This window comes from Tepidicaulis marinus (assembly GCF_000739695.1).
In the GTDB taxonomy this organism is placed as follows: Bacteria; Pseudomonadota; Alphaproteobacteria; order Parvibaculales; family Parvibaculaceae; genus Tepidicaulis; species Tepidicaulis marinus.
In genome coordinates this window covers 1-111,480 of record NZ_BBIO01000012.1, presented here as the reverse complement: position 1 = coordinate 111,480, position 111,480 = coordinate 1, and the positions used below count along the sequence as shown (strand labels likewise).

The following is a 111,480-nucleotide window of genomic DNA, read 5'->3' as shown; positions in this document are numbered from 1 at the left end:
TCATAGACGCTTTCCAGAATGTCGCCGATATTCTTGCGGATGCTTTCCGGCGTGATGCCGTGTTCCTTGTTATAGGCCATCTGCTTTTCGCGGCGCCGGTTCGTTTCGGCAATGGCGCGCTCGAGCGAGCCCGTCATGTTATCCGCATAAAGAAGAACGCGCCCGTCGACGTTGCGCGCCGCGCGGCCGATGGTCTGCACGAGCGAGGTTTCCGAGCGCAGGAACCCCTCCTTGTCCGCGTCCAGAATGGCAACCAGCGCGCATTCGGGAATGTCGAGCCCTTCGCGCAGCAGGTTGATGCCGATCAGAATGTCGAAGGCGCCGAGGCGCAGGTCGCGGATGATCTCGATCCGCTCCAGCGTGTCGATATCCGAATGCATGTAGCGCACGCGCAGGCCCTGCTCGTACATATATTCGGTCAGGTCCTCGGCCATGCGCTTGGTCAGCGTGGTGACGAGCACGCGGTGGCCCTTCTTCGCCATCTCGTGACATTCGGCGACGAGATCGTCCACCTGGGAGGAGGCGGGGCGGATGTCGCACACGGGGTCGATGAGGCCCGTCGGGCGGATGACCTGTTCGACGAAGACGCCGCCGGTCTGCTCCATCTCCCATTTGCCGGGCGTCGCGGAGACATAGGTCGTCTGCGGGCGCATGGCGTTCCACTCCTCGAATTTGAGCGGCCTGTTGTCGACGCAGGAGGGCAGGCGGAAGCCGTATTCGGCGAGCGTCGCCTTGCGCCTATAGTCGCCCTTATACATGGCGCCGATCTGCGGCACGGAGACGTGGCTTTCATCGGCAAAGACCAGCGCATTGTCCGGCAGATATTCAAAGAGCGTGGGCGGCGGCTCGCCGGGCTTGCGGCCCGTGAGATAGCGCGAATAGTTTTCGATGCCGGCGCAGGAACCCGTCGCCTCCATCATCTCGATATCGAACTGGGTGCGCTGCTCGATGCGCTGGGCTTCCAGCAGCTTGCCTGCGGCGGTCAGCTCTTCCAGCCGCTCTTTCAGGTCGATCTTGATCTGCTTGATCGCCTGCTGCAGCGTCGGGCGCGGGGTCACATAGTGCGAGTTCGCATAGACCTTGATGGCGTCGAGCTTGGCGGTCTTCTGGCCGGTGAGCGGGTCGAACTCGGTGATCTCCTCCACCTCGTCGCCGAACATGGAAACCCGCCAGGCGCTGTCTTCATAGTGGGCGGGGAAGATTTCCACCACATCGCCGCGCACCCGGAAGGTGCCGCGCTGAAAGGCCTGATCGTTGCGCTTATATTGCAGGGCCACGAGGTCGGCGAGAAGCTGCGTGCGGTCCAGCCGGTCGCCGCGCTTCACCTGGAAGGTCATTTCCGAATAGGTTTCCACCGAGCCGATACCGTAGATGCAGGAGACGGAGGCGACGATGATCACATCGTCCCGTTCCAAAAGCGCGCGGGTGGCGGCGTGGCGCATCCGGTCGATCTGCTCGTTGATCGAGCTTTCCTTCTCGATATAGGTGTCGGTGCGCGGCACATAGGCTTCCGGCTGGTAATAGTCGTAATAGGAAACGAAATATTCCACCGCGTTATTCGGGAAGAAGCTTTTGAACTCGCCGTAAAGCTGGGCGGCCAGCGTCTTGTTCGGCGCGAGGATGAGGGCGGGGCGCTGGGTCTTCTCGATCACCTGCGCCATGGTGAAGGTCTTGCCCGAGCCGGTGACGCCGAGCAGCACCTGGTCGCGCTCGCCTGCCTTGATGCCCTCCACCAGCTCCTTGATCGCCTGCGGCTGGTCGCCCTTCGGCTCGTATTCCGAAACGATTTCGAGCTTGATGCCGCCTTCGCTTTTTTCCGGGCGCGGCGGCTTGTTCTGAAGGAAGGAAAGATCGACGGGCAGATCCGCCGCGGCGCCCTCATGCACGAAGCTGGCGCCCGGCGCTTCGGCAAAACCGGAGGCGGCGGCGGGTTTTTGACTGGAGGAGGTTTTGGTGCTCATGGCCCACAATATGGCCGCGCCGGCCCCGTCTGGCTAGGGCCATTTGGCAGGAGATGGCGGCAGGGCGCCTCACTCCTGACAGCAGGGTGTCAGGAGGCCCGGTCCTCTAGGCCGGGTGCTTCCTCCGGCGTATCCCGCAGGTCGCGGCGGCGCAGGGCGGGGCCGAGCTGGGTGGCGAGCACGGCGATGAGAATGAGCGCGGCGCCGCTCCAGGCCAGCGGGGTGAGCCGCTCGCCGAGCAGCAGCGCGCCGAAAAGCGCGGCAAAGAGCGCCTCGCCGGACATGATGATGGCGGCATCCGACGGCGGCGTGTAGCGCTGGGCGAGGCTTTGCAGCGTGAAGCAGAGCCCGCCGGAAAGTATGCCGGTATAGAGAAACTCGAAGCCCGCGCCCGCAAAGGCGGCGGCGGAAAGCCGGTCCGCTTCGAAGGCCAGGCCGAGGCCGAATCCTGCAAGTCCGGTCACGAGAAATTGCATGAAGGCGATGGCGAAGGGCCGCTCCAGCGCTTCCACATATTTGCCGACAAGCAGCACCTGCGCCGCCCAGAAAAGCGCGCTCACCACCATGATCGCATCGCCCCAATTGAGCGCCGCGCCATTGCCGCCGGAAAGAAGAAACGTCCCCGCGAAAGAGAGCAGCGCGGCCACCCAGATGATGCCCGGCGCCTTATACCGCCAGAGCGCCGCGCCGAGGATCGGCACCAGCACCACATAAAGCGCGGTGAGGAACCCGGCATTCGTCACCGAGGTGACTTGCAGCCCCACTTGCTGGGTGATGCAGGCAAGAAAAAAGACAAGGCCGATGCCCGCCGTAATCAGCCCGTTGCGGCGGCTGAGCGGGCGGGCGCGGCTCCGGCTCTCCCAAAGCGCGAAGGGGGCAACGGCCAAAGCGGCCAGCAGAAAGCGCCCGCCGGTAAAGGTGAAAGGGCCGACATGATCCATTGCCGTGGCCTGGCCGACAAAGGCCGAGCCCCAGACAAGGGCGGTGATCAGCAGCAAAAGGTCGGCGCGCAAACGGCTCATGCCTTTGCCTAGCCGTCCGGCGCCCTATGCGCAAGAAAAAGGGCGCAAGCAAAAGGCAGGACCGGGATTGGTCTTCAGGAGGCCGGCGGCCGATCAGGTAATAACAGCCATCAGGTGAAAACCATCGTGCCCGCGAGCAGCGCCATGACGATGACGGCGGCGGTGAGCGAAAGGGCAAGGACGATGCGCGCGCCTGTGCCGCTCACGGCCTGGCGGGCGTCGGTTTCGTCTTTAACCGGTGCGTTCTGCGTATTCTCTTCGTTCTGCATGGGTCCTCTCATTGCGGTGAATGATGTGCGGCGCCATTACAGGAACTGACATAGAGCCAGCCACCCTCAGATCAAACGCCCCATGCAGCGCTTTTGTTCCGGCGCTTAACCGGCGCCGAGCGCCCAGCTTGAAAACAGCATGACGAGCACCAGCGCCAGCGAGATGGCAAGCACATGGCGCACATGATGGCCGGTCACGCCCTGGCGCGCCTTGTCATGATCGAGAAACGCGCCGTGCTGAGACGCGCCGTGCTGTTTGGTCATCGTACCCTCCCGGAAACGGATGGGCCGATAGCGATGCGAGAGAACCTTCAGTCTGAACCCGGCGGCCCGTCCTTGCAACAGGGGCCGCATCACAGTTCCGTTTGTGCGCTTAACAGAATCAGCGCGGTTTGAAATACTCGGATGCCGGCATGGGCACCGTTACGGGCGCTTCCGGCGGGGGAAACATGCGCGCAAAGGTTCATTGGTCGATCTATCTGCCCGCCGGACTGGTGGCCGCGCTCTGGGGCGCCCTGGCGCTTTGGGCGGCGCAGGCCGGGGCGGAAACAATCCTCACGCTGGCGCTTTTGGTGGAGGCGGGCGCCGTGCCCTTGCTCCTTGTTATGGCCTGGCTCAGGGCGCGCGGGCGGGTGCTGGAAATCGGCAGCCAGGGGCTTTTTCTGCAAACCGGTATGCTGCGCCCGGTCAAACTGGGCGCGGCGCTTTCCATGGTCGAGGCGGTGGAGGCGCACCGCTCCCTGCTGCAGCGCCTGCTCGGCGCAGGCACGGTTGAAATACGCCTGAAGGGCGGCGCGTCCTGGCGGCTCGACGATATGGCGGACCCTGAGGCGCTGGTTGCCGGTTTTAAACAACACAAATAACGGTCCGGGGGATGGACCAGAGGATGGACCAGAGGATGGATAAGTGAGCAATACGATCGATTTCGACGAGCGCACCGCCAAGGCGGTGGAGGCGATGTATCTCACCCCGGATGTGGTGGCGCAGCGGGCCGAGGTGATCAAGGCCCTGGCGCCGAAGCCCGGCGAGCATTTGCTCGATATCGGCGCGGGGCCGGGGCTGCTGGCTTACGATCTTGCCCGCCTTGCCGGGGAAAACGGGCGGGTGCTCGGTATCGACACGTCCGAGCCCATGGTGAAGATGGCGCGCACGCGCTGCGCCGCGCTGCCGCAAGCGGAATTCGAAGTGGGCGATGCGGTGAAGCTGGCCGGTGTCGAAGGCGCGTTCGATGCGGCCGTTTCCACGCAGGTTTATGAATATGTTGCCGACATGGACGGCGCACTCAAAGCCCTGCACAGGGTGCTGCGGCCCGGCGGGCGGGCCCTCATTCTCGATACGGATTGGGACAGCATCGTCTGGCATGCGAGCGACCGGCGGCTGATGCAGCGGGTGCTCCACTGCTGGGACGATCATCTGGCCGATCCGCATTTGCCCGCCACGCTGGCGGTGAAATTGCGCCGGGCCGGCTTCACCTTGATGCGCATGGATGTCGTGCCGATGACCAGTCTGGGCTATCAGCCGCATTCTTATGCGGCGGGCATGATGCACGGTATTTTGGGGTTCGTGCGCGCCAATGGCGAGCGTCATGGGCTGAGCGCCGATGAAATTCAGACCTGGTATGATGATCAGCTTCATCTTGCCGAACGCGGCGAGTTTTTCTTCTCGCTGAACCGTTACATGTTCCTTGCGGTCAAGCCGGTATAAAACGGCAGATATAGAAAACCCCCGGGAATGCTCCCGGGGGTTTAAAGCCTTTGCCCTGCCTTTAAAGGCGGGCCTGCCTCACTGGCTTATTTGCCGTAGCGGGCCACGAGTGTCGCGACCGCTTCGGCGATCAGCTTGTCCTTGTTCTTGGGCAAGCGGAAATTCGGGTCGAACAATGCCGGCCAGATCAGGCTTTCACGCAGCATGCCCGACACTTCCTGCGCGGAAATCGCCGTATCGTGCTGCTTGAGAAGGCCGCGCTGCACCAGCTTGTCGAGAAGCTTGGCAACGGCCTGCTGACGCTGGATGACGCCGCGCTCGAAAAACTCGCGGCCGATTTCCGGCTGGCCGGAAACTTCCGCGATCACCGCGCGCATCAGCGCGTTGAGCCCCTGATCGAATTGGGCGGAGAGAATGTTGTTCGCCGCCTTGGTGATGACTTCCTCGACGGTGCCGTGTTCGCCCAGATCCGCATCGGTTTCCTCGATGCGTTCATAGGCTTCGCTGATCACGGCACTGAACAATTCCTCTTTCGAGTTGAAGTGCTTGTAGAGCGTGGCCGTGGAAACATCGGCCTTGCGCGCGATCTCGGCCATGGCGGCGCGGGTAAAACCGTTATGTTGAAACTCGTCCCGGGCCGCATCGAGAATGGAACGCCGTTTTGTTGCGCTGACGCGGCGGCGGTAATTCTCAAGACCGGAATGCGCCGGCGCCGTTGTTTGTTTCGAATTGGCTACGTTCATTTGCCACTCATCTCCAGGGATTACACTGAACTATTCATACCATACCAGTTTCATGCAGCCCATTACCATGTGACCGATTGTACCTGAAATATTGGATATTCCCCAATCTGCAAAGGTTACAGAGAGGGCTTCTTAATGACGGCAAAGGCGCGCCAAGTGAAGGACAAATATTGCTAATGTAGTTTATTCTTATGTATTTCCCGCGAACAGGAATAGAAACCTAGAGCGCCTGCTTGGCAAACACCACATAACGCTGCCGGCCTTGGGCGACGGCGCCGAATGGATAGCAGGTCACAAGGGCCAGACGGCCGCCCCCTTCCGCAGGGTCAATGCCGGAGGCGGCCGCATCGACGATGCGTGTGTGACTCACCCGGTAAGAACGCCGGACACCGTCCGCACCCGTTACATCCAGACGGTCCCCCGTTTTCAAATGCTGCAGGAAGGCGAAATGCGTATCGCGGTGGGCGGCGAAAACCGTGGTGCCATGGGGGCCGGGTGGCGGCGTGCCGGTAAGATGCCCGGGGCCGAAGGCGAGCGCTTCGCCGGAGCCGCCGGAAAGCACGATGGTGCTGTTGCCGAGGCGCGGCGCGCTGATCCGGGCGACCGGCCAGGTATCGGCCCAGGGCCAGGGCTTGGTGGGGGCGCCGCTTTCCAGCGTTTCCGCCCAGGCCTTTTGCAGAAGCACCTGTGCCAAGCCGGCCTTGGCGTGAATGTAGACACCCTGCCCGAAAAGCAGCGCGCCTGCGCCGAGGCATAAAGCCAGGGCGCAGGCGGCCAGTTTACGTGGCCAGGAGTGAGGCAAGGAGCGGGGCAAGGAGACGGCGCGCGCCATCTCAGCTTCTCCCGTGGGCGGGCACTTGGGTCCGCGCGGCCAGATGCCGCCAGAAGAAAGCGAGCATCCAGCAGGCCGCGGCAAAGAGCATCAACAGTCCGCCGCTTAGCATCAGCCCCGCCGCATTGGTTGCCGTCTGGGGCAGGGCAATGCCGGCCTTGGCTTCCGCCGCCTCTGCCGAAACCGGCGCGGCGGCCATGGCGAGCATCGGCATGGCGCTACGGGCCTTGGCATCGCGCATCGGCACGGGCGAGGGCTGTTCGCCAAAGACGGCCTCGAAGTCCCAGCCATCGGGCAGGTTGAGCGGCACGTCGCGGCGCGTCACGTCTTCTCCTGCAGGGCGGACCGGGGTTTTATCGACCGCGACAAGGCTGGTCAGGCGGCTGACGAGATGATGGGACAGAGCGACATCGGTAATCGCGGCGTCGAGCTTTTCCCAATTGCCGCCCGCATAGCGCATGGCTTCCAGCGAGGCGATTTTCTTGCGTGCCCAGAGCTTGGCAACGCCCGGCCGTTCGGCGGCCTTGGCAAGCGGCAGACGCAGCTCCCAGGGCTGGCCGTCAAACGTGCCTTTCAGTTTGAACGTGCCTGAGGCATCGGCCATCCGCGCGGCAAGGATAATCGGCTCACCGAGATAAAGATCGGGAAGCGGGTTCGGCCAGGCTTCCACTTCCTGTCCATCTGGCCAGACGGCGGTAAGGTCCGTCAGCGCCGGATTTTCCAGCTTCGTGAAAAGCTGCGCCATGCGCTCTTTCACCTGTTCCGGCTCGCCGATATGGGTGAAGGTGCCGCGGCCCATCTCCGCCGCCCGGCTCATGAAGAAGCTGTTGGGGGCGGAACCGATGCCGACGGTAAAGAGGCGGCTTGCGCCGAGTTGCTGGGAGATGGTGTTGAAGAGCTGCTCTTCATTGCCGACCGCGCCGTCCGTCAGAAACACGACCTGGCGCAGATATTGGCTGTCTGCGGGCTGGGCAATGAGCGCCTGCTGAAGCGCGCCCAGCATTTCCGTGCCGCCTTCTGCATTCAGCCCGCGCACGAATGCCAGCGCCCGGTCCAGGTTTTCCTTATCGGCGCGCACGGCCTGGGGGAAGAGCGTTTCATGGGTGTGATTGAAGCGCACGACATTGAAACGGTCCTGCGGGGTAAGCCGCTGCAGCGCAAGTTCCAGGCTTGCCTTTGCCTGCGGCATGGAAGCGCCTGCCATGGAACCGGAATTGTCGATGACGAAGATCGCCTCGCGCGGCGGCGTCTTGCGGGACGCATCTTTGCTCTGCGGCGGCATCAGCATCATCAGCACATAATCTTCGCCGTTCAGCTCCTCGCGGAACAGGGCGGCGGTGGGCGCGTCCGTTTTGGCGGGCGTCCAGGTGAGCTCGAAATCCTTGTCCGCCGGGACTTCGCCTTGGCTGAGCGTCAGCTCCGCACGGCTTTCATCCTCGCGCACCAATGCGATCTCATGATGCGGGCTCGTGATGTCGCCGAGCGGAAAGCCTGCATCGAGCGAGAGCGTCAAGGTCAGCGGATTGCGTTTGCCGGTATCCGGATGCGCGACGGGCGGGGTGATCTTGCCGCGGTCCGGCACGGGATCGGAAACGCTGCCCCATCCATTCTCGCCCGGCTGGAAATCCACGAGATGCACGCTCGGCGCCGGGTTGTAGCGCGGGGCGACAACGGTCGGGAAGCGCAGCGAGAAGATGTTTTCGTCCTGGCGCACCGTCTGCTGATATTCGATCTGCACGACAATAGTTTCGCCCGGCCCGATATTGGCAACCGAATTGGTGAAGATGTTGGGCCGCTGCTGTTCAATCAGCGACGCGCGTTTGCCCGCTTCCTTCGCTTCTTCGTAAATCTGCCGGGCCTCTTCTTTCTTCTTGATCTCGCCTTCGATGATGCGGTCGCCGATCAGCATGCGCAGGCTGTCCACCGCGCTGTCCTCGGGCAGGGGAAAGACATAAACGCCTTCCACCCAGCCATCGCTCGGGTTTTCAAAACGCTGGGTGACTTTCGCCCGCGCGATGGGGCCGGCAACGTCGATATCGACATCGGTGGCGACCATGGGCGCCTGAATATATTTGCCGGGCTCTTTCGTTTTGAGCAGCAGGCCGCCGCTCGTCATGTCGTTCGGTGTGACGAGGCGCAGCTCGCCTTCGCTCTCCGCTTGAGGCGTGTTCGCGCCGGCGGCACCGGCGAAAAGCATCAAAAAGAGAAAGAAGGCGGCAAAACCCGTGATGCCATAACGAAGCACCTCGGCGGGGCTCAGCCAGCCGAGGCGTGATGATGGATAGTGTTTCATATGCGTGTCCCCTGACATTTTCCCTGCCCTTGATGTGCTCAGTGGAGCGCAGCAATGGGGCGAGACTTTTGGGGGAATGGGCCGGGGGGAGGGTCATTTAAGGGCGAAAATGTGACGGCCCCCGGATGTGTTACGCTTTCATCGTGATATGCCGGGGCTGGGCCTCCACACGGGCAAGCCAGGCGCGCACGGCTTCATAAGGGGCGAGATCGAAGCCGCCATCGCCTGCGGCATGGGTATAGGCATAAAGCGCGATATCGGCGAGCGTGTAGCGGTTTGCCGCAAAAAAATCCGTATACATCAGATGTTTTTCCATGACGCCGAGCGCCTGATGGCCGCGCTCATGCCAGGCGGCAAGCTGGCTCTCGGAAATCTCATCCCGCCCGCCCGGTTTGATGGAAAGCCAGAAGCGTGCCACGGCGATGTAAGGCTCGTGACTATATTGCTCGAAGAACATCCATTGCAGCATCTGCGCCCGCTCGAAGGCGTCTTCGGGCACGAGCGGCGTGTTCTCGCCGAGATAAAAGAGGATGGCGTTGGATTCGGGCAGAAAGCGTCCGTCATCGGTTTCCAAAAGCGGCACGCGCCCATTCGGGTTCTTGGCGAGAAACGTGCCGGTGCGCGTTTCCTGGGCGAGCACATCCACATTGACGATGTCGAGAGGCAGCCCAAGCTGATGCGCGGTTAGGCGGACTTTGTAGCAATTGCCGGAGTTGTGCATGTTGTATAGGCGCATGGCGCTTACACTCCCACTTCATGAAGCGCGGCGCTCAGCCGCTCGACGCCCGGCTCGATCAGCTTTTCCGGCACGCCGGCAAAGCCGAGATAAAGCGCATGGCGTTTGCGCTGGGTGAGATAAAAATGCGAGACGGCGGTGGTCAGCACCTTGTGCCGGTCGGCGGCGGCGGTGGCATCGTCATCGCTCACCCCTTCGGGCAGGAAGGCGGGCAATTGCATGCCGCCGTCGGGCCGGGCCGGGCGGATGCGCCCGCCAAGCTTGCTTTCCAGCGCATCGATGAGGAGATCGCGCCGCTCCGCATAAAGCGCGCGCATGCGGCGGATATGGGCGGAGAAATGCCCCTCATGCATGAAGTCGGCAACGGCGGCCTGCACGATGGCGGGCGGGTTCTGCCCCGTCACGCGGATGGCGCGCAGGCACGCTTCCACCATATTGTCGGGCACGACGAGATAGCCGATGCGGATGGCGGGAAAGAGCGTCTTTGCCATGGTGCCCATGTAGATGACGCCGCCCGTGCGGTCGAGCCCCTGGAGCGAGGAGAGGGGGCGGCCGGCATAGCGGAACTCGCTGTCGTAATCGTCCTCCAATACCCAGGCGCCGACTTCATTGGCCTTTTGCAGAAGCGCGAGGCGGCGCTTCAGGCTCATGGTGACGGAAAGCGGGTATTGGTGCGAGGGCGTGCAGTAGATAAGCCGCGGTGGATCTTCGCCGGGCGGGGCGGCATCGGGGTTCATGCCCTCTTCGTCCACCGGCACGGGCACGATGCGCGCGCTCGAGGCAAGAAAGGCCCCGCGCGCGCCAAGATATCCCGGCTCTTCATGCCAGACGACATCGCCCGGATCGACGACAAGACGCGTGGCAAGATCGAGCGAGGCCTGCGCGCCTGCCGTGACGATGACATTGTCCGGCCCGCAGACGACGCCGCGCGCCGCGCCGAGATATTCGGCAATCGCCTCGCGCAGGGCCGGAAAGCCGGTGCCGAGCTGATAATCGAAAAGCCGCGATTGCGGCTGGCGCGCGCGCCGGGCCAGCAGCCGCGCCCAGACTTGATGGGGAAAGAATTCCAGCGACGGCATGCCGTGCTGAAAGGGCAGCACATGGCCTTTGACGTAAGAGGGTGAGGCGCGTTTGACGGTAAGCATCGCCTCGCCCCGCTGGGAAAGGCGGCGGCGCGGGTCGGGCTTGATCTCCTGGCGCTCGGCCCGGCCCGCCTCGATCAGCGTGTCGGGGGGAATGGCCGCGACATGGGTGCCCGAGCCCACCCGGCTTTCCAGATAGCCTTCCGCGATGAGCTGCTCATAGGCGGCGACCACAGTGTTGCGGCCGATGGCCAGTTCCTTGGCCAGCGTGCGGCTCGGCGGCATGCGCAGCCCGGCGAGCAGCCGCCCGCTCAAGATGGCGCTGCGCACGCTGTCATAGAGCTGACGGTAGAGCGGGGTTTCCAGATCGGGATCGAGATTGAGCGCCCCCAAAATGGCTGTCGGTGAATTCATGATTGGCCCCCCAGACCAGGGTCAAGAAATGCGCGGCAAGGGTGCGAATACCGATCCGCGCCGGGATTGGCCCCAATATAGTTATGCCATTGGAGCTTTAGAAGGAGCCAATTTTAAGGCTTGGTCACGGTCCGATTGATGAATTGGTCCGGCCCGCTGCGATGGGCCGGAAAGCGGACCGTGAAAGGGGGCGCCAATGCTGGAAATGAGAACGGAATGCGAGAAATGCAAGGCCCCGACACCGCCGGAGGGCGAGGCATCGATTTGCAGTTATGAGTGTACGTTTTGCGCACCTTGCACGAGCGATATGGACCATCGCTGCCCCAATTGCGGCGGCGAGCTCACCGCCCGGCCGAAGCGGGCGGGGTAATGCCCATGTCCGATGTCATGTCCGCCTATGCCACCGAAAAGCGGTTCCGGCCAAAGCGCGCGCCGGAACGGGCCTCTTATGACAAGGCGCTCGTCCACGCTGTTCTGGATGAGGCGCTCATGGCCCATGTGGCCTATACGGACGAAGCGGGGGTTCCTCACGTCATCCCGATGTATTTCGTCCGCGACGGGGAAAGCCTGCTGCTGCATGGTTCGGCGAAAATGGGCCTGGCGAAAGCGGCCCGGCGCGGCGCACCTTTTTGTATCAATGTGACCTTGCTCGACGGGCTGGTGCTCGCCCGCTCCGGTTTCCATCACTCGGTCAATTACCGCTCCGTCACGGTGCATGGCGTGCCGGAGATAGTGGAGGGAGAGGAGAAGACCCGCGCGCTCGATCTCACCGTCGAGCGTCTCGCCAAAGGCCGGTCCGCCGAAGTGCGCGCGGCAAATGTGAAAGAGTTCAAGGCGACTGTGGTGCTGCGCCTGAAGCTGGAACAGGTCGCGGCGAAGACGCGCACGGGCGGCGTCAATGACGAGCCGGAAGATATGGAGCTGCCTGTCTGGGCTGGGGTCATTCCGCTGCATCTGGCAGTGGGCACGCCGCTTGCCGATGCAGCCTGCTTGCCCGGTCTCGCCGCGCCGCATCTCACTCTCACCGGTCCGCTGTCTGAAAGGTAATCACATGTATATTCCGCCGCGATACGAGATGACGGAGAGAGGCGAAGCGCTGGCGCTGATGCGCGCTTATCCCTTCGCGTTTTTCGTCTTGAACGGCGAGGGCGCGCCGGAAGCCGCTCATCTGCCGTTTCTGACGGAAGAAGAAGACGGGCGGCTTTACCTGCGCGCGCATATGGCCCGCGCCAATCCGCTGAGCGAGGCGCTTGAGCAAGGCGCCCGCGCGCTCGTCATCTTTCAAGGCCCCCATGGCTATATCTCGCCCGCCTGGACGGACGATCCGAAAATGGTGCCGACCTGGAACTATCAGGCGGTGCATGCCTATGGGCCGGTGAGAACGATCGACGGCAAAGACCGCTGCCTCGATCTGCTGGCCCGCATGACGGCGCAGTTCGAAGAGGCGCGCCCCGATCCCTGGCGGATGGACGGTCTCGAGCCCGGCTGGAAGGCCCGGCTTTTGGAGGCAACGGCGATGTTCGAAATGGAAGTAGAGCGGCTCGAAGCCAAAACGAAGCTCAGCCAGGACAAGGCGGGCGAGCGGGGCACGGCGATTTTGGAGGGGCTTGCGCGGGAAGGCGCGGACCCTGAGCTCATGGCCGCCATGCGCGCGGCGCTTAAGGAGAGATAGATGGAAAAGATCGTCAGCGGCTTGCTCATCCTTACCGGGCTTTTGAACGCCGCCCCGGTCATGGGCGTTTTCGGCGCCGCGCGCCTTAAAACCATGTATGGGCTGAGTTTCGAGGAGCCCAATCTTCTGGTGCTCATGCAGCACCGGGCGGTGCTTTTCGCCCTCATCGGCGGGTTCATGATCTTTGCCGCATTCAAGCCCGCCTTGCAGCCTGCCGCCTTCCTCATCGGGTTCGTTTCCATGGCCGCTTTCGTCTGGCTTGCCTGGGGTGTGCCGGAGCTGAACGGGCAGCTTAAACGGGTCATGATCGCGGATATTGCCGGGATCGGCGCGCTTTTGGCCGCGATTGCGATTTATTTTCTCGCGCGCCCGCAAATCTGAGGAAAAGCGGGGGCAAACCCCCTTGCAGGCTGTTGCGAAATGCCCCGCGCCGTCATAGGTTGACGCCGCATTTCAACCCCTTTTCCGCGGGAGCCGTTTCATGGGTTTCATTTCCGACTCGCTAAGCCGTATCAAGCCGTCTGCCACCATGGCTGTGACGCAGAAGGCGCGCGATCTGAAAGCTGCCGGGGTCGATGTGATCGGCCTGGGGGCGGGCGAGCCCGATTTCGACACGCCGGACAACATCAAGGAAGCCGCGATCGAGGCGATCCGCCGCGGGGAAACGAAATACACCGCCGTGGACGGCATCCCGGAACTCAAAGAAGCCATCGCCGGCAAGTTCAAGCGGGAAAACAAGCTCGACTACAAAACGAGCCAGGTCTTCGTCGCGCCGGGCGGTAAGCCCATCCTCTATAACGCGATGATGGCGACGCTCAATCCGGGCGATGAAGTGATCATTCCGGCCCCTTACTGGGTGTCCTATCCCGATATCGTGCTGCTCGCCGGCGGCACGCCCGTTTTCCTCGAAACGAAAATGGAAGACGGGTTCAAGCTGCGCCCGGAAGATCTGGAAGCGGCGATCACGCCGAAGACGAAATGGTTCATCTTCAACTCGCCCTCCAACCCGAGCGGCGCGGCCTATACGCGCGAGGAGCTGAAGAAGCTGACGGATGTACTCAAGCGGTATGAAAACGTCTGGGTGCTGACGGACGACATGTATGAGCATCTCGTCTATGACAATTTCGATTTCACGACCCCCGCGCAGGTCGAGCCCGCGCTTTATGAGCGCACCTTGACGATGAACGGCGTCTCGAAAGCCTATGCGATGACGGGCTGGCGTATCGGTTATTGCGCAGGCCCCGAGCCGCTGATCGCCGCCATGCGCAAGATCCAGGGGCAGTCCACCTCGAACCCGACTTCGATCAGCCAGTGGGCGGCGGTGGAAGCCTTGAACGGGCCGCAGGACTTCATCCCCGAGCGGGCGAAAGTCTTCAAGGAGCGCCGCGACCTCGTGGTGAAAATGCTGAACGAGGCGGAAGGCATCGAATGCCCGGTGCCCGAAGGCGCGTTCTATGTCTATCCGTCCTGCGCCGGCTGCATCGGCAAGAAAACGCCGGAAGGCAAGACGATCGACACGGACGAGGATTTCGCCACCGCGCTTCTGGAAGCCGAAGGCGTCGCCGTGGTGCATGGGGAAGCTTTCGGCCTCTCGCCCTTCTTCCGCATTTCCTACGCGACCTCCACCGAGGCGCTGCAGGAAGCGTGCAAACGCATCCAGAAATTCTGCGCCAGCCTGACGTAAAAATTGGAGGCATTCCGCAATGACAAAGCCCCGCGCACCGCGCGGGGCTTTTTTGTTTGCCGTCACTTTTAGGCGTGGCCCGTGGTCAATGGAATGCCTTTTCCTTCTGCAGCGGCGGCAGCGGGCGAGGCGCTAAAGGAACATTCAGGTCTAGCTAGTATGCGGACGCTCGCGTCTTGTCGCTCTTGGCGTTACGCGGAGATAGGCATCAAATGCGTTGTTCACGTGCAAAACGTCTACGGCTCTTTTCTTCGCGATGGTCGATATATGCTATCACCGGCGCCGACATAAAAAGCGCGATAAAAGCGATATCGATGGCCACTGAAATAAGACCTGACCAGATATTACGAAATATGAGTACTGGTCCCATGACAAGCATGAGCAAGATCAAGAACACAACCCATATACGCCGAGCCGTTTGACTGCCGAAGAACATCAACAAGAAACAAACCACGATGCCCGCACTCGGAAAAAAATAGATTGCGGCAATGACATGATCAGGCTCAAAGAAGGCAACGAGCATGAAGGGCGCATTGGTTACCACAAAAAAGAACGATGTGACCCACCAGAGCGCGGCACCTATGCGCGTGGTCCGGTCCATCGCCTCGCCCCGCCTCACGTATATTCCACCCCGTTTTCGTCCGTCACCGCGGCAAGGCCCATGCGTTTCAGTTCCTGCTGGATGTTGGCGATGCGGCTGGCGTGGGAGGGATGGGTGGACATGAATTCGGGCGGGGCGCTGCCTTTGCTTTGCTTGGCCATGTTCTGCCAAAGGCCGACGGCCTGGCGCGCGTCATAGCCGCTGGCATGCATGTAGCGCAGGCCCAGCGTGTCGGCTTCCAGCTCGTGGCGGCGCGAATAGGGCAGGAGCACACCGAATTGCACGCCCATGCCGAGCACGGCGGCGATTTCCTTGCCCCCTTGCACATCGCCCGCTTCCATGGCGACGGCAGCAGCCGTCATGCCAAGGCCCGCGGCAAGCTGCTGGCTGTAGCGTTCGGCCGAATGGCGGGCGGTGACATGGCCCACTTCATGGCCCATCACGGCGGCCAGGTGATGGTCGTTGTCGAAGCGTTTGAAAATGCCTTCGTAAAATCCAACCTTGCCGCCCGGCAGCACGAAGGCATTGGCTTCGTCGCTGTCGAAAAGCGTGAACTCCCAGGGCTGATTGCCGAGCCCGGCGCTTTGCACGATGCGGCTGCCCACGGTGCGCAGGCGCGCATTCATGCGCGGGTCGCGGGAAATGCGCTCCTGCTTTTTAAGAGCGCTCCAGGAACTGGCGGCCATCTGCGCCAATTGCCCGTCGGAGACGAGGATGAGCTGCGAGCGCCCGAGCGCCCGGTTCTGCGTGCAGCCGGCAAGGGCGACGACGGAGCCGGAGGCGAGCCCCTGGATCAGGCGCCGCCGGTTCATCACCACCGGTTCACGGTCCACCCAATCGATCTCGACATCCACGGTTTTTGATGCGGACATGGTCCATCCCCCTGGTTAAGCTCGGCAATTGGCGTTTACCATAAGCGCTGGCGCCGTGCGCTTCCAGTGCAAAGCGCGAAAGCTAAATTTAGAATTGATATAAAAAGACTTGTAACGCGCTGGTTTGGATATATATTATAACGCGTACGTGAAGACAGGAGAGCGCCATGAAAATCGACATCGGAATCAAAGCAAAAGACCGTGAAAAAATCGCCGAGGGCCTCACCCGCGTTCTGGCAGATACCTACACGACCTACCTCAAAACCCATAATTACCATTGGAATGTGACAGGTCCGATGTTCAACACGCTGCATCTGATGTTCGAGCAGCAATATAACGAGCTTTGGATCGCGGTGGACGAAATCGCCGAGCGCATCCGCTCCCTGGGCGCGGTGGCGCCGGGCACCTACAAGGCTTTTGCCGAGCTGACTTCGGTAGAAGAAGACAATGGCGTGCCGAAGGCGGAGACGATGATCGCCAATCTCGTCAAAGCGCACGAGACGATCACGCGCACGGCCCGTGAAGTATTCGCTATCGTCGATGAGGCGAGCGATGAGCCGACGGCGGACCTTCTGACCCAGCGCATGCAGGCCAGCGAGAAAACCGCCTGGATGCTGCGCTCCATGCTGGAATAAGCGTCTGCAGCCGCATTTCCGGCGCATTATGACAGCCCGGTAAGGTAAGTTACGCCAACGTGATTTGCCTTGACCGGGCGTCTTTCTATGTTCTCTAGCATGGTTTTGAACGCGCTTTGCTTGCGCATTTGGCCATGCTCCTTGGAAAGACGATCTTTGACCGGTGAAAGGCTGCCCCCATGCTGATCAAATCGAAAAAGGGCTGGGAAATTCCAGAGCGCGAGGCGACGCCTCAGGAAATATTCTTCAACCGCCGCCGGTTTTTGAAAACCACCGGCCTGGTGCTGGCCAGCGCGGCGAGCATGGGGCTCGGCGCCTGTGACGGGGAGGCGGAAGAAAGCGCTGCGGGCGCGGCCTCTTCCAGCAGCGATCCGACGGCCGATCTTTATCCCGTCTCGCGCAATGAGCGTTATACGATCGAGCGGGAGCTGACGCCAAAATCCATTTCCTCCACCTATAATAATTTCTACGAGTTCGGCTCCCACAAGCGCATTTACGACAAGGCGCAGGAGCTGAAAATCCGTCCCTGGCAGGTGGTGATCGACGGGGAGGTGAACAATCCCGAAACGCTCGATATCGACACGCTGATCCGCGCCATGCCGCTGGAAGAACGGCTCTACCGGCACCGCTGCGTAGAAGCCTGGTCGATGACCGTGCCCTGGTCCGGCTTTGCCTTGAAGGAACTCGTCAAGCGCGCCGATCCCAAATCGAGCGCCCGCTATGTGCGCATGGAAACCTTCCAGGACCCGGAAATGGCGAGCGGCCAGCGGCAATATTGGTATCCCTGGCCTTATGTGGAAGGGCTGACCATGGAAGAGGCGACGAACGATCTCGCCTTCATGGTGACGGGCGTTTACGGCGAGCCTTTGGCGAAACAATATGGCGCGCCGATCCGCCTTGCGGTGCCGTGGAAATATGGCTTCAAGTCGATCAAATCCATCGTGCGCTTCACCTTCACCTCGCAGCGCCCGGTCAGCTTCTGGGAAGAGATCAATCCGCAGGAATATGGGTTCTGGGCGAATGTGAACCCGGAAGTCCCGCATCCGCGCTGGTCGCAGGCTACCGAAGAAGTGCTGGGCACGGGCAAGCGCGTGCCGACGCAGCTCTTCAATGGCTACGGCGAATATGTCGCCGGGCTCTACAAGGACATGCAGGACAAGCCGATCTATTTCTGACCGGTTTTTCGGCATGTTGAAGCTGTCACCCCGGCCCCCAAGCCGGGGTCCATGCAGCGTCCCCGCTTACCGCCGCTTCCCATGGACCCTTGGGCCCACGCCTGAGGGTGACGAGTAAGAGGCGCGCGCCTGAAACAATGCGTCACGCAATGTGACTGGCGCGGCGCGGGAGCGCGGTTAAACTGCGCCCATGCCGAAACCCGTTCCTTCCGCTTCCCTCATCATTTTCGATTGTGACGGCGTGCTGGTCGATACCGAGCGCGTTGCCAATGAATTGCTGGTGCGCCTGCTCGCCGATCTCGGCCTCGTCATCACCTATGCCGAGTGCCGCCGCCGTTTCGTCGGCCGTTCGCTTAGCTCCGTGCAGGAAGAAGTGGAGGCGGAACTCGGCCGCCAGCTTGCCCCCGATTGGCCCGATGCGGTGGTGCGCAAAGAAACGCTGCATGCCTTTGAAGCGGGGATCGAGGCGATTGCCGGTGTGCGCGAGCAGCTCGAATGGCTGGCCGGTCTGCCGCATCCTTTTTGCGTCGCGTCTTCAGGCCAGATCCAGAAGATGCATGCAACGCTCGGCTCCTCCGGCCTTTTGCCTTTCGTCAAGGATGTGCTTTTCAGTGCGGATATGGTGGGCAAGGGTAAGCCCGCGCCCGATCTTTTCTTACATGCCGCCGCGCAAATGGGCCATGCGCCGGAAACATGCGTGGTGATCGAGGATAGTGTGCCCGGCGTGCAGGCGGGCATCGCCGCTGGCATGAAGGTACTGGGTTATGCAGGCGATCCGCATACCGATGCAGAAGGCCTGAAACGCGAAGGCGCGCATCTCTTTGATGACATGCGCGCCTTGCCGGATCTTTTGTCGGCCGGACTTTAATCCGGCTGGGTAGAGCTTATTCCGCCGCTGCTTTCGCAGGTGTTGCTTCCTGGGCCGCGATATAACGCTCGGCTTCGAGCGCGGCCATGCAGCCGAGGCCTGCCGCCGTGACGGCCTGGCGGTACACATCGTCCGTGACATCGCCGGCGGCAAAAACGCCGGGAATGGAGGTGACGGTGGAATCGGGCGCCGTGACCAGATAACCGCCTTCTTTCGTTTCCAGCTCTTCTTCGAAAAGCTCGACGGCGGGCTTGTGGCCGATGGCAATGAAGACGCCGTCCGTCTTGCGCTCGGAAATCTCGCCGGTCTTCAGATTTTTCAGACGCACGCCGGTAACGCCGAGCGGGTCTTCATCGCCCAGAATTTCTTCAAGCGCGCTGTCCCAAACGACTTCGATCTTCTCGTGATTGAAGAGACGGTCCTGCAGGATTTTTTCTGCGCGCAATTCATCGCGCCGGTGCACGAGCGTCACCTTGCTGGCAAAATTCGTCAGGAACAGCGCTTCCTCGACGGCGGTGTTGCCGCCGCCCACCACCACGACTTCCTTGCCGCGGTAGAAGAACCCGTCGCAGGTCGCGCAGGCGGAAACGCCGAAGCCCTGGAACTTTTCTTCGGACGGAAGGCCGAGCCATTTTGCCTGGGCGCCCGTTGCGATGATCAGCGCATCGCAGGTGTAAACCGTGCCGCTGTCACCGGTAAGGCGGAAGGGGCGGACGCCAAGCTCGGCGCGCACGATCGTGTCGGAAACCATATTGGTGCCGACATTGCGTGCCTGGGCTTCCATCTGCTCCATCAGCCAGGGGCCCTGAATGGGATCGGCAAAACCGGGATAGTTTTCGACATCCGTCGTAATGGTCAGCTGCCCGCCCGGCTGAATGCCTTGAATGAGCGTCGGCTCCAGCATGGCGCGCGCCGCATAGACGGCAGCGGTATAGCCGGCAGGCCCGGACCCGATGATGATGACTTTGGAATGCTGTAGCTCGGACATGGAACACTCATTCTTTCGAGGGGCGTGGAGATCAATCAAACTCTTGACGCGGCCCAGCCAGTCAACGGGGCCGGTCAATTGTGCCGGTCACCGGTCCCGGTTCCCGTAATATAGGGAACCGGGACCGATACCGAAAGGCGGCTAAAGCGCTTTAAAGCCGCTTAAAGGGCTTCGGCATGTTCCTTGAGGTAGGAGGCAACGCCCTCGGCGTCGGCCTTCATGCCTTCATCGCCCTTGTTCCAGCCGGCAGGGCAAACCTCGCCGTGCTCTTCGTGGAACTGCAGCGCATCGACGAGGCGGATGGCTTCGTCCACGTTCCGGCCGAGCGGCAGGTCGTTGACGAGCTGGTGGCGGACCACGCCTTCCCGGTCGATGAGGAACGTGCCGCGCAGCGCCACGCCGTCATCCTCGATCAGCACGTCATAATCGCGCGCGATCTGCTTGGTCATGTCGGCCACCATGGGGAATTTCACCGGGCCGAGGCCGCCATCGGCAGGTGCCGTGTTCCGCCAGGCATAGTGCGAGAACTGGCTGTCCACGGAGACCGCGACGACCTTCGTGTTGCGCTCTTCGAATTGCGGCACGCGGTTCGAGAAGGCCAGAATTTCCGAGGGGCAAACGAAGGTGAAGTCGAGCGGGTAGAAGAAGACGATGCCGTAGCTGCCCTTCAGATGCTCTTTCAGGTTGAAATTTTCGACGATTTCACCGTCGGCGAGCACCGCGGCTGCGGTGAAATCCGGGGCTTGTTTGCCTACGAGAACACTCATAAATGGCTCCTTGGAATGTCTGTTATTTCGCGTTGCGCATCATCGGCGGGGAGGAGATCCGCCGTTACACGCGATTTAGTATTGTTCTAAACTAACGTCAAGAGGCTTGAAGCGGCTAATTTGCCGCAGCGCACCCTTTTTCGGGACGATGGGACGGAAATGAGGGGATAAGGCCGCCTAAAAGGCTCAGTCCGCGGCCAGTGAGCCCGTTTCCCGGGCCCAGCGGCCGAGCCCGGCCAGGGTCTGCTCATAGGTGGTGAGCGCATTGGTGATGACGTTTTCCCGCCAGCTTTCCCGCCTCGGGGCATAATCCTCGCGGATTTCCTCGAAATAGCGCGGCGCTTCGGGCGCATTGAACCCGCCTTCAAAGCGCAGCCAGCGCTCCAGAAGCGAAATCCGCAGGCTTTCGAGCGGATTGTCCTTGGCCCGGGCGGAGCGGAACTCCACCACGGCCCCGGCAAAATCCGCATGGTCTTTGACGAGGTTTTCGATGCCCCAGAAGACGATGCCGCGCCGGCTCGGCCGTTTCGAACCCCAGAGCGCGTTGACATGCTCCGGGTCGAGGGCGCGAGGGCCCCACCATTCGGAAGCCTGGGCAAAGCCCACCGAGCCCGGTTTGGAGAAGCAAAGGAAAATCAGTTCGCCATTGCCGACGGGACCCGAATGCCAATCGATGAAGCCGACGCGCCGCGCCTGGGAGAGCTCCCGGCGCACCAGCGCGCTGATCACCTCCGTCGACCATTCCGGGCGGAGGCCGCCGAAATGAAACCCGTCCGGATGCGTGTACTGGCCGCGGGTAATGGCCTCTTCCAGCGCCCATTGCCCATGCACGGACAGCAGCTTCGTGCTTTGCATCACAAGCTCATTGGCAAAGCCCTTGTCGATATGGCGCGGGCACATGAGCGGGTGCACTTCCGCATAAAGCGGATTGGCAGGATGGGGCTTTGAATGGTCGAGCCAGTTGCGGTTGAGATCGACATTGTTCTCGGTGCCCCTCAGCCCCCAGGCAAAGCCGAACGGGTTCACCGCATGGATCATGAAAAGCGCCGTGCCCGGCGGCAGCGAGGCAGGGCCCATCTGCTCGATCCAGGCAAGCTGCGCCGCCGAGCCGCCATAGCCTTCCGCTCCGTGGGTGCCGGAGGTGTTGATCAGCACGGAAGCGGCATCGCGCGGGCCGAACCAGGCAGCGTCCAGATAAAGCGTCTCGCCCATCGGGCCGGTGGCGGAAGGGTGCTCGTAGCTGAAAAGTTGTGCGCCCGCGTCCGCCGCCGCGCGCACGAAACGGGCGCGGGCTTCGGCATACGTATCTGAAAAGGAACTTTGGGCGCTCATGCTCAGTTTATTAATCAATAGGGGGCTGCGCCGCATCGCGGCGGTTAAGACTGCATGATAGATTTATCTTAACGCAAGCGCCAGCATAGGCGATCGGGGGCGCGGCGATAAGGTGAAAATACCTTGCACGTATTCCCTCGCCTGGAGAGAGGACAAATGAGCGGCACATTGAACTTGAAAGACGCGTCACTTCTGAAAACCGCCTGCTATATCGACGGGGCCTGGGTCGGAAAAGGCGCGATCGACGTGACGAACCCGGCGACGGGCGAGGTGATTGCCGCCGTTCCTTCGCTCGGAGCGAGCGAGGTGCGCTCGGCTATCGACGCGGCGGAAAAGGCCTTCAAGGACTGGGCGGCGCGCCCGGCCAAGGAACGCGGGCAGATTTTGCGGCGCTGGTTCGATTTGATGATGGAACATCAGGACGATCTGGCGGTGCTGATGACGAGCGAGCAGGGCAAGCCGCTTGCCGAGTCCAAAGGCGAGATCGCCTATGCAGCGTCCTTCCTGGAATTTTACGGCGAAGAAGCCAAGCGCGTGCACGGCGCCATCGTGCCCGCCCCAACGAATGATCGGCGCATTGTGGTGCTGAAACAGCCGGTCGGTGTCGTTGCCGCGATCACACCGTGGAATTTCCCCGCCGCCATGATTACCCGCAAAGTGGGCCCCGCGCTTGCCGCCGGTTGCACCTGCGTCGTCAAACCGGCCAGCCAAACCCCGCTTTCAGCGCTGGCGCTTGCCGAACTTGGCGAGCGGGCGGGCCTGCCCAAGGGCGTGTTGAACATCGTGACCGGCAAGGCCTCCGAAATCGGCGGCGAGCTGACCGCCAATGCCAAGGTGAAGAAGCTCACTTTCACCGGCTCGACGGAAGTCGGCAAGAAGCTGATGGAACAATCCGCCGCGACGATGAAGAAAATCTCGCTTGAGCTCGGCGGCAATGCGCCCTTTATCGTTTTTGATGATGCGGATGTGGACGCGGCGGTGGAAGGGGCGGTTGCCTCCAAATACCGCAATACCGGCCAGACCTGCATCTGCACGAACCGCTTTCTCGTGCAGGAAGGTGTCTATGATGCCTTCGTTGAAAAGCTCGTTGAAAAAGTCGGCGCGCTGAAAGTCGGCAATGGCCTTGAGGACGGCGTGAACCAAGGCCCGTTGATCGACACGGCAGCCATCGAAAAAGTCGAAGAACATGTGAAGGATGCGACTTCCAAAGGCGCCAAGGTCGTGGCCGGCGGCAAGGCCCATGCCCTGGGCGGCACTTATTACGAGCCCACCGTCATTTCCGGCGCGACCTCGGACATGCTGGTCGCGCGGGAAGAAACCTTCGGCCCCGTCGCGCCCGTCTTCCGCTTCAGCACGGAAGCGGAGGCGATCCGCCTCGCCAATCACACGCCTTTCGGTCTTGCCTCCTATTTCTATTCCCGCGATGTCGGGCGCTGCTGGCGCGTGGCCGAGGCGCTGGAATCCGGGCTTGTCGGCGTCAATGCGGGACTGATTTCCACCGAAGTCGCCCCCTTTGGCGGCTGGAAGGAAAGCGGCATCGGGCGCGAAGGCGGCCAATGGGGCATTGAGGAATTCCTCGAAGTGAAATATGTCGCTATGGCAGGGCTTTGATCTTTCTTGACAGAGAAGGCGCTGCCCCGGAGCGGCATATTGAGAGGAAGATTTCATGTCGGATGCACAAAAACGGCACGCGGCCATCCGCGCCCTGGATTTCGTGGAAGGGGGCATGAAACTCGGCCTCGGCACCGGCTCGACGGCGGAACATTTCGTCCGCCTTCTGGGCGAGCGGGTGGCGGAAGGCTTGAACGTTGTCGGCGTGCCGACCTCCGAGCGCACGGCGGCGCTGGCCGAGGAACTGGGCATTCCGCTCACCAATCTCGATGAAACGCCCGAGCTCGATATTACCTTCGACGGCGCGGATGAGCTTGATAGCCAGCTCCGGCTGATCAAGGGCGGCGGCGGCGCGCTTTTGCGCGAGAAGATCGTCGCAACCGCCTCCAAGCGCATGATCGTGCTGGCGGACACGTCCAAAGTCGTAAAAACGCTCGGCAAGTTTCCGCTTCCCGTCGAGGTCATTCCCTTCGGCTCGCGCGTCACCGCGATGAAGATTGCCGAAACCGCGCGGGCCTTCGGCTGCGAAGGGCCGATCGAGCCGCGCGATGATGACTATGACGTGCCCTTTCTCACCGATTCGGAAAATTTCATCTATGACTGCCAGTTCGGCGCCATTCCTGATCCGGACGGGCTTTCCCGCGCGCTCAATCTCATTCCCGGTGTGGTGGATAACGGATTGTTTATCTCGATTGCTTCTCTTGCCATTGTCGGAACGGACAAGGGCGCCGATCTGATAGAACCGAAGCCGTAAGCCGGAACCGCTTACAAAGACAAGGCTGCCAGAGAGCCCGGCCTAAAGAGCACGAGAAGACCGAAGGAAATTGAGATGAGCGCTTACGATTACGATCTTTTTGTCATTGGTGCCGGCTCCGGCGGCGTGCGCGCCTCGCGCATGGCGGCGAAATATGGCGCAAAGGTCGCGATTGCCGAGGAATACCGCGTGGGCGGCACCTGCGTCATCCGGGGCTGCGTGCCGAAAAAGCTGTTCGTCTATGCCAGCCACTTCGCCGAAAGTTTCGAAGACGCGGCGGGCTATGGCTGGGAGGTGCCGGAGGCGCGCTTTTCCTGGGAAAAGCTGATCGCCAATAAAGACCGGGAGATCGACCGGCTGAACGGCATCTATATCCGTAACCTGAAGAATTCCGGCGTCGAGATCATTGAAAGCCGCGCCGAGCTGAAAGACGCGCATACCGTGCACCTGGTGCAGGAAGGGCGCGATGTGACGGCGGACAAGATTCTGATCGCCGTGGGCGCCTGGCCTTATCTGCCCGCCATTCCGGGCATCGAGCACGCGATTTCCTCCAACGAGGCTTTTCATCTTGAAACCCTGCCGAAGGAAATCACCGTTGTGGGCGGCGGCTATATCGCGGTGGAATTTGCCGGTATTTTCAATGGGCTCGGCGTCAAGACGGTGCAGCTTTACCGCGGCCCGAAGATTCTGCGCGGCTTCGATGAAGACCTGCGCGACACGCTGCAGGACGAGATGATCAAGAAGGGCATCGACGTTCTCACCAATACCGATATTGCCGAGATCGTGAAGCTGGAAGGCGGGCGCCTGCAGGTCATTCTGCAGGACGGAGACAGCTACGAAACCGATTGCGTGATGTATGCAACGGGCCGGCGGCCGAAAGTGGACGGTCTCGGTCTTGAAAAAGCCGGCGTCATTTTGAACAAGGCCGGCGCCATCGCGGTCGATGCCCGCTCCAAAACGAATATCGACAATATCTATGCGGTGGGCGATGTGACGGACCGCGCCAATCTGACGCCCGTCGCCATCCGCGAAGGGGCGGCTTTCGCCGAAACCGTCTTCAACGACAACCCGCAAGAGGTCGATCATTCGATCATTCCGACGGCGGTCTTCTCGCATCCGGAAATCGGCACGGTCGGCATGACCGAGGAAGAGGCGTGCCGCGCCCATGGCGAGGACGGCGTCACCATCTTCAAATCCACCTTCAAACCGATGCTCCACACGCTGTCGGGCCGGGACGAGCGCACGCTCATGAAAATCATTGTCGAGAAGAAGACCGACAAGGTGCTCGGCGTACACATGATCGGGCCTTACTCGGGCGAGATGATCCAGACGGTGGGCATTGCCGTGACCATGGGCGCCACCAAGGCCCAGTTCGACGCCACGATTGCCGTGCACCCCACGGCGGCGGAAGAGCTGGTGACCATGAAAGAGCCCTATATCGCGCCCACGGCTCAGGCTGCGGAATAGTAGCGGGGCACTGAAACCGGCTCATTCCTCTTGTCATGCCCCGCTTTATGCGGGCCATCCACGGACAGACCTGCAAACTCTGCGGCAAGTTGCCGTGGATGGCCCGGATAAACCTGGCCATGACGGGTGAGGAGAGGCGAGGCCCGCGCCGGGAGCCTGCGGGATGATGCCAAGCCCAATAAAATCAAGCCCTTAGCCTTGGCGTTCGAATTCTTTGGGGCTATATAGTAAGGTGAAGCTGACAGGGAGCGTGCGGTTCGGGCCTTCGAGCGTTATCGAGGGCCAAGGCTGCGCGCCTCTTTGTATTTGAAAATCAAAGACTTAAGTGATCCAGACTTAGTTGAGCGAAACAAGGAAGAGACCAATGGCGGAGAAATGGACGCCGGAAAGTTGGAGATCGAAACCTATCAAGCAGGTTCCGACCTATCCGGATGCGGAAGCGGTAAAGGCAGTCGAAACGGCCTTGCGCAATTATCCGCCGCTGGTTTTTGCAGGGGAAGCCCGCAGCCTGAAAGCCGAGCTTGCCGAAGTCTGTGAAGGGCGCGCGTTTCTGCTCCAGGGCGGCGACTGCGCGGAAAGCTTTGCCGAATTCCACCCGGACAATATCCGCGACACGTTCCGCGTGTTGTTGCAGATGGCGGTGGTGCTGACCTTCGCCGCCTCCTCGCCGGTCGTGAAAGTGGGCCGTATTGCCGGCCAGTTCGCCAAGCCGCGCTCGTCCGATACCGAGACGATCGACGGGGTGGAACTGCCCAGCTACCGCGGCGACATCATCAACGGCATGGAGTTCACGGAAGCGGCCCGCGTGCCCGACCCGCGCCGCCAGCTCCAGGCATACAGCCAGGCGGCGGCGACGCTGAACCTCATCCGCGCTTTTGCCAAAGGCGGCTATGCGGACCTGCATCATGTGCACCGCTGGACGCTGGGCTTCGTTTCCGACAGCCCGGAAGGCGCGCGTTATGAGGAGCTTGCCACGCGTATTTCCGAAGCGCTCGACTTCATGAAAGCCTGCGGCATTGACGGCGACACCGCGCCGCAAATGCGCGAGACGGAATTCTACACGAGCCACGAAGCGCTGCTTCTGGGCTATGAGCAGGCGATGACGCGGATCGATTCCACCACGGGCGATTGGTACGACACCTCCGCCCATATGCTCTGGATCGGCGACCGCACGCGCCAGGCCGACCATGCGCATGTGGAATTCTGCCGCGGCGTGAAAAATCCGATCGGCATGAAATGCGGCCCTTCCATGGAAGCCGACGATCTTCTGCGCCTCATCGATGCGCTGAACCCGGAAAACGAGCCGGGCCGGCTAACGCTGATCGCCCGTTTCGGCGCCGGCAATGTCGAAAAGCATCTGCCTGCGCTCATCCGCGCGGTGGAAAAGGAAGGCCGCAAGGTCGTCTGGTCCTGCGATCCCATGCATGGCAATACGATCAAGGCCTCGAACGGCTTCAAGACGCGCCCGGTGGACCGGGTGCTGGCGGAAGTGCAGGAATTCATGGCCGTGCACCGGGCCGAAGGCACCCATGCGGGCGGCGTGCATTTTGAAATGACGGGCCGCGATGTCACCGAATGTATCGGCGGCGCGCAGGCGATTACGGAGGGCGATCTTTCCTCCCGGTATCACACGCACTGCGACCCGCGCCTTAACGCCAATCAGGCGCTGGAACTCGCGTTCCTCATCGCCGAAGGGCTGAAGGCCGAGCGCTCCGCGCTGCAGGCGGCAGGCGTTGCCGCCGCTGAATAAGCGGCCCGGACAGAAGAAGTGCAATAGAACAAGAAAGGGCGGCCTTGCGGGGCCGCCCTTTTTGTTGGGAAAAGCGAAATTGCCTCAGCAGCAACCGCCGCCGCTTTTCGGCGCGGGCGGGCAGCATTCACTTGCTTCCGGCTCGCCGATGATCAGCATGTCGGCATAGGCGCCGGAGCGCAGTACGGCTGCGTCCATGCCAGAGACGGTGACGCGTTCACCGCGGCGGAAGATACGGCCTTCATCGTCGGCGACTTCCGCCCAAGGCCCGGCATAAAGCGCGACGGCTTCTTTCTGCGCGGCGGCATCGGCGGCGGGCTTGTAAGCGAGGACGGTGACGGAACGGTACTCGATCCCTTCGACCACTTGCCAGGGCGTGTGATCGAATTTGTCGAAGGCCGCGCCCACAAAGCCTGCATCGGCCAGCGCGTCGATGAAGCCGAGCTCGGTCAGCGCGCCGGAAATGCAGCCGCTCCAAAGCGTTGCATCGTTTTTCAGATGCTCCGGGCTTTCCACATCCGAGACGATGTCGGAAACGGCGATGCGCCCGCCCGGCTTCAGCACACGGAACATTTCGCGGAAGAGCTGCGGCTTTTCATGGTCGGGCACGAGATTGAGCACGCAGTTGGAGACGATCACATCGATGCTGTTATCGGCAACGAGCGGGGCGGTGCGCCGCAGCTCGGCCTGCTTGTCGGCGAGCTTCTTGTAATCGGCGGCGGATTTGACCGGATGGCTTTCCAGCCACTGGCCGAGCGCATCGAGATCGGTGGCCAGATCCTGGATATAGCCGTGGCGGAAATCGACATTGTCATAGCCGATCTTTTCGGCGACGAGCGGCTGGCTGCGCTTGGCAAGCTCCAGCATTTCATCCGTCATATCGACGCCGATGACGCGGCCCTTGGGCCCGACGATCTGCGAGGCGATGAAGCAAATCTTGCCGCCGCCCGCGCCGAGATCGAGCACGGTCTCACCTTCACGCACATAGCGGGAGGGATCGCCGCAGCCATAGTCGCGCTCCAGCACTTCTTCCGGAATGACTTTCAGATAGCGCGGATCGTAATCCACCGGGCAGCAAAGGGCTTCCTCAAGGGCTTCGGCAGCGGCGCCGTAGCGCTGTTTGACGGCTTCCATATCGGTCTCCAGGGTGAAGAAATTTCCCGCAGAATAGTCGGGAAAAGCGAGCTTTACTCTAACATTTCCGTGAGACGCCGTGTTGACATATTATTTAACGTATGCGTTAAATAATAACGATAATACATATGAATTGAGATGCGGATGCAAAACCCGGCACCGGAAAATTTGGACCTTATTCTGGCGGCGCTGGGCGACCCGGCCCGGCGCCGGGCGGTGGAATTTCTCAAAGACGGCCCCCGCCGCGCCGGGGAGATTGCCGAGGCGGCGGGCATGAGCGGCCCGGCCATGAGCCGGCATCTGCGCGTGTTGCGCAAAACCCGGCTGATTACCGAGGAGCGGGTGGAAGAGGACGCGCGCATCAAGCTCTACCGGCTGGAGCGGGCGCCCTTCGAGGCGCTGTCCGGCTGGCTGGAAGAGGTGAGCGCCTTTTGGGGCGATAGCCTGCAGGCGCTCAAAGCCCATGCCGAAAGCGTGGTGCGGGAGGAAAAAGGCGCAGGCAAATCGCCGCCCGTCCGCGCCGCGCGCCGGAGCGGGCCATGAGCGCACCACCCAAATCCGACATACATGTCAGCATCGAGATCGCGGTGCCGCCCGCCCGTCTGTTTGAAATTTTCGTCGGTGACATTGACCGCTGGTGGCGGCGCGGGCCGGAATACCGCTTCTTCCCGCCCTGGGAAGGGGAAATCAGGTTCGAGCGCAATGGCACGACGCGGCTCGTGCACCGGGACGGGGAAGACCCGGCGCGGCGCCATGTGATCGGCGAGGTAACGTGCTGGCAGCCGGGCGAGCGGCTCTCCTTCACTTTCCGCCTGCCGAATTTTGCGGCGGATCAGGAAACCGCCGTCGATATCCGCTTCACGCCGGTGGGAGAGGGCACGCGGCTGGAGCTTGTTCACACGGGCTGGGACAGCTTGCCGCCGGACCATCCGGCCCTGCATGGCCTCGCCGGGCACCGCTTGATGATGATGAAGGCGCAGATCTGGGCGCGGAACTTCGAAAGCCTGAAGGCCCGTGCCGGCGATATCATCGCAAACGACTAGGGGAGAGAGATATGACCGGGCAGCAAACCATCACCGCTTACCTCATTGCCGATAAGGCGGCAGACGCCATCGACTTTTACATCAAGGCTTTCGGGGCGAAGGAAACGGGCGCGCGCATTGCGGGCCCGGACGGCAAGATCGGCCATGCCGAGCTTACAATCGGCGGCGACAGTTTTTACCTGGCCGATGAATTTCCCGACATGGGTGCGCGCAGCCCGAAAAGCCTCGGCGGCTCGCCGGTCATGTTCACGCTGCAGGTAGCGGATGTGGACAGCGCAATGAAGCAAGCGGCAGACGCGGGCGCGGAAGTGACGCGCGCCGCCGAAGATCAGTTTTACGGCGAACGCTCCGGCCATGTACTCGATCCCTTCGGCTACCGCTGGGCGCTGTCCCAGCATATCGAGGACGTGCCGCCGGACGAATTGAAGCGCCGCGCCGCAGCCCTTTACGGAGAGACGTAATGGCGCGGGCGCCGGGCAAACATGCCGTCATCTTCCTGCTCGTCACGGTCCTGATCGACATGATCGGCCTCGGCATGATCATGCCGGTCATGCCCTCGCTCATCGGCGAAGTGACGGGGGAGGGGCTCAGCGAGGCGGCAGCCTATGGCGGATGGCTGATGTTCACTTATGCCGCGATGCAGTTTCTCTTCGCCCCGGTGCTTGGAAACTTGAGCGATGCCTATGGCCGCCGCCCCGTGCTGCTTTTATCGCTGACGGCATTGGCGGCGGATTACGTCATCATGGGGTTTGCGCCCGATCTCCTCTGGCTCTTTGTCGGCCGTGTGCTCGCGGGCATGTGCGGGGCGAATTACACCATCGCCAATGCCTATATCGCCGATATTTCTTCCCCGGAAAAACGCGCGGCGAATTTCGGGCTGATCGGCGCGGCTTTCGGTGTGGGTTTCATCATCGGCCCGGCAATCGGCGGGCTGCTCGGTGAGTTCGGCCCGCGCGTGCCGTTCTTTGCTGCCGCGGGGCTCGGGCTTCTCAATGTGCTTTACGGGCTCTTCGTGCTGCCGGAAACGCTGAAACAAGAAAACCGCCGCCCCTTCGTCTGGCTGCGGGCGAACCCGCTCGGCGCGCTGCGGCAAATGCGTAAGTACCCGCTCGTGCTGGGGCTTTTAGGTGCGAGCGTCTTCTTCCAGCTCGCCCATGATGTGAACCCGTCGACCTGGTCCTATTACACGATGCTGAAATTCGGCTGGTCGGAGGCAGATGTTGGCGCCTCGCTCGCCTTTGTCGGCCTCTGCATGGCGCTGATGATGGGGCTCGGCACAAGGCTCATCATTCCCCGCATCGGGGAGGCGCGCGCGGCAGCCCTTGGTTTGACGCTAACGAGCCTCGGTTTTCTCGGCTTTGCCTTTGCGAGCGAGGGCTGGATGTTCCTGCCCTTCATGGTGGTGCTGTCTTTCATGGGGCTGGTGCAGCCGGCGCTGCGTTCCATCATGGCGGGGCATGTGCCGGAAAATGCGCAAGGCGAGCTGCAGGGCGCCATCTCAAGCGTCATGGGGCTCACCATGACGGTCGCGCCGCTCCTTTCCACACAGATTTTCCATGCTTTCACGCAAGCGGATGCGCCGGTCTATTTCCCCGGCGCCGCTTTCGTCATGGCCAGCGCCTGCACACTCATGGCGCTCGGTGTTGTCACGGTGGTGCTCAAGGCAAAAGAAAAGCCGGCGTAAAAACAGGTGCGCAATACTCCCCATGTCATCCCGCGGCTTGTCCGCGGGATCCATTAACGCTGCCGCGCATTGAGATGTCTGTTGCTGTCTCTGAGGGGTTTCTGGTTGCAAAGAGAGTGGACCCCGGCAACAAGTGCCGGGGTGACGTTTGATTTTCAAAAGAGGGGAAGAGGCCTCAGCCGACCTTGATCAGGCGGCGGCCATGGTTCTCGCCTTCAAAGAGGCCGATAAAGGCTTCCGGCGCGGTTTCGATGCCTTCGGAAATATCTTCGGTATATTTCAGCTTGCCGGATTTGATCCAGCCGGCCATTTCCGCCTGGGCTTGCGGAAACTGCTTGAAATAATCGAAGACGACGAGCCCTTCCATGCGCAGCCGGTGCGTGATGAAACGCGTCGTGTTGCGGATGCCGCGCGGCTCGGGCCTGTTATATTCGGCAACCTGGCCGGAAATGATCAGCCGGGCGCGCTCATTCGCATTGGCGATGGCCGCATCCAGCATTTCCCCGCCCACATTGTCGAAATAAATATCGACGCCGTCCGGGCAGTGCTTCTTGATCGCCGCCACTAGGTCTTTTTCTTGCTTGTAGTTGAAGCAGGCATCGAAGCCGAGCTCGCGGGTGACATATTCGCATTTGTCTTTGGAACCGGCGATGCCGACGACGCGGCAGCCTTTCATCTTGGCGATCTGGCCTGCCGTCGCGCCGACGGGGCCGGCGGCGGAGGAGATGAGCACCGTCTCGCCTTCCTTCGGCTTGCCCATATCGAGAAGGCCGAAATAAGCGGTGAGCCCCGGAATGCCCAGAACGCCGATGGCCGCCGTCACGGTAAGCGGGGGCTGGAAGATCGAGGCGTCGAGCTTGGTGATGCCGCGCCCGTTGGAGAGCGCATATTCCTGCCAGCCGAACCCGGCGGTGACGAGATCGCCTTCCTTGAAGCGCTCATTGTTGGAGGCTTTGATCGTGCCGATCATCGCCCCTTCGATGGTCTCGCCGATGCCGAGCGCCTGGGCGTAAGAATCGCCGGAAAGGCGCGAGCGCATGCCGGGGTCGACCGAAAAATACCGGGCGCGCACCAGCACCTCATGCTCGCCCGGATCGCGCAGCTCTTCTTCTTCCAGCCGGAAGTTTTCTTTTACGGGTTTGCCGGCCGGGCGCGATGCCAGCACCCAGCGCCGGTTTTTCACGGGCATGATGTTCCTCCACCTTTGTTTGGCTCATGCTCGCAGATGCGCGCAAGGAAGGGAAGACGGGAAGGGGAATGAGAATGAGAGAGCGGCAATGCTGCGTGGACCCCGGCGCGGGGCCGGGGTCCCTATCAGCTTAAACCGCCGGGTCGTTGCCGACCTTGACCAGCATCTTGCCGAAGTTTTTCCCCGTGAAGAGATTGAGGAAGGCTTTCGGCGCGTTCTCGATGCCTTCTTCGACGGTCTGCTGCCATTTCATTTTGCCCGCCGGAATGAGTTTCGACATTTCGGCATAGAAGTCGGGCAGAAGATCGAAATGGTTCGAGACGATGAAGCCCTGCAGCTTCAGGCTCTTGCCGACGGCCATGATGAGGTTGTTCGGGCCGGGGGCGGGCTCGGTGGCGTTATACTGCTCGATCATGCCGCACAGCGCCGCGCGGGCGAACGGGTTCATGTAATTGATCGCTGCCTGCAGATGCGCGCCGCCGACATTTTCGAAGTAAACGTCGATGCCTTTCGGGAAGGCCGCTTTCACCGCCGCATCGAGATCGCCGCAGGTCTTGTAATTGATGGCCTTGTCGATGCCGGCTTCTTTTTCAAGCCATTCGCATTTGTCGTCCGAGCCGGCGCTGCCCACCACATAGCAGCCATGGGCTTTGGCAAGCTGGCAGACGACGGAGCCGACGGCGCCGGAAGCGGCGGAGACGAAAACGTTTTCCCCGTCTTTCAACTCGCCCACCCGCATCAGGCCGGCATAGGCGGTCAGGCCCGGCATGCCGAGCACGCCGAGAAAGGCTTCGATGGGGCCCATATTGGGATCGACCTTGGTGAGCCCGTCGGCGCCGGAGACGAAATATTCCCGCCAGCCCAGCATCGAGTTCACATAATCGCCTTCCTTGAACTTATCGCTCTTGGATTTGACGACCTGGCCGATGGCCCCGCCTTCCAGCGGCTTGCCGATCTGGAAGGGCGGCACATAGCTTTCCCGGTCCATCATGCGCCCGCGCATGTAAGGATCGACCGACATCCAGATATTGCGGACGAGCACTTCACCGTCTTTGGGATCGGCGATAGTGGCTTCGGCCACTTCGAAATCGCTCTCCTTCGGCATGCCGACGGGGCGCGCGGCGAGGCGGATTTCCTTGCTGGTTACACTCATGAAGAGTCTCCTTGCGTTTGGGTTGAGGTGTTTAAGTTGGTTGCGAATTGAATAGCGAGGCTCAGGTGACCTTGACCATGCGCTTGCCGCGGTTCTCGCCCGCCAGAAGGCCAATCAACGCGCGCGGAGTGTTTTCCAGCCCCTCGATAATGTCTTCCTGCACCTTGATCTTGCCTTCGCCGACCCAGCGCTGCAGATCGTCCAGCGCCTGATCGCGCTTGTCGTTGAAATCCATCACGATGAAACCCTGCATCTTGATGCGCTTCGTGACGATGAGGCCGGGAATGCCGCGCGGCCCATGCGCCGGGGCTTCCCCGTCATATTGCGAAACCGCGCCGCAGCAGGCGATGCGGCCGAAAAGGTTCATGCGGAAAAGGCAGGCTTCCAGAATGTCGCCGCCCACATTGTCGAAATAAACGTCGATGCCTTTCGGGCAGGCTTCTTTCAGCGCCTTGTGGACGGGCTCGTTCTTGTAATCGATGGCAGCATCGAAGCCGAGTTCCTTGACGAGCCAGTCGCATTTCTCGCGGCCCCCTGCAATGCCGACGACGCGGCAGCCGCGGATCTTGGCAAGCTGGCCGACAATGGAGCCGACGGACCCGGCGGCGGCGGAAACGACGACGGTTTCCCCTTCCTTCGGCGCGCCGATTTCAAAAAGCCCGAAATAGGCGGTCAGGCCCGCCACCCCATAGACGGAGAGAAGATGGGTCATGGGCTCGAGCGCCGGCAGTTTCGTGCATTGCTTGGCGGGCAGGGCGGCAAATTCCTGCCAGCCGGTATCCGCGAAGACGAGATCGCCGGGCTTTAAGGCGTCGCTTTTCGAGCTCAGCACCTCGGCAATGGCGCCGCCCGCCATGACCTGGCCCGATTCGATGGCGTCCCGGTAGGTCGCGCCCTGCATCCAGGCCCGGTTCGCCGCATCGAGCGAGATGTAGTGGGTCTTGACCAGCACATCGCCGTCTTTGGCCTCCGGCACGGCGCCGTCCACCAGTTTGAAATGCGCCTCGCTCAGCTTGCCCTGGGGCAGTTCGACGATCAGTACCTGACGGTTTTTCTCGGCAGCCATAATATCCTCCCTTAAGGGCGTGCCTGTGGCCGCCCTTGCGTTAATTGCGATTAACATAGGTCCTAACGCAACTTTTTGCACACTTCAGCGCCCAAATTTGAACAATCGCGGAAAGGATGTGTGCAAGCGCCGTTTCAGGGGGGCTTTCCGGGGGCGGGGGAGCGGTTCGCGCGGCCCTTCCAAGCCCAGGATTGTTTGGCGCCGCCCGGCAGGGTAAGAAACACGCCAGTGAGTCAACACGTTAGGCCCCTCATGACCGACCATCTCGCCATCGCGCTTGCGCAGATCAACCCGACCGTCGGGGACATTCAGGGCAATCTGGCCAAAATCCGCGCCGCGCGGGCGGTCGCTGCGCGCGAAGGGGCGGACCTCGTGCTTTTTTCCGAGCTGGTGCTGGTCGGCTATCCGCCCGAGGATCTGGTTCTCAAGCCCGCCTTTCACCGCGAGGCGATCGAGGCGCTGGAAACGCTGGCCGCCGAAACCGGCGATGGCGGCCCGGCGCTTCTCGTGGGCACGCCCTGGATTTCAGAGGAAGAAGGCACGCTGAAAAACGCCGTCGCCCTGCTCGATGGCGGCAAGGTGGCCGGTGTGCGCTTCAAGGTGCATCTGCCCAATTACGGTGTCTTTGATGAGCCGCGCGTCTTCTCGCCAGGAGGCATGCCCGGCCCGCTCAATTTCCGCGGCGTGCGTCTCGGGGTACCGATCTGCGAGGATATCTGGTTCACCGATGTGGTGGAGTGCCTGGAGGAAACCGGCGCGGAAATTCTGCTCGTGCCGAACGGCTCGCCCTTCGATGCGCGCAAATTCGCAACCCGTGTCCATCATGCCGTCGCGCGGGTGAAGGAAAGCGGGTTGCCGCTCGTCTATGTCAATCAGCTGGGCGGGCAGGACGAGCTTGTCTTTGATGCTGCTTCCTTCGTGCTGAACGAGGACTGCTCACTTCCCGTCCAGCTTCCCGCCTGGCAGGAAGCGGTGGTGACGACCCATTGGAGCCTTGAGAACGGGCGCTGGGTCTGCGCCAAGGGCGAGCGCGCGCTGGTGGAAGAGGACGATGAGGCCATCTATCAGGCGCTGATGCTGGGCCTGCGCGATTATGTGGAAAAGAACCGCTTTCCGGGCGTTGTGCTCGGCCTGTCCGGCGGCATCGATTCCGCCCTTTGCGCGGCAATTGCCGTGGACGCGCTCGGCCCGGAAAAAGTTCACTGCGTCATGCTGCCTTATAAATACACAAGTTCGGAAAGCGTTTCGGACGCGGAGGCCTGCGCCAAGGCGCTCGGCGTGCGCTATGACACGGTGCCGATTTCCGCGCCTGTCGAAGGCTTCATGGAAAGCCTCGCGCCGATGTTCACCGGCACCAACAGCGATACGACCGAAGAGAACCTGCAATCGCGCACGCGCGGCGTCATTCTCATGGCGATCTCCAACAAGTTCGGCCATATGGTCGTGACCACGGGCAACAAGTCGGAAGTCTCGGTCGGTTATGCCACGCTCTATGGCGACATGAATGGTGGCTATAATCCGATCAAGGACCTTTACAAGACGAAGGTCTTCGAGCTTTGCCGCTGGCGCAATGCCCATCAGCCGAAAGGCGCGCGGGGGCCGGGCGGCATCGTCATTCCGGAAAATATCATCACAAAGCCGCCTTCCGCCGAATTGCGCGAGGATCAAAAGGACCAGGATTCCCTGCCGCCTTATGACGTGCTCGATGAAATTCTGGAATGTCTTGTCGAAAAGGAAATGGCGGTGCGCGACATCGTGGCGCTCGGCCATGAACGCGCGCTCGTCAAACGCATCGAACATCTGCTTTATATCGCCGAATATAAGCGCCGCCAGGCCGCGCCCGGCGTGAAGATCGGCGTGCGCAATTTCGGCCGCGACCGCCGTTACCCTATTACCAACGGTTTCCGCGACGCGCGGGACTGACGTAAGCGCGGCACATATCTTCAACCGAAGGCGCGGCAAGCCGTGCCGCATTTGAGCAATTCGAAAGACGCAAAAACATGACCGTCACCGTCCGTTTCGCACCGAGCCCCACCGGCAAACTGCATATCGGCAATGGCCGGGCCGCCGTGCTCAACTGGCTCTATGCGAAATCGCAGGGCGGAACCTTCATCCTGCGTCTCGATGACACCGACCGCGAGCGCTCGACGGAAGAATATGCTAACGCCATTCAGGCCGATCTTGCCTGGCTCGGCCTTGCCCATGACGCGCTGCACCGCCAGTCAGAGCGCTTTGCCCGCTATGACGAAGCCGCCAAAAAGCTGAAAGCGGCGGGCCGGCTTTACCCCTGCTATGAAACACCCGAAGAGCTGGACCGCAAACGCAAGCGCCAGCTTGCCCGTGGGCTGCCGCCCGTCTATGACCGCGCGGCGCTGGAGCTGAGCGATGAGGAAAAAGCCGCGCTGGAAGCGGAAGGGCGCAAGCCCCATTGGCGCTTCAAGCTGGAGCCCAAGACGGTGGGCTGGGACGATCTCATCCTCGGGCCGGTAAAGGTCGATTGTACGAGCCTTTCCGACCCGGTGCTGATCCGCGCCGACGGCACCTATCTTTATACGCTCCCCAGCGTCGTCGACGATATCGAGTTCGGCGTCACGGACATTATCCGCGGCGACGATCACACCACCAATACCGGCGCGCAGATGCAGATTTTCGAGGCGCTGGGCGCCAGCCTGCCGCGCTGCGGGCACCATTCCATGCTGATCGGCCCGGATGGCAAGCCGCTCTCGAAACGCCTGCTCGGCGATTACACGCTCGAAGCGGTACGCGAGAAGGGCTTCGAGCCCATGGCCGTGAACTGTCTCCTCGCACTGATGGGGACGGCGGAAGCAGCCGAGCCCGTGCGCGCGCTGGATGAGCTGGCCGCCCGTTTCGATCTGTCCAAACTGGGCCGGGGCCAGGTGCGCTTCGATCCGCAGGACCTTGAGCGGGTGAACGCCGCCATCCTGCACATCACGCCTTTCAAGGATGTCGAGGCGCGTCTTGCGGAGCGCGGCATGGCCTCGGAAGCATTCTGGGAAGCGGTGCGCCCCAACCTGACGCTCTTCGATGGGGCCGCCGAGTGGTGGCACGTCATCGAAGGGCCGGTCGAGCCTGTGATCGAGGCGGAAGATGCCGCCTTCATCGAAGCGGCGCTTGCCGCCCTGCCGCCCGAGCCTTGGGATGCGGGCACCTGGAAAGCTTGGACGGACGGGCTGAAAGCGGCCACGGGGCGCAAGGGCAAGGGGCTTTTCATGCCGCTGCGCCTCGCCTTGACCGGACTTCGCCATGGACCTGAGCTGGCAAACCTGCTACCTCTTATCGGCGCGGAGCGGGCAAAAGCCCGGCTTTCGGGCAAAAATTAACCGAACGGCATAGGATCGATCCGATGATGGCGCTGGCCTGGATCATCATTAAGGGCATTATTATTCGCGGCTGAACCCCAGCTGCCGCCGTTCGCTCACGTTCTCCCCATTTCTGAACCTCGAGGAACCGGCCGGCGGCGGGCCTGAAGGTAATTGCGCGCCTTTGCGTGAGGCGCCTCGTGCAAGTGAGGGACCGGCAAGAGCCGGCAGAGACGGACCGATGACGAAAGAACGTCTATATCTTTTCGACACGACGCTGCGCGACGGCGCGCAGACGCAGGGCGTGGATTTCAGTGTCGAAGATAAGCGTCTCATTGCCAAGCTCCTGGACAAGCTGGGCGTGGACTATGTGGAGGGCGGCTATCCGGGCGCCAACCCGACGGACACGAATTTCTTCGCCGAAGACCCGGGCCTCAAGCACGCGGTCTTTACCTCCTTCGGCATGACCAAGCGTGCCGGACGCTCAGCGGACAACGATCCCGGCCTTGCCGCGATCTTCGAAAGCGCGGCGAAGGCCTGCTGTTTCGTGGCCAAGAGCTGGGATTTCCATGTCGATGTCGCGCTCGGCATCACCAAGGAAGAAAACATCGAAACGATCGCCGACACGGTGCGCGCAACGGTCGAGCGCGGGCGCGAAGCGATGATCGATGCGGAGCATTTCTTCGACGGTTATAAAGCCAATCCTGAATTCGCCATGGCCTGCCTGAAAGCGGCCATCGACAATGGCGCGCGCTGGGCGGTGCTCTGCGATACGAATGGCGGCACGCTGCCTCATGAAATCACCCGCATCGTCTCGGAAGTCGTGAAGGAAATTCCGGGCGAGAGGCTCGGCATTCACTGCCACAACGACACCGAAAACGCGGTGGCCAATACGCTTGCCGCCGTCAATGCAGGCGTGCGCCAGATCCAGGGCACGCTGAACGGGCTGGGTGAGCGCTGCGGCAATGCCAATATGGTCTCGCTCATCCCGACGCTTCTCCTGAAGCCGGAATTCGCAGACCGCTTCGAGATCGGCGTCAGCCTCGATCAATTGAAAGAGATCACCCATGTCTCGCGCACGCTCGATGAACTGCTCAACCGCGCGCCGGACCGCTACGCCCCTTATGTAGGCGAGTCGGCCTTTGCCTCGAAAGCAGGCATTCACGTTTCCGCGCTGCTGAAAGACCCCGCCACCTATGAGCATGTGCCGCCGGAAAGCGTCGGCAACAAGCGCCGGGTGCTGATCTCCGATCAATCGGGCCGTTCCAATGTGCTCGCCCAATTGGAAGCAGCGGGCATCGATGTCGATGCCAAAGACCCGCGCGTGCAGCAATTGCTGGATGAGGTAAAAGAGCGCGAATATCTCGGCTACTCTTATGACGGCGCGGAAGCTTCTTTCGAGCTTCTCGCCCGCCGGGCGCTTGGCGAGGTGCCGGATTATTTCACGGTGGATTCCTTCCGCGTGCTCGTCGAGCGCCGCTATAACGCGGTAGGCAAGCTCGTCACGGTGTCGGAAGCGACGGTGAAAGTGCGGGTGGAAGGCCAGAAGCTCATTTCGGTGGGCGAAGGGAACGGCCCCATCAACGCGCTCGATGAAGCGCTGCGCAAGGACCTTGGCCGCTATCAATCCTATATCGACGAGATGCGCCTTGTGGATTTCAAGGTGCGCATCCTGACCGGCGGCACGGAGGCGGTGACGCGCGTGCTGATCGAGACCGCGGATAAAAGCGGGGAACGATGGTTCACCGTTGGTGTATCGCCCAATATCGTGGATGCCTCCTTCCAGGCGCTGCTCGACAGCATCATTTACAAATTGATGCGTGAGAACGCCCCGGCCCCCGAGACGAAGCGAAAACCGACCTTGAAGGCACCTGCTTCTTCTTAAGTTTTTCTAGAACGAATTGACCGGATTTAGCCTTTCAGGCGTCATGGCCCGGTTTAGCCGGGCCATCCACGGAAGCTCGCTGCTGGTTGAGCAGGTTTCCGTGGATGCCCCGCATAAAGCGGGGCATGACAAGTGTGTGAGAGAGTTTGAGTTTCTCGCCGCTTGCCAAAAGAGCTCCGGAAGAGAGACACGCTAATGACGAACACCGCATCTGACGCCGCGCCCCCGCAACCAATTGTGCCCGGCCCTTCGCGCGAAGCTTTGCTCGGCACGATTTCGGCAGGCACCGGCTATGCCCTTTGGGGCTTCTCGGTGATTTTTTACAAGCAGCTCACCGGCGTCTCGCCTTTCGAGGTGCTGGCGCACCGCTCCGTCTGGACGGTGCTTTTGCTTGTGCCCGCCGTCTGGCTGCTTCACCGGTTCGGGCTGTTCCGCGCGGCGGTGAAGGACAGAAAAGTGCTGGGCGCACTCGCCATGACGGCGGCGCTCATCGGCTCGAACTGGTTCGTCTTCATTTATTCGATCAACGCCTCGCGCGTCGTCGAGACGAGCCTTGGCTATTTCATCAATCCGCTTGTCAGTGTGCTGATCGGCGTGCTCTTTCTGTCGGAAAAGCTGACCCGCCCGCAGCTTGCTGCCGTGGCGCTGGCCGCGCTCGGCGTTGCTAATATGACTTATGCGCTGGGTACGCTGCCCTGGATTTCGCTGTTCCTGGCTTTCTCCTTTGCCGCTTATGGCTATCTGCGCAAAGTCACGCCCGTCGGACCGGTGGAAGGGCTGCTGGTGGAAATGCTGGTGCTTTTGCCCGCAAGCCTTGCCTATCTTTTCTGGCTCGAGGGAAACGCGGGCACGAGCTTTATGGCAGGCGATCCCTGGACGATCTTCCTGCTCGTCATGACCGGGCCGATGACGGCGGTGCCGCTTTTGCTTTTCACCTATGGAGCGCAGCGCATCCGCCTTGCCACATTGGGTCTCATGCAATATTTCGCGCCGACCATTCAGTTTTTCATCGCGGTGAAATTTTACGGTGAGCATCTGACGGATGCCCATATCGTGACCTTCGCCTTGATCTGGACGGGCCTTGCGATTTTCAGCTTCGACACTTGGCGGCGCGAGCGGGAGCTGCGCCGCCTGGCGCGGCTCGGCGCGGCAAAGGAGCCTCTTTAAGGCTCAGTGGTGGCGCAAAGCGTGGATGAGTTCTTTCTTGTCCATGCGGGAGCGGCCCTCGATGCCGATCTCCTGCGCCTTGCTGTAAAGCGCGTCTTTCGTCCACTCTTCATAAGGGGCGGCCTTGCCGCCTTTCTTGAAAGGTTTGTCTTTGGCGGCGCGGGCATTTGCAATCCGCGCCGCTTTTTCCTTGCTCATGCCTTCACCGCGCAAGGCTTCATAGGTTTTCTCGTCCTTGATGGACGCCATGGATTTACCGGGCATGTTCTGTCCTCCGGGCCGTAAGGTGCTTAGAACATAAACGCCGGTGAGCGCGAAAGTTTCAAAGCACGGCGCGGATGCGCGGCAGAATGTCTTCCACCCGGTCCACCACCGAATAGAGAGAATGGACGGAGGAGCGGGCAAAACCCGCCTCGATCACATGATCGAGCATGGTGATGAGCGGGTCCCAATAGCCCCCGATATTGACGAAGATGATGGGATGGGTGTGGCGGCCAAGCTGCGCCCAGGTCATCATCTCGATCGTTTCCTCGATCGTGCCGATGCCGCCGGGAAACGCGATGAAAGCCTCCGATTTTTCGAACATGAGCTGTTTGCGCTCATGCATGGAGGCGGTGACGATCAGCTCGGTAACCTCGTTGAGCGGAATTTCCCGCTCATTGAGGAAGCTCGGGATGATGCCCGTCACCCGGCCGCCGCCGGCGAGCGCGGCGCGGGCAACCTCGCCCATCAGGCCGATTCCCCCGCCGCCATAGACAAGACCCACCCCCTCGCGGGCAAGCACCGCGCCGAAGGCATGGGCCTCGCGCTTGAAGACAGGGTCTTCCCCGAAACTCGATCCGCAGTAAACGCAGACATTTTGCGGCTTCATGGACGCTCCTTAACCTTAAGTTCCATCTAGGGTCCGCCCGGCGCGCTCCCCCCTTGGCAAGCCTTCATATTGGTGCCGTAATTGCGGTCTAGTTACCATCGGGCAAGTAAATGCGCGGGCGGATTTTTCCGGCCTTCGGGGCGCAGCTGCTCGGCAGGAAAATGTAGCTTTAACCATAGCAGCCCTTTTAGCCCGATCCGCGGGGAAACGGAACGGCGGGAAAAGGCAAGAGGGAGGGGGACGTTCATGGAAAACAACCGGATCATGCTCATCGGGGCGGGCGCGGCGGTGGCCGTGCTCATTGCGGTGCTGGCGTTCTTTTTATTCTCCGGCGATGACGGAGAGGAGACGGCGCAGCAGCAAACGCCTGGCGTAAGCGAGCTGAGCGCGCCGGGTGGCGAGGGCGCGGCGCCGGAGGGTGAGGCCGCCGATCCTGCCATCCCGACCTTCGATATTGTGCGCGTTGAAAAAGACGGCTCGGCGGTGATCGCCGGGCGCGCGTTGCCGGGCGCGGAAGTGCAGATCAAGCGTGACGGTGAAGTCGTTGCAAGCGCGCTCGCCGATCAGCGCGGGGAATGGGTTGTGGTATCCGACGAGCCGCTCGCACCGGGTGACTTCGAATTGACGCTGACGGCCAAGAACCCGGATGGGCGCGAGGTCGATTCCCGGCAGAAAGTGGCGATCTCCGTTCCCGAGCAGCCGGGCGGGGAAGCGCTGGTGGTGCTGAGCGCGCCGGGCGAGGCAAGCCGCGTGTTGCAGGGACGGGGCGTCAGCTCGGAGATCGGCGAGTTGGTGCTCGAAGCGGTGGATTATGACGCCGACGGCAATGTGATCATTTCCGGCAAGGCGGCGCCCAATGCGGCGCTGCGCGTCTATCTCGACGACCGGCTGGGGGGGGAAACCCGCGCCGATGGCGAGGGCATGTGGGAACTGCGCCCCGGTAATGCCATCGAGCCTGGCCAATATACGCTGCGCATCGACCAGCTCGATGCCAATGGCAAAGTCTCCGCGCGGGTGGAAGTGCCCTTCGAGCGCGGGGAGCCGGAAACCGTCAAACGCCAGCTCGCCGAAGGGCGGGTGGTCATTCAGCCGGGCAACAATCTGTGGAATATTGCCCGCCGGCTTTATGGCTCGGGCTTCAATTACACGGTGATTTACGAGGCCAATAAAGACCAGATCCGCGATCCGGACTTGATTTATCCGGGCCAGATTTTCACCACGCCCGAAACCGGCAACTGACGGGAAAGCGGGGCGCGTCCCCTCGCTTTTTCCTTGTTTTCCGGCCATTTGGCCCTATTTATGACAAGGCGCCCCGCTGAGCTCAGCGGGGCGTTTTCCTTGTTGCCGAACCTCATGAAGGGCAAGCTTGCGCCCATGCGCCGACTAGCACTCAACAGCCGCACCGGCCCCGATCCCGTCACCGGCGGGCGCGAGACGCCGGAGAGCCATCATTTGGCGACTCTGCGCTCGCTTCTGCCTTATTTGTGGCCGGCGGGCAGGCGCGATCTGAAGACCCGCGTGCTGCTTGCCATGGTGGCACTGGCGGGCGCCAAGGTTGCAACCGTCTATGCGCCGTTTTTCTACAAGGATGCGGTGGACGCACTGGCCCCGGAAGGGGCGGAGAAGACCGCTGCCCTGATCGCCGTGCCGCTCTTTCTGGTGCTGGCTTACGGGGCGGCGCGGATTTTGATGGTGGGCCTTGCGCAGTTGCGCGACGGGCTTTTTGCGCGGGTCGGGCAGAACGCGGTCAGGGCCGTTGCCTTGCGCACCTTCCGCCATATGCATGCGCTTTCCCTGCGCTTCCATCTGGAGCGGCGCACCGGCGGGCTCAGCCGCGTTATCGAGCGCGGCACCAAGGCGGTGGATTTTCTGCTGCGCTTCACGCTCTTCAATATCGCTCCGACGATTATCGAGCTGGCGCTGGTCTGCGCCATCCTCGCCTATTATTTCGATTGGCGCTTTGCCGCCGTCACGGGGCTTACCGTTTCCATCTATATCTGGTTCACCTTTTCGGTGACCGAATGGCGCACGCGCTTCCGCCGCCAGATGAACGACCGGGATACGGAAGCCAATACTAAAGCCATCGACAGTCTTCTCAATTTCGAGACGGTCAAATATTTCGGCAATGAAGAGCATGAGGCCAAACGCTTCGACCGTTCCATGGCGGGCTATGAAGATGCCGCCGTCAAAACCACCACCTCGCTGACGCTGTTGAACGCCGGTCAAGCGGTGCTTTTCACCGCAGGCCTTGTCAGCGTCATGCTGATGGCGGGGGCAGGGGTGGCGGATGGCAGCTTGACGGTCGGCGATTTCGTCATGGTCAACGCCTTCCTCATCCAGCTTTATCAGCCGCTCAATCTGCTCGGCACCGTTTACCGGGAAATCAAACAGGCGCTGATCGACATGGAAACCATGTTCGATCTCATCGGCGTGCCGCCGGAAATCAAGGATGCGCCGGATGCGCGCCCGCTCAAGGTGACGGGCGGGGCGATCCGCTTCGAGAACGTCTCTTTTGCCTATGATCCGGCCCGGCCGATCCTTAAAGACGTGAGCTTTAAGGTGCCGGCCGGCAAGACCGTCGCCCTTGTCGGGCCGAGCGGGGCGGGCAAGTCCACGATCTCCCGCATCCTTTACCGCTTTTACGATGTGGGCGCGGGCGCGGTGACGATCGACGGGCAGAACATTGCAGAGGTCACGCAGGAAAGCCTGCGCGCGGCCATCGGCATCGTGCCACAGGACACCGTGCTCTTTAACGACACGATCCGCTACAACATCCGCTACGGCCGCCCGGAGGCGAGCGACAGCGAGGTGGAACGCGCCGCCCAGCTTGCCCAGATCGCCGCCTTTATCGAGCGCCTGCCGGAGGGCTATAAATCCCAGGTCGGCGAGCGGGGGCTCAAACTTTCCGGCGGGGAAAAGCAGCGCGTCGCCATTGCCCGCACGATCCTGAAAGATCCGCCGATCCTCATTCTCGATGAAGCAACCTCCGCGCTCGACACGGGCACGGAGCGGGACATTCAATCGGCGCTCCGCCAGGTCTCGCAAAACCGCACGACCCTTGTCATCGCGCACCGGCTCTCCACGGTGGTGGAAGCGGATGAAATTCTCGTCCTCAATGAAGGCGAGATCGTCGAGCGCGGCACCCATGGCCAGCTTCTCGCCCTCAAAGGACGCTACGCGGATATGTGGCAGAGCCAGCAGGACGAGGAAGAAGCGCTGCGCGCACACGGCCCCGTCGCGCCCGCGCCGGAGCCTGCGACCGAAAGGGACGTGGCGCCGGACGGCGCAAGAGCATAGACTGATAAAGACGCAAAGCACCTGCCGCCCCCCAATGACGGCGGCCCTGCGCTAAGGAGAGACCCATGGACGCCATCACTTCCCTGCTCGTACCCATTCACCGGGAAGGAACGCGCTTTATTATAGCTTTTGCCATTGCCACGCTGATCCTGTTTTTGATCTGGGCGCCGCTTGGCTGGCTGGGGGTTCTGCTCACCGCCTGGTGCGTTTATTTCTTCCGCGATCCCGACCGGTTGACGCCGCAGCGCGCCGGGCTCGTCATTGCGCCCGCCGACGGGGTGGTGAACATGATCACGGAAGCCGCGCCTCCCGCCGAGCTTGGCCTTGGCGAGACGCCGCGCCCGCGCATCTCGATCTTCATGAATGTTTTCAATTGCCATGTGAACCGCATTCCCATTGCCGGCCGCGTGACGCGCACCGCCTACCGGCCGGGCAAGTTTCTCAATGCCGATCTCGACAAGGCGAGCGATGAAAACGAGCGCGCGGCGATTGCCATCGAGACCGAGGACGGCAAGACCTTCGTCGCCGTGCAGATCGCCGGGCTTGTGGCGCGGCGCATCGTCAGCGACGCGGTGGAAGGGCAGAGCTACGAGACGGGCGAGCGCTACGGCATCATCCGCTTCGGCAGCCGCGTCGATGTCTATCTGGAGCCCGGCATGTCGCCGCTGGTTTCGGTTGGCCAGACGGCCATTGCCGGGGAAACGGTTCTTGCGGATACTGATAGCTCGGAAGGGCGCCGTGAGGCCCTGGTCCGTTAGGATGAACGAAGGTCATGCTGGGTAAAAAAGAGCGGAACGGAGATATTATGGGCGAGAGTACGCCTTCCGGCGGTAAAGACACGTCCCGCTTGCAGCGGCGCAATTTCCGCCGCCGGGCGCTGAAGCCGCTGCCCATCCGCTCGCTTATCCCCAATAGCATTACGGTTTTAGCGCTCTGCGCGGGGCTTACCTCCATCCGCTTTGCGCTGGAAGGCCGGTTCGAGATTGCGGTGGGGGCCATTCTCGTGGCTTCCATTCTGGACGGGCTCGACGGGCGGATCGCCCGGCTGTTGAAGGGCACGACGAAATTCGGCGCCGAGCTCGACAGCCTGACCGATTTCGTGAACTTCGGCGTCGCCCCCGTCATGGTGCTTTATCTGTGGACCATGAACGAGATCGGCGGGCTCGGCTGGATCGCGGTTCTGGGCTATGCGGTGTGCTGCGCGCTGCGCCTTGCCCGCTTCAATGTGGGCATCGAGGACCCGGACAAGCCGGTCTGGGCGGCGAATTACTTTACCGGCGTGCCGGCGCCCGCCGGGGCGGGGCTCGTCATGCTGCCGCTTTATCTCAGCTTTCAGGGCGTGAGCGATGTGAAGAGCGCGTCCCTTCTTGTTGCCATTTATACGGGTGTTGTGGCGTTTTTCTTGATCAGCCGCATTCCGACGTTCTCCGGCAAGCGGCTGGGCCTGCGCATTCACCGGGACAAGGTGCTGCCGGTGCTGCTGCTCGTCGCGCTCTTTGCCGCGCTGCTGGTGAGCTATCCCTGGGCGATGCTGACGGGACTTTGCCTGATCTATATGGCGGGCCTGCCCATTGGCGCGCTGCGTTACCGCTACCTTGCAAACCGCAGCGCGGCGGAAGCGGACAAGAACCCGCTGAAACTTTAGGGGCTAAAGGCGCCGCTGCTGCGCGCCTGCCGGGTTTTCCATCTGCGCCCCGCGCCGCAGGTCCTCGCGGATCGTATCGGCGAGATGCAGAATCTGGTCGAAAGTTTGCGCGTAGCCCGGAAAACATTCGCGCACGAACTCATCCGTGACGGTGAGCATATTGTCCCCGTCCTTGGCAATGTGATTGACCGCGATCAGCGCATCCACCTTGCGTTTCACCGTCTCGCGCGGATGGCCGAGCGAGGCGGCGAGCGAGGTGACATTCGTGCCGCCCGCCCGGTCGATGTAACGGCGTACAAGCAATGCGCGCATGATCGCCGCTTCAAGCTCGCTGCCGATAAGCGACTCTCTGACGTCGTAAAGCGTGTCGAGAAAATTGAAATAGGCTTGCCACACTCGCCGCGAGTAGCGTCCGTACTGCTTCTTCATTTGTCGTGAAACCCATGGGCCAAGGAAAACGAGTACGCGTACAAACTCGCGCGGGTTAGGCGCTTGATTTCTATGTGCACTAAAAAACGATCAATTTCAATTAACCATATTGGTGAGCGGATTACTTGAGCAAGACCTTCGCGGGCGGTAATGGAGCGCAGCGCTTCTGGAGGAGGAGCGGGCTGTATCACGGGCGGGGGAGTTTAATGACCATCATGCCGTCGCATATTCGTTTCACGAACGACAAGTGTGAGGCTCTGTACGGCTATTGGCGCAGTCTTTCAAAGGACGGCGGTATGCCGCGCTGGGCGGATTTCGATCCGCTGCACATTCCCCGTTTGCTCCCCAATATTCTCGTTCTGGAAGCCGAACCCGATGACGGCTTTTTGATCCGACTTGCCGGCACGGAATGTGTCGATTTTTACGGGCGGGAGCTGCGCGGCCAGTCTCTCGACAGTCTGGTTACGGAGGAAAGCCGGCAGGAGCTGCGCGAGCATATGCGCCGGGTCCTGGAAGGACCGAGCGCGGCTGTGACGCTGATGCAATCTCCGATCGAAGGAATTGCCGGCATCGGCCTCAGCTACACGCTGGAAGCGGCGGCCCTGCCTATGGCGGGGGAAGATGGCGGCATCCACCGGATACTCGCCGCACTCTTTGTCGTCGAAGCGCCGCCTTCCGCCCCGCCCATCGGCCCGGATGCAGGGGCTTGGCACCGTTTCATCCAGGAACGCCAATATATCGGCGTCTGATGAAACGGCGCAAAGCGTGTCTTTATTCGGCCGGGTAGCCGTGGTGACCGCCGTCCCTGGCGCGGGCAATCCCCAGCTTTTCCCAAAGCGTTTGTCCGTGGAACCTGTCCTTGATACGCGAGGGCAGGGCCAAAAGGACCGGTACCAACACCAGTGTCAGCAAGGTGGAGAAGCCGAGGCCGAAAATAATGGCCGTGGCAAGCTGCACCCACCAGGCCGAAACCGGCCCGCCGAAGCTGAGCGAGCGGTCGAAGAAACCCACATTGACCTGGAGCGCCATGGGCAGGAGGCCGAACATGGTCGTGATCGTCGTCAGCAAAATCGGCCGCAACCGCTGACCGGCGGTGCGCAGCACGGCTTCCACTTCTTCCAATCCTTCTTCGATCAAGCGCTGGTAGGTGTCGATGAGCACGATGGAGTTGTTCACCACGATACCGGCCAGCGCGACGATGCCCGTGCCCGTCATGATCACCGAGAAGGTTTGCCCCGTAATCAGCATGCCGAGCAGCACGCCAATGGTGGAGAGGATCACCGTCGAAAGCGTCAGCACCGAATGATAGAAGCTGTTGAACTGCGTCAGCAGGATGATGAACATCAAGAAGAGTGAGGCAAGCAGCGCCCGGCCCAAAAAGGCGGCGGACTCGGCCTGTTCTTCGTTCGCCCCGCGCATGCGCCAGCTAACATCGCCGGGCAGGTCCTGGGTTTCCAGCCAGTCGGCAACTTCCTGAGCCTTGGCATTGACGTTGATTTTTTCGCCGGTGACGGGGTCGATGCCCGTATTGGCTTTCACCGTCATGCGGCGCACCCCGTCAATGCGCTCGATCGTGCTGACTTCTTGCTGCGGCTCGCGGGAGACGAAGCTGGAAAGCGGCGCAAGACCTTGCGCGGTTTGCACTTTGAGCTGGTCGAGCTGATCGAGCGTGCGGAAGTTTTCGGGGAAGCGCACGCGTATATCCACCTCGTCCTCGGCATCGTCCGGGCGGTACTTGTCCACCAGAATGCCGTTGGTGACGAGCTGCACGGTCGCGCCGATCGAGGTGATGTCGGCGCCGAAGCGGCCCGCCATTTCCCGGTCCACGGTCAATACCCATTCGATGCCGGGCAGGGGACGGGAATCCTCAAAATCGATCAGACCTTCGACTTCCGTTTCCATGTAGTTGCGCACGATGGCGGTGGCGGCCGTCAGGTCTTCGTAGTCCGGGCTTGTCAGCTCCACCTGCACGTCTTTGCCGGTGGGCGGCCCGTCTTCGCGCTTGCGCACTTCCACGTGAATGCCGGGAAGCTGAGAGGCGCGTTGGCGGATGGAATCGAGAATAGGCGCGCCGGGGCCCCGTTCTTCGTAAGGCTTCAGCTCCATCAGCATTTCGGCAATGACATCGGCAGGCTTCTCCCCGCCCGATCCTGGTCCCGACCCGAGGCTGGTGCCGGTGGAGGTGAAGACGGTCTTCACCCCTTCCGTTTCCAGAATGATGTCTTCCACGTCCTTGGAAAGGGCGAGCGTTTCTTTAGCGGACAGATTACCCCGCGCGCTCACCAGCACGATGGCCTGCTCCGGCTCCGTTTCCACGAAGAATTCGACACCATTGTTCCATGTGGAGTAAGCGAAGAACGTGGTGAAGAGGATGACGCCGGAAACGGCCATGACGAGAACCGGGTGACGGATCAGCCGGTCGAGGACGCGCACATAAGCGCCGGTGAAACCGGGCAGGGCGCGCACATCCCCCGTCTCCGCACCGGCGAGCATTTTCAGTACATCATTGTCGGCTTCGTCCGTCTTGCCGAAAATGCCGCCCAAAACCGGCATGAAGATCATGGCCGTGACGAAGGAGGCCGTCAGCACGACGATCACGGTGATGGGCAGATAGGACATGAACTCGCCGCTCACCCCGGGCCAGAAGAGCATGGGCATGAAGGCGGCCAGTGTCGTGCCGGTGGAAGAGGCGATGGGCCAGAACATGCGCTTGGCGGCGAGCGCATAAGCTGCGCGGCTGTCGAGCCCTTCGGCCATTTTGCGGTCCGCATATTCCACCACCACGATGGCCCCGTCGACGAGAATGCCGACGGAGAGAAGAAGTCCGAACATCACCATCATGTTCATGGTCATGCCGACAACGGACATGAAGAAGAAGCCGATGACGAAGGAGGTGGGAATGGCGACACCGACGAGAATGGCCGAGCGGGGCCCGAGCGCGGCCAGCACCACCACCATGACAAGCGCGATGGCGGTCATGATGGAGTTTTCCAGCGAGTTGAGCGAACGGTAGATCCAGTCGGAAGCATCGAGCGTGTAATCGACCTTGATGGCATCCGGCCAGCGCCCGGTGGTTTTTTCCACGACCTCGCGCACCGCCTCGTTGTTCTCGATGATATTCGTGCCGATGCGCTTGGTAACTTGCAGGGCGATGGCGCGTTTGCCGTTGAACTGGGCAAAACCGGTCGGGTCCATGAAGGTGCGGCGGATATCGGCGATGTCGCCGAGCGTCACCGCGCCGTCGCCGGAGACCTTGATCGGCAGGTTGTAAACGTCCTCGGGGCTTTCGATAAGGCCGGGAACCTTGACCGAGAAGCGCCCTTCGCCGGTGTCGAGCGCGCCGGCAGCCACCAGCCGGTTGTTGAGCGTGATGGCGTTGATCAGTTCCTGCTGAGAGACCTGATAGGATTCAAGGCGCGCGGGGTCGATCACCACTTCGAGCAATTCCTCGCGGTGGCCGACCATTTTCGCCTCGAGCACGGTCGAGACGTTCTCGATATCGTCCTTCAGACGCCTTGCATGCTGATAAAGCGTGCGCTCGGGCACATCGCCCGATAGCGTGACGATGAGCACGGGAAAGAGCGCGGTGTTGAACTCGCGCACCGAAGGCTCATCCGCATCCGAGGGCAGTTTCGGGCGCACGAGGTCCACCTTCTCGCGTACATCGGCAAGCGCCGTGTCCTTGTCGAAATCCACATCGAATTCGAGAATGATGCCGGCATGGCCGAGCGAGGCGATGCTGACCAGCTCTTTCAGCCCTTCCAGCGAGCGCAGCTCGGTTTCCATGGGCTTGATCAGGAGCCGTTCGGAATCCTCCGGCGAAATACCCGCATGGCTGATCGAAACATAGAAGACCGGGATGGGAATATCCGGGTCCGCTTCCTTGGGGATGGAGATGTAAGCGCTGATCCCGGCCAGCACCATCAGAACCATAACGGTCAGAACGGTGCGCGAATGGGAAAAGCAGGCTTCGATAAAAGCGTTCATTGGGCGCTCCCCAGCGTCGTTTCCTCAGTGCGGGAAACGCGCACCTTCTGGCCTGCGGCAACATATTCCTGACCGACCGTAATGATGTCGGCCCGCTCCGGCAGGCCCGCCACCCAGATGCCGGCGGGCGTGTCTTCCAGAATGGTTACGCGGTGGAACTCGACGATATTGTTCGCGTTTACGAGGCGTACGCCGACGGAGCCATCATCCGACAGTGTCAGAATGGAAGGCGGCAGGCGGTGCGCGGGCACTTCCTTGGCGGGTACCGTAATTTGCGCGGTGACGCCGGAACGCAATGCAAGATCGTCATTGGGCACTTCCAGCTCGATGCGGAACGTGCGGGTGGCGGCATCCGCCGTCTTGGCGATGTAACGCACGAGGCCCTGCACTTCCTCGCCCGTAATGAGCTTTGCCTCGCCCACCGTGCCGGTGCGCAGCTTGCCCACTTCGCTTTCAGGCACCTGGCCGACAACGAGGAAGGGATCGAGATCGACGATCCGCGCGCAAGGATCGCCCACACGCAGATAATCGCCCACTTCGACGAGCCGCTCTTCCAGCACCCCTTCGAAAGGAGCCTTGATCTTGGTGTGACCGAGCTCGACCTCGGCCTGTTTGACCAGCGCGGCGGCGGCGTCATAAGCGGCGCGGGCGGCGGCGGCCTGGGTTTCGGAGCGGTGGCCCTTGGCGGCGAGTTTCTTGGCCGCATCATATTCGAGATAGCGCTGGCGCATCAGCGCCTCGGCTTCGGCCATACGCGCGTCGCGGGCATTGAGCGAGAGGCGGCAGATCGTGTCGCCTGCTTCAACCGGGGCGCCTTCTTCGATAGGCACTTCCTTGACCGTGCCCGCCGTTTCCGCGCGCACTTCCACCGAGCGGATGGCCTCGGTGCGGCCTCTTATGGTGGTCTTGGTGGTTTTGGGTTGAGCGATGAAGGTGCGCACCTGCACATACACCTCTTCGCCGGGTTCGGCCGTTTGCGCCGTTCCGCCGGCATCGCCGTTTTCCGCGACCTCGCTTTCCGAACCGCCAATCTGACCGGACAGGATCCACGCCGAGAGGATGGCTGCGATCACCGCGGCGATGATGTAAGAGCGTTTGATAATCATAATCTCTTGGTCCGTTTCTTGGCGTGCCACCGTGAAAGCGGCTTATTGACTGTGAAACTTTTCGGTTTCGACATGCAGGAGCGGTCAGCGGATGCGGGCCAGCTCCTTCGGGTTGCGGTGATCGCTTTTACTTTGTGATGCGGGCCGGGCGGCATTCCCGTCCTGCGGCGCTTCGGGCGCGCGGGGCTCGGACGCGCGGGGCGGGGAAGCGCCGGCGATCGCCTCGACCTTGTGCCGGTTTTTCTCCAGATAATCGACCGAGGCCTTATGGACCACGGCGCCGAAATCCTTGATGAAGTCGGCCGCGGGCGTACCGATTTCCGCCGGACCGGAAAGCCGCTCGGACAGTTGCCGGTGCTCTTCCACTTTTTCGTCGATCAGCGCTTTGATCCGCTCGGGCGTGAGCAAATGGGCGAAGAGCATGACGAACAGGAATTCCGAGCGGAACTTGTCCTCCGCCAGCGGTTCGAGCAGCGCCTCGGTGAAGGCGGCGCGGCCTTTATCCGTGACGGAATAAATCTTCTTGTCGGGCCGCTTTTCCTGCTGTTCGGAATGGCAGGTGACCAGTTCTTCTTCGGTCAGGCGGGTGAGCGCGGGATAGATAGACCCGTAGCTCGCCTCCAGAAAGTGACTGAAGACGCCTTCTTCGAACATTTTGCGGATTTCATAACCCGTCGCATCCCCCAGCGTCAGGGCGCCGAGGCAAAGGGTACGCACATCCATTTTGTATTCCCAGAATGCGGCCGCGGGGGGCCAACTGCCCTGGTAAGCCGGGGGGCTATATCGGGCCGATAGGGGATATATAGGACCGATATAGGTCTTGCCAAGTGGGGAATTGCCGCAATCCGGATGGAAATTGGAAAACCCGGCTTAGCCTTAACCAAGATTGAATGGCGGGTGTCTTACCGGATGGGGGAGCGGCGTTAGCCGTCGATCCTGAGGGCGTCGGACATGGCCCGGTCCACCCGGTGGCGCATGACGGCGTGGCAGCGCAAAAGTCTGAGCCGGCCCTCTTGCAGGGCGCGGGAGCGGGCAAGCCACATCTGACCTTCTTCCATCAGCGCATCGACCTGCTCACGGGAGAATTTGCCGCTTTTGACGGCTTTGAGCGCTTGCATCCAGCCGGCATTGATATGGGCGACGTAATCGTCGGTAATGTCTTCGAAAACGCGTACCACGTAGCGCAGATCCGAGAGCATTTGGCGGTATTCGTCCATCGTCCAGGGGCGCGCGCGGAACGGTTCGGCGGCGCGCCAGGCGGCCAGTGTTTCGGTTTCCTGCAAACGGTCGGTGAGGACGAAATCGGTGAAAAGCAGGTTGCCGTCCGATTTCAGCGCCCGGCCGATATCCTGCAGCAGCGCTTTCTTGTCGTCCACGGAGAACAGCATTTCGCGGACCATGATCGCATCGTAGCGGTTTTCTTGCAGCGCGAGCTTTTCCACTTCGTAATGGCGGACCGGTGCCTGGGCGTCGATGTCTTCATCGATGGAGACGTCATTGGCATAATCGGCCAGGTCGGGCTCGCGCTCATAGCCTTCCAGCCAAAGCTGATACCGCCGCGCAATGGCACGGGTCCCCCCGCCAAGGCCGGAGGACAGATCGGCGAACGTGTGTTCCGGGCGCAAGGCCAGGGATTTGACGAGCTTGAGGGCAAAGTCCCGCCCGCCGGGCAGGCTATGGCCTTGCCCCCAAAGAATCTGGGCGACTTCTAGGCGGGCATCGGTCCAGCGGTCATTGGCAAAGCGCGGGTGAATGTTGCCGATCTCGATGCTCAGGTCGGGGTTCTTGGCGGGCGGCTGATTGCTGGCGCGCCGTTCGTTGTATTCGCGCCGCACGATTTCCACATCGACACCTTCCCACCAAGCTTTCAGCCGGATGAAAAGCTCGACATAGCCTTCCCGTTTTTGGGATGGCTGGGACGTCAATGCATCGCGCACCGTGTCGGCGGCTTTCTGACGCTGGGCCGTTTCCTCTCTGGCGCGCAGGCGGGCGAGGCGCGCCTGGCCGCGGGGTGACAGGCGCGATTCTTTCTCGGGCTTTTTCAGCCGTTTGGACGGGTGATCGCGCAGGAAGATTTCGAGAGCGTGTTCGTGCTCGGCGGTCAGTTTGCGTTCGCGGCGCAGGCGCACGATCGCTTCCGGGTTCATCCCCTCCAAGCCCTTGACGAACTCCCGGAGGGGCATTTTGCCCAGTTCAGCCGTGCCAACACTTAGCAGGTTCGTGCCTGCCATCCCTCTTCGTGCTCCCGACTTGCCGGTGCGGCTGTGCCGCGCCTAAATATCGCATCCCTCACCCCATTTTGTCTTCAATTGAGTTAAATGTTCGTTGCCCGGATTATTCTTGGATAAACCCCTGAATCTAGTATAAGACGGGCTGCCGGAAGAGAGGCGCGCCTTATAACCCGCCGGAAAAGAGAGGGAAAAGCGCAGCCGGGCACTGGGGGATGCACTGGGGGTGGCCGTTAAGCTCGGCCATGAGGGGAGTGGGACATGCCGTTTGCTGAGTGGGCCGTGCGCCGGCCGTGGATCATCATAATCATCACCTTACTGATGGTTGCGGGATTCGGCGCCGGGTTGCTGGGGCTCGGTCTTTCCTCGGATACACGGGCTTATTTCTCCGCTTCCAACGAATATCTTTTGGAGCTGGAGGATTTCGAGAAGAAATACGAGCACAATAACAATGTGCTCTTTGCCGTGGCCGCGCCTGAGGGAACGGTCATGACCCCGCAGGGGCTGCAGGCCGTGGCCGAATTGACCGAGCGGGCCTGGCAATTGCCGTTTTCGACCCGTGTCGATTCCTTGACGAATTTCCCCCATGTCACCTCGCAAGGCGACACGTTCATTGTCCGCGAGCTGGTGGACGATCCCGCCGGCCTGACAATGGAAGAAGCTTCCCGTATCGAGGAGATCGCGCGCAACGATCCATTGATCGTCAACCGCTTGATGGAACCGGATGGTGGGGCGGCCGGGGTCAATGTCAATTTCAAGCTGCCCAAAGAAGCGTCCGCCGAAGTGCGCCGGATTATCGCCGCGACGCGCGCGCTGGCGGCTGAAATCGAGGCCGGTTATCCGGGCCTCAAAGTGCGGGCAACGGGCAATGTCATGCTCATGGGCGCCTTCATGGAGGCTTCGCTGAACGATGTGCAGCTTCTGGTGCCGGTCAGCCTGATGGCTTCCGGCCTGATGCTTTTCATTTTCCTGCGCTCTTCGACGGCGCTTCTGGCCACCGTGACGCTCTTGAACATTTCCGCTTTGGTGGCCATGGGGATCGCCGGATGGATGGGCCATGCGGTCAATCCATCGACCGTGGCCGCGCCCGTGATCATTATGACCATCGCCATGGCGTCGTCGGTGCATGTGGTGATTTCCATCCTGCAATACCGTTCGGAGGGGATGGAAAAGGAAGCGGCGATCGTGCAAGGGCTGCGCGTCAACGCTTATCCGGTGGCGCTGACCAGCCTGACCACCGGCATCGGCTTTCTCTCGCTCCTGGCCGCCGACTCCCCGCCGCTCAACCAGATGGGCGCGCTGGTGGCAGCAGGCATTTTCGTCAATTACCTCCTGACCTTCTCGCTCTTGCCCGCGATCATGGCGCTCTTGCCTTTCAAGGGACGGATGGACCGCTCGGGCCAGCAATTGCAGGCGCTTGGGCGGTTGGCGATCAAGGGGCGCTATCTATGGGTCGCGCTGATCGCGGCGGCCACGGTGGTGCTGGCGCAGGGGCTCGTGAATATCCGGCTCGATGACGATTTCATCCGCTATTTCGACGAGCGCTTCGAATACCGCCGGGCCTCCGACTTTGCCGAACAGCATCTGACGGGGCTCAACATTGTCGAGTTCGATTTGAAGGCCGGCAGTGATGGCGGCGTTTACGACCCGGCGTATCAGCGGAAAGTCGCCGAATTCGCTGACTGGCTGCGCGCGCAGCCCAAAGTGCTCTCGGTAACGGACATCACGCAGATCACGCGGCGCATCCACAAGCACATCAACGGCGTCCGGGAGAGCGGCGGGCAAGAAGAGGCCCCACCTCTGCCGGACGATCAGGAACTGATCTCGCAATATTTCCTGATCTACGAACTTTCCTTGCCCTATGGCGCGGAAATCACCGACCGCATCAATGTCGCCCGCTCGGCAAGCCGTGTGACGGCGATCCTGCGCGGGGCGACCTCGGGCGAGATACGCGAACTCAACGGCAAGGCGCAGGACTGGCTGGCAGCCGAGGCGCCGGCCCATATGTGGACCCGTGGGACCAGCATCAACGTCATCTTTTCCTATCTTTCCGGCATCAATGTACGCGCGATGCTGTATTCGACCGCCGCCTCGATCCTTGTCATCGGCGTCATTATCGCGGTGGCTTTGCGCTCGCTGCGCCTCGGGTTTATCAGCCTCGTTACGAATCTTTTCCCAGCGGTGATCGGTTTCGGCGTCTGGGGCCTCGTCTACCGGGATATCGGCCTTGCCGGCTCCGTGCTCACCGCCATGACGATCGGCATCGTGGTGGACGATACGATCCATTTCCTCTCGAAATACCGCTGGGCCCGGCACCAGGGCAAAACGCCGGAACAAGCCATCGAAACCGTTTTCGGGACGGTGGGTGTTGCGATGTTCGTCACCACCACGGCGCTGGTGGTCGGCTTCTCGATTCTCTCTTTGTCGGGGTTCGAGGTGAACTGGCAGCTCGGTATGCAGGCGACCATCGTCGTCATTGCCGCTCTCGTCATTGACTGGTTCCTGGTGCCTGCTTTGTTGCTTTTCGGCGATAAAAGCGGCGCGCCCTCCACACCAACATAAAACTTTCGCATAGCAGATTAACCATTCAGTCATTTATTTCTTATTAACCTTTGCAAAGGGTAAAGAAATTTGATTCTCTCGGACTGACTGAAATCCTGGTGTTAGGGATCCTGTAGGATGCGGACGTACGAAGAGTTACTGGGGGCCTCAGGCCGCAAAATGTTTTACCGGGCTGAGCGATACCGCCCGGATCAACTGTTTCAAGATGTTGTGCCGGCCGTCGATTTGGACGGGGACCGCACGGCGATCAAAGATCTGTCCATGACCGGGCTTGCCGTGCAGAGCACGCAGCTCGATGCCTGGGACGAGCAATTGGGCAAAGAAGTGCCGCTGGCGATCCGCCTCGGCGAAGACACGGTCTATCAGGGCAAGGGCCGGGTGAAGCGGGTGGAGCCGAACGGCATCCGCGCCACCGTCGCGCTGGAGCTGACCTCCGGCTATCTCGATATTCCCGCCATCGTCACCGAGCATCATCACGTCTTGCTGCGCCGGGCCATTGCGGACCCGCATTTCGGCGAGAGCACGGATATTCTGCCGGAGTTCCGGGCGCTGGCCGGCGACATTCTGAACCTTTTCCGCTCCTACAAGGATTTGCTCGAACGGTTCGAGGCGCGGCTGGAGGCAAGCGGCGAGGAGCGCGAGGCGTTGCTCCTGGAAGCGTTGATTGCCTGCGAAGACAAGATCGTGCCGCAGTGGAAAGAGCTTTGGTACAAGGGCAGCGACATTCTGGAGCCGGTATTCAAGGACCCGGTCGCGCTCGCCGCGCATAAGCGCTACGCCGAACGCGTGCTGACGCCGGACTTCATGCCCGGCCCCGTCATGCGCCGCTGCTACGAAAAGCCGCTCGGCTATCCGGGCGACTATCAGATCATGAACTACGTTTATAAGTGGGAGCGGGTGGGCGATACGCCTTACGAAAAGCTTCTGCACCGCATCGGCATCGAAACCGGGGCCTGTGTCGGCACGCGGCTGCGCATGACGCAGAAATTCATTGCCGAAAAGGTAGCCGAGACGGCGGGCGACACGCCCATGCATATCGCCAATCTGGGCTGCGGCTCGGCGTTCGAGGTGGCCGATTATCTCAAGATCGATCATCTGCCGCGCCCTGTCAGCTTCACGCTGATCGATCAGGACCATGACGCGCTCACTTACGCTTATGAACATGCTTATAAGCAGGTGGTGCGCCATCAGGGGCGCGCGCGCGTGCAGTGCCTCAATGCGTCCTTCGCGCAGCTTCTGCGCGCGGGCACGCTTTTCCAGAGCATGCCGCCCCAGGACATTCTCTACAGCCTCGGCCTTTACGATTATCTGTCGGCGCGCCGCGCCAAGGCGCTCACCCACGATCTTTACGAGCAAGTGGCGCCGGGCGGTTATCTGATCATCGCGAATGTGAAGACTGGCCGGGAAACCTGCCAGTGGCCGCTGGAAATGGTGACGGATTGGAGCCTTGTCTACCGCACCGAGGAAGACATGTGGGCGATGACCGAAGGGCTCGATTGCGAGCGCGTATCGCTGGAAGAAGATGCGACCAAATGCGTCTATGTCATGACGCTCAGAAAGCCGGCTTAAGCGGATAAAGGATCAGGTCAGCGCCCAGCGGACCTGATCCTGATTGCCGGCCGCCACGAAACGGCTGGCCGGGAAGGTGACCACGACCTTCGTGCCTTTACCGACATTCGACTGCAGATCGACCGTGCCGCCATGCAGCGACATGATCTTGCGCACCAGCGGCAGGCCGAGGCCCGTGCCGGGCTGCGTGCGGCTGAGCGCGCTTTCCACCTGAACGAAGGGTTCGAAGACGCGCGAGACATCGCTTTCCTTGATGCCGATGCCGGTATCTTCCACGCTCAGTTCCAGATCGCCGCTTGCATTGCGGCCAAGCTCGATTTTCACCGAGCCGCCCTCCGGCGTGAATTTCAGCGCGTTGGAGGTCAGGTTGATGGCGACCTGATTGAAAAGGCGCGGATCGGCGATCACCCAGGGAATGTCGTCGCGCATGCGGAAGGAGAGCCGGATTTCCAGCTCGGCGGCGCGCTGACGGAACATGCGCATGGTCTGGTTGAGCGATTCCACCGGATCGAGCGGCTGCTCGTCCAATTGCAATTTGCCCGCTTCCGCTTTCGATAGATCCAGAATGTCGTTGATGATGCTGAGCAGATGCGAGCCGCTGGAGCGGATGTCCGAGGCGTAGTCCGCATATTTGGGGTGGTTGATCGGCCCGAACATTTCGTTGGCGATAATGTCGGAGAAGCCGATGATCGCATTGAGCGGCGTGCGCAGTTCGTGGCTCATGATCGCCAGGAAATCGTTCTTTGCCCGGTTGGCCGCTTCCGATTCCTGCAGCAATTGTTCCGAGCGCTCACGCTCGTAGCGAATGCGCTCCGCATCCACGAAATTGCGGCGGATATGCAGTTCCTGCACATAGTTCATGAACATGGAAACGCCGGCGGCCAGCCCCATGAAGGCGCTGTTATTGAGCAGAATGTCCGGCGGCACCGGATTGACGGCGATGACGACGAATTCGTAAAGCGCGAAGGTAAAGAGCGTCATGCCGGCCGGATAAAGATAGCTCATCCGCCAGGTGCAGTTATTGTAGGCGATGATGGCGATGAGACCGGCATAATAAAGATAAGAACCCGGCGCATCGGCCATGGCGATCATGGCGACCACGCCGAAGGCAGGTGTGGCCATGGAGAGCGAAAGCCAGAACTGGTTCTTGTAGGAAAACCAGGGCGCATAGGACAGCGCGACGATGCCCAGAAGAATGGGGCAGGCGATACCGATACGGATGAACCAGGCTTCGTAAAGAATGTCCGGGATGATGAAATAGTCGAGCGCGCCGAACAGGGCGAAGATGATCGCGCCCATCGTGATTGTCAGCCGGTGCAGCGAGACGTAACGGGCGAAGTTTTCGGTGGAAAATTTCCGTTCGGCGTCGGGATTGGCGAAGGTCAGCGTCCAGGGATTGATGTCGTAATCGGACATAGGCGTGCCGTCGCTTTCCTTCTGCTGTTTCAGCTGCAGAAAAGTGCGCGCCGTCGACCCTGCCGTCGTTCCGTTTTGAGCGAGCTCAGCCATGCAATCGGCTCACCGACCCTTTACCTTGATTTTCAGGCTAGAGCTTGGCGTGAAAGATATAACGTGTCGTTAAGAGACGGAAAAAGATGACAGCCCTGTGGATGTTAATTTTCCCGACACCTTGATGAGGCGATTTCGCGGCTATGACGCGCAGACACTGGCATTGCGATAAACCTGAAGGTGTAAACGATGGGCCCCGTTAAAGGATTTGTTTACCTTTACACCGGGTGTTCAAGCGTGAATGAAATCGAGCGCGGGCAGGCGCTTTACCGCTGCCTCGAAATGCGCGTTGTCCTTCAAAAGAATGCTCAGGAACATGGCGCCCTGAAGCAGTGAGACAACCTGATTGGCGCCTTGCCGCGCCGCTTCCTCGCTCAGTTCCGGCACGGCGTGCCCGCCCGGGGTTTTCAGCGCGGTCCCGGTCCAGGAAAGCAGACGGCGGAAAAACCGGCGAAGCGCCTCGGCCACTTCCACCGGCAAATCGGCCGCCTCGCTGCCCAGTACGCAGCATAGGCAAATGGCCCCCCGGTCGATGGTCGAGATGCGGTAGGCGGCGGCCAGATGGGCGATGCGCTGGGCGGGCGTGTGGGCCGGATCGTCCGGCGGCCCGAGGCTGGCGATAAAGGCCGCCGTATAACGCTCCACCACGGCTTGGCCGAGATCGGCTTTTTGCGGGAAATGATAGTGAACGCTCGCACTCTTGATGCCGACGTCGCCTGCCACGTCCCGGAAGCTGAACGCGTTGAAGCCGCCCGCGCGGATGCGGTTCTCTGCGGCGTCCAGAATTTGTGCGGCTTTGCCGGTATATTCGGTGCTCATCACGATCAGGTTATCTACTTGTGGGTAGACGTTGACAAGGGCTAGGGCCGTTTCTATTTCTCTGCCTATCGATAGATAGAATTCCCGCAAGGGAAAGCAAGGAAAGAGGTGGCCGGTGCTGAAAGTTTATGAATTCAAGGGTTTTGCCAATCCCGCCCGTGTGAGGATCGCGCTTGCGGAAAAGGGGTTGTTCGACAAAACCGAATTCGTTCAGATCAATCTGCCTGCCGGTGAGCACCGTTCCCCCGAATACCGCGCCAAAAACCCGTCAGGCCTCGTGCCGGCGCTGGAGCTGGAAGACGGCACCATCCTCTCCGAATGTTCGGCGATTACCGAATATCTCGACGGGCTGAGCGGCGAAACGGACCTGACCGGGCGCACGGCGATCGAACGGGCGCGCATCAACATGATGCAGCGCAAGATCGAGCAGGGCTTTCTGGGTGCCGCGACCGACTTCTTCCACCATGCGACCGAAGGGCTCGGGCCCGATGTCGAGCTTTATCAGAATGCCGATTGGGGCCGTCATCAGCTCGACGTGGCGATGAAGACGCTGGAATGGATGAACGGCGTTCTGGAAGGCCAGGACTATTTCGCCGGTGACGCGTTCACCATTGCCGATATCACGGCCATGGCCGGCTGCGCGCTGCTCGACTTCCTCAAGCTCGAAATTCCGGCGGGCTACAAAAACATGCATGCCTGGCATGCGCGGGTTTTCGCGCGCCCAAGCGCGGCGCTTGCCGCTTAAACCATCCGGGCGAAGGAGTGCGCGGATATGGAAATCAATGCGGACTTCAAAAAGCCCGTCGCCTTAAGGGCGGAAGAAATGGAATGGGTGGCCTCGCCCATGCCCGGTGTCAGCCGGCGCATGCTCGACCGGATCGGCGGTGAGGTTGCCCGCGCAACGAGCATTGTGCGCTATGCGCCGGGAAGCGATTTCCCGGCGCATTTGCACGAAGGCGGCGAGGAGTTCTTTGTGCTCGACGGAATCTTCCAGGATGAGCACGGGGATTATCCGGCGGGCACTTATGTACGCAATCCGCCGCTCTCCCGCCACAAGCCGGGATCGGAACCGGGCTGCACGATCTTCGTCAAGCTCTGGCAGTTCGACTTGGCGGACCGCAGCCATGTGCGCATCGACACGAACAAGCTGGGCGCGGTGCCCGATGCGGCGCGTAGCGGGGTGCAGGTGTCGCCGCTTTTTCAGGACGCGCGGGAAAATGTGCGGATGGAGATCTGGAAGCCGGGCGCGCGGATAGAGATCGGCGCGCAAGGCGGTTTGGAACTCTTCGTGCTTGCCGGGGGGCTTGAGCATGAAGGGCGCAGCTACGCGCTGCACAGCTGGCTGCGGCTGCCGGATGGCGCGCGGCCGTTCGAAGCGCTGGCGGATGCGCATGAAGGCGCGCGGCTTTGGGTAAAGAGCGGGCACCTCGTTCACGCGGCCGCGCCCAAACCCAGCCGGCTGAATTTTGAAACGCCGGAGGCGCCGGAAACGGCATCGGCAAGGATCGTCGGGTTCAAGAAGACGGACTAAGGGGGACGGGGCACATGGCGGATTTTAAAATTCACACGCTGGAAACGGCGCCGGAAGGCGCCAAGGAGAGGCTGAAGCAGGTCGAGGCGCATTTCGGGTTTGTTCCCAACATGCTCGGCATTCAGGCCGAAGCGCCGGCTTTGCTGGAAGGTTATCTGAAACTCTCGGAGACCTTCGAGCGCACGAGCTTCACGGCTTTGGAGCGCAAGATCGTTCTCTTGTCGGTGAATTACGAAAACGACTGCGATTTCTGCATGGCCGGCGACAGCTATGTGGCGCAGAGCGAAGGCGTGGAAGAGGAGATCATACAGGCGCTTCGTATCGGCGCGCCGCTCGGTGACGACCGGCTCGAAGCGCTCAGGCTTTTCACGCGCATCGTCGTGCGCAGCCGGGGCTGGGTGGATAACAGCGAGATCCAGGCCTTTCTGGAGATGGGCTACACCAAGCAGAACGTCCTGGAAATCCTGCTCGGCGCCGCGCTGAAACTGATGAGCAATTACACGAACCATATCGCTGAAACGCCGCTCAATGACGCGCTTCAGCCCCATGCATGGATCAAGCCGACACCCGCCCGGGTGGGCTGACGCGGGCGGGGCATGCCGCCCCGGCCGGCAGAAACGAACGAAAGGATGAGGCATATGAAGAAGACGATTGGACTGGGCATGCTCTTCGTGGCGAGCTCTTTTGCGCTTGCCGCTTACGCATCGCAGGTTTCCGAAGCGCCCTATCAGGTCGCCGAAGCGGACACGATGGAAGCTGAGACCATGGAAGCGGAAACCATGGAAACCTCGGCGGCGAGCGGTCCGCATGAACTGAAAGGCGTCGATGCCGCGCTGCATATCCCGGACGTTGATTACCGCAGGGATTGGACGGTGCTGGGGTCTTACTCCGTGCTGGCCGACGAGCCGGAAGACGGCGCCAAGGAACTGCATGTCGTTTATGCCGAGCCAGAATATGTCGATGCTTTCCGCAAGAACGGCGTCTTCCCCGATGGCGCGGTGCTGATCAAAGACGTCTTCGCCGCGAAGACGGAATTCCTGACCACGGGCACGGCAAGCTATGCCAATGAACTGGCCGGCCGCTTCATTATGATCAAGGACGGCGACAACGCCAATGCGGGCAAATCCCCCCTCTGGGGCGACGGCTGGGGCTGGGCGTTCTATGAAGGCGATGAGCGCACGAAATCCGTGACGGTCGATTACAAGCAGGACTGCCTGACCTGCCATGAACCGGCCCGCGCCACCGATCTGATTTTCACACAAGGCTATCCCGTCCTGAAGCGCTAAGCGCATCAGGCGGCAGCGGGCGGCCCGTGGTGGCGCCGCCCGCATTCCCCCGAACCAAATGGTGAGACTATGTTGAAGAAATCTGCATCCCTTTTCGCGCTCGGCCTCTTTGCCGCTGCAGCGGCCCAGCCGGCGCTTGCTGAATCGAGCCGCCGCCATGGCCAGGAAACCGTGCCGGTCGGCGGCATGATGATGCATGACGGCGCGGACAAAATGGCCGCGCCCGCCGGCGACGCGATGGACAAGATGAGCGCCGATATCGATCTGAACAATTACGGCAAGTCCGGCACGCAAGGCGGCCGCATGATCGAAGGCGGTAATGGCGGCTTTGGCGCGAGCAAGCCTGCCTCGAACTATGAAAAAAGCTAAGCGCTGAGTTCAAGCTGCATGGGATAAGGCCGTGAACGCGTTTCACGGCCTTTTTCTTTGGGCGGGGGATTTTCGAGCAGGGCCCTGCGCGGCGGCGACCAGAGCGCGCTTTTCCGCCGCGCTCAAGGCCTTGATCCGCGCTTCGGCGGCGCTGGCGCTTGCCCGGTCGCTATGTTCCTCGCGGTAAAGGATGGCCAGCGGCTTGAAGGCGCGGGTGAACTTCGCGCCGGTGCCTTTTACATGCGCTGCAAAGCGGCTTTCCACATCGGTGCTGATGCCGGTGTAAAGCCGCTCGCCTTCGCATTCGAGAATATAAAGATACCAGCGCTTCACGCTCATGCCTTTGGCAGGGTGTCGGTTTGTTGTCTGAAAGAAGAGTATGCCGTGCCGGCCGACGAATACCAGCATGGGGCGGTAGTCGAATCTGAGGGCGGGGAGGCAAATTAGCGAAGACGGATGGCTGGGGGACTAGGATTCGAACCTAGACTGGCGGAGTCAGAGTCCGCTGTCCTACCATTAGACGATCCCCCACCAGCCGGGCCGGACCCGGAAGCGGAAAGTTCTGCGGCTTATACCGAAGCGGTTTAACGCTGTCAAACGTTGGCAAACGCTGGCCGGCACTTACCCGCGCAAGAATTTGCGAGGTCGCCCGCCGCCCGTTCTCGCCCGGCGCCGCAGGCTTTTTGTCTAATCTCCCCGGTTTAAAAAGGGCTTAAGTGGCCGGTTTCAGTCCTTCTTCGCGTTCTCATCGAAGCGGGCCAGCATTTTGCCGACTTCCACGGGGAAGGGGAAAACGATGGTGGAGTTTTTCTCCCCTGCAATCGTGTTCAGCGTGCCCAGATAACGCAGCTGCATGGCTTCGGGCTGGCGGGAGAGGATTTCGGCTGCCTCCAGCAATTTCTGGGCGGCCTGCTGCTCGCCTTCGGCATTGATGATCTTGGCGCGCCGCTCGCGTTCCGCTTCGGCCTGGCGGGCGATGGCGCGGATCATGCTCTCGTCAATATCCACATGCTTGATTTCGACATTGGCGACCTTGATCCCCCAGGCATCGGTCTGGGTGTCGAGAATGGCCTGGATGTCGGCATTGAGCTTGTCGCGTTCGGCGAGCATTTCGTCGAGCTCGTGCTTGCCGAGGACGGAGCGCAAGGTGGTCTGCGCCAGCTCGCTCGTCGCCTGCATGAAATCTTCGACCTGGATGATGGATTTTTCCGGGTCGAGCACGCGGAAATAGATCACCGCGTTGACGCGGACGGACACGTTGTCATGGGAAATGACGTCCTGGGTCGGCACGTCCAGTACGCGCGTGCGCAAATCCACCCGCACGATCTGCTGGATCACGGGGATCAGGATGATCAGGCCAGGCCCCTTGGTGCTGGTATAGCGCCCGAGCGTGAAGACGACGCCGCGTTCATACTCGCGCAGCACCTTGATCGCGGAGGCAAGGAAGAGAATGCCGATAAGTATAATCGGCAGGTAGAAGGCAATATTTCCAAACATGGGGTTCCTCCGTCTGCTTGTGTCAGCGGGTTTGGCCGGACCCGTTTTCGGATGGGGCGGGCGCAACTTCTAAGGTCAGCCCGTCCAGTGCTTCGATGGTGACAGGATCACCGGCTTTCAGCGTGGCAGGCCCGCGCGCGCGCCAGCGCTCGCCATGGGTGTGGACATGGCCGCTGTCCCCGTCCCAATCCGTGACGGTGGCGCTGGCGCCGATCATTTCTTCCGCGCCGGTGACGACTTTGCGGCGGAAAGAGGTCACGGCCAGATGCGCGGCAAGATAGGTGAAGCCCAGCGTGGTCACGGCAATGCCCGCAAGCACATGCCAGGAAACGGTAAATCCGGGCGCATCCGTATCGAAAAGGATCGTCGCGCCCAGCACCACCGCAATCGTGCCGCCGATCCCCAGCGCGCCGAAGGAAGGGGAAACCGCCTCCGCCCCGATCAGCGCGATGCCGAGCAGAATGAGCCCGATACCGACAATATTGATGGGCAGCGCCGCAAAGGCATAAAGCGCGAGGAACAGGCAAATGGCGCCGATCGTGCCCGGATAGATCGCGCCGGGGTTCATGAACTCGAAGATGATGCCGTAAATGCCAATCATCATGAGAATGAGCGCGACATTGGGGCTGGTGATCGTTGCCAGAAACTCATGGCGCCAGTCGGGGTCGAGGGGTTCGGGCGTCAGGTTCTGCGTGTCGAGCACCGCCTCGCGCTCGCCAAGGCGCACCGTGCGCCCATGGGCCTGATCCAAAAGATCGGTAAGGCTGCGCGCCTTGATGTCGATAACGTTCTTGGAAAAGGCCGCATCCGCCGAGAGGCTTGCCGCCTCGCGCACCGCTTTTTCCGCCCATTCGCCGTTGCGCCCGCGCATTTCGGCGAGCGAGCGGATATAGGCGACCGCGTCATTGACCATCTTGGCCTTCATCGGGTCGCCCGCTGCCGCGCCGTCTTCTTCCTTGGGTGTGTCTTGCGGGTCTTTGCCCGGCTCTTTATCCGGCTGGCCGCCGCCAGGCAGAGGCAGGCCGCCCCCGCCGATGGAGACCGGCGTTGCCGCGCCCAGATTGGTGCCGGGCGCCATGGCGGCGATATGGCTGGCGTAGAGGATATAGGTGCCTGCGCTTGCCGCCCGTGCGCCGCTGGGGCTGACATAGGTGAGCACCGGCACCGGCGAGGCGAGAATAGCGCGGATGATGTCACGCATCGAGGTGTCGAGCCCGCCGGGCGTGTCCATTTGGATGATGACGGCTTTGGCGCCGCGGGTCTTGGCTTCTTCAATGCCGGTGACAATATAGTCGGCGCCGGCCGGGCCAATGGCGCCGTCAATGGTCAGAACGAGCGCAAGGCCTGCTTGCGGGGCGCTTTCGTCTTCCTGTGAGAGGGCTTTGCCGGAAATGGCAAGCAGCAGCCCTGCAAAAAGCAAAAAGAAACCGGCCAGCCGGCCCGCTGGCCAAGAAAGGTGTTTCCGTCCGGTGCCCGTTTGATCGCTGTCCATAGAAAAAATATAGGCGCTAAAGCGGGTACTTGCCATGACCGTCTTTGCGAAAGCGGTAAGGGGCGGCATGCCGTAACGGTTCCTTCCCCCTGGCTTCGGTGATAGAGTGATCTCAACTTTCAAATTGGGAGCCCGGCGCGGGGTGCGGTTTTCGGCACAGCTTGAATGCAGCGCCTCCCGGGTCTGAAATAACGTGCACCAGGCGGGTGAGCCGGGGTCTGGCGGGGATAACCGCCAAGAAAGCCCTGCCGCGGACCTGCCGCACTCTCCGGAACCGGAACGGCAAGAGCCCGATGGGACCGGGAAGAGCGGTGAGAGGCCGCGTAAGAAAAGACGGCGCAGGCGCGGCGGCCGCAAAAACGCGGCCCGGCGCGAAGCGTTGAGCGGGCGCAATTTGGACGGGCCTGCGAGCGGCGCAGCGCAAAATGCTGCCCTTTCTGCATCCGCAACCGCGCCTTCCTCTCAGCAAGCGGAGCAAACGCCTTTGCCCTCGGCAAGGGATGTGCAGGCGCGCGCCGAGGAAGAAGGCGCGGGCGGCGAGCCGCCGGTTTACGGCGCGCTCGATCTCGGCACGAATAATTGCCGTCTTCTCGTCGCCAAAAAGGGGCGCAGCGGCTACCGGGTGATCGATGCTTTCTCGCGCATCGTGCGGCTGGGCGAGGGGCTCGCGCATACGGGCGAGCTCTCGCAAGGGGCGATGGACCGGGCGCTTGAAGCCTTGAAAATCTGCGCGGAGAAAATGCAGCGGCGCGGCGTTACAAGGGCCCGCACCATTGCCACGGAAGCCTGCCGCAAGGCCGCCAATGGCGCGGCCTTCATCGAGCGGGTGGAGCGGGAGACGGGGCTGAAGCTCGATGTCGTCACCCCGCAGGATGAAGCGCGCCTTGCCGTTTCCGGCTGCGCGCCGCTGCTCGACCCGGAATGCGGGGCGGCGCTTGTCTTCGATATTGGCGGCGGCAGCACGGAGCTGATCTGGGTGCGCCGCTCGACCAGGGGGCGCGCGGTGATCGAGGATTGGACCTCGCTGCCCTGCGGCGTCGTCACCCTGGCCGAGCGCTTTGGCGGGGTGGACGTAACGCCCGATATTTATGCCCGCATGGTGGATTATGTCGACGGGGAGCTGACCGAGTTCCGCTCCCGCGAGCCGATGCCAGAGCTGAAAGAGCGCGGTTTTCACCTGCTCGGCACGTCGGGCACCGTGACGACTATTGCAGGCGTCCAAATGGGCCTAAAGCGCTATGACCGCAACCGGGTGGACGGGGCCTGGGTGGAGCCGGGCTCGGTGAGCAGCGTGACGCGGCAATTGCTGGATATGAGCTTTGAAGAGCGTGCCGCCCATGCCTGTGTGGGCCGGGAGCGGGCGGACCTTGTGCTTGCCGGCTGCGCCATTCTGGAAGCCATTCTGGACGCCTGGCCCGCCGACCGGCTAAGAGTGGCCGACAGGGGCCTTCGGGAAGGCATTCTCTTTTCGCTGATGATGGAAGATGCCCCCAAACGCAAGCGCAAGCGCCGGCGGCGGCGCGGGCGGCGCAAGAAAATACCGGCCGGCCCAGCGAATGCAGGCAGTAAGCCGGAAACAGGAGAGTAGGCGTGGTCAAGTCCGGCGGAAAATCCGGGAAATCGAAAGGCGGCAAAGCTGGTACAGGCGGCAGCCGTGAGATGCATGTCCGCGTCAAGACGGCGCGCGGGCGCACGATTTCCTCTGCCCGCTGGCTGGAGCGCCAGCTCAACGACCCTTACGTGCAGGCGGCCAAGCGCGACGGCTTCCGCTCCCGCGCGGCCTATAAGCTGCAGGAAATCGACGATAAATATCATTTCCTCAAACCCGGCGCCCGGGTCGTGGACCTTGGGGCGGCGCCCGGCGGCTGGTGCCAGATCGCCGTGCCGCGCGTTAAGGCGCAGGAAGGGCGCGGCCAGGTCATCGGCATCGACTTGCAGGAAATGGAGAGCATTGCCGGCACGACGCTGCTGCAGCTCGATTTCATGGAAGAAGGCGCGGATGAGAAGCTGAAAGAACTCCTGGGCGGGGAGGCGGATGTCGTCCTTTCCGATATGGCGGCGTCTTCCACCGGGCACCGCAAGACCGACCATATGAAGATCATGGCGCTGTGTGAGGCGGCGGCCTGGTTCGCCCGCGATGTGCTGGCCGAAGGCGGGGTCTTTTGCGCCAAGGTGCTGCAGGGCGGCACGGAACGTGAACTTTTGGAAGATCTGAAGCGCGACTTCACCGTGGTGCGCCACGTCAAACCCAAGGCGAGCCGCGCCGATTCGGCGGAAGTCTATGTGCTCGCGACGGGGTTTCGCGGCCGGCGCGGGGAAGAAGCAAATGGCGGGGAAGAGACCGATTGAGGCGGAAAAGAGCCTCTTTTCGCTCTTCACATAAATGCAAGGGCGCATGCGTCAATTGTGACCATCTCTTCGCTTTGCTTTCTCCCCCGACGGTGTTAAGAACCAGCGCCAACATTCCTTTTGAAAGGTTGAGGTTGGCGACATGTTTAGAGAAGCCCTTACCTTCGACGACGTTCTTCTTCAGCCGGCCGCATCCAGCGTGCTTCCCGGCGAAGTCAGCACCAAAACCCGTCTGACGAAATCCATCCAATTGGGCATTCCGCTCATTTCCGCTGCCATGGACACGGTGACGGAAGCCTCCATGGCAATCGCCATGGCGCAGGCCGGCGGGCTTGGCGTTCTGCACCGGAACATGACCCCCGAGCAGCAGGCGGAAAACGTTCGTCAGGTGAAGAAATTCGAATCCGGCATGGTGGTGAACCCCGTCACGATCGGGCCGGACGACACGCTGTCCGACGCGCTGGCGCTGATGGACCGCTACAATATTTCCGGCATTCCGGTGGTGGAGCCGGGATCGGGAAAATTGATCGGTATCCTGACGAACCGCGATGTGCGCTTTGCCGACAATCCCCGCGAGCCGGTGCGCAATCTGATGACGAAGGAAAATCTCGTCACCGTGCGCGAGGACGGGGTTTCCCAGGACGAAGCCAAGCGGCTTTTGCACAAGCACCGGATCGAAAAACTTCTCGTCGTCGATGAGGCTTACCGCTGCGTCGGGCTTATCACGGTGAAGGACATCGAAAAGGCCCAGCTTCACCCCAATGCCTGCAAGGACGAGCAGGGCCGCTTGCGTGTTGCCGCGGCAACGAGCGTAGGCGACGATGGGTTCTACCGCTCCGAAGCGCTGATCGATGCGGGCGTCGATCTTATCATCGTCGACACCGCGCATGGCCACTCCATCCGCGTGGCAGAAGCGGTCGAGCGCATCAAGAAACAGTCGAATTCCATTCAGGTCATTGCCGGCAACGTGGCAACGGCGGGCGCAACGAAAGCGCTCATCGATGCGGGCGCGGACGGCATCAAAGTCGGCATTGGCCCCGGCTCGATCTGCACCACGCGCATTGTCGCCGGCGTCGGCGTGCCGCAGCTCACCGCCATCATCGACTGCGTGGAAGAAGCGCGCAAAGCCGATATTCCGGTGATTGCCGATGGCGGCATCAAATTCTCCGGCGATCTGGCCAAGGCGATTGCGGGCGGCGCGGACTGCGCCATGCTCGGCTCACTTTTCGCGGGCACGGATGAAAGCCCCGGCGAAGTGATCCTCTATCAGGGCCGGACCTACAAAGCCTATCGCGGCATGGGCTCGGTCGGCGCCATGGCGATCGGCTCGGCGGACCGCTATTTCCAGCAGGACGTCAAAGACACGCTGAAACTCGTGCCCGAAGGCATCGAAGGCCAGGTGCCTTATAAAGGCCCGGTGGGCGCGGTGCTGCACCAGCTTGTCGGGGGCCTGCGCGCTGCCATGGGCTATACGGGCGCGGCGACGATCAAGGATTTCCAGGCCAATGCGGAATTCGTGAAGATTTCCCCGGCCTCCTTGCGCGAAAGCCATGTCCATGACGTGACCATCACCCGTGAAGCGCCGAACTATCAGGGCACGCAGTAACCCTTAGCCGAAAGCGGATCGCGCATGACACCCGGTGCCCGGCTTGCGGCAGCCATAGAGATTTTGGACGAGGCGGAAGCAACGCGCCTTCCCCTCGACCGGGCTCTGGAGCGCTGGGCAAAGGGCCACCGTTATGCAGGCTCCAAGGACCGGGCGGCGATCTCCGCCCGCGTTTATGACGTGATGCGCGCCCGCGCCCTCATCGACGCGCGCTGGCCCGGCGCAAGCGCGCGCGAGCGGGTCTTTGCCTCTCTCAAACTTCTGGATGCGCTGCCTTGCGCCGACATTCAGGCACTGGCGGGCGAGGGCAAATATGCGCCGGGCGCCTTGAGCGAGGCGGAGGAAGCCAAGCTTGACGCCTTGCAGCCTGCCTCCGCTGATGATCCGCGCTGGGTGCGGCTCAATTACCCCGCCTGGCTCGATGAACGTTTCGAGGCGGCTTTTCCGGGGCGCGTGGAAGAAGAGCTTGCCGCCTTGAACCGGCCGGCGCCGGTGGATTTGCGCGCCAATCTGCTCAAAACCAGCCGCGACGGCTTGCTGCAGGAGCTTAAGGAAGAAGGCATCGAGGCGCAGCCCACTTACTGGTCGCCATGGGGTATCCGTCTTGCCTCGCCACGGCGCCTGCGCGCGGTTGGCGCCATCCGCGAAGGGGCGGCGGAAATTCAGGATGAAGGCTCGCAATTGGTCAGCGCTTTGGTGGGCGCGCGGCCCGGTGAGCGGATCGTCGATTATTGCGCGGGCGCGGGCGGCAAGACGCTCGCCATGGGCGCGATGATGGCGGGCGAGGGGGAGATTCTCGCTTGCGATGTCGATGGCCGCCGCCTTGCCCGGCTGAAGGAGCGGGCAAAACGCGCAGGGCTCTATAATGTCACCACTAAGGTGCATGAGCCGGGCGGTCTGAGCGGCATGGAGGCGCGCGCCGACCGGGTGCTGCTCGACGTGCCCTGCTCGGGCACCGGCACCTGGCGGCGCCAGCCCGAGGCGCGCTGGCGGCTCACGCCCGAAGAGCTGGAGGCCTATGGCCGCACCCAGCGGGAGATACTGGAAGAAGCGGCGCCCATCGTGCGGCCGGGCGGCGCGCTCATCTATGTGACCTGCTCGTTTTTCCGGGAAGAGAACGAAGATCAGATCGCGCGCTTTCTTGCCGCGCACGATGAATTCGAGGTGGTGGACTGGCGTTTGCAATTGCCCGAAGGCTGGCCGGTGCCCGCGCCCGGGAAGAGCGACTATTTGCGCCTTTCCCCGGCCTCCACGGGCACGGATGGGTTTTTCGCCGCTTTGCTGGGGCGGCGTTTATGAGGGGCCCCCAGGAGCAGAAAGAGGCAGGAAGCTTGCCTCTTGACGCGGGCCGCGCGGGGTGGTCAATGACTGCCATGCGCATCTTTTCCTTCCCCTTTTCCCGGATTGGCGATTCCTTCGGCCTGAAAGATGTTCTTTCGCGGGTTTGTGCCGGTTTTCTTGCCCTTGGCTTGGGGCTGGGGATAGCGGGGCTGGCTGCGGCGGACAGCGCGAAATCCGCGCTTTTCCTCGACAAGGGGCAGGCGGCGCAGGAGGCGGGCCGCCTCACGGAGGCGCGCGGCTGGTATGAACGGGCGATCGTGCAGAACCCGGCCAGCGCCGATGCCTATGCCCATCTTGCCCGCGCGGAAAACGAACTGGGCGATGCGCCCCGCGCGCGCCGCCATTTCGCGATTGCCCTGGAAATCGACCCGAACAATCCGCCCGCGCTTTACTGGTCCGGCTTGCTGGACATTCAGGAAGGCCGGGAGGACGAGGCCCGCAAGAAACTCGACCGATTGAAAAAGACCTGCAGCACCTGCCCGCAGCGCGCCGCGCTTGCCAAGGCGCTGGAAACCCATGGAGCCGGCAAGGCGCCCTGATCCGTCCAAGAAGAGACCTCATGACCGACCGTATTCTTATTATCGATTTTGGCAGCCAGGTAACCCAGCTCATTGCGCGGCGCGTGCGCGAAAGCGGCGTTTACAGCGAGATCGTGCCTTTCAACAAGGCCGGGGACGTCTTCAAGGAATTCGCGCCGAAAGCCGTGATCCTCTCCGGCGGCCCGGCCAGCGTGACGGCGGAAGATACGCCCCGCGTGCCCCAAGCGGTGTTCGAGGCAGGTATCCCGTTGCTCGGCATCTGCTACGGCGAGCAGGCCATGTGCGCCCAGCTCGGCGGCAAGGTGGAAGGGCACGACCATCAGGAATTCGGCCGGGCAACCATCGAAATCGTCGATGAGTGCGCGCTTTTCGACGGGCTTTTCAAGCTTGGCGATATCGAACCTGTCTGGATGAGTCATGGCGACCGGGTGGTGGCGCTACCGCCCGGCTTCAAGGCCGTTGCCGTTTCAAGCGGCGCGCCTTTTGCGGCAATCGCCAATGACGAGAAGAAATTCTACGGCGTGCAGTTTCACCCCGAAGTGATGCACACGCCGCGCGGCGCGGAGATCCTGAAAAACTTCACCCACAAGATCGCAGGCTGTGTGGGCGACTGGACCATGGCCGCCTTCAAGGAAACCGAAATCCGCAAGGTGCGCGAGCAGGTGGGCAGCGGGCGCGTCATTTGCGGACTTTCGGGCGGCGTCGATTCTTCCGTCGTCGCCGTGCTGCTGCATGAAGCGATCGGCGATCAGCTGCAATGTGTGTTTGTCGATACCGGCGTCATGCGCGCCGGGGAGGCGGAGCAGGTCGTCACGCTCTTCCGCGATCATTACAACATTCCTCTCGTCCATGCCGATGCCTCGGACCTCTTCCTCGGCAAGCTGGAAGGGGTGAGCGATCCGGAGCAGAAGCGCAAGATTATCGGCGCGACCTTCATCGACGTCTTCGAAGAAGAAGCAAAGAAAATCGGCGGCGCGGATTTTCTGGCTCAAGGCACGCTCTATCCGGATGTGATCGAAAGCGTTTCATTCACGGGCGGGCCGTCGGTGACGATCAAGAGCCACCACAATGTGGGCGGGCTGCCGGAGCGCATGAACATGAAGCTCGTCGAGCCTCTGCGTGAGCTTTTCAAAGACGAAGTGCGCGCGCTTGGCCGTGAGCTCGGCCTGCCGGAAGAATTTGTCGGCCGCCATCCGTTTCCCGGCCCCGGTCTTGCCATCCGCATTCCGGGCGAGATCACGCGGGAAAAGGTCGCCATCCTGCAGAAGGCCGATGCGGTCTATCTCGATGAAATCCGCAAGGCAGGCCTTTACGATGAAATCTGGCAGGCCTTTGCCGTGCTCTTGCCGGTGCGCACGGTGGGCGTGATGGGCGATGGTCGCACTTACGATTACGTCTGCGCCCTGCGCGCCGTCACCTCGACGGACGGTATGACCGCCGACTATTTCCCTTTCTCTCACGATTTCCTCGGCAGGGTTTCGACGCGCATCATCAACGAAGTGCGCGGCATCAACCGTGTCGTCTATGACGTGACCTCGAAACCCCCCGGGACGATCGAGTGGGAATAAGCCCGCTCAGTCTGCTGCCGCGAAATGCGCCATCTGGTCCGCATAGGCTTTCTTGAAGGCGGGACGGGCGGTGGCCCGCGCGGTATAGGATTTGCAGGCGGGGTAGTTTGCAAGCCCGTCGAAACGGTCCACCAGGCGCAGCACATCCGACATGAGAATGTCGGCAATCGAAAAACTGTCCGTCAGCCATTCACGCGCCGCCAGCACCGTTTCCAAATGCCGGAGCCGGGCGTTGAGAAACTCATCGAACCGTTCCCAGGCGGGCGTGTCTTTCGGCACGTCGGAGAAAATCAGGATGGACCAGGGCAGGCTGGCCATCTCCACCGAATTGAGCGCGGCGAACAACCATTCGATGACCGCGCTGCGTTCATGTTGTGCGGCGGGCATCAAAGCTTCGCTCTGTTCGCCCAGGTGCAGAAGGATGGCGCCGCTTTCGAAGATCGAAAGATCACCGTCGGTGAGCCAGGGCACTTGCCCGAAAGGCTGATGAGCAAAATGCGCCGCCTCGCGCTCGCCGAACGGCACGCTCTCGACACGGTAAGGCAAGCCCGCTTCTTCCAGCGCCCAGCGCACACGAAGGTCGCGCACATAACCGCGTGGCAAGTCGGGAACCCAATCGAATGTGGTCAGAACCACTTCGCTCATACCGTGCACTCCTTTGTTAAAGGCAGCCGTCTTTGGTCCCTTCCGGGACATTGCACTTGCCGCTTTATATGAGCAAGGCAAGGTGCGCAGCAAACTGCCTTCGCACAACCATTACATGCGTAAGTTGTGTTTTGAGAAACGCAAATTCGCATCTTTATTAAGGTGCAGTCATTGAATTGTGCCGCGTTTCCGATAGGCTTGCATGAAGAGCTGATGTGAAGGGATGCCCTGGGGAGGGTCACATGACTGGTAGCTCGTCAGAAGAGGCCGACGGACCGCCCAATATTGCGGAACGCCGCAGGGAGATGCTCATCTTTCTGGCGCTCGCCTTTGGAATATGGCCGATCGTGGCAGTCGGCGTTGTCGGCGGCTTCGGATTTCTGGTCTGGATGTTTCAACTCATAGCCGGTCCGCCGGGACCGCCGGCAGGGTATTGATCATGCCGGCCTCCGCCAACATATCGCGGCGCCAGTTCTTAACCGGCAGCGCGGGACATGTTGAGCGGAGCCCGTTCGCCGCGCACCCGCCGGGCGTTACCGCGCAGTCGGTGAGCGCCTGCACGCGCTGCGGAAAGTGCGCGGATGCCTGTCCAGAAAACATTCTTCTGATCAGCAAAAGCGGCGTGGAGCTTGCCCCGTCTGCAGGCGAGTGCACCTTTTGCGGCGCCTGTGCTGAGGCTTGCCCCGAACCGGTTTTTCAAACCCCTTTTGAGATGGCGCACGGCGTGCGCATTGGCGAAGGCTGCCTTGCCAAAGCGGGCATAGCTTGCATGACCTGCCGCGATGTGTGCCCCGAAAGCGCGATCCGGATGGAGCCGCGCATGGGCGGGCCGTTTCTGCCGCGCCTCGATGCTGAGGCCTGCACAAGCTGCGGCGCCTGCATCGGCCCGTGCCCGGCGGATGCCATCGAGGCCTTCGAAATTTCTGACGAAAAGGAAGAAGTCCATGTCTGACGAGCCTGTGCCCGGCCAGCGTTGGCATGTTTCATCCGCCGTCATCTCCGTTAAGCCGGGGGAGATGAACGGCGTTTTGGATGCAGTGGATAGGCTCGAAGGCGTGGATATTTTCGGCCGGGATGGAAGCCGCATCATTGTCACGATCGAAGGGGCGAGCACCGGCGCGCTGGGCGACCGGCTGACAGAGATCAGCCTCATGCCGGGCGTTCTGGCCGCGAACATGGTGTTCGAGCATGCCGAAGAGGTGGAGGAAACGATATGACAGCCGATCTCAACAGGCGCCAGCTTCTCAAAGCCCATGCCGCCGCGCTCGCCGCCTCCGCCGCGGGCATTCCGCTCGAAGCCATGGCCCAGCCCGTGCCGGGCGGGGTGGAAGCACTGAAAATCAAATGGTCGAAAGCGCCGTGCCGGTTTTGCGGCACGGGCTGCGGCGTCATGGTCGGCGTCAAGGAAGGCAAGGTCGTTGCCACCCACGGCGACATGCAGCATGAGGTCAACCGGGGCCTTAACTGCGTCAAAGGCTATTTCCTCTCCAAGATCATGTATGGCAAGGACCGTCTGACGACGCCGCTCATGCGCAAGAAGAACGGCGTCTTCGACAAGGAGGGCGAGTTCGAGCCCGTCTCCTGGGATGAGGCATTCGACACGATGGCCGCGCGCGTGAAAAAGGTGCTCGCCGAAAAGGGGCCGGAAGGGATCGGCATGTTCGGTTCCGGCCAATGGACGGTGATGGAAGGCTATGCCGCCTCCAAGCTGATGCGCGCGGGCTTCCGCTCCAACAATCTCGACCCGAATGCCCGGCACTGCATGGCCTCGGCGGCGGCGGCCTTCATGCGCACCTTCGGCATCGACGAGCCGATGGGCGTTTACGACGATTTCGAACATGCCGATGCCTTCGTGCTCTGGGGCTCGAATATGGCCGAGATGCACCCGATCCTCTGGACGCGGCTCGCGGACCGGCGGCTCGGCACGCCCGGTACGAAATGCGCGGTGCTTTCCACTTTCACGCACCGCTCGATGGACCTTGCCGACATTCCCATCGTCTTCAAGCCGGGTACGGACTTGGCCATTCTCAATTACATCGCCAATCACATCATCCAGTCCGGCGCGGTGAACGAGGAGTTCGTCAAAAACCACACAACATTCAAGAAAGGCCAGACGGATATTGGCTACGGGCTGCGCGATGAACATCCCTTGCAGCTTGCCGCGAAAGGCGCGGGCAATGCCGGGCTCATGGAAGACTCCGACTTTGAAAGTTTCAAGGAGCATGTCTCCGAATACACGCTCGATTATGTAAGCGAGCTTTCCGGCGTCGAGCCCGGTTTCCTTGAAGAGCTGGCCGAGCTTTATGCCGACCCCAAAAAGAAAGTCATGTCGCTCTGGACCATGGGCTTCAACCAGCATGTGCGCGGCGTCTGGGCCAATCAGATGGTCTATAATATCCACCTTCTGACGGGGAAAATTTCCGAGCCCGGTAATTCGCCTTTCTCGCTCACAGGTCAGCCCTCGGCCTGCGGCACGGCGCGGGAAGTGGGCACCTTCGCGCACCGCCTGCCGGCCGACATGGTGGTGACGAACCCCGAACATGTGAAACATGCCGAAGAGCTTTGGAACCTGCCCCATGGGCTGCTCAACACCAAGCCCGGTTTCCATGCCGTGCAGCAAGACCGGATGCTGAAGGACGGGGTGCTCAATTTCTATTGGGTGCAGGTGAACAACAATTTGCAGGCCGCCCCCAACTCCGCCAACGAGACTTATCAGGGCTACCGCAACCCGGACAATATGATCGTTGTCTCGGACGCCTATCCGACGGTGACGGCGATGGCCGCCGATATTGTGCTGCCCGCGGCCATGTGGGTGGAGAAGGAAGGCGTTTACGGGAACGCCGAGCGGCGTACCCATGCCTGGCATCAATTGGTCGATGCGCCGGGCGAGTCACGCTCGGACCTTTGGCAGCTCGCCGAATTTTCCAAGCGCTTCACGGTGGAAGAGGTGTGGCCGAAGGAAATTCTGGACGCAAACCCCGAGTATAAAGGCAAGACGGTTTTCGATGTGGTCTTTGCCAACGGCAATGTCGATAAATATCCGCTTTCCGACGTGCGGGAGGATTACGCCAACCAGGAAGCCCATGATTTCGGCTTTTACATCCAGAAAGGCCTTTTCGAGGAATATGCCAGCTTCGGGCGCGGCCATGGCCACGACCTTGCCCCTTACGACACCTATCAAAGCGATGAGGTGCGCGGGCTGCGCTGGCCGGTGGTCGATGGCAAGGAAACGCGCTGGCGCTTCCGCGAAGGCTATGATCCTTATGTGAAAAAAGGTAAAGGCGTCGAGTTTTACGGCAGGCCGGACGGACGCGCCGTCATCCTTGCCGTACCTTACGAGCCACCGGCGGAAAGTCCGGATGAGGAATACGACATGTGGCTGGTGACGGGCCGGGTGCTCGAGCACTGGCATTCCGGTTCCATGACCATGCGCGTGCCCGAGCTTTACAAGGCCTTTCCCGGCGCCAAGGTTTTCATGAATGCGCTCGATGCGCGCGAGCGCGGCCTCAATCAGGGTATGGAAGTGCGCATCATCTCGCGGCGCGGGGAAATCCGCTCGCGCATCGAAACGCGCGGGCGTAACCGGATGCCGCCGGGTGTCATCTTCGTGCCGTGGTTCGATGCGAGCCAGCTCATCAATAAAGTGACGCTGGATGCGACCGATCCGATTTCCAAGCAGACCGACTTCAAGAAATGCGCCGTCAGAATCGAGGCCGTGACATGAGACTGTTTGCACTCACCCTGACCGCCATCTGCTTCGCCGCTAGCGTCGTCGTGGCGCAGAACGTGCCGGAACTGACCGGCCCCGCGAACGATCCCATGGCCTCGATGCCGGCCGAGGCGCTGGAGCAATATGTGGCCGATGACAAGCGCCTGATGCGCGCCTATCCCGAGCAGCCGCCGATCATTCCCCATTCCATCGAGGGCTATCAGCTCTCGGTGAATGCGAACCGCTGCCTGACCTGCCATAAGCGCGAACATTCGCTGGGTTCCGGCGCGCCGATGATCTCGGTCACCCATTACATGACGCGGGACGGACAGATGCTCGCCGACGTTTCGCCCCGCCGCTATTTCTGCACCCAGTGCCATGTGCCGCAGGCCGACACCGCCCCGCTCATCGACAATACCTTCACGGACATGTCGGAAATGGGTGCCAAAGGCGCGGGGAGCGAGTGAGATGGACCGGATTCTGTGGCCGTTTATTTGGTTCTGGAAAGTGCTGTGGACACCCGCCGGAACGCTGGGGCTCGGCTTTCTGACGCTGGGCGGTTTCCTCGGCGGGGTGATTTTCTGGGGCGCCTTCAACACAGCGCTTGAGATTACCAATACCGAAGCGTTCTGCGTCTCCTGTCACGAGATGCGCGAGAACGTCTTTGTCGAACTTTCCCGCACCGTGCATTTCTCCAACCGCTCGGGCGTACGCGCGGGCTGTCCCGACTGCCACGTGCCGCATAATTGGACGGATAAGATCGCCCGCAAGATGCAGGCTTCGAAGGAAGTTTGGGGCAAGATTTTCGGCACGATCGACACGCGGCAGAAATTCCTCGATCACCGCCTGACCATGGCCAAGCGCGAATGGGCGCGGCTGAAAGCCAATGACAGTCTGGAATGCCGCAATTGCCACTCCGCCGTGGCGATGGACCTGTCGCGCCAGTCGCCGCGGGCGGCGGAAATTCACACCGAATTTCTGCTCTCCGGCCAACGTACCTGCATCGACTGCCACAAAGGCATTGCCCATGAACTGCCCGATATGACGGGCACGGAGCCCGGCTGGACGGTGCCGGACCGCCTGCGCGGCACCCATCATTCCTTCATGATCGATACGGACGAGATGCGGGGGCATCTGGCCGAAGTGCAATAGCGCTGGGTTAAAGCGCCGGGTTTTTGAGGCGGAAGCGCAAAAAGCGCGCGCCGCCAACAACGAGCTCGCCGTCCTGCACAAAGCCGCCCCGGCGCACCGCTTTCGTGTTGGGCCGGCTTGGCGGCAGCAGGATCGTGATCGAGGCAAGCTGCATGGGCCCGAAGGCCTTCTCCCGCATTTTTTTGAAGATCTTCCAGCCCCAGCCCCAGTAATCCGGATGCAGCACTAGCCCAAAATCGGCATCCCCGTCTTGCGGCTGCAGGCCGCCCCAGCCCGCAAAAGCGCCGTTGATGCGGAAGGCCCAGGGGCCGAAACCGTGCTCATCCCAGAGCTTTTGTTTTGCGGCGAGAAAGGCCCGGCAATCTTCCGCCGAAAAGCCGCCCGCCAGCAGCGGCATCTGCTTGCCGACCAGCGGATTGTTCATCAGCGCAATGATTTCGGCTTCGTCGATATCGCTAAGGGATAGGAATTCGATTTCGTCCACGGGAAGGACATCCTTTGAAAGAGGCAAGCCGGGAGCGGCTAGTCTTTGCCCGCCACCAGTTCCGCTTCATAGGCAGCGTTGAGCTCACGTGTAACGGAACGGCGGGGAGGGCGCGCGCCCAAATGTAGGGCGCGCAGCTCCTTCATGAAAGCGTTCCACATCGGCGGGCCGCCCTCTTCAAGCAATTGTGCGCGGATGGAAAGTTCGCGTGAGGCGGGCGTGTGCCGCCGGCCCCAGGCGCCCATCTGCGCGAGCAGCGGCACGAGCTCGATGGCAGGTTCGGTGAGGCTGTAAATCGTCTTCTGCTTGTGGGATGGGTCGGGCGCGGCGGAGAGGAGCCCCGCCTCGGTGAGTTTCTTCAGCCGGTCGGCCAGAATGTTCGAGGCGATGCCTTCCTCGGAGTTGTTGAGAAGATCGCGGTAATGGCGGCGGTTCCCGAACATAATGTCGCGAATGACAATGAGGCTCCAGCGGTCCCCCAATGTCTCCAATGTCAAATTGATCGGACAGCCCGACCGGACCGGTTTTTCCATCTGCGCTCCTTTAAAACTGCTTGCATTATAAATACGGTTTGCTAGCCTCGCAACTGCTTGCGAAATGCAAGTGGTGTGATTGAGGCAGGCATTGCCCCGAAATGAGGAGCAGACCCATGACGCTAATCGTCTATCTTCATCCCTTTTCGTCCTACAGCCAGAAGGCGATAACCGCTTTCTATGAGAAGGAGGTGCCTTTCACCGTCAAGCTCCTCGACAATAGCGAGCCGGTGGCAAGCGAGTTCGCGGCGCTCTGGCCGGTGAAGAAATTTCCCGTGGCGGTGGATGAAGACCGTCTGATCTTCGAGGCAACGGGCATTATCGAATATCTGGAAGCGCGCTATCCCGGCGCCGCGCGGCTCATTCCGCAAGACCCGCTGGAGGCTGCGGAGGTGCGCATGTGGGACAGGTTCTTCGACAATTATATCGCCGCGCCTCAGCAGCAGATCGTTTACGCCGTGCTGAAAGGCGGCAGCGCCGATAGCGAGGCCTGCGTCCCTTGGCGCCGGGAGCTGGAAACCGCTTACGCCGTTCTTGAAAAGCGCATGGCAGGGCGCGAATGGGCGGCGGGAGAGAGCTTCAGCCTGGCCGACTGCGCCGCCGCGCCCATGCTGCTTTACGCCGATTGGACGCATCCCATCGACCCTGCCTTCAAGGAGGTCCGGGCCTACCGCACGCGTCTGCTTGCCCGGCCGAGTTATGCCCGTGCCCTCGATGAGGCGCGCCCTTACCGCCATCTCTTCCCGCTCGGTGCGCCGGAGGGGCGCGACTGATGATCGTTTCTGAGGCAGAAAGGAAAGGCCATGAGCACGGCCCTCCCCAAGACCGCTGTCGCCAAGGCCGCGTTCGAGGCTTACGTCAATGATGACCGCGCGGCCATCGAACGGCTGATCGCCGAGGATTTCAGCTTTACCAGCCCGCTCGACAATGGCATCGGCAGGGAAACCTATTTCGCCCACTGTTGGCCCAACCATGAAACCATTGCCGCGTTCCACTTCGTCCGTGCGGTAGAGACGGGCGACGAGGTGATCGTCACTTATGAAGGCGAGACGTATGACGGCCGCAGGTTCCGCAACACCGAAGTGCTGACCGTGCGCGATGGCGCCGTTCATGCCGTCGAGGTCTATTTCGGCTGGTCATTGCCGCATGAAGCAGCGCCGGGCGGTTTTACTGGCCCATAGGTCCGTTTGCCCTTGACGGGCAGCCAGACGCGCTGTAAATAACCAATAAGTTAAATAACTAAATGGTTATTCACATGGTGCCGGACCGCCTCAGTCAAACCCTCGCAGCGCTGGCCGACCCGACACGGCGGGCCATTTTGGCCCGGCTTGCCTCGGGCGAGGCGTCGGTCAGCGAGCTCGCCGAGCCCTTTGATATGAGCCAGCCCGCCGTCTCCAAACATCTCAAGGTGCTGGAAAAGGCAGGGCTCATCACGCGCGGTCGCAAGGCGCAGTACCGGCCCTGCAAACTCGATCCGGGGCCTTTGAAAGATGTGGCGGCCTGGCTCGAACATTACCGGCAATTCTGGGATGAGAGTCTGGGACGGCTCGAGGCTTATTTGCTCGCATCGGAAGAGGAAAAGAAATGATGGCCGGATCGCCCCTGATGACGGGTTTCATCGCAGCCGGCCTCCTGCTGATTGTGGCGGCGGGCGCGGTGGCGGGTTATGCGGCGACGCGGCCCGACACATTCCGCATCGAGCGCAGCATCCGCATCGCCGCGCCGCCCGAAAAAATCTTTGCGCTGATCGGCGATTTCAAAAACTGGGAAGCCTGGTCTCCCTGGGAAAAGAAAGACCCGGACATGAAACGCCTTTATAGCGGTCCGCCGCGCGGCAAGGGCGCGCGCTATGAATGGGAAGGGAACCGGAACATCGGCCATGGCCGGATGGAAGTGACGAATGCGGTTTCCCCGTCAGCGCTCGACATCGATCTGGAATTCTTCTCGCCCATGAAGGCGCGCCATAAAGCCGAGTTCCGCCTCACGCCGGAGGGTGAGGCAACACATGTCACCTGGGCGATGTATGGAACGCAAAATTTCACCGGAAAACTCATCTCGGTCTTCATGAGCATGGAGAAGATGGTGGGACCGGATTTTGAAGCGGGGCTGAGCGCGCTCAAAGCCATTGCCGAGAATTAAAGGGCCCGCACGCCAAACGCACTTAACTGGGAGATGAGTATGTCACTGAACACCTATTTGTTTTTCGACGGCAATTGCCGCGAGGCATTCGACTTTTACAAAGATTGCCTGAAGGCGGAGATCGTTTTCTCCCTGACATTCGGTGATACGCCGGATGGCGGCCCGGCGAGCGAAGAAGGGGCGGGCGATATCAGCCAGAAGATCGCGCATATCTGCCTTGAAAAAGACGGCTTTCAATTGATGGCCTCCGATGAGCCGGGCACCTACGAGCGCCCGCAAGGGTTCCGGGTCTGCTTCAACGGCAAAACCCCGGAAGAAGCGAAGCAGGTTTTCGGCGCCCTTTCTAAAGGCGCGGAGGTGACGATGCCGATCGGCGAGACTTTCTTCTCGCCTGCCTTCGGCATGTTGCGCGACAAGTTCGGCATTCCCTGGATCGTGAATACGCAAACGCCTGAATAAATCTTCACCCGATAGCCCGAAAAGAGGAGGTGGTCCCTCATGTCCGGCAAGATACAGAAAATCACGCCGTGTCTCTGGTTCGACAAAGAAGCGGAGGAGGCGGCAAAGCATTACGTGTCGATCTTCGCCAATTCCCGCATCGGCACCGTCGCCCGCTACACCGGAGAAGGCAAAGATATCCACGGCAAAGACGAAGGCACGGTGATGACCGTCGAGTTCGAGCTGGACGGGCAGCGCTTTACCGCGCTGAATGGCGGCCCCCAATTTCCTTTCACCGAAGCGGTCTCGCTGCAGGTCGGTTGCGCCGATCAGGAAGAAGTGGATTATTATTGGACGCGCCTGTCGGAAGGCGGGGAGGAAGGTCCCTGCGGCTGGCTGAAAGACAGATACGGTCTTTCCTGGCAGATCGTGCCGGATGTGCTGCCGCAATTGCTTCGCGGTGATCCGGAGGGCGCGGCGCGCGTCACACAGGCTTTCATGAAAATGAAGAAGTTCGATATCGCGGCCCTCAAGCAAGCCTATGACGGGCAGTAACGGCAAGGGGATAACAATGAAACGGATATTGGTTGGATGCGTGCTGGTGACCTTTGCCTCGCTCATGGTGTTCACCGGCGCGGCGCGCTCGGCAGGCGCTGAAGAGCAGGCGGCAATCCCGGCCGGTACCTACGAGCTCGATAAATCCCATGCGAGCCTCATCTTCCGGGTTAGCCATTTGGGCTTTTCGATGTACACGGCGCGCTTCACGAAATTCGATGCGGAACTCTTCTTCGACCCGGAAAATCCGCAAGCTGCGCATGTGACGGCGAAGGTCGATCCCACCTCGCTCGAAACGGATTTTCCGGTGGAGGAAATGGATCACGATTTCAATGCTCAGCTTCTCGGGCCCGACTGGCTGGATGCGGCCCAGTTTCCGGAAATCTCTTTCGTTTCGAAAGAGATCGAGCCGACGGGCGGAAACAGCGCCAAGATTATCGGTGACTTTACGCTGCACGGGGTGACGAAGCCGCTTACCCTCAATGCCACCTATAATGGCGGCTATGAACGCCACGAATACGATCCCGACAATTCCCGCATCGGTTTTTCCGCAACGGGAAGTCTCAAACGCTCCGAGTATGGCATTGCCAACGGCATTCCTGCGCCGGGGTCCGATTTCGGTGTCGGCGATGAAGTGGACATCATTCTGGAGGTTGAGTTTTCCCGCCCGCATGACAGCAAAGCCGACTAGCGCTGCTTTGCCCCCTGCGCCATAGTGAAGGGGCAATCAGGGGAGAGGCGGATGAGACGGTGGATAAAAGCGGCGGCGGCATTGGCGCTTGCGGCAAGTTTTAGCGCAGAACTTTCGGCGGAGCCGGTCCCGAGGCTCGACGGAACCTGGGTGGTTGACAGCTATACCTTCCGCCCGATCTCCGCGATGGACGCGGAAGGCGCGGATGCCCATCTCGGCCGCACACAATATTTCGAGAAAGGTTTTGCCGAGGGTCCGTTCTTCAACTGTAATTTCGAAGGCCTCAGCCTTTCTTACAAAGTCCGCGATGTTGCCGGGTTCATGCAAGACCCGGATAACATCCCTTACGCCGAAGCCGGGCTTTCCGGCGGGCAATTTCTCGAGCATGATATTGCCTGCGAGAAGAACGGCGACCGGCTGACGATGCTCACCAGTGAAAATGCGATGGAAGCTTTCATCGGTTTTGACGGCGTGATCTTTCACTTGAATTACGCCGAAGAGTAATCCGGCGTGCCGCTGCTTTATACTTATGTTTGAAGCGGCGTATAACCTCTGCAAATGGCAGTATTTCTGCACAGAATAAAGTCATTCGTTTAATCGACTTTAACCTTACCCGGGTTACACATCCCCACGATTTTTTGGGGATGAAGAATCATGAAAAGAAAAACAATGAGAGTCCTGGCCTTTGGGCTGGGCATGGTTGCCTTTGCCGGTGGCACGGCAGGGGCGAATGAACTGGGCCTGCGCGGCCCCGCGCTTCCGGCGAATGCCGATGAAGCGATGCTCGATGACGGGGCCGCCAAGACGCGGCTCGAAATTTTCGAGCGCATGACCGACTTCCAGGAATATGTGCAAGGCAAGCCGCTTGAATTGCTGCGTGCCCGCCAGGCCGGGGCGCTGCCCAATGTCGGCATCAAGTTCGGCGCGGGCTTCACCGGCACGGTCGTTTATGAGCGCACGAATACGGATGGCAAGTTCCCGATCCTCTCCCGCCTGCCGGGCCAGCACACCGGCAGCTCGGATACGCAGTGGATCGTGAACGATGCCGCCTGGGGCGCGGCGGTGTCGGCGGGGGATTGGCTGACCGGTTATGCGCAGCTTGAATATATCGACACGCGCTATCCGGGCGAGGAAGACATTCAGCTTCGCAAGGCTTTCGGTGTTGTCGGTAATCTCGACCGCTTTCCGCTCTATGCCTATTTCGGCCGTAACACGATCGATTTCGGCGACATGTCGACCTACAATCCGTTCACGCATAACATGAATACGCACTTCTTTTGGGCTCTGTCGAAAGACCCGGTCCTCGGCGTCGGCGCGGTTTATGATGGCTGGCATGTGGTCGGCACGATCATTCCGGAAGGGCGCCATCAGCGCACCGCCGATACCGAAGGCAGCGACTTCTTCGGCAATTATGCGCTCAATGCCACGAAGGCCGTGGACCTCGGCAACGGCGTGCGGCTGAAAGGCGGTCTCGGTTATCTGCACCGCACGATCTACAACACCGTCATCCCGCACCACACGAGCGCTATGGCGGCGGGCCAGACGCGCTCGGATAACGCGGCGGTGGACGCCAACCTGACCCTCGGCTGGGGCCCCTTCGATGTGATGGCCGAATACACGACCACGCTCGAAGACTGGCCGGCCACGGGCGAGAAGGTGGAGGCGCTCACCGTGCAGGGCCGTTACAAGGATTCGATCCTTTCCTATCCGACCGAATATTCCGCTGTGTATAGCCGCGGCGATTTCGGCCCGAACGGCTCGGAGTTTGAATTCATGGAACAGATGGCGCTCGGGCTTGAAACCCATATCGACGAAAATTTCTCGATCGGTCTTGAATATGTGCGCAATCACGGCTTCGCGCCGCTTGTGAATATTCAGGTCACCTCCGACCAGTCGGTGAAGACCGATACATTCATTGCCGGTATCCACGTCTATTTCTAAGACAGGCAAACAGACATGAGCGAAGGCCGGGCGCAAGCGCCCGGCCTTTTCGTTTTCGGGGCCAAGATGATCTATTTCTTCTCATTGGCGAAATAGGTACTCTGTCTCTGCTTGGCGAGCGCGAGCGATGAGAAGGAATTGAAGATGCGGCGTATTTCGGGGTTTTGGGCGGCAACACTTATTTCGGCAGGGGCAATGACCGGGGCGGGTGCACCGGCGCTGGCTGATGGCAATGCCGACAATCTGGCCTGTTTCGAGCAGTTCAAACCGGGGGGTGATGAGCGTCTCGCCATCTATTATTGCAGCCGGGCGATCCAATCCGGCGATCTGGCGCCGCCGGACAAGGTGACGGCGCTTCTCAACCGCGGTGTGGCGCATAAGAAGACCGGCAACCTGCAAATGGCGATTGTCGATTATACCGCCGCGCTGGGCATTGCTCCGGATGATGCGCTGGTTCTGGCGAACCGGGCGAATGCCTACCGCGAATCGGGCAAGCTTGTCGAAGCGCTGGCCGACATCAACCGGGCGCTGGAACTTCAGCCGGAGCGAGCCGCCTCTTATTATGTGCGCGGCTCGATCTATGAAGCCCAGGGCAAAGAGGCCGAAGCGCGCGCCGATTTCCTGAAAGCCTATGAGCTCAATCCGGAAAGCGGCGAATATAAAGACAAGGCCTGGGACGCGGGCGCCCAGCAATAAGAGCGGCCAATCGAAAGCAAAGACGAAGGATCAGTAGATGCGGAAATTGGATGTTGTCGGCACCGTCATGGAGGCCTATCGCGGCGCCTATTCGCATTTCCTCGATCTGGTGAAACTCGTCTGGCTGCCCGTCACGATCTACATTATCGCCAATATCGCCCAGCAGGCTTTTCTGCAGCGCCGCCTTGAGGAGTTGCAGCAGCAGGACCCGGACTCTTTGATCAGCGTCACGGAGGCCTTTTCCCTGCCCATCGTTCTGCTCATGCTGGTCGGGCTTTTCACCTGGCCGATGATCGCCGTGGCCTGGCACCGCTTCGTGCTCTTGGGGGACAGGGGCGCGGGCGCGGTCAATTTCCATTTCGGCCGCCGGGAAGCGGTGTTCTTGCTCGCCTCGATCTTTCTCGTGCTCTTGGCGCTGCCTGCCTTCCTCGTTGCCATGGTCAGCGGGGCGCTTGCCGATCCTGTGAGCGGCGATACCGCGCTTTCTTTCGGCCTTGCCATTCTTGCCCTGGTTTTGGCCATTGCCGCCGTTTATTACTCGGTCCGCCTCGCGCTGCTTTTGCCGGCGGTGGCGATCGGCGAGCCGCTCAATGCCCGCGCCATTCTGGAGATCACGAAGGGCAATTTCTGGCGGCTGCTCGGCATGATCATTTTGAACATGCTTTTCATCATGGTGATCGCCATTGCGCTGAACGTTGTCGGTGCGCTTGTCTCGCTCATCCCGGGCGGCATTGTCGTGGCCATCGGGCTGCAGGCGCTATATATCATCCTCTTTCAGATCACTTCCGTCGCCATTCTCTCCATCGCCTACCGCGATCTTTCGGGCATGAATGACGGGATGGGCATGAGCGGGGCAGGCGACGTTTACGACCGTTAACGGGCCAGACGCGCCCCGGAAACTCACGCAAAAATGGCTTAAAACGGACATTTTTAGCATATTTGCATTTGCCGGTCCGGCGGGCTAGGCTCCGCCCACCAGACGAGATAGAGACAGGGCGCGTCACCGGGCGCGCCGCACGATCATCCGAAATCGCAGCGCAATTTCAACGGCTATGCTTTGTGAGCCGCCTCCTGCCTTGCAGGGCTATGTTCGGCGCCTATTTGTTGAGGTAGCGGCAATCGGAGCAGCTTTCGCATATGGCAAGCGCCTATGGGCCTGCCCGAGAAGGAGTGAGTGTCATGTCCGTCCACGCCAAGGTTAAACGCATCACCGTTCCGGAAATCCGTGCCCGCAAGAACGGTCAGCCGATCGTTTCGCTCACGGCCTATCACGCCCATACCGCCCGCTATATCGACCCTTATGTCGATCTCATTCTCGTGGGCGATAGCCTGGGCATGGTGATGTACGGCATGGAAACCACCCTTGGCGTCACGCTCGATATGATGATCGCTCATGGCTCGGCCGTGGTGCGTGGCACGGAGCGCGCGCTTGTCGTCGTCGATATGCCCTTCGGCACGTATGAAGAATCGCCGCAAATCGCCTTCCGCAACGCGGTGCGGGTGATCAAGGAAACCGGCTGCACGGCCGTGAAGGTGGAAGGCGGCGCGCGCACCGCCGAGACGATCCGCTATCTCGTGGACCGGGGCATCCCCGTCATGGCCCATATCGGCCTGACCCCGCAATCGACACAGGTCATGGGCGGCTTCAAGACACAAGGGCGCACCAAGGACGAGTGGGCCGCCATCGAGGAAGATGCCAAGGCCGTGGCCGAAGCGGGCGCCTTCGCCGTGGTCGTGGAAGGGGTGGCCGAGCCGCTCGCCGCGCGCCTGACCGGCCTGATCGACATTCCCACCGTCGGCATCGGCGCCTCTTCTGCCTGTGACGGGCAGATTCTGGTGCTCGAAGATATGCTGGGTCTTTCGCCCCGCCCGCCGAAATTCGTCAAGGAATATGCGACCATGGGCGCGGCCATTGCCGGCGCCGCCGAGGCATATGCCGAGGAAGTGCGTAGCCGGGCCTTTCCGGCTCCCGAGCATACCTACAAGATGAAGAAGGTGGACGGCGAGGTCTGATTTTTCCCGGTTTTAAGGGAAAAATCGCCCCCGCGAAGTTTGCCAACGCCTTGAAAGCTCTGTACCTTACGGCACAAATGCGCGGCGCCCGCCGCGCCGATGAATGGCCTGTGCCGGAGACACCCGTTGAGCGATATTTTCCGTGAAGTAGAAGAAGATCTGCGCCGCGACGAGCTGCGCAAGATTTGGGACAAATACGGCATTTATGTCGTCGGCTTGGGTCTGGGCATCGTGCTTGTCACGGCTGCGGTGGTGGGCTGGCGCGCCTATAGCCTGTCCGAGGCCGAAGAGGCCTCATTGGCCTATGAAGCGGTGCTGGCGGAGGCCGAGGAAAACCCGCAGGCGGCTGCCGACAAGCTGGCGGCGCTTGCCGAGGAAAGCCCAGCGGGCTACGCCGCCCTTGCGCAGCTTCGCCGCGGCGCGGCGCTGGCCGAGGAAGGTGACCGTCAGGGTGCGGTCTCCGTTTATGAGCAGCTTGCCTCCAACGGCGCGGCAGGCGGGATCATTCAGGAACTCGCCCAGATCAAGGCGGCAAGCCTTTTGATCGGCCAGGCGAGCCATGACGATATCCGCCTGCGCCTTGTGGGGCTGACGGGCGAGGGCAAGCCCTGGCGCAATCTGGCGCGGGAACTTCTGGGCCTGAGCGCTTATCAGGCAGGCGAATATGCCGAAGCCCGCTCGCTCTTTCAGGAAATCACCCGCGACAACACCGCAACCCCGGGCCTGCGCGACCGGGCGCATGTCATGATCGCGTTGATCAGCCCCAAAATAGCGGCTGAAGCGCTTGAGAGCAGCGCGGCAGCCGGCGAACAAGCGCCCGAAGAGGGCGCGGACGTACCTGCGGGTGAGTGATTTTCCGGGCATGAATGAAACGGGCCGGCCGGATAGGATGCCGGAACGGGCAATGACAGAAACTGGCGAAAAAAATGGGAAACCGCGAATGACGTCTCGATGGGGTGCCTGGGTGACGATCGCTGCGCTGGGTTTCGGCCTGGCCGGATGTGAAACGGTGGGGGACCTGTTCTCCGCAGGCGGCAACGAAGAAAAACTGCCCGGCGAGCGCATCTCGATCATGACGCTCGAACAGTCGCTGGAAGCCGATCCGCGCATCGCCGATCTGCGCGTCGTTCTGCCCAAGCCTTATGAGAACGAAAATTGGGCGCAGCCCGGCGGCTTTGCCGATAACGTTCTGCACCACCTGGAAGCAGGTCCCCTCGACATGGCCTGGAAGCGGGATGCGGGCGCAGGTTCCGGCGGCTCTGCGCGGCTTGCCAGCGCGCCCATCATTGCCGAAGGCCGGGTCTATGTTCTCGATGCGGATGCGGATCTGCGCGCTTTCGATGCGCAAAGCGGCGGCCAGCTCTGGCGCGCCGACCTGACGCCGGAGAATGAAAACGACGAAGAAGGCCGCGGCGGCGGCGTCGCATTTGAAGACGGCAAGGTTTTCGCCACCACCGGCTTCGGCCAGGTTGTGGCGCTCGATGCCGCCTCGGGCGAGGAGCTTTGGCGCCAGGGCGTGGGCGTGCCTTACCGCGCCGCGCCGACGGTCAATGGCGGGCGTGTTTTCACCATCACCTCCGACAATCAGACGGTGGTGCTGGCGGCGGCAAATGGCCAAGTCCTGTGGCGCCATCAGGGCATTACCGAGGCTGCCGGCATTCTGGCGGCGACGAGCGCAGCGGTGTCTGGCTCCATCGTCATCGTGCCTTATTCCTCCGGCGAGCTTTTCGCGCTGCGGGTGGAAAACGGCAACGTGCTTTGGAGCGACTCGCTGACACGCACGGGCTCGCTCAGCTCGCTGACGGAACTCAACGATATTGCCGGGCGTCCGGTGATCGACCGGGGCCGCGTTTATGCCGTCTCTCATTCCGGGCGCATGGTCGCCATCGACATCCGCACCGGCGAGCGCGTCTGGACGCGGAACATTTCCGGCGTGCAAACGCCGTGGGTCGCGGGCGATTTCATTTATCTCGTCACCACGGAAGCCGAACTGCTCTGCCTCTCGCGCCGGGACGGGCGCGTGCGCTGGATTGCGCAGCTCGCCCGCTTCCGCAATGAAGAGGCCCGGCGCGATCCCATTCAATGGAGCGGTCCCATTCTGGCCGGAGACCGGCTGGTGCTGGGTTCCTCGCGCGGGCTCCTCATATCGGTTTCGCCTTATGACGGGGAAAAACTGGGCTCGTTCGATATCGACGAACCGGTCTATATTGCTCCCATCGTGGCCAAGGGCACGCTTTACGTGCTGACCGATGACGGCGATCTGGCCGCCTTCCGCTAAAGGCGGCGGGCCAACCGGCGCCCCTTTGGCCGGGATTTGATTTCCGGGACTTGTTTTAGAGAGAAGGTTCACCCCTTGTCGTTCAAGCTTGCCATTGTCGGGCGCCCCAATGTGGGCAAATCGACCCTGTTCAACCGTCTGGTCGGGCGCAAGCTCGCGCTGGTGGACGACACGCCGGGCGTCACCCGCGACCGGCGCGAAGGGGAGGGCAAGCTCGGCGATCTGGAATTCACCGTGGTCGATACCGCCGGGCTGGAAGAGGCCAAGGGCGATGCGCTGGAAGCGCGCATGCGCCAGCAGACCGACCTTGCCATTGCCGAAGCTGATCTTTGCCTGCTTCTGATCGATGCGCGCGCTGGGGTAACGCCGCTTGACCGGCATTTCGCGCAGCTTCTGCGCCGCTCCGATGCGCCTGTCGTTCTTGCCGCGAACAAATGCGAAGGCAACGCTGCCCATGACGGGCTGGTGGAGGCTTACGAGCTTGGCCTCGGCACGCCCATCGCCCTTTCCGCCGAGCACGGGCAGGGGCTTGGCGATCTTTACGATCTTCTTCAGCCGCTCGTGCAAGCCGTGCAGGAAGGCGAGATCGCCGACACCATCACCGAGGAAGCCGAGCTTGAGGACGAAGAAGGCTTCGACCCGGAAACCCCTTTCGAGCCCGACCTCGAAGCGCCGCTGCGCATTGCCGTGGTGGGCCGGCCCAATGTCGGCAAGTCCACGCTGATCAATCAGCTGATCGGCGAGGACCGGATGCTGACGGGCCCGGAAGCCGGGATCACCCGCGATGCCATTGGCGTTGAATGGGAATGGCGCGGACGCAAGGTGAAGCTCTTCGACACGGCCGGTATGCGCAAGCGCGCGCGGGTGACGGAGAAACTCGAAAAGCTTTCCGTCGCCGACACATTGCGCGCTATCCGCTTTGCCGAAGTCGTGGTGCTGATGATCGATGCGACCATTCCCTTCGAAAAGCAGGACCTGCATATCGCCGATCTGGTGGAGCAGGAAGGGCGCGGCCTTGTCGTCGCCGTCAACAAATGGGACCTGATCGAGGACGGGCAGGCCGTGATGGCGGACCTGACGGAAAAGCTCGGCCGGCTTCTGCCGCAAATCCGCGGCGTGCCGATCATCACGTTCTCGGCGCTGGCGGGCAAAGGCACCGACAAGCTGATGCCGCGCATCGAAGAAGTGCACACGGTCTGGAACAGCCGTGTTTCCACCGGCAAGCTCAACCGCTGGCTGGAAGGGGCGGTGGGCCGCCATCCGCCGCCGGCGGCAAGCGGGCGGCGCGTTTCGCTGAAATATATTACGCAGGTCAAATCGCGCCCGCCGACTTTCGCGATCTTTTCCAGCCGCGCCGAAGAAGTGCCGCCCTCTTACAAGCGTTATCTCATCAACAGCATGCGCAAAACTTTCGGCCTGCCCGGCGTGCCGATCCGCATCTTCATGCGTAAAACGAAGAACCCTTACGCAAACCGCGCCAGAAAGCGCTAGGGCGCAGACAATGTCAGTGCGCAAGTAGGCTGCACCGCTTTCAGAAAAACGGGATCGTGAGACACCACGATCAACGCGCCTTTGAAATCCTGCAACGCGGTCTCGAGTGCATGCAGTGCATCCAAATCGAGATGATTGCTCGGTTCGTCCAGCAATAGAAACCGGGCAGGGGCGGGGCCGTTCAGCAGACGGACGAGATGGGCGCGCATACGCTCGCCGCCGCTTAGTGCGGAAAGCGGCAGAAGCGCCTTCTCGCGCCGCAAACCTGCCCGGGCAAGCGCAGTTCGGATTTCATCTTGCCCCATCTCGTTGCCCCAATGACGCCGGCAAAGGTCGAACGGACTTGCGTCCAATGCGCCGCTCATTTCCTGGCTCATGAGGTGAGGCTTGATGTGGGTCTGCAGCGTGCCGGCCGAGGGCTGAGCAAGACCGGCGATGAGGCGCAGCAAGCTCGTCTTTCCCGCGCCGTTCGGGCCGGATAATGCAAGGCGGGCCGGGCCCTTCAGCATCAGCTTCACCTTGCGCAATATCTCTCTGCTGCCCCGTGTGTAGGACAGATCATCAATGGTTAGAGCCTTTTCGCCGGGCGTTACTTGCGTTGCGGCGCTATCGAACTGAATGGGTGTTTGCGGGGCGATTTCTTGCTGGGCCTCTTGCAGCCGTTCCGCCGCGCTTTCGAGGCGCATTTCACGAATGGCGGCGAGGCGGGCACCGGTCTTGCCGGAGCGGTCTTTTCGGGCATCGAGCAGAATTTTAGGTTGGCTGCCCTCGCTCCTGCTTTTCTTTCCCCGCGCGGCATTCCGCTCATGCCGCTCGCGCGCATTTTGAGCCTGCAGGCGCAAGCGGGTCTGATCCTTCTTTGCATCAGCGAGGCTGCGCTGCGCGGCTTCTTGTGCTTGCCGCCGCTGCGTGTCGAAGGCGTGATAAGGGCCGCTATAGACGTGGAGACGACCGCGCGGTGTCAGCTCCCATATCTCCTGTGCATGGGAAAGCGCTTCGCGGTCATGGCTGATCAAAAGCCAGGCAGCTTTTTCCGAGCTGAGCCATTCGTAAAGCCATGCACGGGCAGCGGAATCGAGATGGTTCGTCGGTTCATCCAGAATGTAAAAATCCGGCCTCAGGCGCGCGGCCGCCAGAAGGCGCAGACGGATCTTTTCCCCGCCACTTAAGCTGGCATAGGACTGAGTAAGTGAGAGCCGTCCGAGCCCGGCACTTTCCAAAAGCGCCAGCAAGCCTTCCTTGAAGGTCCAATTCTGTCCGATCAGTGCAATGTCATCTGCACTGGCTTTGCCTTGCTCTGCCCGCTTCAATGCAGCGAGCAAGGCTCTCGCGCCGAAAATATCGGCCACCTGTGTTTCGCCGGTATAAACGGTATCCTGAAAAACGAAAGCGCCTGTGCCATTGGCCGTGATCAGCCCGGCAGCAGGCGGGCGAAGGCCTGCGGCAAGCTGCGCAAGCGTCGTCTTTCCCCGCCCGTTCGGCGCGACAAGCGCGGCGCGGGCACCGGTGTTCAAGGTGAAATCGATATTGGAAAAAAGTGCTCTGCCATCTGGCAGATGGAAGGCAAGTGCCTCGCCCCGAAGCAGCGCGCGCGTCATGGCTATATCCCGACAAAAGGTAAGAAAACCAGTTCTGACGGGTTAGTGACGCATCGGTTCCAAGCCTCCATTTGGAAGAGCTTAGGAAATAGCGCTTCGGGCGCGGAGTTTCAAGCCCCGGAGAAGAGCGCCCAATGCACATGCGGCTTTTCAGATGAGCGGTATCCATATCTCGATGCGGCCTGTCCCCGTAGCGGCATCGAAATCGGGCCCGTATTTTTCAAAGAAAAGATCATATTCATCGGCAAAGGAAAGGCCGGAATGCGGCAGCCAGTTTTCCCAAATGGCGTGGATCGTCTGGTGGAGACCGGCGGCGCTGCCCTGATGTTCGAAGACGGCGTATTTGCTTGCAGGAAGGTTGACCTCCTCCCAGCCGGGAAAGGGCAGCTTGCTTCCCGCCGCTATCTCGACGCCGCATAGATAGTGCATCCCTTCGCCCTTCAGGCCGTGGCAGATGCCGTAATGCGCATCGCCCTTTTTGCCGGGCACATCGCCATGGGCGCCAAGTTCGCCCCATTGGGCCGGGATACCGCTCATGTCGCCGTCCCGGTAGTGCCGGTCGATACCGGCAATGCGGCTTGCTGCCAATTCTTCAATGCGCGGCACGGGGATAGACGCACGGTTTCTTTCTGCCATTTCGTACCACTCCTGGAATTGATGGAAGAAATGGGCGGGGCCTTGCCCGCTCATTTCTTAAGGTTTTAGCGAGCGTTGATGATCTGCATCGTTTCCGGATCGAAAGGCGAGGAATAATGCTCATGGGAAATTTTCCAACCCTCCGCCGTCTTGCGGCAGCAAACGGTGGCACGCATCCAGCCTGTCTGCGTCTCGCCCTTTTCGTCCGTGCCGCCGCAAAGCGATAGGTAGTGCGCGAACGCAAGCTCGCCGCTCTGTTCGATTTCAAGGTCATGCAGATCCATGATCATCTCGCTGCCCGGCATCATCTCCATGCACATTTTCCAATGCGTGCGGTAAGCCTCCAAGCCTTTGAACTCGAGCTTGGAAATGGCATCGAAGGCGCGGATATCGGGCGTGTATAACGTCATGATCTTGCCGACATCACCGGCTTTGGCGGCCTTTATCCAGTCATCGATAAGCGCGCGGATGGCGTCTTCTTCCGTCAGTTTCAAAGCAGCATCAGCCATTTTCGTTTTCCTTCCGGAAAATGTTTAAAAGGACCGGTGTCCTCTTGAGGGGAAAGAGGACACCGGCATCAAGAGCCTTGCCGCGTCTGGTGCGGCCCGGTCGTTACGCGCTTTTGCGGGCGGGGGCGTCTTCGTATTCGTCGTGCCGGCGCATCCAATCCATGATCTCGGTCTCGTTCCGCCCTTTGGGTGCGAAATCGAGCAGCATATAAGCGCCAATCACTTCTTCATTGCCGCGCGCATAGGAGGAATAGGTGTGGAACACATCGCCGTTTTCATCCCGGTAGAAGGCGCTGAAGCCGGGCGCTTCCTCACCGGGGTTTTCGCTGGCGGGCGCGAAATTGTAAGTTGCCCGGCCCGCTTCCACGTCTTCCTTGCGGAAAGAGACATGAAAATCGTAATTGAAATCGCTGCCATTCGATGAAGCCCAGTCGAATTGCCAGCCCATGCGTTTCTTATAGGCTTCGATTTCACCCAGCGGCGCGCGGGAAACGGCCATCAGCGTCACATCGTGATGCTTGATGTGCTGGTTGGCGCTGTCAAAGTGATCGGCCAGAAACGAACAGCCGCTGCAGCCCGCCTCCCAGCCCGGCGCAAGCATGAAGTGATAGATGATGAGCTGGCTGTTCTTGCCGAAAAGCTCGCCCAGCGTTTTCTTGCCCGCTTGCGTGTCGAAGACGTAAGGCTTTTCAACCTTTACCCAAGGCAGGGCGCGGCGCTCTTCGGCGATTTCATCGCGCAGGCGCGAGAATTGTTTTTCGCGCTCGAGCAGGGCCTTGCGGGCTTTAAGCCATTCGGCCGGTGTTCCCGTTGCATGCTGTACCATCGGAGTTCTCCCTTTCAGTCGGGTAAGGATCAGGCGAAGAGGGCTTCCAGTTTGTCCAGAGATCCCGTCCAGCCATGGATGTGGCCGTCGCGCGAGGTTTCATCGAAGAGTTGTTCGTGATGCAGGGTGAGGATCGTTTGTTCCCCATCGGGCTTCAGCGTGACGGTGACCTGGCTTTCGCGTTCGGGCGTCGTGATCCAGGCCCAGGAGAACACGAGCTTGGCGTTCTCCACGATCTCTTTGTAAACGCCCGAGACTTCGTGCCAGTCGCCGGTATTTTCCAGCATCTTCACGCGGAAGCGTCCGCCGATGCGCACATCCGCATCGACTTCCTTGGTTTCCACATTCTCCGGGCCGAACCACATCATCATTTTTTGCGGCTCGGTCCAGGCGGCGAAGATTTTTTCCGGCGAGGCTTTGATGCGCCTTTTGAGCGTGAGGCTCGGTTTGGTGTGTTGCTGGGTGGACATGGGGTGTCGGTCTCCACAAAAGCGGTGAGGCGGTCCAGTCCGTCGGACCAGAAGCGCGCATAACGGGTGAGCCAGTCCATGGCATCCTCCATGGGGCCCGCTTGAAGTTCACAAGAAACGATCCGGCCGCTCTTGTTACGGCTGACCAGCCCCGCCTCGGTGAGCACGTTGAGATGCTTCATCACGGCGGGCAGAGACATGTCGAACGGCCGAGCAAGATCGCTGACCGAGAGGGGCGCGTCCGCTTCCTCCAGCCGGGCAAGCAGCGCACGCCGGGTCGGGTCGGCGAGCGCGGCGAAAGTGCGGTCCAATGCGGTATCGTCATACTTAACCATAAGGTTAAGTGTTGAGGCGAAGCGGCAGAATGTCAAGAGCCCCAGCGGTTGCGGGATGCAACATTTCGCCAAGACACTGAAAGGGATAGGGAATTTTCTCGGAAAGCTGCCTGGATCCCGGCTCGGAGGCCGGGATGACGGCCTCATGTTTTGCAACGCGAGTGCCATTTACCGCAACTTTCACCCCGGGCTTGACCCGGGGTCCATGCGGCAATCAATAAAGCAGAGAAAACTAGCGCCGCTCGAAGGCCACGACCTCGCCGGTCTTTTGATAATCGGGCGAGGCAAGCTGGAGAAAGAGCGGGGCAAGTTCCGCCGGACGGGGCAGGGTGGAGGGGTCTTCGCCCGGCATGGCTTTCGCGCGCATGGCGGTCGCCACGGGGCCGGGGCTGACGAGATTGATCCGCATGGCGGTCTTCTCGTTTTCATGGGCCCAGGTTTTGACGAGGGCGTTGAGCGCGGCTTTGGTCGCCGAATAGATGCCCCAGAACGGGCGGCATTTATCGGCGGCGCCGGAGGTTACGAAAATCGCGCGGCCTGCATCGGAGCGGCGCAGCAAGGGATCGAGCGAGCGGATCAGGCGGTAATTCGCCGTCACATTGATGGTGAGCACCTGCTCCCATTCCTTCGGCTCGATATGGCCGACCGGCGTGAGCACACCCAGGAGCCCCGCATTGCCGACCAGAATGTCGAGCTTGCCCCAACGCTCATAGATCATGCCGCCCAGCCGGTCGATGGCATCGAGGTCTTTCAGATCGAGCGGCACCAGCGTCGCCTTGCCGCCGATCTTCTGAATCTCGTCATCCACTTCTTCAAGCGCGCCCACCGTGCGGGCAACCAGAATGACATGCGCGCCTTCCGCCGCCATGGCCAGCGCCACGGCGCGCCCAATGCCGCGCGAGGCGCCCGTAATCAAGGCAAGCCTGTTTTCCAGTCGGCCGGTCATGGCAACTCTCTAAAAGGGGCGGAAGGGGCCTTAGGCTATTTCCGCCAGAAGGGACAATTGGTCGGACCGTTTGGAGCCGGTCAGATCGGTCAGCTTCGTCGGGTAGCAGCCGGTGAAGCAGTGATCGGTGAGCTGGGGCGCATCTTCGTCGCGGTACTCATAGCCCATTGCCCGGTAGAGGCCGGGAACGGAAATGAAGGCCAGCGTATCGACGCCGATATATTTGCGCATGCCTTCCACGTCGTAATTGGCCGCGAGAAGCTGCTCTTTGTTCGGCGTGTCGATGCCGTAGAAATCCGGATGCGTGATGGGCGGGCTGGCGATGCGCATATGCACTTCCTTGGCGCCGGCCTCGTACATCATCTTCACGATCTTCACCGAGGTTGTGCCGCGCACGATGCTGTCATCGACAAGCACGATGCGCTTGCCCTCGACGAGAGCGCGGTTGGCATTGTGCTTCAGCTTCACGCCCAGCGCGCGTATGTGCTGGGAAGGCTCGATGAAGGTGCGGCCCACATAATGGTTGCGGATGATGCCGAGCTCGAAGGGAACGCCCGCTTCCAGCCCGTAGCCGATCGCTGCCGGCACGCCGCTGTCGGGCACCGGAATGACCATGTCGGAGGGCACGTGGGATTCGCGGGCGAGCTCGTGCCCCATCTTCTTGCGCACGTCGTAAACGCTCTTGCCCCCGATCACGCTGTCGGGGCGGGCGAAATAGATGAATTCGAAAACGCAGGGGCGCGAATGGGCGTTGGGGAAAGGATGAAGGCTCTCGATCCCGTCCTTGGTGCAGACCACCACTTCGCCGGGCTCGATTTCCCGCACGAATTTCGCGCCGATAATGTCGAGCGCCACGGTTTCCGAACACAGAATCGGCGCGCCGTGCAATTCGCCCAGAATAAGCGGGCGGATGCCGAGCGGGTCGCGCGCGCCGATCAGCTTCTTGTTGGTCAGCGCGACCAGCGCATAAGCGCCTTCCACCTGCTGCAGCGCGTCGATGAAGCGGTCCATGACATGCGCGCCGGAGGAGCGGGCGACATGCTGGAGAATGACTTCCGTGTCCGAGGTGGACTGGAAGATCGCGCCCTGGCGCACCAGCTCGTTGCGCAGCGTGACCGCGTTGGTCAAATTTCCGTTATGTGCCACGGCAAAGCCGCCGCCCCACAGGTCCGCGAAGAGCGGCTGCACGTTGCGCAGCAGCGTCTCGCCTTGAGTCGAATAGCGCACATGGCCGACGGCGGAAGTGCCGGTCAGCCGGTCGATCACGGATTGGCGGGTGAAATGGTCCCCCACCAGCCCGAGGCGGCGCTCGGAATGAAACTGCTTGCCGTCATAAGAGACGATCCCGGCCGCTTCCTGGCCGCGGTGCTGCAAGGCATGCAGCCCCAGCGTCGTCAGCGCGGCGGCATCCGGATGGTTGAAAATCCCGAAAACCCCGCATTCTTCGCGCAGTTTATCGGCATTAAGCTCATCATCGAGGATATAGGTCGGCTCGCTGATGGCCGGGGCGGCAGAGGAGGCTGCGAAGGGCAGGCTCAACTGTTCTGGTACGTCGTCAGTACGGGGCATCGAAACCATTATTCTGGGGCATCGCCGTTTGGCCTCTATTCGTTGACGGTCGTGTCAAACAACTGATCGAGGCCCTGTCGCTCGCTAGGCTTATAACCTTTTCCATCGCTCGTGTCAGCGTCTGATTGTCGCGCCGCTCCATCTGTCTCAGATCGGGACCCGCGCTCGAAGGTGGGGCGCACATCGTCCCGGTCCGGCATGAGATCGGCGAGCGCCAGCGCCGTGCTCTCCACAATGGGAGTAAGGCGCGCTTTTGCCAGCCATTCTGGGTGCTCGGAGCGGTCCGGCACTAGCCAGATAAAGAAGAGATAGGCGATCGCGATCACGATTAAACCGCGTGCCGCCCCGAAAATCAGCCCCAGCGCCCGGTCGAGCGGTCCCGGCTCGCCCGCCCGCATGCGCGAGGCCCAGCGATAGGTGAACATGGAGGCGACAAGGTAAACCGCGGTAAAGATGCCGCCCGCGGTCACCACGGCGGCAATCCATTCGGCGCTGAAAAAGTCCTGCGCGATGGGAAAGACGTAAGGATAAAGGAAGAGCGTCACCACAAGGCCGATGATCCAGGCGAGAACTGACAGCATTTCGGCCACGAAGCCGCGCGCTGTGGCCAGCAGGCCCGAGAGAAGCACCAGAACGATGATGCCAATATCGAAAACGGTCACCTTGGTTCCCCCTATCCCCTAAAGGCACAATAACGAGGCATAAGCGCTCATGAAACCGATAGATGTGCAATTAGCCCGCCAAGATCCGCGATCTCGAAAATCTCCAGCCCCTGCGCGTCCGGGCGCTGGCTGGAGGGGCTTTTGGGTAAAATCGCCCGTTTAAATCCAAGTTTCGCCGCTTCCTTCAGGCGGCTTTCCGTCTGGCTGACCGGGCGCACGGCGCCCGACAGGCTGATCTCGCCGAAAAGCACCGTATCGGCGGGAATGGTTTTATTGGAAAGCGAGGAAATTAGCGCCCCGGCGACGGCAAGATCGGCTGCCGGTTCCACGATGCGCAGGCCCCCCGCCACATTGAGATAGACGTCCTGGCCGCTCAAGGAAAGCCCGCAGCGCGCATCGAGCACCGCCAGCACCATGGAAAGACGGCCCGAATCCCAGCCCACCACGGCGCGGCGCGGATTGCCGAGGCCGCTATCGGCGACCAGCGCCTGAAGTTCCACGAGCACGGGCCGCGTGCCCTCGATCCCGGCAAAGACCGCCGTGCCGCTCGTCTCCCGGTCCCGCTCGCCGAGGAAAAGGGCGGAGGGGTTGGAAACCTCGGCAAGGCCAAGCTCACCCATCTCGAACACGCCGATCTCGTTCGTCGGCCCGAAACGGTTTTTCACCGCGCGCAGAATGCGGAAATGATGCCCGCGCTCGCCTTCGAAATAGAGCACCGTATCGACCATGTGCTCCATGACGCGGGGGCCCGCGATCTGCCCGTCCTTGGTGACATGGCCGACAATGATCACCGCCGCGCCCGACTTCTTGCCGAAGCGCACCAGTTCCTGGGCGCAGGCGCGTACCTGGCCGACCGTGCCCGGCGCCGATTCGAGGCTGTCCGTCCACATGGTCTGAATGGAATCGATCACCACCACATCCGGCCGGTCCTCGCCGTCCAGCGTTGCGATAATGTCTTTGAGGTTGGTTTCCGCGCCGAGCGCCACGGCGCTGTCGGCAAGGCCGAGACGGCGCGCGCGCATGCGCACCTGATCGATCGCTTCCTCGCCGGAAATATAGACCGCTTCGAGCTTGCGCTTGGCAAAAGCCGCCATGGCTTGCAGAAGAAGCGTGGATTTACCGATGCCCGGATCGCCGCCCACCAGCAAAACGGAGCCGGGCACGAGGCCGCCGCCGCATACCCGGTCGAATTCCTCGATGCCGGAAAGATGGCGCGGTGTTTCCGTTAGCTCGCCGTCCATGGCGACGAGTTTGATCTGCCGGCCCTTTTTGCCGCCAACCTTGGCGGGCGGTCCGCCGGCGACGCCGGAGGTTTCGGGCACCTCTTCGGAGATCGAGTTCCATTCGCCGCAGGCTTCGCAGCGGCCCACCCAGCGCGCATAAACCGCGCCGCAGCTTTGACAGACGAATTGCGTCTTGGCGCGCGCCATGTCTCAGTGCCCTTGCAGGAAGAAAAACGGGGGCAGGGCGCAAGGCCGCTGCATGGACCCCGGGAGAGGCCCGGGGTGACAGTTTTTAATTTGGGAACAGCACTGCGTCATCGCGTCTCTTTATTCAGCCTCACGGCTTCAGGATTTCCATCTGAATGGGGCCTTCGGCGCGGCCATGGATGAACTGATCCACATATTCGTTGCCGCTATGATCGACATCTTCTTTCTTGCCGTACCAGATGATCTCACCTTTGTAGATCATGGCGATGTAGTCGGCGATCTTGCGCGCGCTGGCCATGTCATGGGTGATGGAGAGCGTCGTCGCGCCGAGATCCTGCACGCGCTCGATGATCAGATCGTTGATGACATCGGCCATAATCGGATCGAGGCCTGTGGTCGGCTCGTCGAAGAAAATGATTTCAGGCTCCGTGGCGATGGCGCGGGCAAGGCCGACGCGTTTTTGCATGCCCCCTGAAAGTTCGGCCGGGTAAAGCTCGCCCACTTCCGCGCCCATGCCGACTTTGGCGAGCGTGTCGATGGCGATTTCTTTGGCTTCCTTGCGGCGCATGTTCTGGCCTTGAATAAGGCCGAAGCCGACGTTTTCCCAGACCGGCAGACTGTCGAAAAGCGCGCCGCCCTGAAAGAGCATGCCGAATTTCTTCAGCAGTTCTTCCTTGCGCTTGGCCGGCACGCGCAGCATGTCCTCGCCGTCCACTTCGATGGCGCCGCTGTCGGGTTTGACGATGCCGAGCACGCTTTTCAGCATGACGGATTTGCCGGTGCCCGAGCCGCCGATCACCACGACGGACTTGCCTTTCGGCACGGCCAGATCGATGCCGTTCAGCACCACCTTGGAGCCGAAGCGTTTGTGCACATCCGTGAGTTTGAGTTTGGCCTCTTCCATGTCGTCCTTTTTTCGTCTTAGCGCACGTAGCATGGCATCAGGATGAGAAGAGCAGGGAGGTCATGACGTAGTTCGCCGCCAGGATGAAGATCGAGGCGGTGACCACGGCGTTCGTCGTCGCCCGGCCGACGCCTTGCGCGCCGCCCTTGCTGTTGAAGCCGTGGAAACAGCCCATCAGCGCGATAATGAAACCGAAGACCGCCGCCTTGATGAGGCCCGAGGTAATGTCGTCATACTCCAGGAAGTCGTAGGTGTTTTTAATGTAGACCCCGGCATTGAAATCGAGGCTCTGGGTGCCGACGACGAAGCCGCCGAAAATACCGATCACATCGCCGATGAAAACCAGAAGCGGCAGGGTGAAGATCGCCGCCATCAGGCGCGGCACGACGAGATATTTATGCGGGTTGGTGGAGAGCGTGGAAAGAGCGTCGATCTGTTCGGTCACGCGCATCGTGCCAAGCTCGGCGGCGATGGCGGCGCTGGCGCGCCCGGCCACCATCAGCCCGCCCAGAACCGGGCCAAGCTCGCGGGTGATGCCCAGTGCCACGATGGTCGCCACAATGGTCTCGGAATTGAACTGGTCGCCGCCATAATAGATTTGCAGCGCCAAAACGCCGCCCGTGAAAAAGGCGGTCAGCGCGACAACGGGCAGCGAGAAATAGCCGATGCGCAGCATCTGCTGGCCGATCTGACGCCAATAGAAGGGCGGGCGCAGCAAATGGCTGACCCCGACCCAGGCGAACAGCGCCAGCTTTCCCGTCTCCGCCAGTAGCGCCAGGACGACGCGTCCCACGGCGGCAAAAATATTCACGTCTCGTCCCCTGAACTTTGCTGGGCCAATGGTGCCGGGGCCGCCGCACCATGCGGCGCCGGGTGCCCGGATACAGCCGGTTTATACGTCCTATGGTAGCGGTTTCCCAAGCGCGTTAGCACTTCATAGCCAATTGTTCCGGCGGCTGTTGCAAGATGGTCAATGCTCACTCTAGCACCCAGAATTTCGGCCATATCTCCCACTTTGGGTAAATCCTTCGGGAGCGCGCTGACATCCGCCGTGATCAGGTCCATGGAAACGCGCCCGGCAAGCGGCACACGGCGCCCGCAAATCACAACCTCTGCTTGTGGTTTTTGATCCCCCACGCGGCGGAAAAACCCATCCCCGTACCCTACCGCAATGGTCGCGATTCGCATCGGCCCCGGCGCGGTAAAGGTGGCGCCGTAGCCGACCGTCTCCCCGGCCTCCAAATGCCGGACCTGCAGGATGCGGCCTGACGCATAGACCACCGGCTTGAAAGGGCTTTCCCGGTGCTCATGCATCGGGTTGCCGCCATAAAGGCCGATGCCGGGGCGCACCAGATCGAAATGATAATCGGGCCCGAGAAAGACCCCCGCCGTGTTGCAAAGGCTTGCCCGCGCCTTTGGAAAGGCGGCGCGGAAAGCGGCAAAGCGTTCAAGCTGGCGCTTGTTCATCTCGCTCTCCGGTTCCTCGGCGCAGGCCAGATGGCTCATCACAAGGTCAACCTCGAGCGCCCGGCGCGCTGCCTCATTGGCGAGCAGCCACCCGGCCTCGTCTTTTTCAAGGCCGAGCCGGTTGATGCCGGTGTCAAGATGAAGCCCGGCAGGCAGCTTGCCTGCGCTTTGGGTAAAAGCGAGCCAGTCTTCGATCTGCGCGCGGGTGGCGAGCACGGGGACAAGTTTATGATCCGCATAAAGAGGACCGGCGCCGGGAAAGAACCCGTCCAGCACGTAAATCCGCGCTTGCGGTAAAAGCGCGCGCAGCCGCACCCCTTCCAAAGGCTCGGCGACGAAGAAATCCGCGCAGCCGGCTTCGGCGAGGACCGGCGCCACCTTTTCCATGCCAAGGCCATAGGCGTCGGCTTTGACGCAAGCGGCGGTTTGTGCCGCGCCTGCTTCTTTTGCAATGCGCCGGTAATTTTCCGCAACCGCGCCGAGGTCGATGGTCAGGCTGCTGCCGCTCGCCGCCAGGGCAAGCGCGGGATCTATGTCGTCGGGCGTGCGGCTCAATACATTTCTTCCGGCAGGTGGTCCTGGGCAATGTAATCGCCGAACCGTGTAATCTCGGACTGGAACTGCAGCTTGACGGTGCCGGTCGGGCCGTGGCGCTGCTTGCCGATAATCACTTCGGCAAGGCTGTGCACCTTTTCCATTTCTTCCTGCCATTGCAGGTGCTCGGGCGTGCCCTCGCGGGGCTCCGAGCGGGCGACGTAATATTCCTCGCGGAAGACGAACATCACAACGTCCGCGTCCTGTTCGATGGAGCCGGATTCGCGCAAATCCGAAAGCTGCGGGCGCTTGTCCTCGCGCGCTTCCACTTGGCGCGAAAGCTGAGAGAGCGCGACGATCGGCACGTTGAGTTCCTTGGCGAGCGCCTTGAGGCCGGTGGTGATCTCCGTCACTTCCTGCACGCGGTTTTCCGTGCGCGAACCGGCGAGCAGCTGCAGATAGTCGACCATGAGCAGCCCCAGCCCGTGCTGGCGCTTCAGGCGGCGGGCGCGGGCGGCAAGCGTTGCGATGGTCAGCCCGCCCGTATCGTCGATATAAAGGGGCAGGCCCTCAAGCTCCTGCGCGGCTTGCACGAAATGGTGCCATTGATCCTGATCGATCTTGCCGCGGCGCAGCTTTTCGGACGGGATGCCCGAATGTTCGGCCAGTAGACGCGTGGCAAGCTGCTCGGAGGACATTTCCAGCGAGAAGAACCCGACAACCGCCCCGTCCGTCACATGCACCGAGCCGTCGGGCCGGTGCTCGGCCTTATAGGCGCGCGCCGCATTGAAGGCGATATTCGTGGCAAGCGCGGTTTTACCCATGGAAGGGCGCCCGGCCAGGATGATCAGGTCGGAGGCTTGCAGCCCGCCCAGCTTTTCATCGAGATCGCGCAGCCCCGTGGAAATGCCCGACAGCCCCCCGTCGCGCTGATAGGCGGCGGCGGCCATATCGACGGCGGTGGTGATGGCGCTCGCAAATGCCTCGAAGCCGCCTTCATATTTTCCTTTTTCCGCCAGGCTGTAGAGCGCTTGCTCCGCATCCAGAATTTGCGCGGAAGGCGGGTCGTCCACCGGCGCGTCATAGGCGCGGTTATGCACTTCCTCGCCGATATGAATGAGATCGCGGCGGATCGCCAGATCGTAGATCGTGCGTCCGTAATCTTCTGTGTTGATCAGCGTTGTCGCGGAGGCGGCAAGGCGGGCGAGATATTGCGTGCCGCCGATTTCCTTGATCGCCTCGTCCTGCTCGAAATAGTGTTTCAGCGTGACGGGGCTGGCGAGATGGCCCTGCGTGATCAACTTGGTCGCGGTCTCGAAAATGCGCCCATGCAGCGGCTCGTAGAAATGGCTCGCATCCAGAAAAGAGGCGACCCGGTCATAGGCCTCGTTATTGATCAGGATGGCGCCCAAAAGCGCTTGCTCCGCTTCCAGGTTATGGGGCGGCGCGCGGTAGGTGATGTCTTCGCCGCCCTGCTGGGCGATCTGCTCGAGTGCTGTGTCCATGCGTTCTTTATGCCAGAGGCCGGAGCAAGGGGATAGGCCTTCTCCGCCCCGCCGCCCAAGGTTTCACAGGAAAGATTTTCAAGCCTGTGAGTAACGGGGAAAACTATGGCTAACGCATGGCAAGGACAGGCATTTTCAGGCGCCTGTCCTTTGTGGGTAATCAGTCCGCGCCGATGGCGGTTTGGCGCTGCGGTACTTCGTCCCGGTGTGCCCGTTCCCAGTCCAGCATGTAATCGCGGGTAATGGGCAACGCGCCGATCTCCTTGGCGATCTGGAACTGGAAGACCACCATGCCTTCGTGCCGGAAGGAGGTTTCGGACCCGGCGAGATAGAACTCCCACATCCGGCAGAAGCGCTCGTCATAGATGCGCGCGGCAAAGTCCCGCTTGGCCATGAAGCGGCGGCGCCACTCGCGCAAGGTCTCGGCGTAATGCAGCCTGAGCACTTCCAGATCGCCGAGCAGCAGGCCTTCTTTTTCCAATACCGGCGCGACTTCCGAGAGTGCGGGGATATAGCCGCCGGGGAAGATGTATTTCTTGATCCAGGGATTGGTGGCGCCCGGCACGTCGAGCCGCCCGATCGTGTGAATGAGCGCCACGCCGTCCGGTTTGAGCAGATTGCGGATATGCCGGAAATATTCGGTGTAATGGTTGACGCCCACATGCTCGAACATGCCCACCGAGACGATGCGGTCGAATTGGTCGTCCAGCACCCGGTAATCCATCAGCCCGAATTTCACCCGGTCGGCAAGGCCTCGCTCGGCCGCCCGGCGCAGCGCCACGCGGTGCTGCTCTTTGGAGAGCGTGACGCCCAGTACCTTGGCGCCCGTTTCCTCGGCGAGATAAAGTCCGAGCCCGCCCCAGCCGCAGCCGATATCGAGCACGCGCATCCCCGGCTCGATTTTCAGCTTGGCCGCGATATGGCGCTTCTTGGCAAGCTGGGCATCTTCCAGGCTTTGGCCGGGCCGTTCGAAATAGGCGCAGGAATATTGTTTGTCTTCGTCGAGGAAGAGATCGTAGATGCCGCCATCGAGATCGTAGTGATGGGCGACATTGGCCTGCGCCTTGCCGAGGGGATTGTACTGGTCGATGCGGCGGCGCGCCCGGCGCAGTGTGCCCAGAAGCGAGGCAAGCGGATGCGCCCAGCCGGTGCCGATATTGGAGAGCAGCAGATCGAGAAGATCGTAAATGCCCGCCGGCTCGTCCACCGTCAGCGTGCCGTCCATATAGGCTTCACCGAGGTGAAGATAAGGATTGAGCGCCAGCTTGTGGTGCAGGGACTTGTGATGCAGGCGGATCGTCACCGGATGCCCCGTCCCGTCGCCGAAACGCAGTTCCTTGCCATCGGCATCGATGACGGTGAGATCACCGTGCCGCACGATTTTCTGTAAAACCCAACCAAACAGCATGCTTGCCTCCTGTTACGCCAAGGTGAACGCGGCTACGCATAGTTCGGTCTTCCGTCCGCCCGAATGGTTCCTGCAACAGGCACCCCCCTTTGCCCGGAGCGGGGGCGCATCCGGGATCGGGCAGAACGACCTTTCTATTCAAGAGGCAAGGAAGGGGGGCGTGCAAGCCCTATCTGCGACAAAAAACGGTCATGATGGGGCCCATAAAGGCGCATGAAAAAGGGCGCGGCGGGAAGGCCCGGCGCGCCCTTTTGAAAAGTAGAACGGGAACAGCAGCTTAGCTGTTGAGTTCCTCGTCTTCGCCTTCGGTTTCTTCGTCGGCGGCGAGCACGCCTTCCTCGAAGAATTCTTCGGCTTCGATCTCGTCTTCCTCGTCCTGGCGGCCGAGAACGTTTTCACCGCGGGCCTGCGCCTCGGCTTCGTCCTGGGTGCGCGCGACGTTCAGCGTCACGGTCGAGAAGACTTCCGGGTGCAGCATGATGCGCACGCTGACAAGGCCCAGTTCCTTGATCGGTTTGTCCAGGATCACCTGGTTGCGGGCGGTGCTGAAGCCGCCTTCGGTCAGAAGACCGGCAATGTCGCGGGTGCTGACGGAGCCGTAAAGCTGGCCGGTTTCACTGGCCGAGCGGATCACCACGAAGCTTTCGCCGTCGAGCTTGGCATGGACGGCCTCGGCCTCCTTGCGCAGCTCTAGATTGCGGGCCTCAAGCTGTGCGCGCTCTTCTTCGAAGCGGCGCAGATTATCCTTCGTGGCACGGCGTGCTTTGCCGCGTGGCAGAAGGAAGTTACGGGCAAACCCGTCCTTCACCCGGACCACATCACCCATTTGACCGAGCTTTTCCACCCGCTCGAGAAGCACGATTTCCATTAATCTCTCTCCTTGCCCGGGCTCCCGCTTGCCGCCGACAACCGGCCGCGCAGGTTCAACCAGGGATCCATCATGCCCAGGAGACCGACCGGAACGGCAAGCCACCCGAAAAACAGCAATAGGAAGTAAAAAAGGCCCAGAACGAATATCCGGGCTTTCCAAGCGCGGGAGATAGCATGGATTATCGCCAGACCCAATAGAAAATATGGGATGAAAAGGGCAATAATCAGCGCGCCCATGAAATGGGCGATTTCCCCCGGAATGAAGGTAAAGAGGAAACAGGCCCCAAAGGCCCAAAGCAGCGGGCGGGGAAGTTCCATGCGGTCGAAATCGGGCATGGGCCTGAGATTATGGCCGAAACGCATCAAAATCCGCTGTCCGGCGGCCATGGTGGCCAGAATGACGAAAAGCCAGAGCGCGGTGGCAGCCGCCGGCAAAAGCGCGGCGGCAAGCGCCACGAGGCGCTGCGGCTCGACCGGCAGGCCTTGCTCGGCCACAAAACGGGCGGCGGCCCCTGATTCCAGCAAGGACTGGCCCGCCGTCTGGCGGAGCGCGGCGGCAAGCCCCTCATAGCCGACCCAGATGATTCCCGCCTCCGCGATGACGAGCAGAAGAGCGGCCACCAGCGCCGCCCAGACCGCGATATCGCCGGGCGGGCACCAGATCACCCCTTCGGCGGGGGCGGGATGGGCATCGCTCGCCTCTTCTTCCCCGCGCTCTTCGGCAGGTTCGGGCGGATAAAGCCCCCGGCGGGAGACAAGCGGGGCGGGGCGCTCGTAAAACAGCGCCTGCCGGCTCAGCCAGAAAGCGGGAAAGGCGGCGAACAGGAAAAAGGTCAGCCCGGCCGAAAAACTGGAAATGAGGGAGAGGAAGACGAACCCGGCGGCCCCGGCAAAGGCGGCCATGCGCCCGCCCCAGCCGAGCCCGGCAACGAAAAGCGGGATGGGCGAGAGCAGCAAGGGAAAAAGCGCGAGAAGCGAACCTGACGCCGTTGAAAGAAACAAAACGGCGCTGACGAGACCGGCCCCCAGTCCAATCATCCATTGCGGCATTGGCACGGCTCCTTGGGGCGGCGGGACAGGGGCGCGGGGGGCGGCGCGGGCCTTCAGCCTTAAGGCGGCCCCCACAAGATAAAAGAAGATAAGAAACGGGCGCGGAACCTGGGTCCCGCGCCCGTAAAATCCGGCTGCTTACTTGATGATGTAAGGCAGCAGGGCCAGGAAGCGGGCGCGCTTGATGGCGCGGGCCAGCTCACGCTGCTTCTTGGCCGAAACAGCCGTGATACGGCTGGGGACGATCTTGCCGCGCTCGGAAATGTAGCGCTGCAGCAGTTTCACGTCCTTGTAATCGATTTTCGGCGCGCCTTCCCCGGAGAAGGGGCAGGTCTTCCGGCGGCGGAAGAAAGGACGGCGAACGGGTACTTGCGGAATAGCCATGTGTCTTTCTCCTTAGCCTTAGTCTTCAAAGCGGCGCGGGCCGCGTTCGGACCGCTCGCCGCGGTCGCCGCGATCACCTCTGTCACCGCGATCGCCGCGATCACCCCGGTCCCGGTCGCCCCGGCGGCCATCCCGGTCGCCGCCGCGGTTCTTGCTCTGCAGCATGGCGGAGGGGCCTTCTTCCAGCTCATCCACACGCAGCGTCAGCGAGCGCAGCACGTCTTCGTTCAGGCGCTGCTGGCGTTCCAGCTCCTGCACGGCTTCGTGCGGGGCGTCGATGTTCAGAAGCGTGTAGTGGCCCTTGCGGTTCTTGCGCACCCGGTAGGTGAGCGAGCGCAGGCCCCAATATTCGGTCTTGGCGACGGAGCCGCCGTTTTCGGAGATGACGTTTTTGAACTGCTCGACGAGATTGTCGACCTGTTGCTGCGACACGTCCTGACGCGCGATAAATACATGCTCGTAGAGAGCCATGATGCCTTTCCTTCACTTTGGACGTCCCCGGCGCCGAGCCCCCTTTGAGCCCGGATATTGGAAAGGCTCGAAAGGACCAAAGAAGCGGGGACACGGGAGCCCGGGATTTCTGGCGAAATGCCCTGCCGGAGATCGCTCTCCGGTGCTCCGTTCAGCCCCCAACCGAGGCACGTTGTTTAAGGTGGCGGAATATACGGATTTCCCGCCCCGATGCAAGGGGGGAGTGGGGGGCATGGCCCCAGCCTTAACTCTCGGCGTCACCCCGCGGCCCCGCCCGCGGGGTCCACTCGCCGTTCAGCCCGGCGGAACGGCTGTGGATGCCCGGCCCCGGCACAGAAAACCGCCCTCCGGTCATGGCCCGGCTTGACCGGGCCATCCACGGAAACCCGCAGCAGCGCCCAAGTATGCCGCCCGTGGATGCCCCGCCTAAAGCGGGACATGACGGCTTGAGTAAAACCGGCTCCCATCCCCAACGCGTCATGCTCGGGCTCGACCCGAGCATCCATCTAAGACCCTATTAAAGAAGGTTTGTTCGTCGGCGCACTGCCGCACTGAGGCGCACTGCCGCACTAAATAGTCAAATCGTCACCCCGGCCCACGAGCCGGGGTCCAAGCATATCCTCCATCTGCGGAAGCACTACAGTGACCTTAGGAGCAGCAGCGAGGAA

At 61.4% G+C, this 111,480-nt stretch carries 113 protein-coding genes, 1 tRNA gene and 1 pseudogene (1 of these 115 only partly in view); 62 read left to right on the top strand and 53 right to left on the bottom strand.

Annotated features, from left to right (window positions below; genetic code table 11):
• The 4 genes from uvrB to M2A_RS18030 form a co-directional block, all read right to left on the bottom strand.
• On the bottom strand, positions 1-1,961 hold the 5' portion of the coding sequence (gene uvrB / locus M2A_RS11855) for an excinuclease ABC subunit UvrB (protein ID WP_045447666.1). The gene continues 319 nt to the left of window position 1, outside the view; 1,961 of the gene's 2,280 nt are visible here — the first part of the coding sequence; its start codon is at positions 1,959-1,961; the stop codon falls past the left edge of the window.
• An 89-nt stretch (positions 1,962-2,050) separates the two neighbouring features.
• Positions 2,051-2,983, bottom strand: coding sequence for a DMT family transporter (locus M2A_RS11850; RefSeq protein WP_045447663.1), 933 nt, complete (start codon positions 2,981-2,983; stop codon positions 2,051-2,053).
• A 110-nt stretch (positions 2,984-3,093) separates the two neighbouring features.
• Positions 3,094-3,252, bottom strand: a complete 159-nt coding sequence (locus tag M2A_RS18035) for a hypothetical protein (RefSeq protein ID WP_156101750.1) — start codon at positions 3,250-3,252, stop codon at positions 3,094-3,096.
• A 105-nt stretch (positions 3,253-3,357) separates the two neighbouring features.
• Positions 3,358-3,516: a hypothetical protein gene (locus tag M2A_RS18030; RefSeq protein ID WP_156101749.1), complete on the bottom strand. Its 159-nt coding sequence runs from the start codon at positions 3,514-3,516 to the stop codon at positions 3,358-3,360.
• A 149-nt stretch (positions 3,517-3,665) separates the two neighbouring features.
• On the opposite strand from M2A_RS18030, the gene M2A_RS11845 reads away from it, so the two are divergent.
• Entirely contained in the window at positions 3,666-4,115 is a 450-nt protein-coding gene (locus M2A_RS11845) for a PH domain-containing protein (RefSeq protein ID WP_045447660.1), read from the top strand.
• A gap of 43 nt (positions 4,116-4,158) precedes the next feature.
• Positions 4,159-4,956 (top strand): methyltransferase domain-containing protein, encoded by a 798-nt coding sequence (locus tag M2A_RS11840; protein WP_045447657.1) that lies wholly within the window; start codon positions 4,159-4,161, stop codon positions 4,954-4,956.
• A gap of 86 nt (positions 4,957-5,042) precedes the next feature.
• On the opposite strand, the gene M2A_RS11835 is transcribed toward M2A_RS11840, so the two are convergent.
• From M2A_RS11835 to pdxR, 5 genes are all read right to left on the bottom strand, one after another.
• Complete coding sequence (locus M2A_RS11835) at positions 5,043-5,699, bottom strand: TetR/AcrR family transcriptional regulator (protein ID WP_045447654.1); 657 nt, start codon at positions 5,697-5,699, stop codon at positions 5,043-5,045.
• Between the two features lie 220 nt (positions 5,700-5,919).
• Complete coding sequence (locus tag M2A_RS11830) at positions 5,920-6,531, bottom strand: class GN sortase (RefSeq protein ID WP_045447652.1); 612 nt, start codon at positions 6,529-6,531, stop codon at positions 5,920-5,922.
• 1 nt (position 6,532) lies between these two features.
• Positions 6,533-8,824, bottom strand: coding sequence for a marine proteobacterial sortase target protein (locus M2A_RS11825; protein WP_081875591.1), 2,292 nt, complete (start codon positions 8,822-8,824; stop codon positions 6,533-6,535).
• Between the two features lie 130 nt (positions 8,825-8,954).
• Positions 8,955-9,560, bottom strand: a complete 606-nt coding sequence (locus M2A_RS11820; protein ID WP_045447650.1) for a glutathione S-transferase family protein — start codon at positions 9,558-9,560, stop codon at positions 8,955-8,957.
• A gap of 5 nt (positions 9,561-9,565) precedes the next feature.
• Positions 9,566-11,056 (bottom strand): MocR-like pyridoxine biosynthesis transcription factor PdxR, encoded by a 1,491-nt coding sequence (gene pdxR, locus M2A_RS11815; protein ID WP_045447647.1) that lies wholly within the window; start codon positions 11,054-11,056, stop codon positions 9,566-9,568.
• 196 nt (positions 11,057-11,252) lie between these two features.
• Here pdxR and M2A_RS17800 point away from each other — a divergent pair, with 196 nt between their 5' ends.
• The 5 genes from M2A_RS17800 (at position 11,253) to M2A_RS11795 (ending at position 14,412) form a co-directional block, all read left to right on the top strand.
• Positions 11,253-11,426 (top strand): DUF1272 domain-containing protein, encoded by a 174-nt coding sequence (locus M2A_RS17800; protein ID WP_081875590.1) that lies wholly within the window; start codon positions 11,253-11,255, stop codon positions 11,424-11,426.
• Positions 11,427-11,431: 5 nt separating this feature from the next.
• Positions 11,432-12,103: a pyridoxamine 5'-phosphate oxidase family protein gene (locus M2A_RS11810; protein ID WP_244444446.1), complete on the top strand. Its 672-nt coding sequence runs from the start codon at positions 11,432-11,434 to the stop codon at positions 12,101-12,103.
• Positions 12,104-12,107: 4 nt separating this feature from the next.
• Positions 12,108-12,728: an FMN-binding negative transcriptional regulator gene (locus M2A_RS11805; protein WP_045447643.1), complete on the top strand. Its 621-nt coding sequence runs from the start codon at positions 12,108-12,110 to the stop codon at positions 12,726-12,728.
• On the top strand, positions 12,729-13,109 hold the full coding sequence (locus M2A_RS11800; protein ID WP_045447640.1) for a hypothetical protein: 381 nt from the start codon (positions 12,729-12,731) through the stop codon (positions 13,107-13,109).
• Between the two features lie 100 nt (positions 13,110-13,209).
• Positions 13,210-14,412: a pyridoxal phosphate-dependent aminotransferase gene (locus M2A_RS11795; RefSeq protein WP_045447637.1), complete on the top strand. Its 1,203-nt coding sequence runs from the start codon at positions 13,210-13,212 to the stop codon at positions 14,410-14,412.
• Positions 14,413-14,620: 208 nt separating this feature from the next.
• Here M2A_RS11795 and M2A_RS11790 read toward each other — a convergent pair whose 3' ends face one another.
• Positions 14,621-15,013, bottom strand: a complete 393-nt coding sequence (locus M2A_RS11790) for a hypothetical protein (RefSeq protein WP_045447634.1) — start codon at positions 15,011-15,013, stop codon at positions 14,621-14,623.
• 14 nt (positions 15,014-15,027) lie between these two features.
• Complete coding sequence (locus M2A_RS11785; RefSeq protein ID WP_052379436.1) at positions 15,028-15,885, bottom strand: M48 family metallopeptidase; 858 nt, start codon at positions 15,883-15,885, stop codon at positions 15,028-15,030.
• Positions 15,886-16,052: 167 nt separating this feature from the next.
• Between M2A_RS11785 and M2A_RS11780 the strand changes: the two genes are divergently transcribed.
• The 3 genes from M2A_RS11780 (at position 16,053) to M2A_RS11770 (ending at position 18,563) form a co-directional block, all read left to right on the top strand.
• Positions 16,053-16,520: a Dps family protein gene (locus M2A_RS11780; RefSeq protein ID WP_045447631.1), complete on the top strand. Its 468-nt coding sequence runs from the start codon at positions 16,053-16,055 to the stop codon at positions 16,518-16,520.
• 179 nt (positions 16,521-16,699) lie between these two features.
• Complete coding sequence (gene msrP, locus M2A_RS11775; protein WP_045447628.1) at positions 16,700-17,695, top strand: protein-methionine-sulfoxide reductase catalytic subunit MsrP; 996 nt, start codon at positions 16,700-16,702, stop codon at positions 17,693-17,695.
• 190 nt (positions 17,696-17,885) lie between these two features.
• Positions 17,886-18,563: an HAD family hydrolase gene (locus M2A_RS11770; RefSeq protein ID WP_045447625.1), complete on the top strand. Its 678-nt coding sequence runs from the start codon at positions 17,886-17,888 to the stop codon at positions 18,561-18,563.
• Positions 18,564-18,579: 16 nt separating this feature from the next.
• On the opposite strand, the gene trxB is transcribed toward M2A_RS11770, so the two are convergent.
• From trxB to M2A_RS11755, 3 genes are all read right to left on the bottom strand, one after another.
• Positions 18,580-19,551, bottom strand: coding sequence for a thioredoxin-disulfide reductase (gene trxB / locus M2A_RS11765; protein ID WP_045447622.1), 972 nt, complete (start codon positions 19,549-19,551; stop codon positions 18,580-18,582).
• A gap of 161 nt (positions 19,552-19,712) precedes the next feature.
• Entirely contained in the window at positions 19,713-20,318 is a 606-nt protein-coding gene (locus tag M2A_RS11760) for a peroxiredoxin (protein WP_045447619.1), read from the bottom strand.
• 186 nt (positions 20,319-20,504) lie between these two features.
• Positions 20,505-21,650, bottom strand: coding sequence for a DUF2817 domain-containing protein (locus tag M2A_RS11755; protein WP_045447617.1), 1,146 nt, complete (start codon positions 21,648-21,650; stop codon positions 20,505-20,507).
• A gap of 156 nt (positions 21,651-21,806) precedes the next feature.
• Between M2A_RS11755 and M2A_RS11750 the strand changes: the two genes are divergently transcribed.
• The 4 genes from M2A_RS11750 to M2A_RS11735 all read left to right on the top strand — a co-directional run bounded on the left by M2A_RS11750 (position 21,807) and on the right by M2A_RS11735 (position 27,232).
• Positions 21,807-23,261 (top strand): NAD-dependent succinate-semialdehyde dehydrogenase, encoded by a 1,455-nt coding sequence (locus tag M2A_RS11750; protein ID WP_045447615.1) that lies wholly within the window; start codon positions 21,807-21,809, stop codon positions 23,259-23,261.
• Positions 23,262-23,316: 55 nt separating this feature from the next.
• On the top strand, positions 23,317-24,015 hold the full coding sequence (gene rpiA, locus M2A_RS11745; protein WP_045447612.1) for a ribose-5-phosphate isomerase RpiA: 699 nt from the start codon (positions 23,317-23,319) through the stop codon (positions 24,013-24,015).
• Between the two features lie 75 nt (positions 24,016-24,090).
• Positions 24,091-25,482 carry a glutathione-disulfide reductase gene (gene gor / locus M2A_RS11740; RefSeq protein WP_045447609.1) on the top strand — a complete coding sequence of 464 codons (1,392 nt, stop codon included), beginning with the start codon at positions 24,091-24,093 and terminating at the stop codon, positions 25,480-25,482.
• Positions 25,483-25,846: 364 nt separating this feature from the next.
• The gene (locus tag M2A_RS11735) at positions 25,847-27,232 is read left to right on the top strand and encodes a class II 3-deoxy-7-phosphoheptulonate synthase (RefSeq protein ID WP_045447606.1); all 1,386 of its coding nucleotides are present in this window, start codon (positions 25,847-25,849) and stop codon (positions 27,230-27,232) included.
• Positions 27,233-27,316: 84 nt separating this feature from the next.
• Here M2A_RS11735 and M2A_RS11730 read toward each other — a convergent pair whose 3' ends face one another.
• On the bottom strand, positions 27,317-28,366 hold the full coding sequence (locus M2A_RS11730; RefSeq protein WP_052379435.1) for a methyltransferase domain-containing protein: 1,050 nt from the start codon (positions 28,364-28,366) through the stop codon (positions 27,317-27,319).
• A 144-nt stretch (positions 28,367-28,510) separates the two neighbouring features.
• On the opposite strand from M2A_RS11730, the gene M2A_RS11725 reads away from it, so the two are divergent.
• Genes M2A_RS11725 through M2A_RS11710 form a run of 4 tightly spaced genes read left to right on the top strand, consistent with a single transcriptional unit; the run spans position 28,511 to position 31,093 of the window.
• Positions 28,511-28,909 (top strand): ArsR/SmtB family transcription factor, encoded by a 399-nt coding sequence (locus M2A_RS11725; RefSeq protein WP_045447603.1) that lies wholly within the window; start codon positions 28,511-28,513, stop codon positions 28,907-28,909.
• Positions 28,906-29,409: an SRPBCC domain-containing protein gene (locus M2A_RS11720; RefSeq protein ID WP_052379434.1), complete on the top strand. Its 504-nt coding sequence runs from the start codon at positions 28,906-28,908 to the stop codon at positions 29,407-29,409. Before M2A_RS11725 ends, M2A_RS11720 begins: the two co-directional genes overlap by 4 nt.
• An 11-nt stretch (positions 29,410-29,420) precedes the next feature.
• Positions 29,421-29,870, top strand: coding sequence for a VOC family protein (locus M2A_RS11715; protein WP_045447600.1), 450 nt, complete (start codon positions 29,421-29,423; stop codon positions 29,868-29,870).
• Positions 29,870-31,093 carry a TCR/Tet family MFS transporter gene (locus M2A_RS11710; RefSeq protein ID WP_045447597.1) on the top strand — a complete coding sequence of 408 codons (1,224 nt, stop codon included), beginning with the start codon at positions 29,870-29,872 and terminating at the stop codon, positions 31,091-31,093. The genes M2A_RS11715 and M2A_RS11710 overlap by 1 nt, the downstream gene beginning before the upstream one ends.
• Positions 31,094-31,268: 175 nt before the next feature.
• On the opposite strand, the gene M2A_RS11705 is transcribed toward M2A_RS11710, so the two are convergent.
• The 3 genes from M2A_RS11705 to M2A_RS11695 form a co-directional block, all read right to left on the bottom strand.
• Positions 31,269-32,282, bottom strand: coding sequence for an NADP-dependent oxidoreductase (locus M2A_RS11705; RefSeq protein ID WP_045447594.1), 1,014 nt, complete (start codon positions 32,280-32,282; stop codon positions 31,269-31,271).
• 130 nt (positions 32,283-32,412) lie between these two features.
• Entirely contained in the window at positions 32,413-33,435 is a 1,023-nt protein-coding gene (locus M2A_RS11700; protein WP_045447591.1) for an NADP-dependent oxidoreductase, read from the bottom strand.
• A 61-nt stretch (positions 33,436-33,496) separates the two neighbouring features.
• Positions 33,497-34,501, bottom strand: a complete 1,005-nt coding sequence (locus M2A_RS11695; RefSeq protein ID WP_045447588.1) for an NADP-dependent oxidoreductase — start codon at positions 34,499-34,501, stop codon at positions 33,497-33,499.
• A gap of 252 nt (positions 34,502-34,753) precedes the next feature.
• On the opposite strand from M2A_RS11695, the gene M2A_RS11690 reads away from it, so the two are divergent.
• The 4 genes from M2A_RS11690 to rarD all read left to right on the top strand — a co-directional run bounded on the left by M2A_RS11690 (position 34,754) and on the right by rarD (position 40,873).
• Positions 34,754-36,424, top strand: a complete 1,671-nt coding sequence (locus tag M2A_RS11690; protein WP_045447585.1) for an NAD+ synthase — start codon at positions 34,754-34,756, stop codon at positions 36,422-36,424.
• 77 nt (positions 36,425-36,501) lie between these two features.
• Positions 36,502-37,842 (top strand): glutamate--tRNA ligase, encoded by a 1,341-nt coding sequence (gene gltX, locus M2A_RS11685; RefSeq protein ID WP_045447582.1) that lies wholly within the window; start codon positions 36,502-36,504, stop codon positions 37,840-37,842.
• A 220-nt stretch (positions 37,843-38,062) separates the two neighbouring features.
• The gene (gene cimA / locus M2A_RS11680) at positions 38,063-39,706 is read left to right on the top strand and encodes a citramalate synthase (protein WP_045447579.1); all 1,644 of its coding nucleotides are present in this window, start codon (positions 38,063-38,065) and stop codon (positions 39,704-39,706) included.
• Positions 39,707-39,901: 195 nt separating this feature from the next.
• A complete protein-coding gene (rarD, locus tag M2A_RS11675; protein ID WP_045447576.1) occupies positions 39,902-40,873 on the top strand; it encodes an EamA family transporter RarD in 972 nt (323 codons plus the stop codon).
• Between the two features lie 3 nt (positions 40,874-40,876).
• Here the strand turns inward: rarD and M2A_RS11670 are convergent, their stop codons facing one another.
• Entirely contained in the window at positions 40,877-41,137 is a 261-nt protein-coding gene (locus tag M2A_RS11670) for a DUF7218 family protein (protein ID WP_045447573.1), read from the bottom strand.
• A 58-nt stretch (positions 41,138-41,195) separates the two neighbouring features.
• Positions 41,196-41,744 (bottom strand): LOG family protein, encoded by a 549-nt coding sequence (locus M2A_RS11665; protein ID WP_045447570.1) that lies wholly within the window; start codon positions 41,742-41,744, stop codon positions 41,196-41,198.
• A 246-nt stretch (positions 41,745-41,990) separates the two neighbouring features.
• Between M2A_RS11665 and M2A_RS11660 the strand changes: the two genes are divergently transcribed.
• The 4 genes from M2A_RS11660 to M2A_RS11645 all read left to right on the top strand — a co-directional run bounded on the left by M2A_RS11660 (position 41,991) and on the right by M2A_RS11645 (position 46,686).
• Positions 41,991-42,983, top strand: coding sequence for an Ig-like domain-containing protein (locus M2A_RS11660; protein WP_045447567.1), 993 nt, complete (start codon positions 41,991-41,993; stop codon positions 42,981-42,983).
• Positions 42,984-43,118: 135 nt separating this feature from the next.
• A complete protein-coding gene (locus M2A_RS11655; protein ID WP_081875598.1) occupies positions 43,119-45,041 on the top strand; it encodes an ABCB family ABC transporter ATP-binding protein/permease in 1,923 nt (640 codons plus the stop codon).
• 65 nt (positions 45,042-45,106) lie between these two features.
• On the top strand, positions 45,107-45,799 hold the full coding sequence (locus M2A_RS11650; RefSeq protein WP_045447564.1) for a phosphatidylserine decarboxylase: 693 nt from the start codon (positions 45,107-45,109) through the stop codon (positions 45,797-45,799).
• A gap of 47 nt (positions 45,800-45,846) precedes the next feature.
• Positions 45,847-46,686, top strand: a complete 840-nt coding sequence (locus M2A_RS11645) for a CDP-alcohol phosphatidyltransferase family protein (protein ID WP_081875597.1) — start codon at positions 45,847-45,849, stop codon at positions 46,684-46,686.
• Between the two features lie 3 nt (positions 46,687-46,689).
• On the opposite strand, the gene M2A_RS11640 is transcribed toward M2A_RS11645, so the two are convergent.
• Positions 46,690-47,115, bottom strand: a complete 426-nt coding sequence (locus M2A_RS11640) for a hypothetical protein (protein ID WP_147446260.1) — start codon at positions 47,113-47,115, stop codon at positions 46,690-46,692.
• A 206-nt stretch (positions 47,116-47,321) separates the two neighbouring features.
• Between M2A_RS11640 and M2A_RS17460 the strand changes: the two genes are divergently transcribed.
• A complete protein-coding gene (locus M2A_RS17460; RefSeq protein WP_052379433.1) occupies positions 47,322-47,864 on the top strand; it encodes a PAS domain-containing protein in 543 nt (180 codons plus the stop codon).
• Between the two features lie 22 nt (positions 47,865-47,886).
• Here M2A_RS17460 and M2A_RS11630 read toward each other — a convergent pair whose 3' ends face one another.
• The 4 genes from M2A_RS11630 to M2A_RS11615 all read right to left on the bottom strand — a co-directional run bounded on the left by M2A_RS11630 (position 47,887) and on the right by M2A_RS11615 (position 54,439).
• Positions 47,887-51,102 (bottom strand): efflux RND transporter permease subunit, encoded by a 3,216-nt coding sequence (locus tag M2A_RS11630; RefSeq protein ID WP_045447561.1) that lies wholly within the window; start codon positions 51,100-51,102, stop codon positions 47,887-47,889.
• Positions 51,099-52,208 carry an efflux RND transporter periplasmic adaptor subunit gene (locus M2A_RS11625; RefSeq protein ID WP_045447559.1) on the bottom strand — a complete coding sequence of 370 codons (1,110 nt, stop codon included), beginning with the start codon at positions 52,206-52,208 and terminating at the stop codon, positions 51,099-51,101. Before M2A_RS11625 ends, M2A_RS11630 begins: the two co-directional genes overlap by 4 nt.
• A gap of 84 nt (positions 52,209-52,292) precedes the next feature.
• Positions 52,293-52,931 carry a PadR family transcriptional regulator gene (locus M2A_RS11620; protein WP_052379432.1) on the bottom strand — a complete coding sequence of 213 codons (639 nt, stop codon included), beginning with the start codon at positions 52,929-52,931 and terminating at the stop codon, positions 52,293-52,295.
• A 200-nt stretch (positions 52,932-53,131) separates the two neighbouring features.
• Positions 53,132-54,439, bottom strand: coding sequence for a class I SAM-dependent methyltransferase (locus tag M2A_RS11615; protein ID WP_045447557.1), 1,308 nt, complete (start codon positions 54,437-54,439; stop codon positions 53,132-53,134).
• Positions 54,440-54,697: 258 nt separating this feature from the next.
• Here M2A_RS11615 and M2A_RS11610 point away from each other — a divergent pair, with 258 nt between their 5' ends.
• Together M2A_RS11610 and M2A_RS11605 are read left to right on the top strand one after the other, a co-directional pair.
• On the top strand, positions 54,698-56,998 hold the full coding sequence (locus tag M2A_RS11610; protein ID WP_045447556.1) for an efflux RND transporter permease subunit: 2,301 nt from the start codon (positions 54,698-54,700) through the stop codon (positions 56,996-56,998).
• A 210-nt stretch (positions 56,999-57,208) separates the two neighbouring features.
• Positions 57,209-58,567 carry a PilZ domain-containing protein gene (locus M2A_RS11605; protein WP_045447554.1) on the top strand — a complete coding sequence of 453 codons (1,359 nt, stop codon included), beginning with the start codon at positions 57,209-57,211 and terminating at the stop codon, positions 58,565-58,567.
• Positions 58,568-58,579: 12 nt separating this feature from the next.
• On the opposite strand, the gene M2A_RS17455 is transcribed toward M2A_RS11605, so the two are convergent.
• Positions 58,580-60,076 carry a sensor histidine kinase gene (locus M2A_RS17455; protein WP_052379431.1) on the bottom strand — a complete coding sequence of 499 codons (1,497 nt, stop codon included), beginning with the start codon at positions 60,074-60,076 and terminating at the stop codon, positions 58,580-58,582.
• A 231-nt stretch (positions 60,077-60,307) separates the two neighbouring features.
• On the bottom strand, positions 60,308-60,895 hold the full coding sequence (locus M2A_RS11595; RefSeq protein WP_045447553.1) for a TetR/AcrR family transcriptional regulator: 588 nt from the start codon (positions 60,893-60,895) through the stop codon (positions 60,308-60,310).
• Positions 60,896-61,010: 115 nt separating this feature from the next.
• Between M2A_RS11595 and M2A_RS11590 the strand changes: the two genes are divergently transcribed.
• The 5 genes from M2A_RS11590 (at position 61,011) to M2A_RS11570 (ending at position 64,081) form a co-directional block, all read left to right on the top strand.
• Entirely contained in the window at positions 61,011-61,640 is a 630-nt protein-coding gene (locus tag M2A_RS11590) for a glutathione S-transferase family protein (RefSeq protein WP_244444445.1), read from the top strand.
• A 27-nt stretch (positions 61,641-61,667) separates the two neighbouring features.
• Positions 61,668-62,426, top strand: coding sequence for a cupin domain-containing protein (locus M2A_RS11585; RefSeq protein ID WP_081875586.1), 759 nt, complete (start codon positions 61,668-61,670; stop codon positions 62,424-62,426).
• 14 nt (positions 62,427-62,440) lie between these two features.
• On the top strand, positions 62,441-63,010 hold the full coding sequence (locus tag M2A_RS11580) for a carboxymuconolactone decarboxylase family protein (protein WP_045447551.1): 570 nt from the start codon (positions 62,441-62,443) through the stop codon (positions 63,008-63,010).
• A 54-nt stretch (positions 63,011-63,064) separates the two neighbouring features.
• Entirely contained in the window at positions 63,065-63,712 is a 648-nt protein-coding gene (locus tag M2A_RS11575) for a cytochrome P460 family protein (protein ID WP_244444444.1), read from the top strand.
• 69 nt (positions 63,713-63,781) lie between these two features.
• A complete protein-coding gene (locus M2A_RS11570; RefSeq protein WP_045447549.1) occupies positions 63,782-64,081 on the top strand; it encodes a hypothetical protein in 300 nt (99 codons plus the stop codon).
• Positions 64,082-64,123: 42 nt separating this feature from the next.
• Here M2A_RS11570 and M2A_RS11565 read toward each other — a convergent pair whose 3' ends face one another.
• The 4 genes from M2A_RS11565 to M2A_RS11550 all read right to left on the bottom strand — a co-directional run bounded on the left by M2A_RS11565 (position 64,124) and on the right by M2A_RS11550 (position 67,139).
• On the bottom strand, positions 64,124-64,420 hold the full coding sequence (locus M2A_RS11565) for a GIY-YIG nuclease family protein (RefSeq protein ID WP_045447547.1): 297 nt from the start codon (positions 64,418-64,420) through the stop codon (positions 64,124-64,126).
• 118 nt (positions 64,421-64,538) lie between these two features.
• Positions 64,539-64,612 (bottom strand) — tRNA-Gln (locus M2A_RS11560).
• A gap of 195 nt (positions 64,613-64,807) precedes the next feature.
• Positions 64,808-65,578, bottom strand: a complete 771-nt coding sequence (locus tag M2A_RS11555; RefSeq protein ID WP_045447544.1) for a slipin family protein — start codon at positions 65,576-65,578, stop codon at positions 64,808-64,810.
• Positions 65,579-65,600: 22 nt separating this feature from the next.
• Positions 65,601-67,139 carry an NfeD family protein gene (locus tag M2A_RS11550; protein WP_244444443.1) on the bottom strand — a complete coding sequence of 513 codons (1,539 nt, stop codon included), beginning with the start codon at positions 67,137-67,139 and terminating at the stop codon, positions 65,601-65,603.
• A gap of 415 nt (positions 67,140-67,554) precedes the next feature.
• Here M2A_RS11550 and M2A_RS11545 point away from each other — a divergent pair, with 415 nt between their 5' ends.
• The 6 genes from M2A_RS11545 (at position 67,555) to guaA (ending at position 74,473) form a co-directional block, all read left to right on the top strand.
• Positions 67,555-68,658 (top strand): Ppx/GppA phosphatase family protein, encoded by a 1,104-nt coding sequence (locus M2A_RS11545; RefSeq protein WP_244444442.1) that lies wholly within the window; start codon positions 67,555-67,557, stop codon positions 68,656-68,658.
• A gap of 71 nt (positions 68,659-68,729) precedes the next feature.
• Positions 68,730-69,419: an RlmE family RNA methyltransferase gene (locus tag M2A_RS11540; protein WP_081875594.1), complete on the top strand. Its 690-nt coding sequence runs from the start codon at positions 68,730-68,732 to the stop codon at positions 69,417-69,419.
• Positions 69,420-69,561: 142 nt separating this feature from the next.
• On the top strand, positions 69,562-71,025 hold the full coding sequence (guaB, locus tag M2A_RS11535) for an IMP dehydrogenase (RefSeq protein WP_045447538.1): 1,464 nt from the start codon (positions 69,562-69,564) through the stop codon (positions 71,023-71,025).
• Positions 71,026-71,049: 24 nt separating this feature from the next.
• Positions 71,050-72,324 (top strand): RsmB/NOP family class I SAM-dependent RNA methyltransferase, encoded by a 1,275-nt coding sequence (locus M2A_RS11530; RefSeq protein WP_045447535.1) that lies wholly within the window; start codon positions 71,050-71,052, stop codon positions 72,322-72,324.
• A 65-nt stretch (positions 72,325-72,389) separates the two neighbouring features.
• On the top strand, positions 72,390-72,905 hold the full coding sequence (locus M2A_RS11525; protein WP_045447532.1) for a tetratricopeptide repeat protein: 516 nt from the start codon (positions 72,390-72,392) through the stop codon (positions 72,903-72,905).
• 20 nt (positions 72,906-72,925) lie between these two features.
• Positions 72,926-74,473: a glutamine-hydrolyzing GMP synthase gene (guaA, locus tag M2A_RS11520; protein ID WP_045447529.1), complete on the top strand. Its 1,548-nt coding sequence runs from the start codon at positions 72,926-72,928 to the stop codon at positions 74,471-74,473.
• A gap of 6 nt (positions 74,474-74,479) precedes the next feature.
• Here guaA and M2A_RS11515 read toward each other — a convergent pair whose 3' ends face one another.
• Complete coding sequence (locus M2A_RS11515; protein WP_045447526.1) at positions 74,480-75,118, bottom strand: glutathione S-transferase family protein; 639 nt, start codon at positions 75,116-75,118, stop codon at positions 74,480-74,482.
• 242 nt (positions 75,119-75,360) lie between these two features.
• Here M2A_RS11515 and napE point away from each other — a divergent pair, with 242 nt between their 5' ends.
• From napE to M2A_RS11485, 7 genes and pseudogenes are all read left to right on the top strand, one after another.
• Positions 75,361-75,555, top strand: coding sequence for a periplasmic nitrate reductase, NapE protein (gene napE / locus M2A_RS11510; RefSeq protein WP_045447523.1), 195 nt, complete (start codon positions 75,361-75,363; stop codon positions 75,553-75,555).
• Between the two features lie 2 nt (positions 75,556-75,557).
• Positions 75,558-75,803 (top strand): annotated as a pseudogene (locus M2A_RS18375) (4Fe-4S dicluster domain-containing protein); the annotation flags it as partial.
• A gap of 84 nt (positions 75,804-75,887) precedes the next feature.
• Entirely contained in the window at positions 75,888-76,070 is a 183-nt protein-coding gene (locus M2A_RS18370) for a 4Fe-4S binding protein (protein ID WP_244444447.1), read from the top strand.
• On the top strand, positions 76,063-76,335 hold the full coding sequence (locus M2A_RS11500; RefSeq protein WP_045447517.1) for a chaperone NapD: 273 nt from the start codon (positions 76,063-76,065) through the stop codon (positions 76,333-76,335). The genes M2A_RS18370 and M2A_RS11500 overlap by 8 nt, the downstream gene beginning before the upstream one ends.
• Positions 76,332-78,842, top strand: a complete 2,511-nt coding sequence (gene napA / locus M2A_RS11495; RefSeq protein ID WP_045447514.1) for a periplasmic nitrate reductase subunit alpha — start codon at positions 76,332-76,334, stop codon at positions 78,840-78,842. Before M2A_RS11500 ends, napA begins: the two co-directional genes overlap by 4 nt.
• Positions 78,812-79,294: a nitrate reductase cytochrome c-type subunit gene (locus tag M2A_RS11490; RefSeq protein WP_081875584.1), complete on the top strand. Its 483-nt coding sequence runs from the start codon at positions 78,812-78,814 to the stop codon at positions 79,292-79,294. The genes napA and M2A_RS11490 overlap by 31 nt, the downstream gene beginning before the upstream one ends.
• A 1-nt stretch (position 79,295) precedes the next feature.
• Positions 79,296-79,979 carry a NapC/NirT family cytochrome c gene (locus M2A_RS11485; protein ID WP_045447508.1) on the top strand — a complete coding sequence of 228 codons (684 nt, stop codon included), beginning with the start codon at positions 79,296-79,298 and terminating at the stop codon, positions 79,977-79,979.
• A gap of 7 nt (positions 79,980-79,986) precedes the next feature.
• Here the strand turns inward: M2A_RS11485 and M2A_RS11480 are convergent, their stop codons facing one another.
• Together M2A_RS11480 and M2A_RS11475 are read right to left on the bottom strand one after the other, a co-directional pair.
• Positions 79,987-80,463: a GNAT family N-acetyltransferase gene (locus tag M2A_RS11480; RefSeq protein WP_197052919.1), complete on the bottom strand. Its 477-nt coding sequence runs from the start codon at positions 80,461-80,463 to the stop codon at positions 79,987-79,989.
• A gap of 38 nt (positions 80,464-80,501) precedes the next feature.
• Positions 80,502-80,996 carry a winged helix-turn-helix transcriptional regulator gene (locus M2A_RS11475; RefSeq protein WP_045447505.1) on the bottom strand — a complete coding sequence of 165 codons (495 nt, stop codon included), beginning with the start codon at positions 80,994-80,996 and terminating at the stop codon, positions 80,502-80,504.
• A gap of 116 nt (positions 80,997-81,112) precedes the next feature.
• Between M2A_RS11475 and M2A_RS11470 the strand changes: the two genes are divergently transcribed.
• From M2A_RS11470 to der, 15 genes are all read left to right on the top strand, one after another.
• On the top strand, positions 81,113-81,769 hold the full coding sequence (locus tag M2A_RS11470; protein WP_045447502.1) for a glutathione S-transferase family protein: 657 nt from the start codon (positions 81,113-81,115) through the stop codon (positions 81,767-81,769).
• 30 nt (positions 81,770-81,799) lie between these two features.
• Entirely contained in the window at positions 81,800-82,177 is a 378-nt protein-coding gene (locus M2A_RS11465) for a nuclear transport factor 2 family protein (RefSeq protein WP_045447501.1), read from the top strand.
• 74 nt (positions 82,178-82,251) lie between these two features.
• Positions 82,252-82,584, top strand: coding sequence for an ArsR/SmtB family transcription factor (locus M2A_RS11460; protein ID WP_045447498.1), 333 nt, complete (start codon positions 82,252-82,254; stop codon positions 82,582-82,584).
• On the top strand, positions 82,584-83,135 hold the full coding sequence (locus M2A_RS11455; RefSeq protein ID WP_244444441.1) for an SRPBCC family protein: 552 nt from the start codon (positions 82,584-82,586) through the stop codon (positions 83,133-83,135). Before M2A_RS11460 ends, M2A_RS11455 begins: the two co-directional genes overlap by 1 nt.
• Positions 83,136-83,174: 39 nt before the next feature.
• Complete coding sequence (locus tag M2A_RS11450) at positions 83,175-83,594, top strand: VOC family protein (protein WP_045447495.1); 420 nt, start codon at positions 83,175-83,177, stop codon at positions 83,592-83,594.
• A gap of 39 nt (positions 83,595-83,633) precedes the next feature.
• On the top strand, positions 83,634-84,128 hold the full coding sequence (locus M2A_RS11445) for a VOC family protein (protein WP_156101743.1): 495 nt from the start codon (positions 83,634-83,636) through the stop codon (positions 84,126-84,128).
• Positions 84,129-84,144: 16 nt separating this feature from the next.
• Positions 84,145-84,819, top strand: coding sequence for a YceI family protein (locus M2A_RS11440; RefSeq protein WP_197052918.1), 675 nt, complete (start codon positions 84,145-84,147; stop codon positions 84,817-84,819).
• A gap of 51 nt (positions 84,820-84,870) precedes the next feature.
• Entirely contained in the window at positions 84,871-85,323 is a 453-nt protein-coding gene (locus M2A_RS11435; RefSeq protein WP_156101742.1) for a hypothetical protein, read from the top strand.
• A gap of 150 nt (positions 85,324-85,473) precedes the next feature.
• Positions 85,474-86,760, top strand: a complete 1,287-nt coding sequence (locus M2A_RS11430) for a hypothetical protein (protein ID WP_197052917.1) — start codon at positions 85,474-85,476, stop codon at positions 86,758-86,760.
• 144 nt (positions 86,761-86,904) lie between these two features.
• Positions 86,905-87,456, top strand: a complete 552-nt coding sequence (locus tag M2A_RS17450; RefSeq protein WP_052379428.1) for a tetratricopeptide repeat protein — start codon at positions 86,905-86,907, stop codon at positions 87,454-87,456.
• A gap of 37 nt (positions 87,457-87,493) precedes the next feature.
• Positions 87,494-88,333, top strand: coding sequence for a hypothetical protein (locus tag M2A_RS11420; protein WP_045447481.1), 840 nt, complete (start codon positions 87,494-87,496; stop codon positions 88,331-88,333).
• 302 nt (positions 88,334-88,635) lie between these two features.
• Positions 88,636-89,469 (top strand): 3-methyl-2-oxobutanoate hydroxymethyltransferase, encoded by an 834-nt coding sequence (panB, locus tag M2A_RS11415; RefSeq protein WP_045447479.1) that lies wholly within the window; start codon positions 88,636-88,638, stop codon positions 89,467-89,469.
• Positions 89,470-89,595: 126 nt separating this feature from the next.
• On the top strand, positions 89,596-90,321 hold the full coding sequence (locus M2A_RS11410) for a tetratricopeptide repeat protein (RefSeq protein WP_052379427.1): 726 nt from the start codon (positions 89,596-89,598) through the stop codon (positions 90,319-90,321).
• 88 nt (positions 90,322-90,409) lie between these two features.
• Entirely contained in the window at positions 90,410-91,747 is a 1,338-nt protein-coding gene (locus M2A_RS11405; protein ID WP_045447477.1) for a PQQ-like beta-propeller repeat protein, read from the top strand.
• A gap of 75 nt (positions 91,748-91,822) precedes the next feature.
• Positions 91,823-93,238: a ribosome biogenesis GTPase Der gene (gene der, locus M2A_RS11400; protein ID WP_045447470.1), complete on the top strand. Its 1,416-nt coding sequence runs from the start codon at positions 91,823-91,825 to the stop codon at positions 93,236-93,238.
• Here the strand turns inward: der and M2A_RS11395 are convergent.
• The 19 genes from M2A_RS11395 to rpsF form a co-directional block, all read right to left on the bottom strand.
• Positions 93,235-94,836 (bottom strand): ATP-binding cassette domain-containing protein, encoded by a 1,602-nt coding sequence (locus tag M2A_RS11395; protein ID WP_045447468.1) that lies wholly within the window; start codon positions 94,834-94,836, stop codon positions 93,235-93,237. The genes der and M2A_RS11395 overlap by 4 nt on opposite strands.
• A gap of 150 nt (positions 94,837-94,986) precedes the next feature.
• Entirely contained in the window at positions 94,987-95,472 is a 486-nt protein-coding gene (locus M2A_RS11390) for a GyrI-like domain-containing protein (protein ID WP_045447672.1), read from the bottom strand.
• A 65-nt stretch (positions 95,473-95,537) separates the two neighbouring features.
• The gene (locus tag M2A_RS11385) at positions 95,538-95,981 is read right to left on the bottom strand and encodes a YybH family protein (protein WP_052379425.1); all 444 of its coding nucleotides are present in this window, start codon (positions 95,979-95,981) and stop codon (positions 95,538-95,540) included.
• 103 nt (positions 95,982-96,084) lie between these two features.
• A complete protein-coding gene (locus tag M2A_RS11380; protein ID WP_045447466.1) occupies positions 96,085-96,807 on the bottom strand; it encodes a DUF899 domain-containing protein in 723 nt (240 codons plus the stop codon).
• 29 nt (positions 96,808-96,836) lie between these two features.
• On the bottom strand, positions 96,837-97,277 hold the full coding sequence (locus M2A_RS11375) for an SRPBCC family protein (RefSeq protein WP_045447464.1): 441 nt from the start codon (positions 97,275-97,277) through the stop codon (positions 96,837-96,839).
• Positions 97,175-97,588 carry an ArsR/SmtB family transcription factor gene (locus M2A_RS17795; protein WP_244444439.1) on the bottom strand — a complete coding sequence of 138 codons (414 nt, stop codon included), beginning with the start codon at positions 97,586-97,588 and terminating at the stop codon, positions 97,175-97,177. The genes M2A_RS11375 and M2A_RS17795 overlap by 103 nt, the downstream gene beginning before the upstream one ends.
• Before the next feature lie 256 nt (positions 97,589-97,844).
• Positions 97,845-98,558: an SDR family NAD(P)-dependent oxidoreductase gene (locus tag M2A_RS11365; protein ID WP_045447458.1), complete on the bottom strand. Its 714-nt coding sequence runs from the start codon at positions 98,556-98,558 to the stop codon at positions 97,845-97,847.
• A 30-nt stretch (positions 98,559-98,588) separates the two neighbouring features.
• Complete coding sequence (gene purF / locus M2A_RS11360; RefSeq protein WP_081875592.1) at positions 98,589-100,127, bottom strand: amidophosphoribosyltransferase; 1,539 nt, start codon at positions 100,125-100,127, stop codon at positions 98,589-98,591.
• A 35-nt stretch (positions 100,128-100,162) separates the two neighbouring features.
• Complete coding sequence (locus M2A_RS11355) at positions 100,163-100,789, bottom strand: CvpA family protein (RefSeq protein WP_045447454.1); 627 nt, start codon at positions 100,787-100,789, stop codon at positions 100,163-100,165.
• Positions 100,790-100,836: 47 nt separating this feature from the next.
• Complete coding sequence (radA, locus tag M2A_RS11350) at positions 100,837-102,219, bottom strand: DNA repair protein RadA (protein ID WP_045447452.1); 1,383 nt, start codon at positions 102,217-102,219, stop codon at positions 100,837-100,839.
• A gap of 130 nt (positions 102,220-102,349) precedes the next feature.
• Positions 102,350-103,123, bottom strand: coding sequence for an ABC transporter ATP-binding protein (locus M2A_RS11345; protein WP_045447449.1), 774 nt, complete (start codon positions 103,121-103,123; stop codon positions 102,350-102,352).
• 37 nt (positions 103,124-103,160) lie between these two features.
• Positions 103,161-103,934: an MlaE family ABC transporter permease gene (locus M2A_RS11340; protein ID WP_045447446.1), complete on the bottom strand. Its 774-nt coding sequence runs from the start codon at positions 103,932-103,934 to the stop codon at positions 103,161-103,163.
• Complete coding sequence (alr, locus tag M2A_RS11335; RefSeq protein WP_052379424.1) at positions 103,931-105,145, bottom strand: alanine racemase; 1,215 nt, start codon at positions 105,143-105,145, stop codon at positions 103,931-103,933. Before alr ends, M2A_RS11340 begins: the two co-directional genes overlap by 4 nt.
• Complete coding sequence (locus tag M2A_RS11330; RefSeq protein ID WP_045447443.1) at positions 105,142-106,629, bottom strand: replicative DNA helicase; 1,488 nt, start codon at positions 106,627-106,629, stop codon at positions 105,142-105,144. Before M2A_RS11330 ends, alr begins: the two co-directional genes overlap by 4 nt.
• A gap of 160 nt (positions 106,630-106,789) precedes the next feature.
• Positions 106,790-108,037, bottom strand: a complete 1,248-nt coding sequence (locus M2A_RS11325) for a cyclopropane fatty acid synthase (protein ID WP_045447440.1) — start codon at positions 108,035-108,037, stop codon at positions 106,790-106,792.
• Between the two features lie 277 nt (positions 108,038-108,314).
• Positions 108,315-108,905, bottom strand: a complete 591-nt coding sequence (gene rplI, locus M2A_RS11320; RefSeq protein WP_045447437.1) for a 50S ribosomal protein L9 — start codon at positions 108,903-108,905, stop codon at positions 108,315-108,317.
• A complete protein-coding gene (locus tag M2A_RS11315) occupies positions 108,905-109,957 on the bottom strand; it encodes a DUF2232 domain-containing protein (RefSeq protein WP_045447434.1) in 1,053 nt (350 codons plus the stop codon). Before M2A_RS11315 ends, rplI begins: the two co-directional genes overlap by 1 nt.
• Positions 109,958-110,095: 138 nt before the next feature.
• Complete coding sequence (gene rpsR, locus M2A_RS11310; protein WP_045447431.1) at positions 110,096-110,341, bottom strand: 30S ribosomal protein S18; 246 nt, start codon at positions 110,339-110,341, stop codon at positions 110,096-110,098.
• 18 nt (positions 110,342-110,359) lie between these two features.
• On the bottom strand, positions 110,360-110,812 hold the full coding sequence (gene rpsF / locus M2A_RS11305; RefSeq protein WP_045447428.1) for a 30S ribosomal protein S6: 453 nt from the start codon (positions 110,810-110,812) through the stop codon (positions 110,360-110,362).
• Positions 110,813-111,480 lie beyond the last annotated feature (668 nt).

Excerpts from the sequence above, each read along its gene's own strand:
- M2A_RS11435 (WP_156101742.1), top strand. The coding sequence starts at position 84,871 with ATGAGACGGTGGATAAAAGCGGCGGCGGCATTGGCGCTTGCGGCAAGT.
- M2A_RS11405 (WP_045447477.1), top strand. The coding sequence starts at position 90,410 with ATGACGTCTCGATGGGGTGCCTGGGTGACGATCGCTGCGCTGGGTTTC.
- M2A_RS11385 (WP_052379425.1), bottom strand. The coding sequence starts at position 95,981 with ATGGCTGATGCTGCTTTGAAACTGACGGAAGAAGACGCCATCCGCGCG.
- M2A_RS11665 (WP_045447570.1), bottom strand. The coding sequence starts at position 41,744 with ATGAAGCCGCAAAATGTCTGCGTTTACTGCGGATCGAGTTTCGGGGAA.
- napA (WP_045447514.1), top strand. The coding sequence starts at position 76,332 with ATGACAGCCGATCTCAACAGGCGCCAGCTTCTCAAAGCCCATGCCGCC.
- M2A_RS11705 (WP_045447594.1), bottom strand. The coding sequence starts at position 32,282 with ATGCCCGTGAAAAACCGGCGCTGGGTGCTGGCATCGCGCCCGGCCGGC.
- M2A_RS11330 (WP_045447443.1), bottom strand. The coding sequence starts at position 106,629 with ATGGACACAGCACTCGAGCAGATCGCCCAGCAGGGCGGCGAAGACATC.
- M2A_RS11715 (WP_045447600.1), top strand. The coding sequence starts at position 29,421 with ATGACCGGGCAGCAAACCATCACCGCTTACCTCATTGCCGATAAGGCG.
- radA (WP_045447452.1), bottom strand. The coding sequence starts at position 102,219 with ATGGCGCGCGCCAAGACGCAATTCGTCTGTCAAAGCTGCGGCGCGGTT.
- M2A_RS11790 (WP_045447634.1), bottom strand. The coding sequence starts at position 15,013 with ATGGACCGGACCACGCGCATAGGTGCCGCGCTCTGGTGGGTCACATCG.
- guaB (WP_045447538.1), top strand. The coding sequence starts at position 69,562 with ATGTTTAGAGAAGCCCTTACCTTCGACGACGTTCTTCTTCAGCCGGCC.
- purF (WP_081875592.1), bottom strand. The coding sequence starts at position 100,127 with ATGCCCCGTACTGACGACGTACCAGAACAGTTGAGCCTGCCCTTCGCA.
- M2A_RS11575 (WP_244444444.1), top strand. The coding sequence starts at position 63,065 with ATGAAGAAGACGATTGGACTGGGCATGCTCTTCGTGGCGAGCTCTTTT.
- M2A_RS11420 (WP_045447481.1), top strand. The coding sequence starts at position 87,494 with ATGCGGAAATTGGATGTTGTCGGCACCGTCATGGAGGCCTATCGCGGC.
- M2A_RS11570 (WP_045447549.1), top strand. The coding sequence starts at position 63,782 with ATGTTGAAGAAATCTGCATCCCTTTTCGCGCTCGGCCTCTTTGCCGCT.
- M2A_RS11615 (WP_045447557.1), bottom strand. The coding sequence starts at position 54,439 with ATGGCAGGCACGAACCTGCTAAGTGTTGGCACGGCTGAACTGGGCAAA.
- rarD (WP_045447576.1), top strand. The coding sequence starts at position 39,902 with ATGACGAACACCGCATCTGACGCCGCGCCCCCGCAACCAATTGTGCCC.
- M2A_RS11750 (WP_045447615.1), top strand. The coding sequence starts at position 21,807 with ATGAGCGGCACATTGAACTTGAAAGACGCGTCACTTCTGAAAACCGCC.
- M2A_RS11845 (WP_045447660.1), top strand. The coding sequence starts at position 3,666 with ATGGGCACCGTTACGGGCGCTTCCGGCGGGGGAAACATGCGCGCAAAG.
- M2A_RS11810 (WP_244444446.1), top strand. The coding sequence starts at position 11,432 with ATGTCCGATGTCATGTCCGCCTATGCCACCGAAAAGCGGTTCCGGCCA.
- M2A_RS11850 (WP_045447663.1), bottom strand. The coding sequence starts at position 2,983 with ATGAGCCGTTTGCGCGCCGACCTTTTGCTGCTGATCACCGCCCTTGTC.
- M2A_RS11800 (WP_045447640.1), top strand. The coding sequence starts at position 12,729 with ATGGAAAAGATCGTCAGCGGCTTGCTCATCCTTACCGGGCTTTTGAAC.
- rplI (WP_045447437.1), bottom strand. The coding sequence starts at position 108,905 with ATGGAAATCGTGCTTCTCGAGCGGGTGGAAAAGCTCGGTCAAATGGGT.
- M2A_RS11500 (WP_045447517.1), top strand. The coding sequence starts at position 76,063 with ATGTCTGACGAGCCTGTGCCCGGCCAGCGTTGGCATGTTTCATCCGCC.
- M2A_RS11470 (WP_045447502.1), top strand. The coding sequence starts at position 81,113 with ATGACGCTAATCGTCTATCTTCATCCCTTTTCGTCCTACAGCCAGAAG.
- M2A_RS11325 (WP_045447440.1), bottom strand. The coding sequence starts at position 108,037 with ATGCTGTTTGGTTGGGTTTTACAGAAAATCGTGCGGCACGGTGATCTC.
- M2A_RS11395 (WP_045447468.1), bottom strand. The coding sequence starts at position 94,836 with ATGACGCGCGCGCTGCTTCGGGGCGAGGCACTTGCCTTCCATCTGCCA.
- M2A_RS11620 (WP_052379432.1), bottom strand. The coding sequence starts at position 52,931 with ATGGATGTGCGTACCCTTTGCCTCGGCGCCCTGACGCTGGGGGATGCG.
- M2A_RS11655 (WP_081875598.1), top strand. The coding sequence starts at position 43,119 with ATGCGCCGACTAGCACTCAACAGCCGCACCGGCCCCGATCCCGTCACC.
- M2A_RS11490 (WP_081875584.1), top strand. The coding sequence starts at position 78,812 with ATGCGCCGTCAGAATCGAGGCCGTGACATGAGACTGTTTGCACTCACC.
- M2A_RS11760 (WP_045447619.1), bottom strand. The coding sequence starts at position 20,318 with ATGAGTGTTCTCGTAGGCAAACAAGCCCCGGATTTCACCGCAGCCGCG.
- M2A_RS11555 (WP_045447544.1), bottom strand. The coding sequence starts at position 65,578 with ATGTTTGGAAATATTGCCTTCTACCTGCCGATTATACTTATCGGCATT.
- M2A_RS11380 (WP_045447466.1), bottom strand. The coding sequence starts at position 96,807 with ATGGTACAGCATGCAACGGGAACACCGGCCGAATGGCTTAAAGCCCGC.
- M2A_RS11625 (WP_045447559.1), bottom strand. The coding sequence starts at position 52,208 with ATGATTATCAAACGCTCTTACATCATCGCCGCGGTGATCGCAGCCATC.
- M2A_RS18370 (WP_244444447.1), top strand. The coding sequence starts at position 75,888 with ATGACCTGCCGCGATGTGTGCCCCGAAAGCGCGATCCGGATGGAGCCG.
- M2A_RS11345 (WP_045447449.1), bottom strand. The coding sequence starts at position 103,123 with ATGGAAGAGGCCAAACTCAAACTCACGGATGTGCACAAACGCTTCGGC.
- M2A_RS11670 (WP_045447573.1), bottom strand. The coding sequence starts at position 41,137 with ATGCCCGGTAAATCCATGGCGTCCATCAAGGACGAGAAAACCTATGAA.
- pdxR (WP_045447647.1), bottom strand. The coding sequence starts at position 11,056 with ATGAATTCACCGACAGCCATTTTGGGGGCGCTCAATCTCGATCCCGAT.
- M2A_RS11430 (WP_197052917.1), top strand. The coding sequence starts at position 85,474 with ATGAAAAGAAAAACAATGAGAGTCCTGGCCTTTGGGCTGGGCATGGTT.
- M2A_RS11365 (WP_045447458.1), bottom strand. The coding sequence starts at position 98,558 with ATGACCGGCCGACTGGAAAACAGGCTTGCCTTGATTACGGGCGCCTCG.
- M2A_RS11650 (WP_045447564.1), top strand. The coding sequence starts at position 45,107 with ATGGACGCCATCACTTCCCTGCTCGTACCCATTCACCGGGAAGGAACG.
- M2A_RS11485 (WP_045447508.1), top strand. The coding sequence starts at position 79,296 with ATGGACCGGATTCTGTGGCCGTTTATTTGGTTCTGGAAAGTGCTGTGG.
- M2A_RS18030 (WP_156101749.1), bottom strand. The coding sequence starts at position 3,516 with ATGACCAAACAGCACGGCGCGTCTCAGCACGGCGCGTTTCTCGATCAT.
- M2A_RS11465 (WP_045447501.1), top strand. The coding sequence starts at position 81,800 with ATGAGCACGGCCCTCCCCAAGACCGCTGTCGCCAAGGCCGCGTTCGAG.
- M2A_RS11585 (WP_081875586.1), top strand. The coding sequence starts at position 61,668 with ATGGAAATCAATGCGGACTTCAAAAAGCCCGTCGCCTTAAGGGCGGAA.
- M2A_RS11315 (WP_045447434.1), bottom strand. The coding sequence starts at position 109,957 with ATGCCGCAATGGATGATTGGACTGGGGGCCGGTCTCGTCAGCGCCGTT.
- napE (WP_045447523.1), top strand. The coding sequence starts at position 75,361 with ATGACTGGTAGCTCGTCAGAAGAGGCCGACGGACCGCCCAATATTGCG.
- M2A_RS11580 (WP_045447551.1), top strand. The coding sequence starts at position 62,441 with ATGGCGGATTTTAAAATTCACACGCTGGAAACGGCGCCGGAAGGCGCC.
- panB (WP_045447479.1), top strand. The coding sequence starts at position 88,636 with ATGTCCGTCCACGCCAAGGTTAAACGCATCACCGTTCCGGAAATCCGT.
- rpiA (WP_045447612.1), top strand. The coding sequence starts at position 23,317 with ATGTCGGATGCACAAAAACGGCACGCGGCCATCCGCGCCCTGGATTTC.
- M2A_RS11525 (WP_045447532.1), top strand. The coding sequence starts at position 72,390 with ATGACTGCCATGCGCATCTTTTCCTTCCCCTTTTCCCGGATTGGCGAT.
- M2A_RS11445 (WP_156101743.1), top strand. The coding sequence starts at position 83,634 with ATGTCCGGCAAGATACAGAAAATCACGCCGTGTCTCTGGTTCGACAAA.
- M2A_RS11820 (WP_045447650.1), bottom strand. The coding sequence starts at position 9,560 with ATGCGCCTATACAACATGCACAACTCCGGCAATTGCTACAAAGTCCGC.
- M2A_RS11770 (WP_045447625.1), top strand. The coding sequence starts at position 17,886 with ATGCCGAAACCCGTTCCTTCCGCTTCCCTCATCATTTTCGATTGTGAC.
- M2A_RS11835 (WP_045447654.1), bottom strand. The coding sequence starts at position 5,699 with ATGAACGTAGCCAATTCGAAACAAACAACGGCGCCGGCGCATTCCGGT.
- M2A_RS11780 (WP_045447631.1), top strand. The coding sequence starts at position 16,053 with ATGAAAATCGACATCGGAATCAAAGCAAAAGACCGTGAAAAAATCGCC.
- M2A_RS11460 (WP_045447498.1), top strand. The coding sequence starts at position 82,252 with ATGGTGCCGGACCGCCTCAGTCAAACCCTCGCAGCGCTGGCCGACCCG.
- M2A_RS11695 (WP_045447588.1), bottom strand. The coding sequence starts at position 34,501 with ATGGCTGCCGAGAAAAACCGTCAGGTACTGATCGTCGAACTGCCCCAG.
- M2A_RS11645 (WP_081875597.1), top strand. The coding sequence starts at position 45,847 with ATGGGCGAGAGTACGCCTTCCGGCGGTAAAGACACGTCCCGCTTGCAG.
- M2A_RS11730 (WP_052379435.1), bottom strand. The coding sequence starts at position 28,366 with ATGGAAGCCGTCAAACAGCGCTACGGCGCCGCTGCCGAAGCCCTTGAG.
- guaA (WP_045447529.1), top strand. The coding sequence starts at position 72,926 with ATGACCGACCGTATTCTTATTATCGATTTTGGCAGCCAGGTAACCCAG.
- M2A_RS11595 (WP_045447553.1), bottom strand. The coding sequence starts at position 60,895 with ATGAGCACCGAATATACCGGCAAAGCCGCACAAATTCTGGACGCCGCA.
- M2A_RS11455 (WP_244444441.1), top strand. The coding sequence starts at position 82,584 with ATGGCCGGATCGCCCCTGATGACGGGTTTCATCGCAGCCGGCCTCCTG.
- msrP (WP_045447628.1), top strand. The coding sequence starts at position 16,700 with ATGCTGATCAAATCGAAAAAGGGCTGGGAAATTCCAGAGCGCGAGGCG.
- trxB (WP_045447622.1), bottom strand. The coding sequence starts at position 19,551 with ATGTCCGAGCTACAGCATTCCAAAGTCATCATCATCGGGTCCGGGCCT.
- M2A_RS11700 (WP_045447591.1), bottom strand. The coding sequence starts at position 33,435 with ATGAGTGTAACCAGCAAGGAAATCCGCCTCGCCGCGCGCCCCGTCGGC.
- gltX (WP_045447582.1), top strand. The coding sequence starts at position 36,502 with ATGACCGTCACCGTCCGTTTCGCACCGAGCCCCACCGGCAAACTGCAT.
- M2A_RS11440 (WP_197052918.1), top strand. The coding sequence starts at position 84,145 with ATGAAACGGATATTGGTTGGATGCGTGCTGGTGACCTTTGCCTCGCTC.
- M2A_RS11375 (WP_045447464.1), bottom strand. The coding sequence starts at position 97,277 with ATGTCCACCCAGCAACACACCAAACCGAGCCTCACGCTCAAAAGGCGC.
- M2A_RS11725 (WP_045447603.1), top strand. The coding sequence starts at position 28,511 with ATGCAAAACCCGGCACCGGAAAATTTGGACCTTATTCTGGCGGCGCTG.
- M2A_RS11785 (WP_052379436.1), bottom strand. The coding sequence starts at position 15,885 with ATGTCCGCATCAAAAACCGTGGATGTCGAGATCGATTGGGTGGACCGT.
- M2A_RS11720 (WP_052379434.1), top strand. The coding sequence starts at position 28,906 with ATGAGCGCACCACCCAAATCCGACATACATGTCAGCATCGAGATCGCG.
- M2A_RS17800 (WP_081875590.1), top strand. The coding sequence starts at position 11,253 with ATGCTGGAAATGAGAACGGAATGCGAGAAATGCAAGGCCCCGACACCG.
- M2A_RS11690 (WP_045447585.1), top strand. The coding sequence starts at position 34,754 with ATGACCGACCATCTCGCCATCGCGCTTGCGCAGATCAACCCGACCGTC.
- M2A_RS11390 (WP_045447672.1), bottom strand. The coding sequence starts at position 95,472 with ATGGCAGAAAGAAACCGTGCGTCTATCCCCGTGCCGCGCATTGAAGAA.
- M2A_RS11660 (WP_045447567.1), top strand. The coding sequence starts at position 41,991 with ATGGAAAACAACCGGATCATGCTCATCGGGGCGGGCGCGGCGGTGGCC.
- M2A_RS11640 (WP_147446260.1), bottom strand. The coding sequence starts at position 47,115 with ATGAAGAAGCAGTACGGACGCTACTCGCGGCGAGTGTGGCAAGCCTAT.
- cimA (WP_045447579.1), top strand. The coding sequence starts at position 38,063 with ATGACGAAAGAACGTCTATATCTTTTCGACACGACGCTGCGCGACGGC.
- M2A_RS11795 (WP_045447637.1), top strand. The coding sequence starts at position 13,210 with ATGGGTTTCATTTCCGACTCGCTAAGCCGTATCAAGCCGTCTGCCACC.
- gor (WP_045447609.1), top strand. The coding sequence starts at position 24,091 with ATGAGCGCTTACGATTACGATCTTTTTGTCATTGGTGCCGGCTCCGGC.
- rpsR (WP_045447431.1), bottom strand. The coding sequence starts at position 110,341 with ATGGCTATTCCGCAAGTACCCGTTCGCCGTCCTTTCTTCCGCCGCCGG.
- M2A_RS11610 (WP_045447556.1), top strand. The coding sequence starts at position 54,698 with ATGCCGTTTGCTGAGTGGGCCGTGCGCCGGCCGTGGATCATCATAATC.
- M2A_RS11540 (WP_081875594.1), top strand. The coding sequence starts at position 68,730 with ATGCATGTCCGCGTCAAGACGGCGCGCGGGCGCACGATTTCCTCTGCC.
- M2A_RS17450 (WP_052379428.1), top strand. The coding sequence starts at position 86,905 with ATGCGGCGTATTTCGGGGTTTTGGGCGGCAACACTTATTTCGGCAGGG.
- M2A_RS11710 (WP_045447597.1), top strand. The coding sequence starts at position 29,870 with ATGGCGCGGGCGCCGGGCAAACATGCCGTCATCTTCCTGCTCGTCACG.
- M2A_RS11735 (WP_045447606.1), top strand. The coding sequence starts at position 25,847 with ATGGCGGAGAAATGGACGCCGGAAAGTTGGAGATCGAAACCTATCAAG.
- M2A_RS11530 (WP_045447535.1), top strand. The coding sequence starts at position 71,050 with ATGACACCCGGTGCCCGGCTTGCGGCAGCCATAGAGATTTTGGACGAG.
- M2A_RS17460 (WP_052379433.1), top strand. The coding sequence starts at position 47,322 with ATGACCATCATGCCGTCGCATATTCGTTTCACGAACGACAAGTGTGAG.
- M2A_RS11550 (WP_244444443.1), bottom strand. The coding sequence starts at position 67,139 with ATGCCGCCCCTTACCGCTTTCGCAAAGACGGTCATGGCAAGTACCCGC.
- M2A_RS11830 (WP_045447652.1), bottom strand. The coding sequence starts at position 6,531 with ATGGCGCGCGCCGTCTCCTTGCCCCGCTCCTTGCCTCACTCCTGGCCA.
- M2A_RS18035 (WP_156101750.1), bottom strand. The coding sequence starts at position 3,252 with ATGCAGAACGAAGAGAATACGCAGAACGCACCGGTTAAAGACGAAACC.
- M2A_RS11755 (WP_045447617.1), bottom strand. The coding sequence starts at position 21,650 with ATGAGCGCCCAAAGTTCCTTTTCAGATACGTATGCCGAAGCCCGCGCC.
- M2A_RS17455 (WP_052379431.1), bottom strand. The coding sequence starts at position 60,076 with ATGGCTGAGCTCGCTCAAAACGGAACGACGGCAGGGTCGACGGCGCGC.
- M2A_RS11825 (WP_081875591.1), bottom strand. The coding sequence starts at position 8,824 with ATGAAACACTATCCATCATCACGCCTCGGCTGGCTGAGCCCCGCCGAG.
- M2A_RS11515 (WP_045447526.1), bottom strand. The coding sequence starts at position 75,118 with ATGAGCGAAGTGGTTCTGACCACATTCGATTGGGTTCCCGACTTGCCA.
- M2A_RS11565 (WP_045447547.1), bottom strand. The coding sequence starts at position 64,420 with ATGAGCGTGAAGCGCTGGTATCTTTATATTCTCGAATGCGAAGGCGAG.
- M2A_RS11805 (WP_045447643.1), top strand. The coding sequence starts at position 12,108 with ATGTATATTCCGCCGCGATACGAGATGACGGAGAGAGGCGAAGCGCTG.
- M2A_RS11630 (WP_045447561.1), bottom strand. The coding sequence starts at position 51,102 with ATGAACGCTTTTATCGAAGCCTGCTTTTCCCATTCGCGCACCGTTCTG.
- M2A_RS11450 (WP_045447495.1), top strand. The coding sequence starts at position 83,175 with ATGTCACTGAACACCTATTTGTTTTTCGACGGCAATTGCCGCGAGGCA.
- rpsF (WP_045447428.1), bottom strand. The coding sequence starts at position 110,812 with ATGGCTCTCTACGAGCATGTATTTATCGCGCGTCAGGACGTGTCGCAG.
- M2A_RS11475 (WP_045447505.1), bottom strand. The coding sequence starts at position 80,996 with ATGGAAAAACCGGTCCGGTCGGGCTGTCCGATCAATTTGACATTGGAG.